Below are 113,188 nucleotides of genomic sequence, written 5' to 3'. Positions count from 1 at the left end.
CCAGATGCCGGATTATTACCATGTTGGGCAAAGATAGAAAGTCGGATTGAATGCAATTAATTCTAATCGCGTTTCATCGGGCGGTTGGGGCTGAAAGATGCTGCTAGTTACGAGGGTTTGCGTATAAATAGCAACAAAAAACCTCATTTTATTATTTATGGTGGCCCTTTGCAATTATTTTAAGGATTTGTATAATCTCTTGAATAGTCCTTAACTAATCTTTGTTGAATGCTGTTAAATTGGAACATGGTCCGCTCGATTGCGTATAAAAGACAACAACGTAAACCCTTTTATTGCCTACTTATGGGAGCTACTGACATTGCCCTGAGCGGCCCCGGCACCTCGATGTATGATGCCTACCAGCGGTTGCATGAACAATCCAAGCAGCAGGACGGCGAGGATGCTTACAGTGGAGGCTTCAACACCATCTGCCATTACAATGACCTGACCGACGAATGGCGCAACAGTGGGCGGGAGGCCAGCGAGTACCTGGAAGATGAGGAACGGATGGAGAGGCTGGATTCGCGGGAGGTAAATGCCGTCTGTCTGCGGCCCCCGACCAGCCAGCGCGAAGGCGAGTATCTGTTTGTCGGCTGGGCCGCAGAATAGGAGGCAGAAAAGCCCGGCACTTGGGAAGGTGGCCGGGCTTTTTTGTGGGCTGGCATCAGGAAGTAAAATACCCTGAAAAAGGCGATTCTGTAACTCTGAGGGGGTTTAATGCGTATAAAAGACAACAACGCAAGCTAACCTTTCACCCCTTTTTTGTAGTCGTATGAGTTCTACAACTGTTTCCGTACTGCCCCAAGTTGATGCCGAGGTTGAATTGAAATCCATTCCCCTTACGGCCATCTATGTTGCCGATAATTACCGGAGCGCGATAAATCCGGTAGGGCTGGAGTCACTGGCCGAAAGCATCCGGACCGGAGGCCTGATTCAACCCGTTGCCGTGCGGCCCTTGGAGGAGCCTTTCGATGGCTTTTCTTACGCTCTGATTGCCGGTTTTCGCCGCCATGCCGCCCATGAGCTGGCCCAGCTGCCTACGATTCTAGCCACCATCCGGCACATGAGCGCCCAGCAAGCTGAAATTTACAGGTTGGTTGAGAACATCCAGCGCGAGAACCCTCACCCTGCCGATGAGGCCGTAGCCGTGGGTAAATTGTCCCAGCAGGGAATGAATACGGACGAAATTGCGGCCTACTTAGGCCAGAGTGCCCGTTGGGTAACCCAGCGCCGCGCCATCAGCGAACTGCTGCCGGAGTGGCTGACGGACCTGCGGCAGGACAAGCTGACGCTCGGCGGGGCCGAGGAACTGAGCCGCTGGCCTGAATCGGTACAGGTGCGGTGCCTGAGCCACCGTTCTCAGTACCTAGTAAACGAGCAGTCAGTAAAGAATTGGGTTAGCCGGGAAAAGCAGGTACTTGCCAGTGCCCCTTGGGCGTTGGAGGACGCGGCTTTGTACCCTGCTGCCGGAGCTTGCACCAGCTGCCCCAAGCGCAGCAGCTGTAGCGTAGTGCTGTTTGCAGAGCTGGCCGAGCAGGGCAAAGATACCTGCCTCGACAGCGGCTGCTGGAACAAGAAAATGGAGCTTCGCATCGAGCAGGTGCTATCCGAGCAGAAAGAGTTGGAAGGGGATAAGCCCGTAGTGCGGCTGACGACCAAATATTGGGAGGCTCCCGCTGGGGCGCTGAAACCGGAGAAGTACGAGGTAACTAAAAAGAAGAAGGGAACCGTAGTCGGGGTGTACGTAGATGGGGCCAACGCCGGGAAAGTGGTGCGGGTGCAGCTTACGGAAGTTACGGCCAAAGCCATTGAGCAAGGAAAGGTAGAGCTGACCCAAGGCGAGAAGAACCGGGATACGCGCCAGAAGCGCCTACTTAAGGAGGCCGGAAAACGGGTGCTGGCTGATCGGTGCTACCACGCCCTCCAGCAGTTCAGCGATGAGGCCAAAGCCGCCCGTTTGCGGGTTTTAGGCCTAGTTGTAGCTGAAAGCCTGATGCGCGGACGCAACCTCGATACGCTGACGCTGGCCGAGCTTTCCCGTACATGGGGCTGGGAGGAAGTAGGCAAAAACGGGCCTGAACTGAAAGGACGCACTTATAAAGATTGGGTAGTAGAGCAGGTGCTATCGGTGGCCCCCAGCGAGGCCATGCTTACCCAGCTGCTGCTGTTTTCCGTCACCCACCGCGACTTAGCCAACGAGTGGACGGACTATCAACAGAATGCCGCTGGCTTGGTAGCCGACCCGCAGGTGAAAGAAGGCCTGACCGAAGCGGCGCAGGAACTGTTTGAGTCGGAGTACGACCCGCGCACCCTGCGTGCCCGAAAGCTGCCGATGGGCCATGAAACCCAGCTTACGCCGGAAGTGGCACCCGACGAGGTGGAACTAGCATCCAGCGCCCAAGCCGCCTAAGTTGCCCTTACCTGCATCACCGGGGCCGCGCAGATCAGATTCTGATTTTGCGCGGCCCCTTTTGTTGCGATTAAATTTAGTTGCATAGGTCTTAACTTTGCCCTACTTTCAACAACGGAAAGTCGTTGCAATTGACAATAAACAGCAACAACGCTAGTCTTTTTCCCCCAACTGCCCATGAATGAGAACTTGTCGGCTGTGCTGGAGCGAATCCAGCAGCAGGTAGAGCAACGTGCCCCCCAGGGCAGTAGCCCCGCGCTTACTCAGGAATGGAGCCAGTTGCTGCAGCAGCTGCTAGTGGAAGCCCTGCCGGGCCTTCTGGAGAGTGCGCCTTCGCTGGTGCTCGCTGCCCCACCCACTTCGCCCCAGGCCTTAGCTGGTCTGGCCCGGGCGGTGCGGCGCTGGGATGAGCACACCGGCTTTCTGCCTTGCCCGCCCAATATGCTCTACCTGGTTTCCATGCTGAAACAGGAAGGGTTTGCCTTGCAATACCAGCCGCAGGCAGAGGCCCTAGCTCCTGCCCAGGCCGCATAACCCCTTCTCGATACTACCTCTTACTCCGCATCCTACATCTTATGGTAGCCATTTCCCTTCTCCAGCCCTGGGCCACACTTGCCGCGCTGGGGCTGAAAGTCAATGAAACCCGGTCCTGGACCACCGGCATTCAAGGTACGCTGGCCATTCATGCCAGCCTCGGCAAAATGAGCAAGATCCGTCGGCTGTGCGCCGAGGACGAGCATATCAGTGCCGCCCTGAATGCGCTGGGCCTGGGGTTTGACGACCTACCCCGAGGGGGAATAGTCGGGTTGGTTCGCCTGGATGGTGTTTCTCGCATTATCGGCCCTGATGCGGGGCTTTTACTCGACAATAAGATGCCGACGCTCAACCCAGCGGAGTTGAGCCCTCAGGAGCGAGCATTTGGCGACTATACTCCCGGCCGCTTTGCCTGGGCCATGAGTGAGGCCCGCGCCCTGGAGCAGTTGGTAGCCTGTCGAGGGCAGCAGCGCCTGTGGATGCTGCCGGACCTGATCCGTGACAAGGTATACGCGGCCTTGCCTCAACCGGAAGCGCAACTCGTGGCAGTGTAGATCTACTCCCTTTTCCCTTCAGTTTAATGAACCAGTCCTTACAGCACATTGCCGATAGTTTAGGCAAAGGAGGCACCCAGTTGGTTGCCTTGTTTCTAATGGGAGTGCCCGTCTGGCACGTAGCCGGTAAAGTGCGGCGCTGGGCCGCCCGCCGCCGCCAGCGGTTGTTGCCGGCCGCGCTGCTGCTGAGCGTCGGCGCCCACGCCCAGGGCTTCCCGGCCGGGGCCGCAACGGTGCAGAACTACGACACAACAACCGTGAGTTGGACCCTGCCCGCAGGCATGAGCCATAAAGTAGCCCGGCAGGCCGCGCTGACCTTGACGAAAATGGGTACCACGCAGGATAAAACGCGGCTGACAACGGCTGACAGTGCTTTTCTCTACAAATGGATGCCGGGCGTACTGGAGCCGCCCAAACGGCGTCGCTAAATCATCTACCACTCTAACTGCCTGCTATCATGTTCGCCCTCCTTGTTCCATTAAGCCCAACGGGTATGCATCTCTTTACCGAGTTGGTAGAAAGTACTATGCAGGAATTGGCCAGCACGCACGCCCTGGCCTTACTACTGAGTACAGTGGGCCTGGCAGGGGTAGCATTTGTGTTGTGCACCTTGCGCGTATCCCGTCCGTTGCCGGCGCTGACCCGCGGCATGCTGCTCATCAGCCTGCTGCTATTTCTGGCTAGTCTGGCTTTTGCGCCAGTATTAGTGCTGGCCGTGCTGAGCTGGGCCAGTGTAGCGATGCTGCTGGTAGTTGATGAGTTGCTGATGGTGCGCAACCAACGCCGGCAGTCAGCAGAATAGCGCCGACGTTGTAGCAAAGGCAAAAGGGCTTCCGGTAGTGAACCGGAAGCCCTTTTGTTTGTGGCCTGGTCAGCTGACCAGGCCTTATACTGTGTGCATTGTGCGGTGTGGCGGCTGGCCTACTTGCGCCAGCCTGGTAGGCAGAGAGCGGAATTGGAAGCAGTACGGGCTGCTATTCAGGTGTTTTTAAGCGGGTAAGCAGTTCGTTGCAGAGATCGTTGATTTTATCGGCCATGCCTTCATCATCCGTAGCCCGGCTAATATCTTCGGCCAGCGCTCCAATGGTATCAATATAGAACCGCTTTAAGTGCTCGATAGGCATTTCTTTCGTCCACAGCCCTATTCGCATTGTGCCGGCTTCCTGTTTGTTCCAAATGGAGATATTCAGCGCGTGCGCTTCTTGATCAACGGCTTCACTACCTGGCTCGCCCGTGCTTTGCCAGTGAATGGCCTCCGGGACTTTGTGCTCGTCGAGCGTAACGGTGAAATGTAGTTCAGATTTCTTCATAGGTAGAAAGGTTAGGTGTGTGTAGGGAACTCTGTTCAGGGGCGATTAAAATCAGCTAAATACAAAATGACTTATTAGGGGGTGACCCTACGGGTCGGGCTATCCGGGGCTCCGCTTCGCTGCGGTGCTCCGCACTAAACCCCTCCTATCCCTCACCCAGCATACGCAGCCAAAAAAGCGGGGCAGCAGGGTGTAAGATCTTATTCAGGTTAATTTAAATGACACTTTAAACGGCGTAGAGGCTGCTTTTTGCGTATAAAGAGCAACACTTTGCAACTAAATTTTTATGGAAAGTACATCATTTGAGGCAACCTATTTCGTGTACGATGAAATTGATTCACCAGTAGTCGGTAACTGTCCAGCTTGCGGGGGGAGGCTTTTCTTGCTGAAGCGGCTGAAGCAGCCCAGGCTATTGAAAATCCAAGTGGCGAGCCGTTGGACATTCCGGAAGGCCTGGCATGGTGCCCGGCGTGCCTGCGTGCGGTGGAGGCCGTGCCGGAGGAGGAATAGCCGGTATTGAAGCGGGGCAGTTGGGGAGAAAAAGCCCGAAAGGAGTAAATAGAGGGGGTTTTTTGTTGACTTTTATAAACGCTAGGGGTTCCCAAACGTATAAGAAGTATACAACGCAAGCAACCAACCTCCCTCCTTTTTAACCGCCTTTGCCATGTGTGCTTCTTCCGCCTCCGCTTCGACTACTGACCGCCCAGACCGCAAACAACAGAATCAGGGCCAAAACTGGATTAGCCAGCGCGTCCGGTTAGCTATCTATATGCGTGACGGTTTTGCTTGTGCTTACTGCGCACGAGGCATTGAGGCAGGTTTGACGCTCACTCTTGACCACATTGTACCTTACTCCAAAGGCGGGGCAATCAAAGACCCCAAAAACCTGATTACCGCTTGCCTGAACTGCAATAGCTCACGCGGCAACCGTAGCCTGAAGGATTTTGTAGCCGTATCGGCCCCCTACCACCAGCGCGACCCCGCCGAGGTACTGAACTTCATTCGCCTGCACCGCCAGCGCGTGTTGAAGCTGAAAGTAGCCGGGCAGATGATAGCCCAAAGCGGGAGCTGCCGCAAGGTATTGGATATAGTACAAGGTGGGGGGCTGATTTAGCCCCCACCAGTAGTACCCAGCGGCGCTACTGGCCCGGTGCGGATTGGCCGGGGGCGGGCATCGAGCCCGCCCCCGGCCAGAAAGGAACCCCGGTCGAACCCTTACTGATAAGCGGTTTTTATAGCTGGGCGGTAGGGGTAAAAGTGCATTTGAAGGCAAATTGAGGGGTTATTTGTTGTCTTTTATTAATCCTTAGCCGCCCAATTTCGTTTAATAGGTATAGGGCGCAGCCCTCTCACCGAATAGCTTTCTTTATGCTCAACACGGCCACTTCCGCCCCCGAAACTCAGCCCTTCACTCAACAGGCTTACGCCTTAGGCCGGGAGGCCCAACAGGGCGGCATGATGGAAGTGCCGGCCCAGGATGCCAACCTTTGGCCCCTGCTTCAGGGGTTGCAGGTGGGGCAGGGGCTGCCGGTGCTCCAGGCCTGGCAGCAAGGCTACCGGCACCAGCAGGACGAGCACCAAATCCGCGAGTTTGCCGACCAGTTGGGCCGGGCCGAGGAAGTAAACCAGCTGATGCAGGCAGGCCTGACCGATGCAGCGCGGGCCGGGCTATGGTGGCAGCTATTCAACCAGTTGCCGGACGCCGCTTAAAGTGCTCCCCATTTCTCAGATGTACGATTCTTACCCTAGCGTCCTTCTTATGTGCCTTGCTCCAACGCAGACCCACCAGCCGATTGCCATTCCCAGCCGCCAGCAGGTGCGGCAGGACGCTACGGAACTCCTAGACAGCTTTATGGCCATAGAGGCGGATACGAATTGCCCAGGGCTGATGCAGGCGGGTTTCGATATGCCGGCCATCCGGGCGCGGGTTAAGCAATTGAGCAACACCGTTCGCGCCTATTGCCGGGAGGCCTTTATCCGCTATCAGCACCCCACCAGCGCCGCCGAGGCCCTGCACGCGGCCACGGTAGCCCACGCCTATTTCGTGGCTACCTACCAAACGCCGGAGCGGGCCGTGGCCATTGCCCAGCTCCGTCTGACGGAAGATGCTTTACACCTGCTTATTGGCCAGCGCGTGCGCTATCCCAGCCGCTCGATGGAGGGAGGGCAAACCATCGGCACCGTGCTCGATACTTACGATGCGGGAGATATACGCGTCGATACGGACGGAGTGATCGGGTGGCAGGAGTGCGAGTTGGTAGCCTAGTAGCCCTTTTTTCAGTTTTCTAGCCCTAATTCTAGTATATGAAGCTTTCCTTTGACCCGGAAACCCTACTTCCTGCTGTGCTGCCGGCTACAATGCCCGATTGGGCAAAGCAGATGGGTGCTCTCTTACCCGTAGCTAGCGGGCAGTATGACCTGGCTTTATTGCGCCGGCAGCAGCAGCTGCTACGCAAGTTGGGTGCACGACTGGAGGAACAGGGAGCCGCGCCGTTCCTGATTGAACACCTCGACAACGTAGCCGACCTGTTGGGCGCCCTGGTTACACCCTACCTGAAAAAGCTCGATACGCTGGGCGACAACGCGACGGAGGATATTGAACCGGAATGGCTGCCCGATTTTTCGCCCTTGCCCGTGTTCTGGCAGCCCATCGACCCGGCCGTGGAGGTGAGTAGCGAAACGGTAGAGGCCTTCGACCAGCTTGCGGGCCGGCCCGACGTGCTTATCAGCGTAGCGGGCGGCGTAGCCGAAATTGCCTACCAGCGGCCCAGCCTAGTTGTAGAAATAGTGGATTACGACAACCTAGGCCAGGAGGAAGCCCAGCAGGAACTGAACCGTCTGCTGGGAGGCATCAACGACCCGGGCGACTGGATACCGGAGTACCCGCAGGCTGCCGAGCCAGACCCCGAGCAGGTACCGGTGGCCAGCACGGTGCAGCCTTCAGCGGTGGCCCCAGAGCAAGCAGCGGCGGCTACGTCGGGCCTGAGCCAAAATGCGCTCATCCTTGCTTCCGGCCAGAATGCTACCGTTGAGGATGTGGCACACGTAATGAAGGCCGACCAGAAGAAAGCCAAGAAGCTTTTTAAGGAAATGCAGGGCATCTATTCGCCCACGCCTACCCTGTTTCAGCTGGCTCTGTTCAACGGTGAAAACGACCTGGAGAAGATGCTGAAAAGTGTCATGGAGGCCCGTAAACAGGCTTCTGCAAACCGCTAACAAACCCTTTCTGCCCTATGGCCCCAGTTCAAGTGTTTGAATCTGTTTCGGTGGTGGCCGGTGATGTAGTCCGTTACCAGGTTCCGGGCCGGGAAGTAAAGGGCTGGGCCTGCCCTACTTCTCAGTTCGTGCTGGAGGTGAACGAAGCCGGGGACGTGCTGACCGCAAAGGACGGTTGGCGTCCGGCCGGTTCCTTCACCTGGCACCGGCCAGTGCCGGCCATGCAGCGCACGCCCACCAGTCAGGACTGCGCCATCTTCGCCCAGGGCCGCAGCTGGTTTATCTTAGGCAAGGCCTTGCCCAAAGAGCGTTACGTGTTGACTGAACGACAGCAGCGTAATGGGGCCATGCGGGCGAAACGCGAGGTGGAACGGGCAGCAAAAGCCCATAAAAAAGCCCTTCAGCGCACTCCTCCCCTTTTTTACGAGCAGCCGCAGGGGCCCTTGCCGCGCTACTCGACGGCTGAGCAAGCCAACGCACATTTGCGCCTGATCCGCGACGACTTTACCGAAAACCGCCGCGAGTGCCGGGCGCGAACAATCCGGGGCATCCGTGCGCGTCTGGCCAGCTACTCTCCCCAGGAGGTTGCCCGCCTGCACGCACTCTGGCAGGGACAGGGCTGGGCCAGTGGAATAGAGTACCTGGCTGGCTTTCTGCATACCCAGGAATGTCTGCAACAACAAGCCAAAAAAGCGATTTAGAAGCTCTTATCTTCGCCCGTAAGCCCGAGCAGGTAGCGCCCCGGCTACTCCTTATATATATACGGTGCGAAAAAGCATTTTCAGCAACTATCATTCGTGAAGCAAAACGGCGCTCTTTCTACATGATGTTTACTCGATTAGTAGCCGGCCTAAGCCTAGGCGTCGGCGTCCTTTTACCCATGGCCAGCCAGGCGCAGGGCTATGCAGAAGGTGTAGGCCTGAGCTATGAAGTTCTGCCTCTCAAACTAACCGCCGACGACACCCAGCGCACCTTCCGGGCCGATGTGTTCCGGGCTAACGTGATTCTCCCGCTACTAGTCAGTGCCGACAGTACCGGCAGCGTATTGGTTGGAACGAGCCTGGAGCACCTGCGCTTCACCGGAGAACGTCCGGGATTCCCGGTGCGCAGCGTGACTGGAATCTTACCGCTGGTAGGCTACCGGAAACGGCTTTCCCCTCAGCTCGAACTGACGGCCCTCGCTTTGCCCGCCCTGAATTCTGACTTGCGCGACGTGCAGGCGCGCGACCTTACCTGGGGCGGCGTGGTTCGGGCTGGCTACCGTACCAGTGCCCGCCGAGCCTACCGCTTAACGCTGGGCTACCGGCAGCAGTTTTACGGACCACAGTACATCGTGCTGCTGGGCCTTGATTGGCAGCTGGGCCAGCGGTGGCGGGCCTTTGGCGACCTGCCGACCACCTTTACGCTCAGCTATGCTGCTTCGCCCAAGTTTGCCGCAGGCTTCAACCTGAACGGCATTAATACTGCCTACCGCCTGCAAGACCGGGACCGGTATTTTCAGTATCAGCAGGGCCATTACGGGTTGTTTGCCGAGGCTTACGTTAGTGCTCATTGGGCCCTGCGCGCAACCGCAGCGTATGCCGTGACGCGCCGGCTCGATGTTTTTGAGAAGAACGATCAGTGGCCCGCGACAATCGACTACATTGGCCTGGGCCAGGAGCCGGTACCGCTCAATCCGTTGATCGAAAAAGGCCCAGCCTTTAAGGTGGCCCTCAGCTACCGAGTAGCAACCCCCTGATCTTTTAGCTGGCTTTGCCTATGCCCTTTCATTTAGCTGTGCTGCTCTGGCTACTCGCCGGAACGTTGTCGGCCATCTTCTTTTACCTGCGCAAAATCTGGAAGCTCCGGCAGGCCGGTAAAACCTGGGAGCAGCACATCGAAGAATGGAACGACTTGGTGAATGACGAATTTGCCGACGAACTCGAACTCGAACCCGAGCCCGCTCCATCAGTCAATGACTATATATGGAAGGGTATATTGGTTGACTTGCTGCTGTGGCCTATATCGTGGTTAGCTTATATTAACAATCGGGTACAGAAACGAGAAATGTGGTAAATTGTATTTTACTACACAGAAATACTATAAAAGCCGGATATGTCACATATTCGGTTTTTTGTTGCACTTAAAACGATAACATCGGATAATCTTTACTTATCCGACCTTATTTACCTAGCTTTGACGAGCCGGTATATCTGACTTTTTGCATGCTCAAAGACGATGATCCGCCGCCCGTACCCTTCACATTTGCCTCGACCCGTATGGAGCACTTGCCAAGTATAACCGAAAGCACCCGGGCCGTGGGGCAGGCGCGGCACCTGAATGACTATGCCGAGAAGGCCGGGCGCTACGTGGCCGCTGGCCTGGAGGGTGCAGCCAATACCAAGGAAGCCTACGCCGGCGACTGGCGCCGCTTCACGGCCTGGTGCACCGAGTATAATTGCCAGCCGTTACCGGCCGACGTGCCGACGTTGGTTGGGTTCGTTACGCACCTGACGGAACTGGGGCGCAAGACCGCCACCATTCGGCGGCATATTGCCTCGATTGCCAAGGCCCACCGGCTGGCCAGCCAGCCGGTTCCCAGTACGGACGACCAGTTTAAGGTGTTCATGGAGGGCGTTAGTCGCGTGGAAGGCGTGCGCCAGAAGCAAGCCCCGGCCTTCAAACTGGAGCATTTCAAACGGGCCGTGCAGGAAATCGACACCAGCCGGCCGGCCGGCCTGCGGGACCGGGCCTTGCTGCTGCTGGGCTTCAGCGGGGCCTTTCGCCGCGACGAGCTGGCGAGTGTGAACATCGAGCATTTGCAGCAGGACGAAGAAGGCTTGCTCATTGACCTGCCGCGCAGCAAAACCAACCAGAAGGGCGAGAGCGAGGAAAAGGCGGTGTTCTACTCCCCGGACCGGCGTACCTGCCCGGTGCGGGCCGTCATGGAATGGGTCAGCTACCTACAGGCGCAGGGCCGCAGTACGGGGCCGCTGTTTCTGTCCTTTCGCCGCGGCCAGCACCTGAGCAAACGCCGGCTCAATACCGACGCCATCAACCTGATCGTGCAGCAGTACCTGGGCAAGCAGTATACCTCGCACTCGCTGCGGGCCTCCTTCGTGACCATTGCCAAATTGAAGGGCATCGACGACAGCAAGATTATGAATCAGACCAAGCACAAGACCACGGCTATGATTCGCCGCTACACGCGCCTAGATAGCGTCCGGCAGCATAATGCCGCCCAGGAAATAGGCTTATAACTAGCTCAATATCATCGAATGGCTATTCAGGATATCATCCTTAAAGAAGGAGAAAGCACCTTCGTAGATTTCAAAAAGACGGCGTATAAACCGGAAATATTTTTCGACTTCATCAAGGATGTGATGGCAATGGCCAACGCGCCGGTTGAGGAAGATAGGTACCTCATCGTGGGTGTAAAACACTACGTAGATAATAGCCGGGACCTCATTGGCTTACTGCCTGATGATCTGCTAGATGATGCTGTTTACCATCAGTTACTGCGGGATCATGTGGAGCCGCTTATTCCCTTTGAGTATTTCTATACTACAGTACAGGGGAAGTTGATAGGGGTATTCAGAATATATAATACTCATCCTCCTTATATGATGCGCAAGGAGTTTGAGCGCGGTAAGCAAAAATTGCAGGTAGGAGACTCCTTCATTCGAGTTGGCACGTCTACCGCTCGGATAACGAGAGCCGATATTGATCAAATGTTTAAACGGCGGCTTACAGCAGATCCGTTCGCCGGCAAACTGCGGGTACTACTGATGGTAAATGGCGTAACCACGGCAACCGCATCCACATGCGCCGACAAAGTATTTCCATCAGAAGCTAACCGCCAGAAAATAACCCGTATTCTAGCGGATAAGCGCGAAAAAGAACGATTAGATAAGGAGAAGGCACAAACCAATTGGAGCACTCACCTAGTATCACAGCATCTACAGTCGCTCCAGGGGACCAGCTTAGCGGCACTGGCCGGCAGAATGCAAGGGGGCAGCAGATACGAGGATCGAACTATTGAGCAACTGGAAAAGAATCTGGCGGAGGTAGAGAGTACCTACCGAGAACACGATCTGTATGCCAAATTCGAGGAGCAGGCCCACCAGCTGAATTTTCTACTGGTAAATGACAGCGATCAATACGTGGAGGATTGCTCCATTACCATCACGTTTAAAAATGATCCGGGTGTAAGTATTGCCACTAAAATCCACCCAGATCCAGCCCAGCAGCATAATTATTCAGCGCACGTTTTCCGCTTAGGTTACCCGTCCGTGCAGGAGTACAGGGGGTATTATATGATTGAAGGCAGTATTAAGAGTATAAAGCATGGGGTTCAAAACGAGGCTTTTCAGCAGGCTTTGCGCCTATACATTCCTGGGCAGGCCGCTGGCCAGCAACTGCTTTTTAAAGTAGCCTTGACCGCGAAAAACCTGAAGCAGGAGTTTACGCAGGAGCTAGTGCTTACCATTCAGTAAGGCCTTTGTGTACCGCTGGCAAGACCGGTCCAACGGGAACTCATTCTTTCGATTCGCTGACGGCGATGCCTTCCGCTGTAAAGAATCTCCCACTACTTCGTTAACTCTGCGGTGGTTATTCAGATGCCACTTTTACCCCCAAGTATCGTGATGGAAAATTTTACCTATGAATACGTTTCTGGCACCGTAGTAAGCTCGCAAAAGCACACCCAGACGCACATGTATACTGAAGGCGGCGGAGGCCAGATTACCACCGGGCGAAATTTAGTGGGTGATCCAGTATTACGGGGTAAAATCGAGGCTCCGGTTATTAAGTCGTACAATACGACAACCCATGAAATCTTTCTGCAGCTGGAAAATGGGCCGGAAATGAGCATCAAATTCTTGCAGGATGACATAGCCGTGCGGGAGGGCCATAAAATTACCTTGATAGCGGTATTTCGGGCGGGAGAATCAACCGGATATTACGCGTGTCTATTCAATCACAATACCCGTTCAACCGCTGCCTTATTGAGCAACCTGCAACGTAGAGAGCTAACGACTCCTTATTTGAAAATCACTGAAGCCCCCACGGCACCGCCACAGGAAGCAACGCCCCAGAATAAAGGCCTCCTGGGCGGGCTAGCTGCGTCATATCGTAAGGCGGTTGACAATGTAGCTTCGGTGTGGAAGGATACTTCTTCCGAAGCGCTGTATGCCTATCAAAACAGAAATACAGATGCTCCAATGTCACAATACGAACTCGATCACCCTCGCGCCCTGATGCTCGCTCAGGTCATAAACGAGGCATTGTTGCGGTTGCAGCAGTAGTAACGCCCGAGGACAGGGAGTTCCCGAATGCGCAGGGCATAGGGAAGTATATTGTTTATTCGATCCGCTGAGTGCCGTTACGTTCTGCTGAGGATATGACCCATGAAACCCTACACAGCGTGCTGGCCCGCGCCAACGGCGGCGATGGCCCCGAAATTCTTATCCTACGCCCGCTTACCGAGTCCGTAGTGTGGGCCAGTCTGTGGCTGGAAGCCCCCAGGCCGGACCAGACCGACCGGCGCCAGCACGGATCTAAGGTGTACCTGATTCGCAATGAGCTACAGGAATACGTAGGTATCGTGTTGGATCATGGGCCAGCGGATCTGCATGTTTATGTGCCGCCGCAGCACCGGGGCCATCACTATATGAGCAAGGCCTTACGGGAGGTAATCCTACCGCACCTTTTCCTGGATGGGCGGGAGGTCCAGCACATTACCATTAGCCGCAATTTCGGCCGTAAGACGTTTGAAGCAGCGCAGAATGCCGCCCTGGCCGCAGGCTTTGTGCCGGTGCACAGAGCGGAGGATGAGGAGCAAAATATTGCAACGCTGGAGTTTACGCCAGTGAATCCGGACGATATGCCCTACTACCCCGGCACCGACACCGAGCCGAGTGCGGAGCGCCTGCAGCAGATAAAGCGGCAGTTGGCTTATCACGCTTCCTGCCTGCAGCTGCTAAGCGATGAAGTAGCCATGCACCTTGCCGACGACTTCCTGCCGGAGGAAATAGAGGAGTTGGCCATAGACGTGCACGGCCTGTATGATAAAATACAGCGGGCGGTGCGGGAGATGAAGGAACGGTAAGTGGCCCAAGTGTCGGGGTGTGCTATTAAAATTAGTTGCAATCCGTTTTTGTCTGTAAGTTTGACGAGCGGGCACATACCAGCTGAAGTAGCGGAGGAGCAGGGTGCTCCTAACCCTCTGCTGGCCTATACCTTGGCTCGTTCTACTTTATGTACTTACAGGTACTCCGTCAGCATATCGCCCCTATGCCCCTGAGTGCAGGCTTCAAGGAGCAGCTTAGTAGCGAAGTCGAACTACAGGCTTACCTGTTTTATCTGGAGTTGCCGCCGTTGCTGGCCCCTTTGTTTCCCCGCGTGAGCCCCCACCAGCTCGATGCGCTGACCGTCAACAACTACCTCTATTTTCGGTTTGTGCTGGCTAGTGAAAACCAGCGGGACGCGGGGCCATCGGCAGAACAGTGGCCTTGGTTAAAAGTTTGGTACAAAAGTCGCATTTGAGCTTACATACAACTGTGTATCAGCTATTTTTGGGCATCACAATAGCCGGAACCACACTTCCCGCTAAGCCCATGCAGGCATTATCAGGCTCCTGTAACGGTTGTACCGCCCTTTTAAGGGTGTTGTTAAACAACACCCTGGGACCCAGTGACCCGTGTAAGGTTTACACTGATCACTCCTATCTGCTCTAGTGCCGGTGCGCCAGTTCCACGATGTCCTTGACTTCCAGCACCGGCTTCTCGTACCCGTGGTGGGTTACGTTAATCATGGCCCGGCCTACCTCAGCCATGGTGGAAACCCAACTGGGCGCGATGCGGCGAAGGCCCGGAAACAGCCAGCCCATGTACCGGTTCAGCGACGATACATGCTGCTGACCCGGCGTCACCGTCATCAAGCCCAGCCGGAACATATAGGTGGCCCGAAACGGCAGGCGCCGCAACTCGTTCTCGGTGCGGCCTTTCACGCGGGCCCACATCTGGCTGCCCTTTTCGGTGCTGTCGGTGCCCGCGCCCGAGACGTAGCAGAATGTCATCTGCGGGTTGAGCCGGGCCAGGGTGCGGGCAAAGCCCAGCGTGAGGTCGTAGGTGAGACGGGTGTACTCGGCCTCTTTCATGCCGGCCGCCGATACGCCCAGGCAGAAATAGCAGGCGTCGTAGCCCGTCAGCTCGGCTTCGATGGACCCGGGGTGCTCGAAGTCGGCTAGCCGAGCTTCCTGGAGCTTGGGATGCTGCCGGCCCGTGGGCTTGCGGGTGACGGCCAGTACGCGGGTAATGCGCGGATCTTGGAGGCATTCCAGCAGGACGCCTTCGCCCACCATGCCGGTGGCGCCGGTTACGATGACCTTCATATGCTAATGGTTGAGTTACGGTAGAAAGCTTTCCAGAGCGCGTAGCGCAGCGGAGCAGCACAAAGGTCCTTACCCAAGGTGCCCGTCCAAAACGGGAATCAAACCAATCAGTGCACAAATCAAACAGCCCAGCAAACCGGATGCAATTGGTCAGTAGGGTGCCTGGACGTCTTGCCCCAGCGACGACGAGTTCACGAGCCAACGCGTTGCCCTTCCCCCACCGATGGCGACGCTTCGGGTGCTGCACACCGCTAAGTGTTTGAATTGTGCACTGATTGGTTTGAATCTCTTTTTCCAGCGCTGCCGGCTTGCCGGACCTTTGTATCGGTCATGTAAGCAGCCGAATTCACCCAACAACTGGCTGAACCAGCTCCGCGTGATTCCTGACCGTCGTCACTCTATATCAAGCAAGAACCATGGACAATTCCCTCGAAAAGCCGGCGTCCGGTCTCAACCGCCGCGACCTGCTGAAAGCCGGTTTGATCCTGGCGGGCGGCGCCATGCTGCCGTCTGCGTGCACCGTAGCTGCTACCGGTTCTTCGGCTCGCTCCGCCACGGCGAAAAGCCAGGTGAGTGGCCGCCGCAAGCTGGGCACCCTGGAAGTGTCCAGCATCGGCCTGGGCGTGCAGAACATGAGCCGCACCTACCAGACGCTGGTCCCCAACCGGGCCGAAATGCACCATATCATCCGTACGGCATACGACCAGGGCGTCACCTTTTTCGATGCCGCGGAGGCGTACGGCCCGTGGGAGGTGGAGCGCATCCTGGGCGAAGCCGTTGGGGCCTTCCGAAACAACATCGTGATTGCGACGAAGTTCGGCTGGAATTTCGACCAAAAAACCGGGCAGCGGCTGCCGGGCGTGAACAGCCGCCCCGACCACATCAAGGTGGTGGTCGATAACATGCTGCAGCGCCTGCGCACCGACCGCATCGATTTGCTCTACCAGCACCGGGTGGACCCGGCCGTGCCCATCGAGGACGTGGTGGGTGCCATCAAAGACCTGATGAGCCAGGGCAAAGTCTTGCACTACGGCCTGTCCGAGCCGGGCCTGCAAACCGTCCGGCGTGCCCATGCCGTGCATCCGATAACGGCGATTCAGAACGAATACTCCCTCATCTGGCGGGGCCCGGAAGCCGACATGCTGCCGCTGTGCCAGGAACTCGGCATCGGCTTCGTGCCTTGGTGCCCGCTGGGCGGTGGGTTTCTCACCGGTACCATCGACGCCAAAACGTCGTTTGCGCCCGGCGACGGTCGCAGCATGATTCCCCGGTACTCAGCGGAGAATATGCCCCACAACCTGGCCTTGGTGGAACTCATTAAGAGCTGGGGCACCCGCAAAGGCGCCACGCCCGCCCAAATCTCGCTGGCCTGGCTACAGGCGCAGAAACCCTGGATTGTGCCCATCCCAGGCACCACGCAGATGGCCCACATGCTGGAGAACAACGGGGCATCGGCGGTGCGGTTTACGGCCGATGAGCTGGGGCAATTTAACGCCGAGGTGGCCCAAATTCAAATTAAAGGCGAGCGTCTGCCGCAGATGGTGCTCCAATACTCTGGGGTGGAAGCCGCACCCAGAAAGTAGGACGCCTTACCGCGTTAGCCCCGGCCCCTCTGCGACGCGAATACGCCCGAGGGCACCGGCAGCGGCAAGTAGGATTCTTTATTAAGCCAAGCAGCCGCGCCAGCTGCCTTGTCAACAGAAGGCGGCCAGCACCCTTACATGCTTGTAACTCCGGCAAGTTAGGGGTAGTTGCAAGCTCACCCACACGATACATAAGATGAACCCAGCACAAGAAATAGCAGATATCTCCCGGCAGAAGTGGCGCTGGATGGCCGAGTGCAACGTCGAGGCCCTGGCCACCCTTTTTCACGAGGAAGCCGTGTTTGTCCATATGGGCATGACCCTGACCAAAAGCCAGGAGCTGGAGGTCATCCGCACCGGCGGGATTCACTACAAAGAGGCCACCATCGAGGAAGCCTCGGTGCGCTTCGTGGAGACTACTGCCATCCTGTTGAACAAGATTCGGCTGGTGGCCGTGGTCGGCGGCCACGAGGTCGTGAACCCCTTCGTGGTGACCGAGGTGTATGTGCTCCAAAACGGGGCGTGGACGTTGTGCTCGCTCTCCTTTACCCGGCTGGTTACCGCCTAGCGTCAGGTGCACCAGGTGCCAAAGAAAAGCATGTCCTTTTACCTCAAAAAACTTGGCCTGGGCGCAGCGGTGGCTCTTGTGCTGCTGCTGTCGGCCTGCACGGTTTTTCTTAAAACCAGCCCCCAGTTCGGCGGGGTGCCGACCAAGGCGCAGCAGCGGGCCTACGCACAGTCCGGCCATATGCAGGACGGCAAGTTTGTGAACTTGCTGCCCACTGCCCAGTTCACGGACGGCGGCCCCTGGGTGATGTTGTGGCGGTCCCTGACGGAGAAAGCCCCCATTAAGGATCCAGCCGGCCCGCTGCCCATGCGGCCGCTGGACTCGCTCTCCATCACGCGTACCCCCGCCGAGCAGGTGCGCGTCACCTGGTTTGGGCATTCGGCCAGCCTGGTGGAAATAGGCGGCCAGAAAGTGCTGCTCGACCCCATGCTCAGCATCAAGATGGGACCCGTCAGCTGGGTGACCCCGAAGCGCTACAACCAACAGGTGTCCATCAGCGCCGAGCAGCTGCCGGCCATCGATGCCGTGCTGATTTCGCACGACCACTACGACCACCTCGACTATGAGACGATTCGCCTGCTGAAGGACCGGGTGGCGCACTTTTACGTGCCGCTGGGCGTAGGCGCGCACCTGCGGGCCTGGGGGGTGGACGAAGCGCGGATTCTCGAGATGAACTGGGGCGATTCCGTGCGCCTGCCGGGCCTGACCATCACCAGCACGCCCACGCGGCATTTCTCGGGGCGCGGGCTGACCAATCAAAACAGCACCTTGTGGTCCTCTTGGGTGCTGAAAAGCAATCGGCACCGCGTCTTTTACAGCGGCGACGGCGGCTATGGGCCTCACTTTCAGGACATCGGCCGCCAGTACGGACCTTTCGACTTGGCCTTGATGGAGTGCGGGCAGTACGACCGGCAGTGGGCCCGGATTCACATGGTGCCGGAAGAGTCGGTGCAGGCGGCGCTTGACGTGCGGGCGCGGGTGATGCTGCCCGTGCATTGGGGGCGCCTTTTCCGAGGCAAACCACCTCTGGAACGAGCCGGTGGAACGGGCTGTCGCGGCGGCCAACCGATTACACGTGGTGCTCGCCACGCCCGAGATTGGCCAACCGGTGGTATTGGGTGACCCACTGCCCCAGCGTCCCTGGTGGCGTGCTCCGGCGCTAAGCCAGCCGTTACCCTAATGCGGTAAGGACATCGCTACGCAGCAGACCATTAAAATACTCCCCAGGTACCGGCCAGGCCCGCTTGTATCATATAAACCAAGATTAGTCTTTTTGTCCACCGGGCCGCGCCAATAGCGGCCACATTCCCAACCACTTTTATGAAAGCTTCATTTTTCGGCCTATTTCTATTGCTGCTACTAAGTGTGCAGGTAGCCTGCGCCCAACAAAAAAAAGACAGCCCTTCCACGGCTAAGAGCGCGAAGACCGAGCAGGAGATTATCCAACTCTCCAAAAAGAAGTGGCAGTGGATGGCCGATAAGAAAGCTGATTCCCTGGCTACACTCTTCGATGATAAGGCGGTGTTTGTGCACATGGGCGGCTCCTGGGGAAAAGAACAGGAAGTGTCTATTATCAAGTCGGGCGGCATCCACTACAAGAAAGCGGATATCCATCAAGTATCGGTGAACATCATCGGCTCGACGGCCATCCTGCTGAATAAAATCACCTTGTTGGCGGTCGTGGGCGGCAATGAAGTCACCAATGAGTTCGAGGTGACGGAAGTCTACGTTCAGCAAAAAGGAGGGTGGAAATTAGGCTCCCTCTCCTTCACCAAGCTGATGACTCCCTAATCCGGTAGCGCAAGCCCGGCCACTTACCCTCTACCTGGAAGACCAAGCCGAACATGAACATCTTACTTCTCGGGGCCGCCGGCCAAATCGGGCAAATGGCCACCGATAGCCTGCTCCGCCAAACTGACGCCACCCTCATTTTGTATGCCCGCCGAGCCTCCACGCGCTTAAAAGCAACGGACCCGCAGCGGGTTCGCCTGGTGGACGGGGACTTCAGCGATGTCCCGGCCCTGACCAAACTCCTACAGGAGGTGGATATCGTGTACATCAACGCGGCGGGCGATAAGGCCGCCAAGCAGGGTATTGCCGCGGCCATGCAGGCGGCGGGCGTCAAAAGGGTTATCGAAGCCTCTATTCTGGGCATTTACGATGAGGTACCCGGCGCTTTTGGAAAGTGGAATACCCGCATGGTAGGGGGTAATCGGATACGTCAGGTGGCCGAGGCCACCCGCGTCTTTGAAAACGAGGCCTTCGATTACACGATACTACGGTTGACCTGGCTGTACAATCAGGCCGGCAACACCGCGTATCAGCTTACCCAGAAGGGGGAACCCTTCGTGGGCACCCAAGTAACGAGGCAGGCCGTTGCTCAACTACTTGTCGATATTGTTACGGCAACGGATGACCGGTTTAAGCAGAAAAGTCTGGGGGTGAGCGAGCCGAATACCGATTGGGACAAACCGTCCTTCTATTAGCACCCCTCATTAGCCGTAGCTTGGGGTAGCAAAAGGCGTGTCATTCAGTAATGATGCGCCTTTTGCTACCCCAAGTTTTGTTAGATTTTGCTTCGTTCGTACCAACAGCACCCGTCAAGCCGAAAGGCAGCGTGGGTGACCAGCCGGACGGCGGCGACTGGCTTGCTGCGGTACCGAACAGCAGAGTCGACTACGCTGCTCCAGCCGGGAGCTGGGAAGGCCAGCCCCCTTCTCAGGCCCGCTCACCGCTAACCTTTACCGCATGTACGTCAAAAAGAATTACAACCTCCGGGAGACCTTCTTCAATTCGGGCAAGCACCTGTTCTGGCTGACTCCCTATGCCTTGCTCATCGCGCTGCTGTACCGGTACACGGCACTGCATGAGTTTAGCCTCCCGTGGCTGCCCCTCTCCCTGATTGGCACGGCCGTGACGTTTTACGTGGGTTTTAAGAACAACCAGGCCTACGACCGGCTCTGGGAAGCGCGCACCGTCTGGGGAGGCATTGTCAACAGCTCGCGCATGTGGGGGTCCAACATCAAAGCTTTCGTGGTACCGGCCGCATCCAGCCCGGCCGCCGGAGAGGGGTTGCCCGAGCAGAAGAGAGCCTTGATTTACCGCCACATTGCCTGGCTTTACCAGCTGCGCCGGCAGTTGTTAGAGCCCACCGCGTGGGAGCATATCAGCCTGCCCGGAGTATACCGCCGGGACGCGGAAGAAAAGAGCCAGAAGATGGGGTTGGGGTTGTTTGGGGAAGACGTCACCGAAGACCGGCTGCAGCGGTATCTGTCGTCGGCGGAGCAGGCGGCCTTGCCCACCTACAAAAATGCGGCGGCCCAGCTCATCGACCAGCAATCCGAGCACCTGGCGCGCCTGCGAAAGGCCGGCCACGTCGGCGACGTCGAGCACGTGGCCTTGCAGGGCATCCTCAACGACTTTTACGAGCACCAGGGCAAGGCCGAGCGCATTAAGAAAACGCCTTTCCCGCGTCAATTTGCCAGCTTCGGGTTCGTGATGGTCTGCATCTTCATTGCGATGCTGCCCTTCGGGTTCTTTTCGGAATTCGCTAAAATAGGCGACAACGGCATCTGGCTGGCGGTGCCTTTTGTGATTCTCATTAGCTGGGTGTACGTGGTGATGGAGCTGGTCGGCGACTACTCGGAAAACCCGTTCGAGGGCCTGGCCAACGACGTGCCCATGCTGGCCTTGAGCCGCACCATTGAAATCGATTTGCTGCAGCAGCTGGGCGAAACGGACTTGCCGGCTCCCATTCAGCCCATCAACCACGTGCTGCTGTAGCTCCGCGGGGAATTCAACTTACCGGCGGCGCGCTGCACGCACCAAAACGGGGTGTCAGTGAGCAGCCGATACGGAAGCGTCCTAGCTAAGCAAAAAAAGGGATGTAGGCCAGCGCAATGCCCTGGCCTACATCCCTTCTTCTTTTACTGGCGGGGGCGATTCCCTGAAGGGTAGCCGCTCCTGCTCTAACCAGTCCGGTTAGTACCGGTCTTTGTCGGACTTTGGGGCCATGGGGGAGTCAGGGGGCGTAACCCCATTCAACGATATGCCTCCGTGCTGGAAACTGTTGGTATGTTTCTGCATGGTCGAGGTGAACATGGCCGGGGGCGTAGACAGCTCGTCCAGCGACGATAATTCCTCGGCCGACAACCGCACGTCCAGCGCCGCGACGTTGGCCTCTAGCTGGTCGAGCCGTCGGGCACCGATAATGGTCGAGGTAACGCCGGGACGGCTCACCACCCAGGCCAGTGCTACGGCGGCGGAGGTTGTCTGATGCGCCTCGGCCAGTTCGGCCAGGCGGTCCAGAATGGTAAAGGCCCGCTCATCCAAGAGCGCCACATACCCCGTGGCCTCGCCGCGGCTGCCGCTCACTTGCCCGGCGTTCGTGCGGGTATACTTACCCGACAACAGGCCCGACTTCAGCGGCGACCAGGGCGTCACCCCGAGGCCCAAGGCCTGCGCCATGGGCAGCAGTTCGTCTTCCACCGTACGCTCCAGCAGCGAGTGTTCCACCTGCAGCCCCACAAAGGGTGTCCAGTCTTTCAGTTGGGCCAGGGTGTTGGCCTGCGCCACCTGCCAGGCCGGCGTGTCGGACACGCCGAGGTAGCGCACCTTGCCGCTGTCGACCAGGCGGTTCAGTACCTTCATGGTTTCTTCCACCGGCGTGTTCCAGTCCCAGTGGTGCAACCAGAACAGGTCGATGTAATCGGTTTGCAGGCGGCGCAGCGACTCCTCGACCTGGGCAATCAGCGACTTGGCGCCGTTGCCGCCGCCGTTGGGGTCGCCCAGGTACAGGTTGTTGCCGCCCTTGGTGCCAATCACCATCCGGTCGCGCTTGGAGGATTCGCGGCCAATCGAGTCGCCGATAATCTTCTCCGAGTGCCCGTTGGTGTAGGCGTTGGACGTGTCCAGGAAGTTGCCGCCCAACTCCCGGTACCGAGAAAGAATGGCATCCGCTTCCTGCGGGGAAGAGCCTAAGCCCCAGTCTTCGCCGAAGGTCATGGTGCCCAGGCACAAGGGGCTCACCCGCAGGCCGGAGTTGCCCAGGGTTACATACGATTTTAGTGACATAAACAAGTGGGTTGAAATGGTCAACAGCTGCGCGCCGCCTTCCCGGGTTGGGGTAAGGCGAATAGCACAGCACAAAGGTCTCTACGGGCAAGACGGCGGCTAAACACAATTCAAACCAATGAATGCAGATTTCAAACAGGCGCCAGGCTGATGCCCCCAAGTACCGACCGGGCTAAGAACAACACCGAGGCTACATGCCGGAAAGTGTTTGAATAGCATACTCTTTCGTTTGATTCGTTTTTTCTATCCCAGGCGGATGGACAGACCTTTGCCAGGCAACTCCGCGCTAGCCAAACGAGTCGGGTCCGCACGGAGCCGGAGGCGCCGGACCCGGCTGCTCGCCCCTTTTGCTCCCAACCGCCCAGGTGGCAATCGGCTCTTCTGGCCCACCTATTACCCCCAAACCGTAACCCCATGAACAACCAGCCTAACCGTCGATTACAGCCTGTTAAGCCCTCTACGGCTGCCCTTTCGCGCTGGCTGCTCAGCTGCGTGCTGTTGATTTCCGCGTGCTCCTTCGCGCAGACCGACGACGCTCAGGCGCCGGCGGCACCGGGCGTGGTGGTGGATTCGAGCAAAGTCCTGATTGTGTACTTGTCGCGCACCAGCAACACCAAGGCCGTGGCGGGCATGATTCACCAACGGGTAGGTGGCACGCTGGTGGCGCTGGAACTGGAGACCCCCTACCCGGCCAACTACCAGGCCACGGTACAGCAGGTGGCCCGGGAAAACGATACCGGCTTTTTGCCCCCGCTGCGCACCCGTATCGCCAACATGGCGCAGTACGACGTCGTCTTTGTGGGCGCGCCCACCTGGGGCATGCAGCTGCCCCCGCCCATGAAAAGCTTTCTGAAGCAGTATAACCTGAGCGGCAAAACCATCGTGCCCTTCAACACCAATGCCGGCTACGGGGTAGGCAGCAGCTTTGAGACGGTTAAGGCGCTGGCTCCCCAAAGCACCGTCCTGGAAGGCTTTACCACGCGTGGGGGCATCGAACGGGACGGGGTGCTCTACGTGATGGAAGGCAATAAAGAAAAGCAGGTGCAGACGGAAGTCCAGGCCTGGTTGAGAAAACTGAACCTGCTCATTACCAGGTAAGCTACCCCAGACGCGTTAACAGCCAGGGCAGTAGACTGAAGGAAACAGGCGCACGCGGCTGGTGTGGCGGTTGATGGCTCGCTGGGAGTGGGCCGAGTAGCGTGGACCCTGGAATTCAACCTGCGCAAGGGCTTGCTCAATGCGGTGCCGGTCGGCGGCGGTTAGCTGCGCATGTGCTGCACCGAGGTTTCTTCATTCGCTGCTTTCTGGCGCGGGAATGCGTCAGATGATGGGCCGCGTCCTGCTTACGCAACAGCGTTACCCTTTCGGAGCCCGCACCAGTTCGGTCAGCCCCTGCAGGTAGTGGCGCAACCGGTAGTGCAGCGTCGAGTCGAGCAGCAGTAGGGTCAGAAATAAGCCCATCATCCCGATGGAGAGGCCTTTCCAATAAACCTTGGAGACCATATAAAACAGCAGGACCGACGCGCCCATCATCCCGGCCCAGAGCGGGGGCAGCGTGGTGTACGCTTTGTCGTCCTTGATGGCCTTGGCGTATTCCTGTTGCAAGGCTTTTGCCGGGGCTTGCGCCTGCAGCGCGGCTACTTTGGTCAGGTGCCCCGGGCGCTTGGCCACTTGAAAGCCCCCGTAACTCATCAGCACCAGGACCACCAACGAGAGCGGGACCAGGGTGCCGCGCAGAAATTCGTGCATGCTGTTGAGAATGGCGATGACGGCCATCAGCAAGACGGCGCCGATGGCCAGCATCAGCTTTCCCTGGAAGACTTCTCCTTTGACCCAAGTGCTGGCGAGTTCAAGTAGTTTCATGGTGAGTGGAGTGGTGCGATGCAGGAAGTAGACCCGCGGTGAAATGAGTATAGGTGTAGAGGGGGTTGCTGCCCTTTCGGCAGAATCCGGATTCCGGACAGTGGCCCCAAGTGTCTTAGAAGACCATACCTCATAGCCAAGAGCCGCTTTGCAGCAACTGCGCGAAGAACTTAGCATACACGGATTGCCGCAAGGACCGCTCGATGCCGCTCAGGGAAAGCTGGACCAGGCGCAGCTCCGATAGCTCGGCTGCGGAAAACCGAATGCTGAACTGCTGTTCAACCTGCAGCACCAGCTCGACAAAATCGAGGGAGTCCAGGCCAAGGTCCGGTCGCGACTTTTCCGTGGGCTGGCTGCCCGCCGCACCCGGCGGCAGCAACGGCAGCACCTGCTGCCAAATAGCTTCTATCATGAGCAGAGTGGATGCGGGTGACGACCGAGGCTTTAGCAAGAGGTTATGGCCGGTTTTTCATCGTAAAATCAGGGTCCTACGGTCGGCGACCAGCACAGCGAATACACCCAAGCCGCCCTGCACGGTGCTGCGGATGCGGGCCGGCTGCGAGAAGGGGTTGCCGTTGCCCGAAATGGCCCCCATGACGCTTTGCTGGAAATTGTAATAGTCCGCCTCCAGGTGATACAGCGTGGCCGTCATCGTGTCGCCGGGCATAAAGCGGTAGGTGGTGGGGGCCATGTAGGACTGGCCGTTGAAGAGCTGGTCGCTGACCAGGTAGTCCCCCTCGGAGTCGTTGGGCTCGCGCGTCGTGGTGAGCAGCAGACGGTAATAGTCCGCTGTAGCCCCCGCATCGGTCCAGCGGGTGATGAAGTTGGCCTGCCGGTCCTCACCGCTGCGCCCGTTGAAGCCGTAGCGAACCGAGTCAATCGGCACGAAGGTGGGCACCCCGGCCGTACCGGTGATATGGTGGTCGCGGGTGTCGCGCACGTCCAGGGCGAAGCGCTGGCCCGGCTGCAGGGCCAGGGGACTGGTGCCGATGTGGGTGAAGACCCGCCGCGTCACCGGGTCGATGCCCGGCGCAAACCGCATAGGCATCACCTGGCCGCTGGGCAAGGTGAGGTTGACCGTGACATCGACGGGTACCTGAATGGTGATGCCGTTGATGCCCAGGCCCAGGGTGGGCGTGGTGGCGGTGGGCAGCGTGATAGTGGGCTGGTCGGTGCCCCCCACCGTGGAGGGCAGGTAGGCGCCCGATTCTACCACTGTGAGACGCGGCACCTGTCCCGCCTCTAGATAGCATTCCACCACCAGTTCGGGGGTGTAGGCAGGCATCACGACATCGACGTCGTTTTGCAGGTCGCACCCCGCGGTAGTCAGCAGCAGACCGGCCAGGCTGACGTTGGCAGCGAACTGCTGGAAAGACTTACGCATGGGCTTAGAATTTGAAGTTGTAGGTGACCGACGGGATGATGGGGAACAGCGACACCTGCTGGGCACTAAAGCCATTAATCATATCGGTGGTTGGGCTGCGCGTCGTCTCGAAGTAGACGAAGTAGGCGTTGCGCCGGTCGTAGGCGTTGTAGACGCTGAAAGTCAGGTCGCGCTCGGTGCCGAAGCGCACGGGCCGCAGCTTCCAGACCACGCCCAAATCGAGGCGGTGGTAGGGAATCAGGCGGTAGGAGTTGCGGTCGGGGTAGACCGGCACGGGCAGTAGGGAGCCCCCCGGCGCGTTTTGCAGGGGAAAGCGCCCGGCCGGCAGCGTGGCCGGGGCCCCGCTGGTGTACACGAAGCTGCCCGTCAGGCTCAGGCGCGGGCTGAGCTGGTGCAGCACCACCACGTTCAGGTTGTGGCGGCGGTCGTAGCTGGGGTAGTAGTCGCGCCCGTCGTTGATGCCGGTGGTGCCGCGCTGGGCCCCGAACCGGCGCCAGCTCCAGGCCAGGGTGTAGCCAACCCAGCCGGTGGTTTTGCCTTCCTTCTTTTCCAGGTACAGCTCGTTACCGTAGCTCCAGCCCTTGCCGAAGAGAAACTCCTGGTCGAGGTTGGGGTTGGCGAAAATCTGGGCCCCGTCGCGGAAGTCCACCTGGTTCTGCGCCCACTTGTAGTACACCTCATTCGTGAGCAAGTACTTGCCACCGAATAGCAGCCAGCTAAAGCCGGTCGATACCTGCTGCGAGCGTTGCGGCTTCACCGACAGCCGCGTGGGGTACCAGATGTCGGTGGGCAGCGAGGCGCCCGTGTTGCTGGCTAGGTGGGCGTACTGGTACATCAGGGCATAGTTGGCCTTGAGCGAGAGCTTGTCGCTGAGCGCGTAGCGCGCCGCCACCCGGGGCTCCAGGCCGCCGTACAGCTTCCCCTCACTCTGAAAGCCGCTCAGGCGCAACCCGATTTCGGCCTGCAGCTTGTCCGTGACCTTCCAGTTGTCACTGGCGTAAAGGCCGGCTTCTGCCGCCCGGTAGGTAATGTCGTCGTCGATGTTGAGCGAGTTATCGTCCGTTTCCACCTGCAGGCGGCCCACACCGAAGGTGTGGTGCGTCGCGCTGGCCCCGAAGCGCACCTGGTGCGCCGGGTTCAGCGCGTAGTCGAAATCTATCCGGGCATTGTAGTCGAGGATGGTCGACGTCAGGCCGAAGGAGGCGAAGTCAAACGCACTGCCGAGTGAGTAGCGGTAGCTGGTCACGCCCACCTGGGTGTTGGCCGTGAGCCGGGGTGAAAAGGTGTGCTGCCAGCGCAGCGTGCCCAGGGTGTTGCCCCAGGAGAAGTTGGCCGACAGGTTGGCAAACGAGTTGAAACCGAACACGTCGCGGCCCAGGTAGCCGGTGGCAAACACCTGGTCTTTGTCGCCCAGCGTGTAATTGGCCTTGGCGTTGTAGTCCTGAAAGAAGTAGTCCGGAATGGGCTGCCAGCTGTCGTCGCCTTCGTTGGCGCGGTTGAGGGCCCGGGTGAAGATGTCGAAGTAAGTGCGCCGCCCACTGACGAGAAACGAGCCCTTGCCTTTGTTAATGGGACCTTCTAAGCTCAAGCGCGAGGCAATGAGCCCGAGCCCGCCCGTCACGGTGAATTTCTCGCGGTTGCCTTCGCGCATCTTCACGTCAATCACCGAGGAAAGCCGGCCGCCAAACTGCGCCGGAAAGCCCGACTTGTAGAGGTCCACCGACTGCACGGCGTCGGAGTTGAACACCGAGAACAGGCCGAACAGGTGGTTGGGGTTGTACACCAGCGCGTTGTCGAGCAGCACCAGGTTTTGGTCGGCCGCGCCGCCGCGCACGAACACCCCGCTGCTGCCCTCGCCGCCGCTTTGCACGCCGGGCTTGAGTTGCAGGGTTTTGAGGATGTCGACTTCCCCAAAGAGCGCCGGCAGCAGTTTGGCTTCCCGGATGCTGAGGTGCTCGACGCCCATCTGCGTGGTGGTCAGCTTCTCCTGCAGCGTTTGCTGCCCTTGCACCACCACTTCGGTCAGCTCGTTGGTGTTGGGCGCCAGGGTAATGTCGCGCTGCTGGCGCTGGCTGAGACTTACCGGGAAGGTCTGCGGCAGGTAGCCGATGAAGGACACCGTCACCTGCTGCGTTCCGGCGGGCAGCTCCAGCTGGTAGCGGCCGTCGTTATCCGTGGCCGTGCCCAAACCCAGGGCCGGCACCGCCACGGTGGCGCCGGGCAGGGTCGCGCCGGCGGGGTCGCGCACCGTGCCGCTGAGCAAGTGCCGGGCCTGGGCCCAGCTGAGGCGGGGCACCGCCAGCCCAAACAGGACGGCCAGCACAAGAGTACGGAGGCTATACGGCCACATAAGAGGGAGGCGTGGTGCCAGTGAAAGGTGTTCTTCCGGCGAGGGCGCGGTAGTTAACTTTTCACTCTGGCGTGAAGGGCTGCCGTCGCGCAGGTAAAGCGACCTGCATCCCTCAGGGAGATGCTCTTGACAGTTGTTGGGAATTGAACAACACAAAGGTCCCCCGCTGGCGGGCGGCAGCACAACACGATTCAAACCATTGTGTGCAAAAATCAAACGTCACCCCCGGCCGGCCCGAACGGTGGGCAGCCTAACCCTTGCCGAGCCTGCTCACCCTTATCTCCGCGTGCTTACTTCCGGTTGGGTTCCGTGGGCTGTTGCGCCGTGCTTAGGACCTTCGCCAGCACGGCCCGGCCGGCATCGGCGTCCTTTTTCCCAATGCTGGTTTCCGCTACGGCCATCAGCTGCTTCAGCTGCGCGGGCGTCAGGCCGTTGTACAGCCCAAGGCCCAGGTGGCTTTGCAGCATGGGCTCCACGCCCCCCAGGCTCACCAGCGCGGTGATGGTAACCAATTCGCGCTCCTGGTAAGTGAGCACGTCGCGCTCGAAGAGGTCGGCAAATAGATGCTCTTTCAGGAACCGCTCGATTTCGGGGCTGAAGGCGGCGTAGCCGGTTTTAGTAGCAGCTTCGGGCTTACCCGAAAGCTTCTCCAGGTTCTGCTTCCCCCGCTCGTACTTTGATTCGGTGCTGGTAATGGGCGACGCCTGCTTGCCTGCCACGTCCTTGATTCCCTTCGCTTTGCGCTCGTCCAGCACCTTAAGCAGGGTGTTGAGGCCCTGCAGGCTGCGCGGAAAGCCGCAGTAGGCGTAGAGGTGCACCAGCACTTCCTTTTCCTCATTCACAGTCAACCCCGCCTCCAGGCCTTCGCCCAACGCTGTATGCAGTCCGGGCAGGTCCCCTTTGGCCGTTAGCGCCGCAATGGTGACCATGGCCTGCTGCCGGCTGCTCAGCGCGTCCGCGGTTAGCGGGGCACTGCTGGCCCGCTGGGGCAGTAGCAAAAGCAGGAGCACAGCGGCCAGCACCGTCAGCCGAAAGGAGGGTTGTGGCATGGTACTAGGCGGGTTGGCGTAGGGCGTCGAGCACCTTATTTGGGGTCATGGGCAGGGAGCGCAGCCGCCGGCCGGTGGCGTGAAACACGGCATTGGCCACAGCGGCCGTCACACCCACGATGGAAATCTCGCCGATGCCCTTCACGCCCATGGGATTGACATAGGGGTCGTGCTCGTCAATAAATTCCACCTGCATTTCGGGGATGTCGGCGTTGACGGGCACGTGGTAGCCCGCGAGGTCGGCGTTGGTGTAGCGGGCCAGGTGGGGGTCGTGCACCGTCTGCTCCATCAGCGCCGCGCCGATGCCCATGATGCTGCCGCCGATGACTTGGGAGCGGGCCGTTTTGGGGTTGAGGATGCGGCCGCCGGCTACCACGCTCACCCAGCGCGCCACGCGCACGGTGCCCAGCTCGGGGTCGACGTGTACCTCGCAAAAGTGGGCCCCGAAGGCGTGCATGGAATGCTCCACGGGCTGCTCTTTTTGGTTCATGTTGGTGATGGTCGAGGTCTGCTGGCTTTCGTAGGCGCTACCGTAGCGGCCCAGGGCGCTGCCTTCCACGTCGCTCATGGCGGCCCGCTTCATCACCTCGCCGAAGGCCTCCCCGGTGGCCGGCTTGGCTTTCAACTGCAGGCGGCCTTTTTCCATCACCACCTCCGCGGGCTTCGCCCCGTACAAGGGCGAGCGTTTATCGCCAACGGCTACTTTGACGAGCTTCTGCCACACGTCCTGCGCGGCCAGGTACACCGACGAGGACACGGTGCCCGCCGCCTTGGAGCCCCCCGACCACGGCGTGCTGGGCAGGTTGGTATCACCCAGCTCGAAGCGCACGTTTTCCGGCGACAATCCTAGCGCGTCGGCCGCGACCTGGGTGGCAATGGTGTAGGTGCCCGTGCCCAAGTCCGTCGCGCCGGCCTGCACCACGGCTCTCCCATCCGCATATAAGCGCACCCGGGCGTTGCCCTGGGAGCCGTGTACGGGGTAGGAGGCCGTGGCCATGCCGTAGCCCACCAGCGTGTTGCCCGCGCGGGTCTGGCCGTTTTTGGGGTTGCGCTTACTCCAGCCAAACAGTTCAGCGCCGCGCTGGTAGCACTCTTTCAGGCTCTTGCTCGACCAGGGGCGGCCGTTCGTGGGGTCCTTCTCGGCGTAGTTGAGCAGGCGGACCTGAATCGGGTCCAGGCCCAGTTGAGACGCCAAATCGTCCAGGCTACACTCGATGGCAAACGAGCCGGGCATGTCGCCGGGCGCCCGCGTCGAGGTCGGGGTCATCACGTTGGCCTTGCCCATCCGGTAGGTGCCCTCGAAAGTAGGACAGGCGTAGAGCATGTTGATGATGCGGCCGTTGGTTTCGGCCCAGTCTTCCCAGGGCGAGGTGGTGGACGTTTTCTCGTGCACCAGGGCCAGCAGCTTGCCCTCTTTGGTCGCGCCGAGCCGCAAGGTCTGCTCCTGCTCTTCGCGGTGGCCCATGCCGGTGAACTGCTGGGAACGCGTGAGCACCAGCTTCACAGGCCGGCCCACGGCCTTGGCGGCCAGCGGGGCCAGCACCACGTGGGGCCACACCCAGGCCTTGCAGCCAAAGCCGCCGCCGAGGTACTTGGTTACCACCCGCACCTGCTCGGTGGCCAGGCCCAACATGGCGGCCAGCGTCTTCTGCGTTTCCGATACGCCCTGGGTGGTGTCGTACACCGTGAGGCGGTCCGGGGCTTCCCAGTGCGCCGTGGTGGCGCCGGGCTCCATGGGGTTGTGGTGGTTGGTGGCGTGGTGGTAGGTAGCGGTCAGCTGCACCGGGGCATTTTGAAAAGCCGCCTGCGCGTCGCCGCGCTTGGTGACACCCGGCTGAAAGCCCCGTACGCTCTTCGGAACGTACAGCTGGGCCTTCGAGTCCAGATAAGAAGATATGGGGGCTTCCGGCGCAATGTTCACCTTCAGCAAGGCCGCCGCGTACTGCGCGTGCTCCAGCGTGTCGGCCACGACGATGGCCACCGGCTGCCCGGCGTAGTGCACCTGGTCCGATAGCATCGGAAAGAAATTCATCGGCGAGGAAGCAAACGCCTTGCGGTCCTCGGGTGAGTTGGGCGTTTTGGCCAGCTTGGGCAGGTTCTGGTGCGTGAGGATGGCCAGCACGCCCGGCTGCTTCAGGGCGGCGCCGGTGTCGAAGCCCGTGACGCGGCCCTTGGCCACGTCGCTGGTTTTCAGCACGGCGTGCACCAGGCCCGGCAGGCGGTTGTACTCGGCCGAGTACTTGGCCTGGCCGGTCACTTTTGCCCAGCCGTCCACGCGGCTGAGGGGTTGCCCCACGACACCCGGGGCCGCATTGGTTTCGAAGAATTGGGGTTCGGTATCCATGGATGCTTCGGGCGTAAGGGGCCGTGGGATGGGAAAAGGAAGGGGCAGGGTGCTCAACCCGCGCTGACTTGCTGCAGGGCGCGCACCAGCGTGTTTTGCGCCAGCTCTACTTTGAAGCGGTTGTGTTCCCGGGGCTGGGCCCCTTGCAAGGCAGCCGCGGCGGCCGCTCGGAAGGTAGCTTCCGTCGCGGGCGCTCCGGTCAATACTTTCTCGGCTTCGCGGCTGCGCCAGGGCTGGGCCCCCACCCCGCCCAGGGCCACACGGGCCGCGCGGATGGTGCCAGATTGCACGTCCAACCCCACAGCGGCCGAGGCTAGGGCATAGGCATAGCTGCTGCGCTCGCGCACCTTCAAGTAAGCGGAGCGCTGGGCATGCGTCGCGGTCGGAATCGTGACGGCCACAATCAACTCGCCGGGCTCCAGCACGGTCTCGATGTGCGGCGTATTGCCCGGCAGCCGGTAGAAGTCATTTAGCGGCACTTGCCGCTGCTTGCCCTTGCCCTTTTCTAGGGTCAGCACCGCGTCGAAAGCGGCCAGCGCCACGGAGAAATCCCCCGGGTAGGAGTTGGCAATGCACGAGTCGCTCACGCCCAAAATGGCCAGGTTGTGGTTGTCGCCCTCCAAGGCGGGGCAGCCGGAGCCGGGTACGCGCTTATTGCAGGGAAAGGCTGGGTCGCGGAAGTAGCCGCAACGGGTACGTTGCAGGATGTTGCCCCCGATGGTAGCCATGTTGCGCAGCTGGGGCGAGGCGGCCAGCAGCAGCGACTGTGACACGGCCGGGTACTGTTGCACCACCAGCGGGTGCTCGCCCACGGCGCTCATGGTTTCCAGCGCCCCGATGCGCAGGCCCTCTTTGGTTTGCTCAATGCCTTTGAAGGGCAGCATGGTAATGTCGACCAGCTGTGAATGTTCCTGCAGGTGGGCCTTCATCAAATCCAGCAGCGTGGTGCCGCCGGCGATGTAGGCGGCCGTGGGCGTGTCCTTGCGCAGGGCGGTGGCTTCTTTGGCCGAAGCCGCTTGGGTATAACTGAAGTCGTTCATCGGATTACCCTTTTGCTGATTGGCCCGCTACTTCGCGCACGGCGGCCAGGATGTTGGGGTAAGCGCCGCAGCGGCACAGATTGCCGCTCATCCACTCCCGGCACTGCGCGTCGGTGGTGGCGTGGCCTTCTTGCACGCAGGCGACGCCCGACATAATCTGGCCGGGCGTGCAGTAGCCGCACTGCAGGCCGTCGTGCTTGAGGAAGGCCGCCTGCATGGGGTGCAGCTGGTCGCCCTTGGCCAGGCCCTCAATGGTGGTGATTTCTTTGCCCTGCGCCATCACGGCCAGCGTTAGGCACGAGAGGGTGCGCTGGCCGTTGACGTGCACGGTGCAGGCGCCGCACTGGCCGTGGTCGCAACCTTTCTTGGTGCCGGTCAAATCCAGCCGTTCTCGCAGCGTGTCGAGCAGCGTTACGCGGGGTTCCACGCGCACGGTGTGGGCCTGGCCATTAACGCGCAGCGTGATGTCGGTGGCGCCGTTGATGACCTTGGAGTAGGCCGTCAGCCGTTCGGCCTGACCCGCCAGTGGGGAAGCCAGGGCCAAGCCGAAGAGGCCGCCGGCTTGTTTCATGAACGAGCGGCGCGAATCATCGGCCGGCTGCGGCGTGTCCGGGTTGGGGGGAAACAAGTCAGACTCCATGGCGATAGGGGCTAGGTGAGAAAGTCAGCCAGCAGGGAACTAGCGTATGGACCTGGCCGGAATGAAGCGCGAGCCACAGGCTACTACCCCGTGCCAGTACCCGGGTACGGCGACTACAGCCGGAATATACCCGCTGCTCTTACTGAAGTTGCCCCCGGCCCCGGCAATGTTTGAAACCCTTACTGATTCGTTTGAATAGTATAATGCTGCCCAACGCTCCAGCCAGCTAGCCGCAGGGCTGAGCTACAACCTAGGCTATTTGGCGCGCTATACCGCCGGTACCTGCTCGGCATCCCGGCGGAAGGCCAGCGGGGTGGTGCCGGTGTGCTTCTTGAAGAAGTTGTTGAAATAGGTCGGGTACTCGAAGCCCAGGCTGTAGGCCACTTCGGCCGTGCTCCACGCCGTGTGGTGCAGCAGGGCCTTGGCTTCGCTAACCACCCGCTCGGCAATGTGGGCCGTGGTAGGCTTGCCGGTCACTTCCTTCACGGCCCGGTTGAGGTGGTTGACGTGCACGCCCAGCTGGTGGGCAAAGTCCTGCGCTGATTTCAGCGGCATGGCCTGGTCGGGGCTTTCCACCGGAAACAACCGCTCCAGCAGGTCCAGAAACAGGGCGGTAATCCGGGACGAGGCGTTTTTGTGCTGCACGAAGCTTTCCGAGGGCTGCATGCGCAAGGCCTCGTGGATGAGCAGCTGCAGGTAGGTGCGAATCAAGTCGCCTTTGTAGAGGTAGCCCGAGTCCTGTTCGGCCAGGATTTTCTGGAAGATGCCCTGGGCGTACGCGGTTTGCAGCTCGCTGAGGTGGAAAACGGGCGTGCCGCCCACCTTGAACAGGGGCGACTGCTGCAGGCTTTCCGACCGGTCGTTCTCCTTCATGAACGCCTCGGTGAAGAGGCAAGTATAGCCGGTGAACCGCGCATCGTGCATTTCCAGCGAATACGGAATGTGCGGGTTGGCGAACATCAGGCTGGGGCCGGTAATGTCGATGCTGCGGTCCGCGTAATGCACGGCGCAGTTGCTGGTCAGCAGCGCCACTTTGAAAAAGTCCCAGCGGCGGTAGATGTGATTCGTAAGCGTGGGCGTGTCCACCTCGTAGGCCTTGAAGCCCCGAAGCCTCAGCTCCTGCATGCCCACAAGTTCTTCGGGGTGGGTACTCGGGGCGGTGGCGGGGGCTGCTTCGTGGCTCATGACGATTATACGGTAAAGGCGGTACGGCGAAGGTGTTAAACCAAGTTAAAAAGGGCAGGAACTGCTTGTTGAACCAGCTTGGCTTGCAGCGGCTGCTTGCCCAGGATGCAAAGGCCTTAAAGTACCAGAAGCGGTGTCGCCCGCAGCAGCGGTTACCTCTATGGATAACTGCTGCCGCGAGCGACACCGCTTGGTACAACTACGCGTGAAGCTTGTAGCTGCTGAGCGCCTTGACCATGTTCGGGTCGCGGTGGTCAAAGAACAGGCTGGCCTTGGTGTCCAGGGTCGCGATGGCCTGCATGTCGTCAGCGCTCAGCTCAAAGTCGAAGATGTTGAAGTTCTCGGCCATGCGCTCGGGGCGCACCGACTTCGGGATGGCCACCACGCCGCGCTGCGTGAGCCAGCGCAGAATCACCTGGGCCACCGTTTTCTGATGCTTCGTGGCGAGGCGTTGCAGCAGCTCGTTGGTGAAGATGTCGTTCTTGCCTTCGGCAAACGGGCCCCAGGACTGAATCTGCACCTTGTTGTCGGCCATGAACTTTTGCTCCTCCACCTGCTGATGGAAGGGGTGGGTTTCCACCTGGTTGACGGCCGGCACTACCTCGTGGTGCACCAGCAGGTCCATGAGGCGGTCGGGGGCGAAGTTGCTCACGCCAATGGCCTTGGCGTTGCCTTCCCGGTAGATTTCCTCCATGGCACGCCAGGCGCCGTGCACGTCGCCGTAGGGTTGGTGGATGAGGTACAAATCCAGGTAGTCGAGCCCAAGCTTTTCCAGCGAGGAGGCAAAGGCATACTTGGCTCCCTCGTAGCTGGCGTCCTGCACCCAGAGCTTGGTGGTGATGAACAGCTCGCCGCGCGGCACGCCGCTCTTGCGGATGGCGTTGCCCACGGCTTCTTCGTTGCCGTACGAGGCAGCCGTGTCGATGAGGCGGTAGCCGGCCTTGATGGCTTCCAATACGCTGTTTTCGCATTCGATGGGGTCGGGCACCTGGAAGACGCCAAAACCCAGCAGGGGCATTTTAACCCCGTTGTTCAACTCAACGGTCTGCATGATGTTTTTAAGTAAGGGGATGATGCGATGGGAGAATTCGCTTGCCGCTGGCGAGCTGCGCTACCCGTGGGGTAACGGTAATGGTGCTCTTTCCGGCGGTAGCCGGCGCATCCGGTACGAACGCAGCCGCCTCGAATTTGCCTGACAAAGGTCCGGTAGTTTATCAGGGGCAGAAAATGAGATTCAAACGAATCAGTATGAATTTCAAACAGGCCATTCGCTAAGGACAATCCCCGGCTCGGGCCAAAAGCCGCTCAACCTCATTTTGAGCTCGGGCTTAGATATTGCTCTTCAGTGACCGGCTGCAGCCAGACGGCCGCGCCCTTCTCCGTGTTGGGCACGATGGCCACGTGGGTCATGGCATGTTTGGCCGAAGCCCCGTGCCAGTGCTCGACCCCGGGCCGGGCCTGGATGACGTCGCCCTTGCGCAGCTGGCGGCGGGGCTGGCCTTTTTCCTGGTAATAGCCCACGCCCTCGGTCACCAGCAGGATTTGCCCGCTGGGGTGGCGGTGCCAGTTGGTGCGGGCCCCGGGCTCAAACGCCACGTTGCCCACCACGCACTGGTAGGTGCTGTCGTCGGCGACCAGGTAAGATATCCACGCAGTGCCCGTGAAGTACTGGGCCGGCGCCCGCTGGCCCTTGGGTGTAGCGGGTGCCGGCGCACCCGTGGTGGCTATTTTGGACTGCGCAAACACAGGTAGGCTAAGCGCACAGCACAGGGCGCACAGGCCAATGGTTGTTTGTAGCATAGCAGTGGGGTGAAGGAGTGTTATCGTGCTTTCAGGCAGTTATCCCCGGCGTCGGCGGCGAAGCCAGCCGGTACCGAGTCCGCCCGGCGAGGCGAGGCACTGGAAGTAGTACCGAAAGTGGCAGGGAGGGGCGGTGGGGTGAAGCCGCAAGGCCTCGTGCAGGACCAGTTGTAGGTAGCTGCCGAGCAGCTCGTGCTGAAAAAGATAGGATGACTGTTGCTCGGCCACCATCTTTTGAAACAGACTGGTCAGGTATAGGGCCTGCTCACATTGAAGCGGGAAGACGATGCTCCCTACGGTGCGGAGCAAGGACCAGGGTGTCTGGCTTGCCACCTTGCCGCACTCTTGCACAAACGCCTCAGTAAACAAACAGGCATAGCCCGTTTGGTGAGCGAGCAATACGTGCGAAGAGTCCCCCTCTGACGGGTTACCCACCAACAAATACGTGGTATCCGGTTCGGTTTCCCGGTCGGTGCTCTGCAGTGCTCGTTGGCCGGACAGCAGGTAGATAGCGTAACAATCACGGCGGCCACCAGCGCTGAATGGACCAGAAGCCGTGTCTATCTGGTAGGCCTTGAATCCTTTCATAATCTTTCCGTCAGGACTTAACGTGAACCGGGCGCTTCGGCCAACGCACTTGTGCAGGTGGCCGGGAGATTCTTTCTGTTAGCCGCGCTTGCCATAGCCCATGTCAGCAACTACTTTAAATGTGGTAGACGACAGGCTAGAGTAGGAAGCCGACGGTACGTCGCAGTTACTTCTGCAAAGGTCTGCGCGTCCGGACGGGGTAAATAATGGAAATCAAACCAATAGGTATGAGATTCAAACATCGAGCGGCAAACCTCCCCCTATGAAGGTGAATCTGAGGCTTTGGTACAAGCGGCCATTGTGACTCGTGTGCGGTTCCAGTACTGATCGTTCCGCTTCTCGCCTGAGGTGCTCCGCAGCAGCGACGGGCAGAAGGTCGACCTGGCTATGGACTCGTCCGCCAGCAGCGCCTCGTTCAGGTACTTCGGCAACCGCCGACTCCTACGTGGACGAGACGCTGCTGGTCTTCGACTTGACCGTGCTCTCTTACCGCTACCTGAACATGCACGGCGAATACGACTTCTCCGACCGGACCCTGCCGACGGACGCGCCGTTCGATATGGACTTGACCAGCACCTGTCAGCCGCCGTGCAAACCGGCAGAGGAACGAGTTGGAGGTTTTTCCCTATTTGTTTAACAACACCCACTATTGGCCAGCGGCGCCGCGCTGCTGGCTGTGCTGCTGCCGCTGCGCCATCGCCCCAAAGCCCAGGCATAAGTAGGCATAAGAAAGACACCCGAGAGACGCAGGTCCGGTACGGGCCAAATGCGACTTCTGTACCAAACTTTTAACCAAGGCCAACAGTTGCTCGACTACCTGACGCTGCAGGAGTATGCCGTTCGGGGATTATCAAAGCTCTTTCCGGCCGAGGATGATTTCTGGCTGTATTTCCAGCGCTGTCAGCGCCGGTATGTCGCCGCCCAGCGGCAGCAGCGCGAGTGCCAGCGGAGTGCCCAGCCTTGGGAAACGGAACAGGTAGAGGAAATAGCAGCTGGGAAAGCGGCCATCTGCTTTGCCATCGTGCATGCCCTGGCCAGCTTGAATCAGCAAGGCTGCTCGATGCAGCCGCTGCTAGATTGTCTGGCAGGCCTTCACCTGGCCCACCAGTACCAGGACGAGCAGCAACCCTATAGCGCCAGCAGCCCAGGCCACGAGCATTTTCAGCGTAGCCTGACGCTGGCTCAGGAATTGGGACTGCTGGAGCTGCGGGACTACCTGCAGCGGCAGATGCTGCACCATCAGGGCCAGCCGCAACTAGACGTGGCCTGAAATGGCTTACCCCCGGCCTACGCCACCGCGTCGCAGGTAGGGATTTTGCTGAATATCGCGGCAGCCGTCGATGATGTTTTCTACTTCTGCCTCGTACTCGGTGCCGGCCGTGGGCAGGTTGCGGGCTGCCCGCATAACCTCGAAGGCCTTCTCAATTACGCGCTGTTCCTGGGCATCGTGGTTGTTGTGCGTTCGGGAACGTTTGTCAGGTAAACCTACCTGCGTTTCCTCTACCTGATTGTAGTGGCGGTGCAGGGCTAGGACTTGTTCGTGTAAGGTGGTGCTCATGGCTGAAATGGAAAAAAGGAGGTGTTGAAAAAAGACGACTATTCGCCGTACACTTCCAAATCAGGAGCAAAAAAAAGAGTTGATTAGATAGGCAAAATATCCGCCAAAACTGCGTTTCTAGCCTATAAATGCGGTTTTTTATGTGTATCTTAGGGGTAACGCACGGTATCCACCCCGCCAACGTCGGTTGCCTATGAACGGCGAAACCCCGGAGGCGTGGAGGCCTTCGGGGTTTCAAGAAGTGGGTGCAGTCACACCTTAACTTCTTCGGACAAGATGGAAAAGGAACGTGCTGAAACGGATTTTAAGTTCACGCTTAAACTCCGCATACCCCAGGAGCTGGTAAAGTGGCTGTTGGGGTTTCTAGTGGGCGGGAGCGCCGTGGCGCTGCTCGAACACTGGAAGTAAGGGTAGGGGGAGCCGCAAGGCTTCCCCTATTTTTTTACTATATAAAGATACGCTGTTTGGCGGGTAAAAGTCAAGAAAAACAGGCTATTCCAGCGCCGGAGTGGGTAATTGCTTTTACGGCCTGCTACTTTTACGGTATGGAGGGAACCCAGATGCACGCCCAGCCGCCCCACGGCTTTATTGTTAAAAACGGGAAGTACATTCTTGTGCGGGCCAACTACGTTCCCAGCGATGCGGAAGCACCGGTGCCCAACTGGGAGTATCAGCGCCTGATGGCGGAGGTAATCTGCGACATTGGAAACGCCATCGGGGAGCTGCCCCAGCGCAAAGATGCCTTTACGGTAAATGTACCTTACAATGAAGCGGGCGACCTGATGATGCTGGCCTGCCGGGTGCAGCGGCGCTTTTTCCGCCCGGCTCAGTATAAGGATGATACCGTTAACGGGCGGGTTCCTGACCTGGTGGCCGTGTTCGTTATCTACGACGACCAGCCGTAGCCTGCTTACCTTTGGGTTCAGCCCAGCCCAGCTATGAGTTCCAAAAAGCTTTCTACCCCTAGTGAACTAGGGGCCTACCAGAATCACCAGGCTTACATTCGTATTTTCAAGTATAAGCCTCTCAATCAGTACGACCACCTTCTTTGCATTCACGGGGACCGGGGCCAGGGCACAACGGGCGAAGTGGCCCATCTGAAGATTTCGGAAGGCGCTTACGAGGCCATTGCCCTACGCTTTTCCATTGCTGAGCGCGAGTCAAATCTATTCCGTAGTGACTTCTTTGCCGTGGCCGCCGTGTTGCCGGAACTGCAACAGGAAGCAACGGCTGAAGGTGAGCCAACTGAGTAAGCAGCTGGCTTGCTCATCGGGCCATACGCTGGAATACATGCCGGAATTGCAGTAGCGCTATACATGAATTGCTATTTATTTTAGCTTATTTCAGCTAACTAAGTTAGTAGCGGCGTATACTTGTAGTCCTTACCTACTGCAAGTGCCATGCAAAACGTAGAACTCATTCCGGTTCCTGATACCGGAATTCCCTTTCTGCTACCTTTATTCAGCTGCGCCGTACCAGCCGGCTTCCCGAGCCCGGCCAGTGACGAAATAGAGGAAATGTTTGACCTGAACCGGTTGCTGCTACGGCATCCGGACGCAACGTACCTGGTACGGGTAATGGGAGAAAGCATGGCGGGCGCGGAGATCCACGAGGGCGACTTACTGGCCGTCGATAAGCAGATGGAAGCCGACCATAATCATATTGTGGTGGCCGTGATTGATGGAGAATGCACCGTGAAGCGCTTATGGTGCGAGGATGGAGCGTGGTGGCTGAAGCCCGAAAATCCGGCCTTTAAACCTTGGCAGATTCACGATGCCGGCGACGTGCAGATATGGGGCGTGGTAACCCATGTGCTGCATGAGCTGATTCCAGGTAAGATGAGCGCCTTACTGCGCACCAGAGATTAGGAGCCATGTTCGGGTTGCTCGATATCAACAACTTTTATTGCAACTGCGAGTCTGTTTTCCAGCCCAAGCTGCAGGGAAAGCCCGTGGTGGTGCTGTCAAACAATGACGGCTGTATCATCAGCCGCTCGGCCGAGGCGAAGGCCCTGGGCTTTCAGATGGGTGATCCATACTTTCAGGTGAAAGAGGAGCTGGAGCGCCACAAAGCCCACGTATTCAGCTCCAACTATCCTTTGTATGGAGATATGTCGCGGCGGGTGATGTACTGCCTGGCGCAGACCGCCCCCGAGGTTGAAATCTATTCCATCGACGAGGCCTTTATGGACCTGCACGGCATGGAGCGCTACTGCGGTAGCCTGGATACCTTCGCCCGTAATCTGCGGGCCAAGGTGCTGAAGCGCACGGGCTTGCCTAACTGCGTCGGCGTGGCCCCCACAAAAACGCTGGCCAAGCTGGCTAACCGCATCGCTAAGAAGAACCCTGAGCATCAGGGCGTGGTGTACCTCGATACCGAGGAGCGCCGGCGCTGGGCTCTGGAGCAGGTAGCCGTGGAGGATGTTTGGGGAGTTGGCCGCCAGTACGCGCAGACGCTCACGGCCGCGGGCATTTACACTGCCGCTGAGCTGGCGGCGTGCGCCGACTCGTTTGCCCGCAAGCACCTGGGCGGCGTAGTCGGCGCGCGCCTGGTACGCGAGCTGCAGGGCTATTCCTGTCAGGGGCTGGCGCCGAGCGAGGACGGTACCCTACGCCGGCAAAGTATCTGCTGTTCCCGCACCTTTGGCCAGGCCCTCAGCTCCTTTGACGATGTATTGGGTGCCGTAGCTACATTTCTCTCCCGAGGTGCCGAGAAGCTGCGTAAACAGGGCGATGCGGCTCACATTCTGACCATCTTTATCAGCAAGAGCCGCTACGGGCTGGAGCCCCCGCCCTATTCGTTTTCCGCTGTGGTAACGCTGCCGGTAGCCACGTCAGATACCAGTGAGTTGCTGGCTCAGGCGCGGGCCGCGTTGTCGGCCATGTGGCAGCCGGGTCGCTATGTGAAAGCGGGCATTGTGCTCGATGGGCTGGAGCCGGCCGGCCAGGTGCAACTGTCCTTATTTTGCGCTGAGCCCCCATCAGAGAAGCGAAGCCAGATTATGGCGGAAATGGATGCCCTAAACCGGCGCTTTGGCAAGAACACCGTTCGACTGGCCACAGCGGTACCGGCCCCAGGCCTGGAAGTAGCACCCTGGACGGCAAAAGCGGCGTGGAAAACCCCAGCTTATACCACGCGGTTTAAAGATCTGCTGTGGGTTAAGTCGTAGGAGCAGTTTCGGTTAATTCAGGTTTTTTTGAGGAAGTAAAACTCTCAGACTGGGAGCTAATTAAGAACAATGAATAAAGGCTCTATTCAGATACTCTGAAAGTGGGCAGCAGGGACAAAAGGCCGGTTTTGCCGGTCTTTTTTGTTGCTAAAGAGCAACAAAAGCACCAACTTGAAGGCTGGTTTTGCGTATAAATAGCAACGGTGATACCCCCGGAGGCTATGAAAAAGCAGTGTACTGTTCCTTATCTGATTCTTTCTTTCTCGCTTGGGTTGCAGGATTACTCGCTGCGGGCCTTTCGCTTTGAGACGACGGATAACAACGAGCTTAGCGTAGTTCCCTTTGCCTCCGAGGCCAACCTAGAAGTGCTCCGCGCCTTGGGGTTTCAGACCTCTAATCTGACGGATTGGGTTGCTCCCGTGCAGCCCGAAGAACTGAAGGTAACAATCAGCCAGACCTACTACGCGGCCGGTGCCCACGCTGAACAGCCACGCCTGCTGCTTGAAGCTGCCAGCGCCACTCCGGTTACTCACTAAACCGGCCGGTCAGATGATACGCCCCCTTACCATTGACCTAGAAGGCAAGCAGGTAAAAGCCTACCGCAACCTCCAGAAAAAGGGATATTGGTCGATCCTATTCAAGGTTGATGGCAAAGAGAAAGTGGTAGCCCATCTGCCCGATGTGCACCTGCTGAATGTCACCTTTGAGGTCCGGGAAAAAGGGCGCCAGCGCGTGATTCGGGACAAGCACAAAAATGTGCATGCCTTTGCCCACGGCACCTTCACCAGCACCGTAGCCGAGCCGGCCACGGCCATCAGTTACGACCCCTACCTAGCCTGCTACTTCTACCGCAAGCAGGACCAAAGCCCGGTCTATTCCGCTAGTCAGGTCCGACTGACCGGCAACCAGGCCTTTGCTACCATTAGCGACCTGCTGTAAACTTTTTCCTCCCAACTGCCCAACGCTGCCCGTCATGGCCGAAATGGACCCCAACCGTTACGATTACCGCGAAGTTGCCTGCCCGCAGTGCCACGCAGCCGCGGGTACCTACTGCATCCGGCCCAGCGGCCACAGCGGGCCGATTGTGCAACCCCACCGGCCCCGCCGCACGGCCGCGCACGTTGTCTGGCGAGCCGAGGAGATAGAGAAATATGGCCGGCAGCTAACCTCGTGGGACGACGACGAGCAGCCGGCCGTTACCCCAGCCCCCGCTGTGGCCAAGGCTCCTGCAGCAGCTCATCAGCTAGGCCTGTTTGATGCACCGGAAGCCCCCACCGCACGGGCAGCCTAAGCTACTTTCAGAGTCGGGGCAGTAGGGAAGAAAATGCTTGATGAGGTAAATAGACGTGTTTTTTCGTTGACTTTTATATGCAAAAGACGACCGTTTACGTATACCCATATATACAACGCAAGCAACCTTCCCCCTTATGAAAAAGTCAACTGCCCCCGCCGCCAAGAAAGCCGCCGCTACTAAAGCCGCCACTCCCCGCCCCGACATTTGCCAGATGGTAACGGACCGGATTGTTACCGCACTGGAAGGCGGTATTATTCCGTGGCGCAAGCCTTGGAACGCCGGAGCCGGTGCCCCTCGCAATTACATCAGCGGCCACGTTTACCAGAGCATCAACGCTTTTTTGCTGTCCATGCTGGAGTATGAATACCCACTGTTTTTGACCTACAACCAAGCCAAAGCGGCCGGTGGTCAGGTCCGTAAGGGGGAAAAGGGCATGATGGTCGTTTTCTTCTCCAACTATGTGAAGGAGAACAAGCAGACGGGCGAAAAGGACTGTTTCCCGATTCTGCGTTATTCCACCGTTTTCAATATCGCGCAGGTTGATGGCATCGACTGGAAATTGCCCGAGCTTATTACCCGTGAGCATCAGCCAGTAGCCGAGGCCGAGCGCATCTGCGTGAATTATATGGGGGAGCTGGAAGGTCCTTCGCTGTACTTCAAAGGTGATCAGGCCTTGTACCGCAAATCAGTGGATGAAGTGTTGATGCCCGCCCCGGAGTCGTTTAACACGGTGGAAGGCTACTACGCAACCCTTTTCCACGAGTTGGCCCACAGTACCGGCCACCAGCGCCGCCTGAATCGGCCCGAGTTGGTAGAAAACGCCGGTTTCGGCTCGACTACCTACGCCAAGGAGGAACTAACGGCCGAAATGACTGCCGCTTTCCTGAGTGCCGCCGCAGGGCTTGACCTTTCCGCCACAATCGACAATGCTACGGCCTATATTCAGAACTGGCTGAAGGCTCTGCGCAATGACAAATCGTTGGTGATGAGCGCGGCCAGCCTAGCCCAGAAGGCAGCCTACCACATCCTAGGACAGTCGGCCCCCAGTTACGAAGAAGCCCCGGCCGAATAACAACCCCGCCCATCCTGCCCGGCATCACGCCGGGCAGGCTCCGGACGCCGATAGGCTTAGGGCAGGCATCGAGCCTGCCCTAAGCCTATGGGTATTTCTCATTTAAACCTGATTGCGCTATGTTTACTCTTAGTCCCCCATTTCTCTCCCCGCCGCCCGTGGTGCTGCCTGTTCCTGTAGTTGATGCCCTGTTGCCGCTCCCGCCCAAGAAGCGGGTGACTCAACTACGCCTGATGGCGGGCGGAGGCTTAGCGCTGGTGCACCGTGCTGGCCAGGCCCTGGAGGAGGCTGACCGGAACAGATTGCTGGACGCCTGGGGCTTTGCCGACGTGCGCGTGAACTTGCTGGAGCCCCTGGAGGGTATCCCATTGGTGATGCTGGCCGCCCAGGTCGGTGAGTTGCCGGCACTCGTGTCGGATATCAACCTTGGCAAAGGCTCCCGCTCCATGGTCGAGAAGTGGCTAGAGCAAGCTTCGACCGCCATGCCAGCTACGCTGCAACTAGTACTGCTGGAGCCGGTGGCTGATGCGCCCGGGAAAGGACGGGTACTCTGCAGTCGCGCGCTGGCCATAACGGATACGGCTTTCTGGCGCCCCCTGTGTCGGGTGCTTCGGGAGCAGCTGCCCCTGTTTGATCAGGGCGACGCGGCCATTTTATCCGTAGCAGCAGACGCTATTCTTTCCCGATCCGGCGCAGCTGCCGGCGTGCTGGCCGGGGGGCCAGTGGCTCAACAACTGGCCTAGGTGACAACAGGCCTCACCATTTACTTTTTACCTGCCGTCTATGAATTTCACCCAGAGTAACCAATTGACCGCCGCTCAGGAGGGGGTTCTATCTTGGATGCGTCACTAGGGCATGCATCCAGTTTTGATTCTACACGAGGAGGCTGACGAGGGCGAATTGCCTGATTTTACCTGCGGTACCATTTCGGGTAACTGGTGCACCTTTCCCAAAGGATACCGGTGCGGGACAAGTTTGCTGCCCGCGCCAGCACTGTGCGTTAACATGGTGCATAACGACTTGCCGGGTAATGGCCACTTTGCGGCCTTTCTGAAGCAGATGGAGGCACTTTGTAAGGATCGGGGAGTAGATCTGCTCTTTCTGGATGTGCAGGCCTTACTGGCCGCGCACTTAGTACAGAAGCGGGGGTTTGAACGGCAGCCGGGAAGCACCCACTACCGCAAAACCATAGCGGGCCACTAGCCCCGCAGCGTGCGGATCTAAGGCAGGCATGCTACAAGGATTGGAGCCACCCTATTCAGGGTGGCTCTTTTCAGTTGGGCGGCAGGGGAAGGCGGAATAAGTGCAAAAAGAAAGACCCTAACGCAACTAAATTTAGTTGCGTTAGGCGTAAGTTTCTACCTTTGGGCAACTGACCAGATTAGCCCTACCCACCGTGTTTATCGAGGCCCTTCAGCACTATATTTCACAGCTCGCTATCAGCGACCGTTTCAAGCAGCAGCTGAGCGCCGAGCCTACGTTGAAGGCCTACGTTTTCTACGTGGAGTTACCGCAATACCTGGCCCCGCTGTTCCCCCGCGTGAGCGAAACCCAGCTACGGGACCTGACCATCTACAGCTACCTGTATTTCAGTTTCATCGTTACCGTCGATAAGCTGGTTGATGAGCCTACGGCGGGCGGCATTAGTCACCAAACCCGCCGCCTGTTTGACGTGCTGAGCCTGCAGGAAACGGCCGTACAGGGGCTGACGACACTTTTCCCAGTGGGCACCCCCTTTTGGGCGCAGTTTCACCAGTGCAAGCAGCGTTATACGGCCGCCAACCTGGAGGAGAAGAAGTATGCCGAGTTGCGGCCGGCCCTGACGGTGCAGCAGTTCGAGCACCTGGCAGCCGGCAAATCGGCTATCTGTTTTGCAATGGTTCACGCCCTGAGCAATCTGGGCCAGGACACTACCCACGTCGAGGCCTTGCTAGAGTGTCTGGCCAGCATTCACATCGGCAGCCAGTATTTTGATGATGTAGAGGATTTCGCTCAGGACTGGGAGCAAAAGCAGTACACCTACGCCCATGCGCAGGTCGCTGCGTATCTAACCAACTTAGGTATCGACCCGGAGGCCATCCCCGTCAACCTGCAGCACCGGTACTTGTATACGTCCGGGCTGGCGTATGACTTGATGGAGCAGGGGAAAAAGCACTATCAGCATAGCCTGGAGCTGGCTCAGCGGCTGGGGTTAGACCAGTTAGCGACCTACCTGGAGCCTCAGATTGCCACCTACACCGCGCAAATGAGCCGGGTGCAGCAGGTAGTGGCCCGTGCTCGGAAGGCCGCGCAGGATTCTTCCACTCCTACTTCGCTTGTTGCCTAGGCCCATGCTGGTAGTGGAACACAGCCGCCTGAGCGTATTTGATCGGAGCACCTGGCTAATATCGACGCCAGCGGGACAGCATCTGCTGGTAAATACTGCGGCCGCTGAGTTATTCCAGATCCTGCAGCAGTCCTCGACCACTGAACAAGCGCTTGCCCGGTTTAATCAGACCTTTCAGACCACGCTGGCCACCGAGCAGTTTACGCGCCTTGTAGCAGGCCGCTTCGGGGGCTACGCGCTATTGCGGGAGGAAGAAGGGCAGCCCGGGTTGGAGCGCTCAGGGCTGGATCATATTGCCTTGAAGGTGAGTTTATTTAGTCCGGCTGCAGCCGGGCGGTTGGCCGCTCCCTTGCGCTGGCTGTTCAGCCCGGCGCTGTTCTGGCCACTGCTGGGGGGACAGGTGCTGCTGCTTACAGCTGTTTTCGCATCGAACTCCATTGGCTCCGAGGCTGGCGTTGGGGAATATGCGGTAGCTATCCCGCTGCTATATGGCTCGATACTGCTGCACGAGGCTGGCCACATCGCCGCCTGTGCCCGGTTGGGTATCCGGCACGGAGGTATCGGCTTTGGCTTCTATGGCTACGTTTTTCCGGTTTTGTACGCTGATATAACCGGCATCTGGCAGGCGACCAGAGCCCAACGCATGATAGCCAACCTGGGCGGCATCTACGCGCAGCTGCTGCTGTCAACGGGGCTGGCACTTGCCTACCTGGGCACTCCGCAACCCGCGCTGCTGCTGGCCAGCACGAGCATTGCCATTTCGGCGGCCTGGCAGTTCAACCCCTTTATCCGCAGGGATGGGTATTGGATGCTAGCCGATTTGACCAATACCCCAAATCTTCTTTCTAAGGCATCCCGGACGGTAAAGCAGGCATTTACCCGTGCCAGCGTCCGCCGCGTGCTTACAAGCAAGGGAAAAGCGCTACTGAGCCGCAAGCTGCTCTGGCTGCTCTATGGGTTGGGCAATACGCTGTTTTTTCTACTACTGGCATGCTGGGCCCTCTATCACCACGGACCGGCAATTGCCCGCTTTCCCGGAGAGCTGCCGGCGCTTATGGCCCGCGTGGTGCAGGGCACAAACCCCCTCACCCAGCAGCATCTGTTAGCCGCCGCCTTCTACCTCGTGTGGGGGCGCTTTTTCCTGGGTCTAGTTCTCCGCCGCAGGGCTACCCGATTAAACCAGCAGCTTCTAGCCGAGTAGAGCTGCCCGGTATCTTTTCTCGGATCATCAACCATTTTCCAAGTACCATGAACAACCCCTCCACCTCCGCCAAGGCTACTGAAGAACAGGTAGCCGCCAACTTTCAGGTAGAAGCCCTGGATCAGCGCCTCGAAACCGCTTGGTCTATGGGTTCTGATAGCTCCGACATTGAGCACGAAGCCCCAACTGCTCAGTAAGCAACCCCTTCAGGGAGTAGAAAAGAAAAAGCCCGGTCGATCTGACCGGGCTTTTTTTGATTGTCAAATGCTTAGTTGTCGCGGTGGACCAACGTGCGCAGCGGGTCCTGATCTGTAACCCGGGAGCTGGTAGGGCGCCGGGTAGTCTTGATGAACTGCTTGGCTTCGCGGTACATATCGGATTTGCGGTCAGCAGAGGCCAGCACAGCTTCATAGTAGCGGCGGGCTGCTTTCTCATCCTTCTCCGCCGTCGCCATCCGGGCCAAGCTCAGGTTAGCGTACTGATAGTAGCCGCCTTTAGTCTGGTCCGTAGATTCTGAAAACACGATGCAGCGCTGATAATAGGATTTGGCTTTTGCTACGTCTTGGTACTTGTTCTTGCGAATGAAAGCCAAAAAGTACGAGGCATACCGCCCGCTGAACCCGTCGAATCCCTGCAGCCCCTGGTTATACTTATCCAGGATTTCCAGGCTTACCCGCTCGCATTCCCGGAAGTCGCCCCGGTTAAAGCACTGCATAGCGTAAAAGCGCTGGAAATAGGCATTGTCCGGATAATCCAGGGCCAGGCTGCGCACCAACGGGAAGGCTTCCGCCTCCTTGTTTTCCCGCTCACTGGTCAGGATCTTCATCAGGAAGAATTTAGCTTCAGGAGCCGTGTACACGGCATTTTGCGTTACGCTACGCAACTGCTGCAGCCCGAGAGCCTTGTTGCCTTTGGGGAAGAAAAGCAGCACGGGCTTCAGCCAGGGCTTCTCCTCTCCAATCCAGACGGCGTAGTAATTGAATAAGGCCTGGCCAAAGAGAAATTCCGGGCTCAGGCCATTGGCCTCGCGGCTTTTTTCCAAGTAGTCAAGGGCCCGCTTGGCTTCAATCGTCGCCTTGGCCCAATCGTGGCGCTCGGCGTGCAGCCGGGAGGAGAAGCCGTAGGAGGCCGAAAGGAAAAAGCAGGCCTCGTAGTTCTGGTTGTCCTGCTTATAGAGCGCTTCGGCTTTCGTAGTGGCAGTATCCATGTAGGCAAAAAATGCCTTGTCGAACTGCTTGGTAGATACGTTGGTCGGTACAATCTTCCACCAGGCGCTGAGCCCCATCAGGAAGTACGGCAGAGGATGGTGCACGTACCGACGGCGCAGGGAGCGGAACTGCCGTTCGGCCTTATCAAATTTGAAGTTGTAGAGGTTACTAACCCCGCCCTCCAGTTCCGTTTTAATGTCGTTATCCATCAACAGCCACCCTTTCGTATCGACAGCAGACGGAGCCACGTCCACATTCTGCAGCTCGATGCGGCGGCTGATGCCAGCGGAGTCCACTTGCTGGGCCTGACTGCCGGCTACCGAAAACAGTAGCGTGCCTAAGGCCATACTTAAACGCCTCAGTTTCCGGGCAAACTGCTTAGAAGCAGGATTTGTACTACTCAGAGTCATAGCATGCAGTTTGCCCAGCAGCCCGAGGCTATTGGTTTAGTTTCAGGAAAAATTGAATCTTACTCAGAAGGTATTCGCGCAACAGGGAGTGCTGAGAACTGGCAAATAGAGCGGTGTGAGCGTTAGGCCAGTAAATAGATAGGTTGGTGCAGTTAATATTAGTTGCAAATATGGTTATAATATTTCAAGTGGCCAGGAAACGAAAGGCCCCGGCCCTCATTGGTAAATGAGCAGCCGGGGCCGGTCGAGAAAGCCTACAGGGCCTAGTGCTGAATTATAAGGTTGCGGGTCTGAGTCTGGCTACCGCGCCGCAGTTGGACGTGGTAAATGCCGTTGGGCAGATCAGCCGTATCAAAACGCAGCTTGCCATTTTTGGTGTTGCCGGTCTTAACCTTTTTGCCGCGGTCATTAAACAGCTCCGCGTGGTAGGCATGGGGGTTCTCCTCCTCCGGGAGAGCCATCGCTTCCTGAGCCTGCTGCGGATCAGTGTTTTCCACCGTGCTGATCATGAAATACTGATTGCTCGGTACCGGCGAGAGGTAGTAGGAGTATGGGTCGCAGTAGCGGCCATCGGTGCTGGGCTCAGGCGAAACATACACGTAGGATTTAGGCAGATTGACGCCGGAGCACGAACCAGGAGCCGTTACCGTGACTTCAATTTCATCATAGCGTACCGTAACGGGCAAATCCGGGCTAGTCGTAGTGATTGTCTGCGGCGTAGTAGTCGTGCCGGCTCGAATCGTGCGCTTGGTCCAGGTGTAGGGACCGCTAGTCAGGCCTTCAGCGTGCACTGTCACAGTGCTGTAAGGGCAGATGCGTACCTGGCCTTGGTTAAAGGTGATGTAAGCGTCCAGTGGGTCACCTCCGGCAGTAACCTGGAAGGAATAGGTAACGGCCGGGCTGGGGGCCGCCCCGGCGCGAACAGCAACTACGCTAACGGTTATGGTGCCGGCCTGGCCAGTGTTGTTTTTGATGGCCTGCACGGTGCCGCCGTTGGTCACGCTGCCCGTACCGGAAGTGGTGAAAGCACCAGGGCCGGTGAGGCTCCAGTTGTAGGTTACATTGCTCAGGCGCTGGTTACAGTCATTAAGGGAAATGTAGGCCGTTCCGTTGGGGCAGATGGTAGTGGGGTTCGAGGGGCGGAAGGTCGCCGGCTGCGTTACGTTAAACAGCTCCCGCACAATAAAGGCCTTGGCGCCATCATCCACCGTTACGTGAGCCCCATTGCTGTAAGGGTAGGCATAATAGGAGTCAAAGGGCGTTTCATCATTGCAGGAGAGGCTGCGCGATGACAGGTCCGTATAGGGGTTTGGCAGCTGGCCAGTACCGTTGTAGTTGGCCATATTCTTATACTGGAAGCCCAGGGCGCTAACAGTAGGAATAAAGCTGTGCAAGGGCCGCAAATTGGAGAAGCGGAACTCGTAGCCAGGAAGCTGCTTGCCTTTCAACGTACCGTCCTGGATCTGGAACTGTGAATCGTAGGTGCCGCCTGGGGCCAGGTCGTAGCTACCCTGAGAGCCGCTGGTTAGCTTAATTTCCCGGCGCTTCTGCACGGGTTTAAGCATTGCGACAATTACGCGGGCTTCCCCGTTGAATACCGTACCCCGCTGGCCGGCCGCAGGGGCGAAATACATATTGGCCGAAATCTGGGTGCCCGGCGTGGTGCTGCGGTAAAAAAACTGGCGACGCTTATTGCCTGCGATACGAGCCACATCCAGCTGCAGTCCGGTGGCCCCTGGTGTGCCGGCGCCCGTGTTCATCTGCCCGTTAATGATGCCATTGGCCAAGGCGACGCGGCGAACCTGCGTAGGGTAGCCATAGGAACCGGCCAAGCCATTGTTCTGCAGGGCCCGCATAAACGGAATGTGGTAGTTGGTACCACCCTGATCCAGACGGTGATTTACCAGCATCTGTTTAGCCGCAATCGAGTTCAGGCGGGCTGCGTTGTTTTCCGCCGCTTCCGACATACCGGAGAAGTAGTCGATAAACTCCTGATCACCCATGGGAATGTTTGCCCCCTGGTGCGGGCCATCAAACGAAAACCACAAGTCTACATTGTGCTTCCAGTAGGGGTTGTTGTAGGTGGCCGGGTTGCCGGAGTTGGCAAAGTTCTTCTCCATCAAAGCCAGGGCATAGCGAGAGATTAGCCCGCCCATGCTGGGACCAATGATGGAAACCTTTTGATTCGGGTCGGCCATCAACGGTTTGATGCGGCTCAGCAGCTCTACCAGCACCAGCGAATTGCGCTCGATGTAATCCGCGCCGCCATCCACGTCCTTATACACCGTCTGACGAGGCATATCTACCCGCCGCCGAGTTTTAGGAAAGTTCAGAACAATCAAATCCCGCTCCTTGCCGGCCACCTGCAGGGCAGGAATCAGAGGGGAAAAGTCCCCGTAGATACGGTCAATCTTGCGTTTGTCCGAGGGGTCGAAGCCATCCATTACAATCAACGGATTGCGGAGCTTGCCATCAGCCTGACTTTGTGGGTTGAACAGATAGCTCAGGGCTTCTCCTTCTCCATAGGTAGTCTGGCCGTTGTAGTCGTTCCAGGTGCCGCCGATGATATTGGGGGAAATAGGCATGGTAACCACGCCATTCGGGCGGGTAGCCAGGGCTGATTTCACTATCACACCAGATCGGGCAATAGCACTAGAGCCGTCCGTGAAATACATGGTAAAAGTCAGTCCCTGATAGCCTGAGGAGGGGAACGTTACCAGAGCACTACCGCCTCCGGAGAGCGTGTATTGGGAGGAGCCAACCTGCACAAGGCAATGACTGGGCTGCCGGCTGGTATTCTGAAACTGAAACAAGGCCGGCATGGTCAGTCGCACCTGCCCGGCCACGGTGTCAGCCAGCGGAGAAATGACCGTGACCCGTTTCGCTTCGTAGGGCGAGCCTGAGCCATCGTAGTATAACCCGCCGATTTCGCGGATTGTGCCGCGTTCTTCCGCCAGGGTATCCAGTACTGCAAACTGATAATCAAGAATGCCTATCGGCAGGTCGCCGCCCATGGTACGGTCAGCCGTCGTCATGCTTTCCGCCAGGGGCCGCAGGGAGGAACGCTCCTGGGTAAAGGAAGCCAGGCCATATGCCGATTCCTTCAGCTCAAAATAGCTTTGGAAGAAATGCGAGGCATTTGAACCCGTATACTGCGTGAACAAATGCAGGTTAGCAGTGGCGGGTACCCGGTCGTAGAGGATGCTCCCAGGGATGCGGGACTTATCCAGGGGTGAAATCAGGCTGTCCACCAGCTGCGTGAACTGACTTCGCGGGTCAGTGAAAGTTTGTGCGTGCGCAGTGGCAGCCCCAAGCAATAAGGTTAAGCCGGTAAAGAGTTTTTTCATGAAGGAAGGGTATAGTGGTAAGCGTTAGTATTTGAGGTCGAATCGTCCTTCCGTCACGTTCACCGAGCCGGTTCCCGTCAGGGCCTGGGCCCGGAATTCGTAAGTGCCGGCCACTACGCGCGCCACTGTATCGAGACGAGTAATCGTTAGCGTACCCGGGGCCGCTGGGCCGGTGATGAGCACCTGGTCGGGGCTAGGCTTGCCATAGGTGAAAGTGGCGTAAGCCGGGTTGGCCGTGGTAAATTTGGGGTCAGCCTGCTGGTTAAGCTGGATGGTGCCAGGCTTGCGGATATCCGGCACGTAGAAGTTGATGCTGGTTTCACTGAAAGGGTCGTTTTCCTCGGCGGGGAACCGTCCAAAGTATAGGTCCAGCTCATAGCCGGTAACCGACTTTGTGTACCGGGCAGTCAGGGGGGCGCCAGCGTACAGAAACTGCTGCACCGGCAGCCATACTGTCCCGTCAACTTTAGCTCCAGCCGTGTTTTGACCGGTTTGGGTAGCTTCCGGTAGAACAGCTTTCGGCGCCTCCTCTTTCTTGCAGGCACCAAGTGCCAGCAAGGAAAGCAGCACTGTGGAATGGATGTAGCGGGTTGGGTTCATAGCCGATTGAATGAAGTGAAATTTAGTTGCAGAGCAATTAGAAATAGTAGCATTTTGCTACTAAATATAGTGGCAATATAAGGCGGTTTTTTGGTTCTCGAACTTTATATATACTGCCGCAAATTCTGTGCACGAGATAAGGCAACAGCAGGCATGCGGCTGCACCTGGCGGGCCAGTGCCGACAGGAGAAGAAACCAATGCTGGGGAGGGGGCAGGAAACTGCCGGGGCGGACATGGCCGGCCGACTTGCGGCAACGAAAAAGGGCCGCCATGTAAACATGACGGCCCTTTGTATCAGATCGAAACGGACTGAGGTAAGTTACAACGCAAACCGCCTTCCTTGCCGATATGATTCTTAGGCAAATATACTGGATCTGGGCAGCCGTGGTTACACCTGCACTTAAAATTATGGGCAGTTGGGGAGAAAATGCCTGTTAGGGTTAAATAGAAGGGGTTTTTTGTTGAGAATTATATACGGTGCGGCCCTCATTTCCGTATACATATAAAGACAACGCAACCAACCTTCCCCCCTTTCAGATGGATACGCTCAGCAAAACTCGCCGGTATTTAGAAGCCAACCCCTCAGTTCTGACCCTTTCTCCGGTGGCCTTGGAATATGCCCTGCATGTGTATTACGTTCGCCGCAACCGCTGCCGGTTGGCCGAGCTATTATGCGCCCTAATTTCGGACGCCATTGGAGCAAAATTTGGCTTAGGCGACGGGGCCAAGTGGTTTGCTGAGGGGGCCGAGCTAATGGAAGAAATGCTGGGCAATTTTCTGGATGCTGACTTGCTCAATGACGAAGAAAAAGATCGGGGCCGCTGCGCCGTAGTGCAGCCCCATACCGCAGGCTCCCTGTTGGAGTTGTTGGCCCGCACAAATGCCGCCATCACCAAGCGCCGCGATAACCGCGCCTTGAAGCTTCACGAGCAGCGCCAGGCGCTTGCAATTGCGGCCTGATGAATGGGGGGCAGTCGGGAACCCCACCGACTGCCCTCTAATTGCCGCTGAAAATGGGGTAAGCGCATTATTTTTTTACAGTAGTACTATTCTAATAATTAGACGGTAGTATTTACAGGCCTCCTGGCGGGCTGAAAGTTCGACCAGTTGCCCACGCTTAGGCATTATTCTGGGGGGGGATTAGCATTGAGCGAAATTGGGAGTTGGCAAGAATGAGTAAAATGAAAGCGTATAAATTTAGTTGCAAGTGTTGCTAAATAGCAACAAAAAAGCGGCTCTAACGTATAATTAGTGTAGTTTACCACTTCAAACTAAGCGCCCATCCTATATGTATTTTGAAGATGAAACTCCCTTTGCCGACTCGGTAGAGAATGATGGAGACGAGCAAGGGTACTATGATCCTTCGCACGAGGTTGACAACGAGTATAACGAAGGCTACTCCAGCGATGCTGACGATTTCGAGAGCCGGGAGCTTGCCGCCGATTTGGCGGGTGACGACTACTAGCCTTATGTCAGCACGCAGCATTCACATCGGGCAGGCCGTCTACTGCCAAATGCACCAGCTAGCCGGGGTTATCTATGATATTTTTCCCGCCGCAGCCGGACGCCGGCAACGGCCAGGGTGTTCCGTAGTGCTGGCCACGGGTAAAGACATTGGCTGCTTTACGGCCAGCGAAGCCGATCAACTACTTCAGCCCCTAGGCAAAACCAGTTTGCAATACCGCTTTCTAGGTTTGGCCCAGCTCCAAGCCGCCATCCAGCAGGGCTACTTTGCCAAGGCCTGGCAGGAGGCCACCTTTCAGGCTCAGGCGGCTGGATTGACTGTTTCTACTACTTCCTATTAACCTCTACTCCCTTTCCCATGGCTGGCACACCTACCCCAGAACAGAACGGCTCGGATAAGAGCGGGGGCGTACTACTGATTGCCTATCACCTGGCTTCCGGCTCCGCTTACTGCATGCAGGATGGAGCGCTGCTAACCATGCCGCTTAACGCCGATGGGCAGCTCCAGATCGACCATACCACGAGTCCGGCCAGCTTGGATTGGGGGGAGTGCATTCAGGGGGGCGAGGAAGAAGATCAGGAGCACCTGCGGCCAGTAATTGAGGCGCTGGGCCACTCATTTGAAGAAGTGTATAGCAAATTGCCGTTCAGGTAAGGGGGAACGACAGGAAGGCTGCACCAAGCGGGCCGCACCATGCGGCCCGCTTTCTTTTTGTCCCCAGGCTTTAGAACGGGCCCGCGTACATCGTGGCCATCTGGTACTCGAAGTAGAGCGAGTGCAGCTTATTAACCGTGCAGCGCTGACCCAGTAAGGGCCAGTAAACCGCGCTGGTTATACCGGCTCCTTCCGCTACCCAGCCGCAGGCGGGCTCGGCGGTGGCCAATTCGCGCTCCAGAAAAGGAAAGTAGCCCAGCGGTAATACCAGCGACTCGCCTAGCCCGGCATTTTCGGATAAGGCGACGTGCAAGGCCTGCTCACCCAGCACCTCGATAATGGTAACGTCCTGAATCCAGCAAACTAAATCGACGGCCTCCAGGGGTGAAGCGGTAGAAAAGGGCATAACAAGCGGGCATGAGTGCCGAAGCACGATAACAAGGGGCGTTCGGGATAAATAATCAGTCGCAGTAAGGGCTGATGCTTCGCGCAACAACTGCTGACTTTTTCGCACAAACTAATGAATCCTGCGACAAGGTACAGCTATTAATTTTTCATGTAGATTGCGCTATTAAATTTAATCGCAAGATAGAACAATGTCTATGCTGGCTGCGTATAAATAACAACAACGCAACTCGCCATTTATCCCTTTTTGCCATGTCAATCGCGCTTTTGCCTCCGCCCAGTGCCCCCGTAGCTCCGGCACATATTCCGGCCTATGTGGCCCTTGCAGGTATTTATTTTCAGCATGGCTGCGACTGGCTGGAGCTGGGGGAAAGCAGCTTTCTGGAAGTAGGCCTTAGCAGCACCATTACCTTGCTGGAAGGCCTGACCTGCACTCCTACCCGGGCAGCTATCGGCTCCCTGCGTCAAGGAAACTACAAGCGCGAAGGTCGGACTCTAAGCCGGGAGCAGCTGCTAAGTGAACTGGAGGCCGCACCCGTGGCCTTTCGCGCCCTGGTAGACTGGGATGGGGAGGCGCAGGCCTGGATGGTGCAACTGCACGACTAGCGCCATGCACGCAGTATATGCTACGCTGCCTTTATTTGGGCAAGCCCGTAACCGGGCGGCACAGGCGCTGGCCGCCTGGATGTTGTTTACCGCTACGGATCTGTTCTGCGGTGCAGGGGGAACCACCAGTGGCTTTGAGGCCGCCCGGTTCAATGGGCAGAAAGTCGTTTCCACGACGCAGGTAGTAAATCATGATGCCCTGGCCATTGCCTCCCACAAGAGCAACCACGCGGCCGCCCGGCACTTCATTGAGGATATAACCAAGCTCGATGCGAGCCTACTGGTTAAAACGGCGCTGCTATGGGCGTCCCTGGAGTGTACCAACTTCAGCAACGCGAAGGGCGGCTTAAGCCGCGATGCGGATTCCCGTTCCCTAGCTGAGCACATGGAGCGCTACATACGGGCCGTGAACCCACTCTATTTCTTCGTGGAGAATGTGCGTGAGTTTATGTCCTGGGGGCCGTTGGTACAGAAGCTTGATAAGGATGGCCGGCCTGCTACCCGTCGCGTGAAAGTGCTGGAGGATGTAGTTCGCCCCGATGGCCAGCCCAAGCTGCGCAAGAATGGCAAGCCTGTGCAACGTCAGGTAGTCAACCCGCAGGGTGAGCTGGTTTGGGAAGAAGCGCCGATTATGGTTCCGGAGTCCCGGACCAAGGGGCGCGATTTTATCCGGTGGAAGCAGAGCATTGAGGATCTGGGATACTGCTGCCATTATAAGCTGCTTAATGCGGCTGACCACGGAGAAAGGACCTCCAGAGTCCGCCTATTCATGATTTTCGCTAAGACCGGGCTGCCGGTACGCTGGCCTCAGGCTACGCACTCCCGCGATGGCAAAACGGTAGGAACTCAGCCCTGGCTGCCGGTGCGGCCCTGCTTGAATCTGGAACAGAAAGGGGAGAGCATTTTCGGGCGCAGCAAGCCGCTCGTTGAGAAAACCCTGAAACGCATCTATGCCGGCCTATGCAAGTACATCGCCGGGGCGGACGTGGCCACGGTCACGCGTTACCTGCAGGCTGTAGCGGCCGGTAAAACTGACTTGTTGCGTCCCGAGCCCAAGCCCGCTGCGGGCTGGCTGATGAAGCGCACCAGCAATCCGCCCAGCGGCAAGGCTAATCCGGGCGTGAGCCTCGATAGCAGTGCTCCTACCCTGGCCTGTGGTTTTCAACCGGACTTAGTGCAGCCGGAATTTCTGACCCAGTATAACGGTGGGTCCGATGAGTGCCGGAATTTGTCCCTGCAGGGGCCAGCCAATACCATTACCACGGAAAACCGTTTCGGACTGGTTCAGCCCACTTTCATCAGCAAGTATTACGGTAACGGCTCTAACGTTTCGGGCCTGCTGGAGCCCGCTGGCACTATTACGACCAAGGACCGCATGGGCCTGGTGCAGACCCAGTGGCTGGATAAGCGCTACGGCAGCGGGGAGCACAACCATCAGTCCCTCGATGCGCCGGCCGGTACCATCACGACCAACGATCATCATGCCGTGCTGCGGGCGGAGGCCTGGATGATGCCAACCAGCTTTGACAATACCGGCCGCAGCCTGGATGAGCCCTGCCCTACCCTGCTGGCCAGCCGCCAGCATCACTATCTGGTAGCTCCCGAACCGTGGCTGCTGGATAACAAGTTCGACAACGTTGGCCGGCCATTGCACGAAGCAGGCCCCACGCTGCTCACGGGAGATCATCATTACCTCATTACCCCGGAGCCACTGCTTACCGAGCCGACCCACTGGCAGCATCAGGCGGCTGATAGCCCCACCCTGCGGCTGATCCGCGACTTCATGCGGGCCTATGGTCTGGCCGACGTGCTGATGCGAATGCTGATGGTCGAGGAGCTGCTAAAGATCCAAGGCTTTCCCGAAGGCTACGTGTTGCTGGGCAGCACTACAGCGCAGAAGAAATTCATCGGAAACAGTGTGCCGCCCAAAATGAGTCAGCGCATCGTGGAAAGCATCTACGAAGCTTTCAGCGACGCCGACCTACTGCATCTATTAGCCGATTACGAAGGCAGCTACGCCACCGCCGCCTAACTCTCCACTCCTAAAATCCCCCGCTATGCTCCCACATCTACTATTCCTTCTACTGCTCGTGCTGCTGAGCTACGCGCTGTTTGTGGGCCTTGTTTTACCCTTCTACGCTGGCATATGGCGGGAAGTAGTTCAGATTCTGGCCCAGCAGAAACAAGTCCGTCGCTGGAAACGAGTATCCAAAAAAATGTAGCCAAGATGGGTAAAGACACTAAAATCGAATGGGCGCACCACACATTTAATCCTTGGCGGGGTTGCGAGAAAGTATCAGCGGGCTGCAAAAACTGTTACGCTGAGGTGCAGAGTAAGCGCAATCCGGCCGTACTCGGTGAATGGGGACCTGGGGGCCAGCGAGTGCCGGCAGCGGAGAAATACTGGCAGCTGCCGGTGCAGTGGAACAAGCAGGCACAACAGGACGGAGAGCGGCGGCGGGTTTTCTGCCTTTCGCTGGGGGATGTATTCGAGGATCGGGATGAGCTGAAACCCTGGCGCCTACGGCTGTTCATGCTCATTATGGATACCCCGCACCTGGATTGGCTGCTGCTGACCAAGCGCCCGGAATTGGTAATGGAAGGCATTTCGTACGCCTTTGCCACCTCCCCTTTTATGCACCCGGTTGGCCCCTGGCTCTACAACTGGATGCAGGGTGAGCCACCCGCTAATGTATTCCTGGGCACTTCCGTTGAAAATCAAGCTACTGCTGATTCCCGCCTACAGTGGCTGCTGAGCATTCCGGCCGTGCGCCACTTTGCCAGCATGGAGCCCCTGTTAGGCCCAGTGGATCTAACCCGCATCCGGGTTACGGATGAGATTTTCGGGTTTCAGCACCCCATGACTGGCCTGCCCCTGAAGCCGCTGACGGTCCGGGAACAGTCAGCGTTTGATCAGCCCGGCAACGAGTTGCCTTATTGCCTGGATTGGGTAATTGTCGGGGGAGAGTCGGGGCCGAAAGCCCGGCCGGTGCATCCGGCCTGGGTGCGCAGCCTGCAGCAGCAGTGCCAGGAAGCCGGCGTGAGTTTCTTATTCAAACAGTGGGGGGAATGGGTGCCCCAGGGCCAGCTGTGCGGCGGCGATTACGGCCGATCCGGAGATCAGCCCTGGGAGCCAAACGACAGTACCCACGTCTGGCGGGTAGGCAAGACCGGCGCGGGCCGGTTGCTGGATGGATTACTGTATGACGAGGTGCCTGGTCCCCTCGACGAGGAATTAACCACCCCGTAAAGACCTGACTTAAGTAAATGGGCGATAGGGGGAGAAAGGCTGTTTTCAGACTAATAAAGCCTGTTTTTTGTTGCTATTTATTAGCGGTTTTTGCCCCGTATTCGTAAAAAGACTATCAAGCGTTTCCAGTTTCACTTTTCCTTTTTCACACTCTTTTCCCTACCACAATGCATCAGATCACCCTCACTGGCAACCTCGGCAAAGATGCCGTAGTACGCGATGTAAAAGGCTCAAAAGCCATCGGCTTCAGCGTAGCCGTTAATGAACACTACACCAAGCAAGGCGGCGAGAAAGTGGAGCAGACTACCTGGTACGACTGCACCATCTGGCGCAAGGAAGGCCAGAAAACCACGATTGCCGACTACCTCAAAGAAGGGCAGCAGGTTCTGATTCAGGGTACGCCCAAAGCCAGCGGCTATCAGAATGCGCAGAAAGAGTGGGTACCAACCATTGAAGTCCGGGTTACTAGCATCGAGCTGGTGGGGAAAAAGGCGGCGGCCGCAACTACCGGTGGCAGCCAGTCGGCCAATAATGAAGCAGGAGCTTTCACTTCCGACGACGACAACGATCTGCCGTTCTAATGGGCTGACGGAGAGGGGGGCTAGGGCCTCCCTCTTTCGTTTCCTGCCAGTGTAGCGCAATTATTGTTGCTATCGGGTAACACAGAGTTTCCTGAGTGCGTATAATAGTAGAATGGAATATAGATCACACATTGCAACTAATTTTAGTCGCAACTTGAATTTTAACCTTAGCCACAAGTGTACAAATGTCTGTTAAACAGATTATTTACGTATTTAAATAATTGTAACATATATAGAATATACCACTCTATCTTTGCAGACAACTGACATAGTTTTTTCGTCTGCCAATATGGACTTTACTAAGCTCGCACCGCGTTTTGCGGACCACCCTACTGTGTTAAACTGGTTGATGTTCAAATCAGCCTTATATAACGCCGACAGTACGATTTTATCATATTCATACGTATTATCTGACTACTTAGCGCATTGTGCTCAAGAGCAGATTGACTATATCCACGCTACATCACAGGACGTCGTAGGCTACTTCCGTGCGCTAACTGACCGACCCATTATTCGAAATAATCGCCCCTTACAACGACAATTGTCGGACGGCAGTCGCAAACATCGGTTGGCCGTGTTGCGACTCTATTACCTCTATCTAAAGGAGGAAAGCATTCGCACTACCATTCCTATCCGGCACGGATTCTCCGCAAAACGAAAACGCGGCCTCAGTTGCGCGGGCGAATTACCCGTCAAGCAGCATATATCGTGGATACCGGATGGAGAACAATGGGGACGAATCTTGGATGTTATGCAGACAGAGTCACTGCGCAACCAGTTGATGTTATCTCTGGCATTTGAATGTGCCCTACGCCGGGCAGAATTATGTGCTCTGCGCATTAGCGATGTCGCACGGGGTAGTGGAGGCAATATGGTGTACATCCGTGCTGAAACTACCAAAACGAAACGTGCGCGCCGGGTATATTATTCCGAAGGTACTAAGCACTTACTGCAGCAATACCTAAACCTCTACCACTATGGTGCTCAAGGATCCGATAAGGCACTGTTTATATCGGAATCCAAACGCAACCGGGGGCAGGGCATCTCCGTGTGGACTTGGGCAAGCGTGATTAAACGTGTTGCCCAACGCACACGCCTGCCTCAACTCAAGACGCATACCATGCGCCATTTGGGCATTACCGTCTTCGCGTCAAAGGGGTGGGAATCCCCGTACGTATCCTTATATGCTGGTCACCAACACCCAAGTAGCACTGGCATATATCTGCATCCGTTGCCCGATGCCACACAACACAGTATCGAACAAGCGCTGGTGCGCCTCGCTCAACGCAATGAGGTGCAGCAATGAACTTACCAGAATGGTCAGCCCTGTCTCACGTGTTGGATCGCGGCGTGAGTTTGACACCATTGGAGCAATATGCGCTATCCCAGTGGGTCAGCCGACCGCCAATTATGGGGAAACGCTACGAACGAGACAGGAAACAAGAATTTCAGTACTTGGAGCGGCTCATCCGTCCCATTAAAGCGGTCTTCGCGCATTGTAATCACCCAGACGAGGTCGGGAGGAACTCCTATGCCTGTTGTGTTCTGCTCTTGAAAGAAATGTATGTGCGCCAGACCACATTATGGGCGTGGGACACAACTTTATGGCTAGAAACGATTGGTGTAACTCAGCAGGACTACGCACATCGGCAAGGGGTCATTCACGGAGAACGACAATTGCCTCAGGCTAATCTACGACATCAATTGATCAGTTGCGCGTACTTGCTAGGAGGCATTACCATTCATCGGTTCATCACCGACTGCAACCTCTCAGCCTCCGCACGCAGCATTTTCGGGCGTAAACGAGTAAACGGGGCGCGGTACGCTGTTGCGGATAAATTAGCTGAGGCGGGCGTTAATTACCTCAATATTCCTGGTCTTCGTGTCTGCACAGCATGGGCGTTGCTGCTCAACCGCAGTTGTATGCTAGAAGAGTTGACGCTAGATGTCATGGAAGAGGTCTACCAGTTGAGTGCCCCCTCGAAGGGAATGCAACAGGGCTGTTTGGCGGTCGTGCAAGCACTTCAGCTAGCTGGCATTCTATCCCAACCGTTAGCTGCTGCGCCGGTGCCTAAGCCACCTCGTGAGCGCCCTCGCCCCAAGCCCCAGGATACGCTGCCAGTTGCTTGGAAGGAGATGATTGAGGAGTGGAGTAAACTCACGTATGGGCAAGAACGAACTGTTGCGTCGCAACGGTCGCGCATAGCCAAAGCGGGCCGGTGGACAATGGCTGTATTTCCCAAGGCAAACAATCCCGCCCAGTGGACAGCGAGCATAGCCAAGGCCTTCGTCGAGGCCGTGTGCACCATGAAAGTCGGCGATTGGAACCGCGATCAAATCCCGCGCAAAGGCACACGCTGGGGTGAGGAATTGCGCGCAGCAGTGCGGGTGCAGATCATCAATGCAGTCCGCTGCTTTTTCACCGAGTGCCAAGCTGCCAAGTTGCTGCCCGACGCCTTCGATCCGGCCATTTTTTTAAGGACCCCGCCCGATCTGCTGGCAGCGTGTGGCCCAAACCCACAGGTCATCCAATGGGACATTTGGAAGCGACTGGAGCAAGCCGGGCTTTCACTGACGCAAGCAGATTTGCCCCGACCAACTGAGTTACCGAAAGGCTATCACGTCGAGGCCACATACCCGTTGGAAATGGTGCGTGCGTTAGCGGCCGTCTGGCTATTTGCAGGGCTGCGCCGCGACGAAATTGTGCGCCTACCAATAGGGTGCATCCGATGGCTACCGGCAACTCAACACTTTGACCGTTCGTCGGCCAAACGGGCCCGTCGCATTGTTAACCTGCGTGTACCCGCTAACAAATCCAGCGGTCCGTTCGACAAAGCTGTCGATACGCGGCTGGCCCGTGCGCTGGACGCCTGGGAAAGGTGTCTTCGCCTCCTGCTATCGCCTAAAGAGCGGCGGCGGGGGTTATTATTTGTCTGGCGAGGCCGCCCACTAAGCGTTAATTATATCAACCAAGTATTAATCCCTCTCCTGTGCCGAAAAGCCGGCATCAGCAATTACGACGCGCGGGGACGTATTACGTGCCACCGGGGCCGGGCGACATTGGCAACTCAACTCTACCAGGCTGGCGTACCCCGACGACACGTGCAGCAATGGCTAGGTCACCAGTTCGCCCGGTCGACGGATTACTACTTGCGACATGACGAAGAAATCGTACCGGAGACGGTTCGATCTGCATTCCAGGCAATGCATGTCCCGCATTTATCACCGCTTATGCCTGTACCACCACCTATCTCTACGCCGACAACTCCTACTTGCGAGGAGCCGGTAGCACTTACGGGTATGTTGGCCCATTTGCGTTTTCAACCTCACGAAACCATTCAATCATTAGCCCTTACTGCCCGCAACAGCTTATCTCAGGTGCAGGAACAACTGTCGCTTACCGCTGCCGAACGCCACGCCTTGGTGCACGCCATGGAGTTACTCGGCACAATTGCCATACGGATGTGATCTGATATTTGCCCACCTCCTGCAGTGCAGCACTCATCATTTCGCAGCCCAGCGCAGCTTAATCTTATAGGTGCTGCACTGCCGCGCGGGCTTTGGCTTTCAAGGCATGTTCTACTCGCCGCAATAAGACGGAAGGTGCAAGCCCGAGCCCACTACCAAGTTGAAAAAGTGTTAGTAAAGAGGGATGCTTTTTGCCGAGTTCCAATTGAGAAATAAATGTGCGGTCCAACTCACTGGCCACAGCTAGGGCAGCCTGTGACATGCGCCGCTGTTTTCTGGCCTCCACCAACACCTGTCCGAATAAAGCGGTCGTATCGCTATTTATTTTTGTCACTGCAAGTTAGGTGGAGTGTACGACCAGCCAGCTAAATGTAACCGCTGACTGGCTTTACTTTTATTGGGTTTCAGTTGGGAAAGCAAACAGCTCACGCACATCGATCCCTAATGCGCGGGCCAGCACAAAGACAGTACTCAACCGAGTATTGATTACCCCGCGTTCGATACGGCCGATCTGACTGAACTCCAACTCAGCGGCCGCTGCTAAGCTTTCTTGTGTAAACCCCTTGGCTTTCCGCACTTCCCGCAACCGAAGACCGAAGTGATGCAGACTCTCTTGATCCCGAAGGTATTTCACCCCGCAAAAAAGGGCGCTCACGATAGAAAAAATTAGAGCAAATTTGCCCTATTTTGCCTGCGTATATTACTTCTAGTATGTGTACGGTAGGATCCTTATACCAGTCTATTACAATTAGTTCCCTCACCTTTTAACCATCATTCACTACATATGGCCACTACTCAAAAAATCAGAGTCGTGCTCGAGGTTGACCTGACCTACGATGAACATGCTCGGTCAAGCTATCCCCTTGGAACAAATGCCGATGCCGCAGATACTGCAATAGATACAGCATTCGCGCACGTCTTGCTAGCTGCCCTCCGGGAGGATCCGGTCCGCTATGCCGAATTTGTAAAAACAGTCGTCGTGGGAGGTATTCAGGTATTCGAAGAGTGCCGGGAACTAGTGGGTCTAGCAGGCATAGGTTGCCCTTATACAACTGGACTAACTATACTTCAACAGGTCATTCCACAGCTGTCACCGGAGGCGCAAACTCATTTTCAGTTGGCTAACCAAGAAGATTGGTTTTCGGAGAGTGTAGACACAATTTATAATGCGGTAAAAGCTACTCCCACAAAGATGTCCGTGGAATATCCGGTAGAACAATAGCAACATTCGCTATCGCTTAGGATGGGGATGTTGCAATAAGATGTGCCATTCAGCGTCCTTAAGCTGGTGTCACTCTGGCCCATATTGCCATCTCCAGCCTCACATAGCAACTGCTGTGCTTGACCAGCTTCTGGGGTACCCGAATTTTAAGCGTGAACCTAAAATCCGTCTCAGCACTTTCCCTATCCATTGCGTTAGAAGGTAGGTGTAGCTGCACTCACTTCTTGAAACCCTGGAGGCCCCCCAGCCCCCAGGGTTTTGCCGTTCATAAGCAACCGACGTTGACGGGGGATAGTCAGTATGTTTTTTGAAGTCTAGCCTACCAGCAGCAAATCCTCCAGCCGCGTCGTGTACTGCGGAGCCCGTCACATACAGGGTGCCGGTCGCATCCACGATCACCCCACCGGCTGGTTTAACTGGGCCTGTGATCCCGTTCCCTCGGCGTACCCCGGCTGGCAGGCCTGCCCCGCCAGAGTGCGAATGAGATTGCCCGGTAGACATTTCAGCGCAGATAGTAGGGTTGAGCCATCCATTTTATCCATAGGTACAAGCCAAGAAGAATCGCCAGCACCACGGCTAGTGCTATCACACACCCGCCATCCGAACGGCCAGCGCCTTGCAATTGCTGAGGGGCTGGCTTACGGATTGCCTTGAAGGTGACAACAAGCAGAAATATAGCGGCCACCACTACCACCGGAACAAATAACACCTGAGCTATCCCGTTGAGGATGTAGCCATCATCGAATAGCAGCAGTGGGCGCATAAGTAGTTGATCAAGCAACCGGATAGGGCTACGCGTTGCGTGTAAAACACATCTTAAAGTAGTTATTAAACTGAGACTACTTCATCAATAGCTTTTGCCGTGGGTGAGCTTCAGCACCTGATCAGTAATTCCCGGCAGGCCCTTGAGGGCCCGAATTGCTAGCGTTGTCAGGGCCGGGCGGCCGAAAAACTGGTGAATGAGGCGGCCGGCTCTGATGCGCAGGCTCAGCAGATTGCGCCAGGCCTGCGTGTACTGCTGCTCCAACTCGGCGCGGGACAGGCGGCCCTCCAGAAACTCAAGCAGCAGGCCGTGCAGCAGGAAGCTGGCGTTCATGCCCATGCTCATGCCATTGCCGGCTAGCGGGGCAATAGTGCCGGCAGCGTCGCCCAGCATAAGCACGTGGGCATCCACGGTGGAGCGCTCCCGAAACGTGATTTGGGAAATGACGATGGGCGCCTGTCCGGCCCGCTGGGCCTGCTCCAGGTAGGGGCGCAACAAGGGGTTTTGCATGAGCACCTGGCGCTCCATTTCCGCCACGCTGTTGCCGTGGGCGCGCAGGTTGCGCACATCGCTGATGTAGCTGCAGTTGGTTACCCCCCCGGGTACCGGCGAGAGCCCGCAGTAGCCATCGCGAAAATTATGCATCTCCACCAAATCCTGCGGAAAGCCACCGGCCAGCTGCAGGTGGTACTTCACGGCCACAAACTGGCGCCCCTGCCGGCTGGATGCAAGAAACGGGCGGCGCAGCTTGCCGTCGAGGTTGGCGTGCTTGCCCCAGGCTCCGCAGGCCGTGCGGGCTCGAACGGTCGCGCCTGCGGCCGTGGTGAGGGTGAACACGTCGCCTGCAAAGACCACATCCGTCACTTTGGTGCCCTCCTGAATGCTGGCCCCGTGCGCCGCGGCCAGCCGGGCCAGCAGCAAATCCAGCTCGTAGCGCGTGATGCCGATGCCACCGATATCCAGGGGGTGGTGCAGCGCCACCCCGGTAGGGGAGGACACGGTGAAGCGCGTCATTCTCGGCAGGTCCATCTCGGCCAGCGGCACTCCGATGCGGCACAGAAAGTCGTAGTTCTCCAGCGAGATGTACTCGCCGCAGACGCGGTGGAACGGGTACGTTTCCTTCTCGAACAGCACGACCCGCCGCCCGGCCTGGGCCAGCTGCACGGCCAGCGTCAGTCCAGCCACCCCGCCCCCAATGATGGCGCAATCGTAGATATGCTCCGCTGGATCAGATCCGGTGAAGGGGGAAGCAGAATGCAGGTCAGCCATGCCGAGCGGGGGGCGATACAGGTGGGAGGTATGATTGCCAGCAGTATTAGGACTGCTGGGTCCGGGGCCGCCGCACGCGGGCGGCAAAAAGCACGCCGGCGGCCAGCAGGCTGGTGTAGGCCGTGGCCTTCAGCCATTGGGGCACCCGCATCCCGTTTTCCTTGAGCACAGCGGTGGCGGCGGCCTCGTCTTTATCCTCTATTTTCTGGTTGATTGTCTCGTAGCCCTGGGCCACGTAGGCCACGGCCCCGGCCAGTGGCAGCAAGGCCACATAGGCGGCTTTGGGCAGTTTTTCGGCCCGGAACAGGTACGCGAAGCTGCCCAGCGCCAGTAGCCCGGCCCCGCCGGTCAGGGCCTGCGCTACCCGCATGCTGCGGTGCAGCCCCAGCGCCACAATGGCCGTGTTGAGGCCCGCGGCCTGGTCTTCGGTGTAGTCCTCGGCGTTGTTGAGCATCAGCACGCCCACCTGCAGCAGCCCGTAAGCCCCCGCCATGGTGAGTACCGCCGGCCGGGGAAAGTGCGTCACCAGACTGCCCGTGTAGGCCATGGGCCCGAAAAAGATAACGGCCCACTGCGCGGCCAGCTGCCAGAGCCCGCGCGACTTAAAGTGCAGCGGCCGCCAGGAGTACTGGAAGCCCAGCGCCCAGCCGATAACGGTCAGCGGCACAAACTGCCAGCGCCCGGTCTGGCACGTCAGCCACAGACTGATGAGCACGGTGCCTGCCACCGAAGCCCGCATCTGCCAGCGCACCCCGGCCGGTCCCAGCTCGAAAATGGCGTTGGACAAGTGGCTTTTGTAGACGGCATCCACGCGGCGGTCGGCGTAGGCGTTGACCATGTCGCCGAAATTGAAGAGCAGGTAGATGCCCGCCAGCCCCGCGTACAGCTCCGGCTTTTTCAGGAAGCGGAAATTCTCGGCGCTGAGAAAGATGGGGATGAGGAAAATGGGGATTTCGGCAATCAGAAACTCGGTGCGGCGCAGGGTTTTGCTGTTTTTCAGAAACTGCGCCACGCCCCGGTGCGCCGGCCGGGCCAGCAGGTTGATGCGCTGAATGTGGCGCTCATTGGGGTTCAGGAACGCGTCGCGGCCGTGCAGCAGCACGTGGTTATCGGCCAGCACGATGTCGTTGTCCTGCCAAGTGTGAATGTAGAACACCTCCGGGGCGTACAGGGCAGCTTGCAGCTCTGCAATCAGCGCCGCCTGCTGCTCTTCGGTGGCGTCGAGCACTTCGACCGTAACGGGGTTGAGGTCGTGCACGGGCTCGGCAAAACGGATGGTCGGCTCGCCCGTAACCGGGTGGTCCTGCAGCAGCCGCTGGGTGAGCGTGCCGCCGTAGTGCACGATTTTCTCGGTCCGGTAGCGGAGCGTGGCCTGGGCCCATCGGGCCCGCTGCGCGGCCGTGGCCCGGGCCAGCGCCCGGCCCGTGTCGGCGAAGGTGGTGCCGCCCCGGTCCTCGGCGCGGGGCGCTTTCAGGCACTGAAAGAAGATCAGGTACGGAATGCGGCCCACAAAGGCCCCGTCCCAGTGCAGGGGCACGGCGCTGGGCGTGTAGAGGTAGTTCTTGGCGTCAGCTTTTACTTTGAGTTCGTTGATGGCCCCGAAGGGCCACTGCAGCGGCTCGCCCAACTGCTGCGCGTAAAGGGCGAACTGCGTTTTATCAAACAGCCTAAACCCGCGGAAAATCAGCAGTCGGTGCTCCTGCACCCACGCCCGGATCTGGTCGGCGGGTATACCGGCAATGGTTTGGCCGGGCGAATCGGCCTGGACGAGCAATCCAAAGGGCGTTTGGGGTGTAAGGAAGTAAGTAGGCATAGCAGGACGTAGAATAGCGCGAAAATGTGCTCCGCAGGTACAAAAGAGGGGTGAGATACGATAGGGTGTTACGGATCTTAATGCTGCATTAGCTTCTGCGGGTTATTGGGGGTGTAGTAGCTCGATGGTCGTCGTATGGTTGCAATAAGAGCACCACCAGTAGCGGCGCTGTTGATCAACCAGAAGCAGCTCTTCTCCGTTGTGGCAGCGCAGACAAGGGCGGGCCAGGCGCTCGTCATATTCGTACGCACTATATCGACACGCTGCGCATCCCCATAGGGTCGCATCCTGACCATTTTCGTCTTCGGACATTCCCCAGAAAAAATCCTTCTGTTGACAGGTTGGACAAAGGTGCAGCGCCATTGGATACGTATTGGTTAGAAATTTAGCTTGTTTGGTACAGTTTCCGGGCGGGCGACGAAGTGACTGGCCCGGCCGTCTTTCTGCACCAGCTCGGCCCCGGCTGCTTCGGCCTGGTAGCGCTTCAGCAGCACATACTCGTTATCGCGCAGCAGCACCACCCCGTGCCAGGGCGTGATCCAGTCATCCACGGCCCGGGTCATGCGCAGGCCAATTTTGTCGGAGTAGGGGTGCTGCGGGTGAATACTCAGGCGTACGGCGTGTGGGAACTCCTGGGCCAGCAGGCGGGTCCAGGCATTGCTGCGCCGGATAACCTCGTACGCCACTTCCTTGCTTTCCTCCTTTACGCGGCTCTTGCTTTTGGTCGGCTCCAGGGTCAGGCGGTCTTCGGAGACGAAGCGGTGAATGCCATTGAACATGGCCCGGTGGTGCTCCGTGTCCCGCACCCGGGCTTTGAGATCCTCCAACGGCTCCCCGTACTGGCCGGCAATCCAGGTGCGGGCCTTGTCGAATGAATCCGTAGCCAGCAGGTCTTCCAGGTTCACCACGTCCAGATCGGGCGTATTCAATTGCCGGAGCAGCCGCTTCAACTCCTCGTTGTAGGCCGACACGTCCGCGTCGCTGACCTGCACCAAGTCGGCGAAGACGCGCCCGTCGGCGCAGATGCTCAGCCGGGCGCCGGGCGCGTATACCTGCCGGATCTCGTCGCAGAGACTCTGCAGAAAGGTCAGCGCAATTTCCTCGCCCAGGTCCGGGAGCTTGCCCAGTACCTTCTGGGGGTTGGGCGACTTGGCCGGAAAGGCGGGCAAAATCAGGTGGATGGGCAGGCCCTGGCGGATGTAGTAGTGTAGCTTAGGCAGGTGCAGAGCAATACTTTGCTCTTCATTGGTGACCGTCTCGTCGGGGCCGGTTGGCAGCACCTTGCGATGCCGTAGCAGCACTTTGGCAATGCGGCGGGCCACGTCGAAGTCAACAGTCGGGTCCAGATTCAGGAAATGGGCTACAGCCCCGGATACCTGCCCTAACAGCAGCGGCCCCAGCAGGGTAGCCAGGCTAGGCGTGGTAAGCTCGAGCCCGGCCCCGAACAGCTGCAGCAGCTCATCAGTTGCTTTTCCATCGGCTGAGCGGTCAAGCAGGCGCAGCGCCAGCACGCCCCAATGAGCCGCGTAGAGGGTCTGAGCCAAGGCTGACCGTAGTTCCGGCGCGGGAGCATCCGCGGCCCCGCTCACCACGAGTTCAAATAAGGCCAGCCCGCGCAGCCGGATGCTCTCCGTTTCAGGGCTGAGCACGCCCGCGGGTGCCTCCGCGTCGAGCAGATTGGCCAGCTGCGAGCGAAGCAAGCGTTGCTGGGGCAGCAGCAAGGCTACTTTCCAGCGCACTAGTGTCTGAAAGCGTAATGCTACCGAGCCGATTGGCAGGTCCGAGATCTTCACTTCCAACTCGTCGTGCAGGCGCTGGTAAAAGCCCAGCACAAAGTCGCTTTTAGTACCGAAATGGCGGTAAACATCCGCCAGGGGCCGCCCGGCGGCCGTGGCAATGTCCACCAGGGATACCTGCTGAAATCCTTGCTCTTCCAGCAAGCGTAACCCGATATCCAGGAGTTGGCGGCGCGGGGAAGCAGCCGCAGGTAGATAGCTCGAAGGTGGTGTCATGGCGAGTGCGTACGTAGCGTGGGGTGCAGGCGTGGCCTTGGCTAAAAGGTTGATACAACAGTTACGTGGAGGACTCGTTACCGATTGCCGCCTCCCATTTCAGCATAGCGTAGTTGGCCGTTCTACCCGTAAAACGTGGCCCGGTCAATGGCTGCTGGCCCCTCGTTCTCGGCTGACTACCCTGATACACTACCAGGGTCTGGTTGTCTCATGCCCTCCTATTAACTTATTTGTCGAGACGATAAAAAGCATGTTCCCTAAATGTGGAGAAGATATGACTAGTGAGTCAGCCGTTCGCCACGTCAACGAAAAGTCCCTCGCTACCACAGTCTTTGCATTCCATAAATTTCGAGTAGCAATTAGCGATGCAGTTGGCTTGCTAAAAATACCAGTATCGGTGGTGCGTTCAACTACGACTGTTTGATGTAAGCTGAAACCACTGTTATAAGCACGAATCGATACGGATTCAGTAGGTTTTCCGGGAATCGAGGTACTTATTTGATCTGTCTTATCAGAGCAGGAATGAAGCAATAATGCTAATAGCAACGTTTGTATACCGAAAATACATCTAGTCATTGCTTGAGTCGTTGCGATCTAGGAAGGTACCTGTGCAGACGATGGCATACCAGTAGGTGATGCGTATGTTGGGTACTGCTTCAGATGACTCTTATCTGTAAGCAGTGCGGTGGCACGGCCCTACGCAAGAATGGCGGCCTAAAGGGGAAGTTCTGCAAACATAAAGTTCATTTCTTCTCAGCGTCATCCTCTTTTGCTTGTTCCAACTGGTGGTGTGCCAGTACAGCATTGAAAGCAGGATTCGCTGCCCACGCCCCGCTTTCGCGCATGGCCAGCAGCAGGTACTCTGTCGTTTGCTCCCATGAGTAGCTGGTGCCCTGTACTACCGCTCCTACCCAGGGGCGCCGATCGGCCGGCATGAGGTACTCGATCTCATACGAACCAGGAATTGCGTTTGCCCTGATCAGCACCCACCATTCACTCCCATAACGCGGGTCGGGCGAAAGGCCCAGCCGCGCCATGGATGTCACGCCCCAAAGTGGTAGTTGAGAGAACAAACTGTCGAGCAAGGTGAGTAATTGCAGCATCTGCTCACCTGCTAAACGATCAACGGGGTTCGTGCTTGCGGCAATGTGCTGATAATAGTCCGTCAGGGATAGGGGACCCTGGATAGGGCTACGCTGGATAGGCATAGGTGAAGATAAGTAAGCAAAGATCTTTGGCCTGTCTTACCGCGTATCTTACAAGCACCCGCAGCTTCTACGTGCCATATTTAAATTATCGTTAATACATACCCGCGTGGGACTCAGCCACCTGTTTTACTGTAAGTCGGCAGAGCATTGAGCAAGACCACTGCTCCTACCACCACGAGTGTATACCCAATGGCCAAGAGGTATTCACGGCGCCAAAGGGCCTTGAAAAGCAGGAGCACATTGGCGACAAAGCCCAAGAGTAAGACGCCTGCGAAACCTATCACAAACTCCCAGAAGGTGCTGCTATCCATTAAAAGATTGGGTGTTGTTAAACAAATAGGGCAAAACCTCCGACTTAGGAGTACAACTGCCTGATTTTCATGAGTAGTATTCTGTTTGCCAATATGTTACTCGGCATATGATCGAAACGATAGTCTTAGCGTTCGTTATCGCCACCCATATTCGATTGCGTTAAGGAGCGTGTAAGACTATCAGGTTTTCGATGCTCTTACGCCGCATTTGCACCTTATCACAAGTGACTAAGCCATTTGACCACGGACTCGGAGGTTTTGCCCTATTTGTTTAACAACACCCTACTGGCTCTGGAAGCAGCGCGATATGCGCAACATTTCCACCGCAAGCGTGGGTTCAGCTGCGGCGCGTAGCACCACTTCGCCCGCCAGCTGGGTGTAGAGGTAAATGCTGTGCGGCTTCGGCGTAGTTTCTTGCGTGATCCAGGTGGCCCTGCTGGAGAATGTGGATTGTCCGAATACGGCCGTAGTCCTCGTGAACACCATCTGCGGCACGCCGACCTATTACGCAGCTTTCACCAAAAGTCGGGTGCCCTTAACTTTCACCCACTCAAACTCGTGGTCGGGCACCATGCCGACATAAGGAGCATCCAAAGCCGCTGTATGGATGATGGTATCCGCCCCTTGTAGGGTTTTTCGCAGCAGGGTAGTGTTTACAAAATTCGCAACCATGCGCATGGTGGAAAATAGCGCTCGGTGAATACCCACTACCTCATGCTGGCTAGCTAATTGGTTGTAGATTGCCCGTCCCACTCACCTAGAACTATCGGTCACAAGTATTTTCATACTCCTGGAGATAACGGCTCCTTGAGGATATTGACTTGACAGCGTCAAAGACGGGCAATATATCCGTGCCGCACGAGTTGGTTCTCTTTAGTAAAAGTGACAAGTATGCAGGTCGATAGGGAAGCAGCGCAACCAGTTATAATAGTGGATGAATTCACCGTGTAGCATCAATAGATGATAATGTTAGTTGGCTCGGTCTACTCCAGTTCATCCGGTGGAAGCTTCTTGCAATAGGTCATAAACGACCGTTCAACAAACGTGACCATGTCCTACAAGCCCAGTTCTTTGGCCGAATTATGCTGGCGCACATTGTCCAGCCGGGTGTAGCGCCGAATCATCGCGCTCGTTTTGTGCTTCGTCTGGTTCATCACCTTGGAGTCATCGGCGCCGTTGAGCTTGGACACCGTCACAAAGGAGGCCCGCAACGAGTGCGCCGTGAACTGTGGCCCTAAGAGCTGCTGCACGATCAGGTTGGTGTACTTGGTAGTCATGCGCCGGGTGGTGACCTGATTGTTTTTGCGCAGCGATACGAACACTGGACCTTCCGTGCGACCGAGTACCCTCAGCCAGGCCTGCAGTGACCGGATCGGACACAGGGCCGAATCCGGCGAATAGAAAATGGCCTTCTCCTCGGCCTGCCCCATCTGATTGGTCTTACTCTGTGACAGCGTTACGACCAACCCTTCCTCATCGAAGGCCAGATCTTCGATGTTAAGCGCCTCCAGCTCCGAGCGGCGAAACGCTCCGGTAAAGCCCAGTAGCAGCAGGGCCCGGTTGCGCAATCCAGCCGACCCGGTTACATCGATGCTCTTGACGGTACGCTTGAAGTTAGCTAGCGAAAATGCCGGGGCCTGCTTTTGGCGGGTCTTGATTTCGCGGGCAATGCCCTTGAGTAGCACCTTAAGTTTCTTGTCGGCTGTAGGCGAATCCACGCCGGCCAGCTCGTGAGCCTTGGCAATGGCGGCGGCGTGGCGCTGGATGGTGGCAAATTTTTTCCCCGCGTCGGCCAGCTCCGTCAGAAACCCAACCGCTGCTTCGACCGGAGCCGGCAGCGCGGCAAGCTCGTGGAGCTCACACCAAGCCGAGAAGCGCTTCCAGTCGCCGGCGTAGGCGCGCACGGTGTTAGCCGCCCCGCGCAGGCCGGACTCGACGTAGCGAGAGGTGGATGCCACCAGGTGAGCGGGCACCTGCGCACCGGGCGAAGTAGGCAGTACGGGCAGCTGACTTTCGGTGGACATATATAACATATATAATAGGAGTAACGAGGCGAAAAACGGTCATTTTATCGCCTACAATATAAGGACCGATAAGTAAACCTTATCAGTCCTTACTATGTGGTTATAAATGCTTAGAGTGGAAAAATACCTCGGGTCTGTAAAAAGCCAAAGACGATGAGTAGCTTTTTGATTACGTGTGCCACTTTAGTAGTATAAGAGTAGGAGCAGAAACTTCTGCTTATAACATTGAAGCTGTCAATTGGTGATTTCCCCTTGGCTACTCTCCGTCTTTCGTAGCCCATCTATGCTCATGAGTGAAATTGTTCATTCCTGGCATCTGCTTGAAAAGTATAAACAGACTAAACAGAACTTTATCGTGGTAATCCCGGAGAAGGCACGGAGCATGCCCAGCTGATTTGGTTGGGTAATGGGACGTATCGCTAGTAGCATCTAGCCTTGAGCGAAGGCACAGAAGAGGATTTTCACCACGGATTTGATGATTTGCCCAACAAAGTGATAGGTAGCTACGACGCATGAAAGCTTCGAAGTCATCATGAGAATAGCTGGCCGCTACGGGGAGCACGGTCTCGAGCGGCGTTGAAGCATGGCGACTGCCTGCAATTACCCGGGCCAAGCAAGAGCAGGCGGTGCTACTCGTGGCTAGGCTCAACCGGCTAGCCCGCAACGTCGCCTTCATAGTCACGCTCATGGAAAGCCACAACTGCTTCAATGCGGTTGACCTACCGGCGGCCGATGAATTTATCCACCGCATCCTGGCCGCCGTGGCCCAGAGGAAGACTACGGCCATTTCTTCCCGCAAGCAGGATGCACTTGCGGGAGTTGTTACCGCGCAACACTCAGACAAACCTGCACACAGGCAAGCCGCCCAGCTGGCCCGGCTGTTGCGTAGTTTGCTGGTAGTGAGCTTGCGGGAAATTGCCGCTCACTTACGTGAACCAGGCTACAAGATCCGCAGCAGTAAGCCGTTTACTGCATGGCTTTCCAGCAATTATTGCCTGCATAAGAAAGGTAAGCTTTCCGTGTGGTTAAGTGTAAATTACTGGCTGGGAAGCTATCATCAGCAGAAGCCAGATGATAGCTTCCCAGCCAGTACCTGATTATGCGCATTTACTGTATCGTGATGCGATGTACATAGCGAGTCGCATTGGCGTCTGTGATGAGTAAGGAATATACTCCTGTAGGCACGCCCGTTAAGGATATACTGGAAGGAATCGTACCAGCAGCACTCAGGGTGGCTTGCCTTACTAGGCGTCCCATCGCATCTCGCAGTTCAAAGGAAGCCTGCTCATTTCTACCTTGTATTTTGCGAACAGAGAGGTAATCATGTGCGGGATTAGGATATACTTGCCAAGCATCATCATGTCCAGCAGGTGTACGAGCGGAGGTAACGAATCCACCGCTCCGTAGCTTAACTAACCAGCCACTGCCCAGCCCGATGCTGTTGGTAGATTTATCCCCCGAGCGCAACGACAGGGAGGTGCCGCTGAGCAAAATGCCCCCATCGGCAGCAGGTAACACCCCGGTCATGATTTCATCGTAGCCACCGCCGAAGCGGGCATCCCATTGTTTCGTGCCCTGGGGCGTCAGGCTGACTACCCAGTAGTCGCGCATTCCTTGTGAGCCCTGCGTTTTATCGCCGGAGGCGTCAGAGTTGGTTGTACCGCCCAGTAACCATCCGTTACCCGGCGTAACAGCCGCGGTAGTCATCACGTCATCGCCTGCACCGCCGACGGTTTTATCCCACACCTTGTTGTATTGTGCGTCTAGGCGCAAGACCCAATAGTCCAGATTACCGCGGGAAGCTTCGCTTTTATCGCCTGAAGCACCGGAGTAAGTGCGGCCACCTAAGAGCCAGCCGCCATCCGAGGCAGGCGTCAAGGTCGTGAGGTATTCCGTTTCATCGCCTCCGTAGGATCGGTCCCATTGCTTTTTGCCATCAGCAGACAGCTTCACCAGCCAATAGTCCAGCTTGCCCTTACTGGCAGACGTTTTGTGCGGTCCTACAGGAGTATCGGAATAACCAGCCAGCAGGTAGCCACCATCCGTTGTAGGCTGCAAATCGAATGCCTCTTCATCTCCTGCGCCACCAAATTGCTCGTCCCATTCTATTATACCCGCCTTATCAATTTTGACCAAGTACATGTCGAACACCCCCCGGTTGTTATAACTTTTGGTGCCACTGGCCTCCGAATTGGAGCCTCCGGCAACCAACACGCCTCCATCTGGCGTCAGGCACATAGCTCGGGCATTATCATAAAAGTCGCCCCCTGCTCGTCGGTCCCACAGCTTATTACCTTGGGCATCAATCCGCACAATCCAGAAATCTTCGATTGACTCGCCGTAGCTAAACGGTCCAGTGTGCGGCTGCGAAACGTCGCCGGACTTTTCCGAACGCGTAGTCCCGCCCAAAAAATATCCGCCATCAGGAGCCTGTTTGATACAGGTGATATTATCATCCCCCGTTCCGCCGTAGCGTCGGTCCCATTGCGTGGATCCGTCCGCTCCAATTTTGACAATGAAGTAATCAGCACCTCCTTGAGAGGGCTGGGTACGGGTTCCTCCCGCACCGGATTGGGAATGTTGTCCCAGCAAATACCCGCCATCCGCCGTGGGGATAACCACATTCAGCCGTTCCGTTTCATATCCCCCATACACTCGGTCCCAGTCCTTAACTGGTGCCACTAATTGAGCATTCGCTCCGTGTGTTGCAAGTACCAGCCCTACTCCTAACAGTAAGGAGCCGAATTGCCGGTTAGTTAACGATCGGGAGGCGTATGTAGTCGATTTCTGCAACAAGAATTTCTGACAAGCTGAGCGCAGCCGGAAGCGTACCATTTTCATAGACTTAAAGGTAAAGGGGCAATACTGAAGATTATTGCAATCCCCGGGCGTAGTTGTACTGAATTTCTTTGATCTTTTTTTCCGCTGAAGCGGTTTGACCAGGCTGGGTCAAGGTTTCCTTATACACTCTCACTAACTGACCGGCAGCATCATACTCGTAGCGGGTGTATAGATTGTCGTTATCTAAGCTATGTGTGGGCTGGCCTGTGTGTGCGTCATACACGTAGGCTGTCAATGGTGCTTGCAGTGGGTGGAACCGGAAGTCATCAAAATACACGGTGCCGCTTCCAGTGTTTCTGCAGCCGACCTGAAGTGTCTGGCCAGTGTTGCCCTGCGGAACGGTTACGTACAAGTTTAACAGGTACCATTCACCAGCCTTTTTAGCGGAGGCAGAATTAATCGTTGCTGCCCCTAGCAATGTGCTGCCAATAATTGCATACAGTTGACCGGAGCGACTAGCATCTGATTCATGCACCCAGGTACTCAACCGGTAACGCCGACCAGGTATCACCTCGGGGCCAATAAGTGCCTTGTAAGTGAATCCTTCCTGTACTCCTTGCACTTTACTGCTGTAAAGGCCTGTGTGGTATTTATCCGTGCTTTGGGTACCACCGTTGCGAATTTCCCCACCAAAATGAACGCTGCCGTTCGTGAAACGGACTTGGTCCTCAGCACCGGAGTAAGCCATCTCGGTATACTGGGCGTTGGCACTAGCCGCCAGCACCTGAGTTCCGTTATAGCCGTACTTTTTACTGCTTGCCTGCCGGTTGATATCACGACTCTCGAGTACTTTCGAGTACACGTCGTAGCGCATTATCTCTGAGTTTTTCAACCAGTTCACATTTTGGCCGGCTACTCCTAATTGTGACCAATTGAAATCAACAAAATCGGCGTAGCTGCCATCCGGATTAAGCTTAATGCCGTTCCATTCATACGAAGCATGCTGACGCCATACGTTCTTGCCCTGATTAGCCGCTTCCAAGTACCGGTCCGAGGTACCACTTTCATCGTAGCGCCGATAGGCAGTCCAGTTGTTATTCCATGTCTGCATGGACGCCGAAATTACATTCCATGGGCCATTGCCAACCTGTTTGTAGATGTAGGAAGCTGCTTCCTGCGTTAGCATGTTGCTGTTATCATGCTTCTGTGCAGCTGGACCCATTGCCGCAAACGGATTAAGCATATATGCTGGCACCGTGACATTGCGGTATGCAATGCCAAGTGAGTTCCTGGAAACTGTCTCTAAGGGCTGTCCCGTATAAAAATCGAATACGGTGCTCGTATTTTCTGTCCGGATACCGTTAGCAACCGTGCGCGTGGTGGTCAAGATAGTGGGGACATACTCTTTCACCGAGCGATTCACCCGGTAGCGGTTTCCCTCCAGCAGTTCGGCAGTCATCACCCCTTCGGTAAAGCGTCCTTGTCCTGCAATGCCATACTGGTTATCCACGGCGTTGGCATAAGCAAATGTGGAAGCAAATTCTTCTTGTCCACGACGGTTGTAGCGCCGAATGGATAATGGTTGAGCAATCATGCCCACGTCCACAGTCGTTTTGTTAATGCGCCGCTCCAGTTGCAAGGAAGAGGATAAGGTAGTTGTGAGGGTTTGGGTGTTGCTGGCAGCTTGCCGAACCATGCTTGAGCGCGGGGTGCAGAAAGTAAATTCCTCCCGCTGATCATAGTCGCTTTCATCGCCGTTGCGAAATGACCCGCGCAGTACGGATACGCTGCCGTAGATAACAGAAGTAGCCGGATAGTCAAACCAGCTGTAGAAGTCTTGCTCCTGCCGCGTAATGAACTCCGGTAGCTTAGAAATTACCCCGGAGCTATTGGTAGCATCAGGACGGCCGTAGTGTTGGTATTTGTACAAAACCGTGGAGGCGGTATTGTTTTCATCCCGGGTTATTACGGCCGCAACTCGGATATCGCCTCCAGGACGATTTTCGGGAACTGGTACTGTTCCCACAAAACTAGCTACCGTTATGGGACAGTTAGGCCCGTTGGTGGTGGGAGCCTGAGGAGCACTAGATACAGTAATGGCAGATGAACTGACGCTCAATATCTGTACGGTTCCTGTATAAGCCTCATCTCCCGAACCAATACCCGTGTCCCGGTCACTACCACATGGTCCCCATCTCCAAGAAATAGTTCCGTCTAGTGTAATGAAGTCACCTACTTTGAAATATTTGGTCAGGTCAGTTGTCGAACCCGATGGCGTCTGGATGACGTTTGTTCTAGCATCCGATCTGACCGTAAGTTTTCCGGTCGGAAACTCTGAAACACTTCCGTACTGGTCCCTCTCATAGCGTATCTGCATACGGCTGCCAAGCGGATTGAGTACCTCCGTCAGCGACCAGGCTGCGCCATCCTGCGTAGCCGTTGCAATATTAGTGGAGGGATTATGCGTTGTGTTGGAGTACGTACCAGCCGAGTTATACATACCAAACCCATCCCATTTATCTTTATCGTAACTGGGATTGTTTCCATAGGTAAAGACGAAGTCAGGAATCAACTTTGTATTGCGGGGCCCGTAGGTAGACACGCTTTCTAAGGTCAGCTTACCCGTGCGCTTGGTACTGGCATTGGCCTCATCCATCGGTGGGAGATCCGAGAGGCTGGGGAAAGAACTGGATGTACCTGGGCAGAGCGTGTAGCTGTAGTTAAAAAGAATGCGCTTTAAAGCGCGCTCAGTTAGGAAGTTGCGGATGCGACTATCTGCCTGCACATCGTGCTGATCCAACACAAATTCATACGTGTCCCGGTTGCCAAGCTCGCTTTTATAGGTGGCGTTGTTGCCGGCAATATCGTACCCATTGTTACTGCTAAGCCGGAAGGCAGGAATATCCGGACCGATATCATTGGCAGATCGGATACCGTTGGTGACTTCCAGCTTTCGTACGTCTTGGTTGTTGAGCAGCACAATCTCGTCCAGTCGCAAAGAGGATGAGGGGCTGGTTTCGTCGATAGCTAGGCTGGATTGTGTACTGTCTGCTTGCGAGAAGTGCCCGCGCGCGTCGTTACGTACGCTTTTGATAAAAAACGCCGTGTGCGTCCGGGTGCTGATGGAGTTCAGATAGTACGTCTGTTTAGCACCTTCTGAGAAGTTAGCGGTGTTCATGTCGGACTCGGAATAGCCTTGTCCAACGTAGGGCTGGCGCCACTTATAGCGGGATGAGAAGCGACCGTACTGAAACTTCACCCAGCCGCCCCAGTCTTGCTCGTCAACAAGGCCGCGTTGCCCTCGGTCAACATAGTCAGCGGAGGTAATAGCCGTCAGCAGCCACGCCGTGGCGTAACCGTAGTCCCGGCCCCGCTGGCCGATAGTTTGAGTGGATACTCCTTTGTCCCCTTCAGTGGGATTTAACTCATAGCTTCGGCTGAACTGGTTGTAATGATAAACAGGCAGCGAGTAGTGATATGTAGTGCCGTCTTCGGCCGTAATGGCGAAAGCGCCTATGCTTCCCCGGGGCATCAGTTTACGAAACGTGTTGTTTGTCGTGTAGACCGAGTCCTTATAGATCCAGTATTGCGTTTCGCAATTGCCGCAGTACTGGCACAAATCCTTGGTAGGAGGAGGTGGCGGGCAATCTCGGGTTGCCAGCCTGTCCCGCACCCGCTTCACAGCCGCCTTGGTTTGAGGCTTCGCAAACTCAAGAAACCCATTGCCATTGCCGTCAGGCGAGGTGGCGTAGAAGCTTTCAATCTCGGCGTTGGAATACCACTTGATACGCTTCCCCTGCACCAGACGCATGGTTTCGTAGGGGTTTTTCGCCAGGAACAGCTGTTCATCTGGTGAGTTGGAACTGTACACAATGCCGGTACGGGCCGGCGCGGTCCGGTTCGCGGAAGTGGAACGCGAAAACAGCCGTTGGTCTGTAAGGCTGATGGTATTTTGATTGGGAGAGCCTTCCACTCCTACTTCGTCCACTCCGTTAGGAGCATAGGAATGGTAATCGTACCCATTGGAAAGCGCACTCTCGTACCGGAACATGGGCTTGTAGCCGCCCAGGAACGGTACCAGGTTATATTTGTCATGCTTTTCCGCCATCTTTTTCGGAAAAGACAAAGTGCCTGTTTCCATGCGGAAAGGACGGATGCTGCCCGATACTCCTTCTCCCATCACGGAAAAATCGTCGTGGGCGATACTGAGGGGGCGCAGGTTCGTGGCAAGGTAGCTATCATCCTTGGGGCCGACATACTGTTGCAGGTCGGCGCCTACTTCCCGGGTTTCAGTGGCATCGGTGCCATAACGCCGGAAATATTCAAAGGTGGTGGGCTTGTTGGCATCACTTATCCTGGTGGAGCCCTCAAACAGAGTAGGGTGATTGGCTTGCTCGGGAGCGTTTGACTTCACCGCCCGGCCCATGTTGTCGAAATACAACGAGCCGTACATCATCTCCGCTTTCGTGTCGTTGGAGAAGACCCAATAGTTGGTGTGTAAAAAGCGCTTTTCCTTCTTAACGATCGGGCGGTTGAAGCCGCCACCAGAACCACCGGATTTGCCGAGCATCATACTCATGGCTACCCCTGTTCCCACGCTCTGGCCCAGCTGCTTCCCAGCTACTGCCGCGCCGGCCGACACGGAGCCGGCGGCTCCGACACTGGCAACGGTCAGGGCTGCTCCTGCCATGCGGATGGGGTCGACGCTGATGCCCTGCCCCTTGGTATATTTCACCCCGATCAGGTCCCCGGAATTTACTTTTCCGTTCTCCCAGCCCACGCTGGCTAAGCCGATCAGATCGGCGGTACCACTGTGGCCAGTATTCGAATCCCAGGCCAAATCCAGCACGCCGGGTATGCCGCCGGTCCACCCTTTGGCATAGGTTTTTTTGTAGGTAGTCGTATTGGGGTCGTTCACGGCATCGTCGGGGTAGCCGTTGAGGCCGCGGGCAATGGCACCAGGGTTGAGCGACCAGCCTAACCCCACCCAGGAAGCTTCTTGCTCTAGCCGGATACCGGCGCGGTAGGTAAGCGGAAGCGAGAAGCTGCGCTCGGGACCGGGAATGTCAAGCACCGGGATGTTGAAGGTGAAGTCCCCGGTGGTCATGTTCACCATGTCGGTGGAGCCGGGTGCTTCGTAGCTGGTGAATTCTGGCTGCCCGGGACCCATGCTGGCGTAGGACAAGGTTGGCAGCACGAGGTTGACAACGGTTTCCAGCAGCAGCAGGCTGGCGGTTGCCCGCACCAGCACACGATTACGAAAAAACATAAGGGAGTAGCGGTAAGTCGATATAAGGCAGAGAAGGACGACCAGAAGTAGCCGTCAGGGAAGTTTCAGGGTGGGAATGGCCACTACATCAGGGCCTTTGAAGGAAAACTGCACGGTGCCCAGGCCAAAATGTGTGTCGCGGTAGACCAGCTGAAAATCTTGGTTTTGCGGTAGCCCGGAGGCCTGGAAGATGAGCAGCACTGTGGAGCGACCCGTAGCCCCGTATTGCCGGGGGTAGGCGCTGGTCAGGGCCGGGATGGAGTCATGACCGGCTGTTACCAGAAATACATCGGCGGCAATACCGGTATTGAGGTAGGCCAAGGCATTGGTCAGGGCCGTGGGGTTGGTGATGAACTGATTTTCGATTTCGGCCCCATCTTGAGCGAGCGACAACGTGAAGTACTGCCGGCCCGCAAACTGCCGCCGCACCGAATCTGGGGACGCGGTGATGCTGTTGGGGTTGGCCAGTTCCTGGGCCACCAGCAATTCGGTGGGACGGTAGGCACAGGTGAGTTCAGCACTACCAACGGTAGTGTGCTGCACTAAGCCATGGGCCGGGTCCTGCACGTAGGCGCGCAAAGCCGGGGCCTCCAAGCTGCTCGAGCAGCAGCCGGTAAGGCTCCCACCTAAGCCGGCCAATATCACCAGCCGCTTCAGGAAAGCGTGGCTCATGGCGTGGCGGGATGCTGCTTGGCGTATTGCTCGTTCAAGCCCTTCAGTACCTCCTCGGTTACGTCGGTGCCCTCAGCGGCGTACACGATGTTGCCGTTGTCGGTAGCGCCTAGGATAAAGTCGTAGCCTTTCTCCTTGCCGTACTGCTTGATGTAGGCATTCACCTCATCCAGCACCTCCTTATCCAGCTTCTGCTGTTCAGCCGCAGCCTGCTGCTGCAAGGCCTCACGGTATTGCAGGTACTGCTGCTCCTTGGCTTTGCGGGCCTGGGTAGCCGAGGGCGGCAAGGCGCTCAGCTCCTTAGTCAGCGAATCCAGGTTCAACTGCCAGGTCTTGGCCTTGGCCGTAAAAGCCGCACGCTTGACAATGGCACCTTGGTAACCTTGCATCAACTTAGTGGGGTTTATATACCTTACTAAGGTTTTACACTCAGTTAGCAGCAAGGAAGAAACTAGTAGAATTAAAATCTGAAATTTTATCATATGTTTTTTGGGGAAATTAAAATTAATCTTTCTCTCTTCGTTATAATATTATTATAATATAGTATTACGTTATTATCCTCTTTACCTACAATTATTTGTCTCATATATATCGGATCTTCGTTGCTAGCGCTAAAATAACCAAAAAATATATAATTACTGAAATTATCTTTATATATATACGTTATATTATTGTTTTTAAGTATTTTTAATTTATTCAGTAAACTAGTATTAATTGTATCTGAAATTATTTTAATTGGATCACTCTCAAGGTCTATATCGAAATTTTCAAATGCATTACTTTTTAGCATGCTATCTACTTCAATTATAGTATTTTGAACTTTATTGAAATTATCATTAAAATATATTTGGTCATGTATTTTTTTGTCGCTACATGAACATGAAATTAACAAGGAAACTATCGTGATTTTTCTCATTTTTTTCCAGGCTTGAGATACGCGTTTCTAATCATGGGATGACTATAACCTCTAATTATCATTTGTGTATCCCTTGGGTCATCAAATAGCCCATCTATATTGGTTGGAAATACTAGACTAGGTCTTGAAAATATTTTGGATAATTGATTAAGTCCTGCTGCTTTTTTTGCAAATTCAAGGGAAATACCGAAAGCTTTAGCAGCCAAGCCATAATTATAGTTCCCAAAATCATCGTATCTCATTACTATGCCATGATATCTAACAAACTCGCCACCAAGTTCTCTAGGTGTATATCCTTTGCCTTTTTGCTTTATATCGAAAGGCGCCCCTGTTTTTACTTTATCGCTAAAAAATTTAATTCTTTCTACCAATACATCTTGTACGTTTTTGCCATTGCCAGATTCAATAGCCTGATTGTATGCAGTATTAAACTTCTCATTGGCATCAGAAAAATAATCCCATGTCTGCTTTAGTTGATTATCGAATTTCTCTGTTACATCAGGCACATTTCTTTGTGAAGCTGCTAGTTTGACTAATGCGAGTCCCGTAGAAGTTCTTGTTGACACACTAGTTGCATCAGTAGCTACTTTCATATACCCAGAATTTATATTTTTTAGTTTTGATAAACCTGTACCTGGAGGGTGCGAAAGCCCTCCATCTGGATCTACATCCGACACAGGATTATTCCCCATTCCTACGTAAGGTGAATAAAACTGTCCTTCTGGGTCATATGACATCCACCGACCAATGCGGCTATTGTAAAGGCGCAACTCGAAGCTGTCGTAGCCGGTTTCCTCATCCTTCTCGGTGAACTGGCCCTGGTAGCCATGGCGGTAGCGCTTGTTTCCAACAACGTAGTTGAGACCCGTGAGCGGGGAGCCAAAGGCATACTGGTGTTGCTCCTGTACAATGGCTCCACCAGTATGCTCCACTGTAATTTGGTCGAAGAAGGCATCGTTATCGAAGGAGGCGCTAACGGTGGTCAACTCCAAGTTACCACCCTGGCTCATCCGCACACCGGTTTTCAACTCCTCCCAAGCCATGCCGGCCTGCGCCGTGGCATTCACGGTGCCTTCCTGGATGGTCTGGTTGTTTGCCGGGTCGTAGAGCCGGTAGCGCAGGTACACTGGGGGAACAGCCGCCAGGCTAGCAGTCCGGGCAACTCGTTGGCCCAGCAGGTCAAGAGATACTCCGGCGGTAAGGCGGCTAAGTGCCTGCCCCAGCTTACTGAGGCGGGAAGTGCCTTCCGGGGTGGGCTGGGCTACGCCCTGCGGCACCCCGGCTACCATGGCCCCGGCTACGGCGTAGGGCGTAATGGAGCGGGCTGCTGGGCGGCCCTGGTTGTTGGCCGCGTAGTGTACCATGGATGAGAAGGTAACGGTGTCGCCCTTCTGCACATTGAGGATCGTCTTCTTCGGGCCCACCACTGGTGCACCAGAGGACCGGATACGGGCCGAGTAACTGCCCTGCCACGCAACCCCAGCAACACGGGTAGCGGGTAGGTTCTCAAACTGGCTTTCCTCGGTTTCACGCTGCCCATCTTCCATGGTGGCCAGATAGGTGGCGGTAGTGGGCCGGTGGAATACCACGCGGGCATTGCCGAGCTGGTCGTTCAACTCGTAGCGGGCATCAAAGGCGTTGGTGCCGGTGTTGTCCTCCACGCGGGTGAGCATGCCCAGGCGGCTGGAGCCGTAGAGCGGCAGCTCGGTGAGCTGCTGGGCCTTGCCAGCCCCCTGCTCGTAGGTGCCCAGCACGTTGCCAGCCGCGTCGCGCACGTAGGTGGTGATTCGTTCTACTTGGTAGCCATTGCTGTCATATACGGATTTAGATGAGCGGAAACCCCGGTCGTCGTAGGTATACGTGGCTAGCAAATTACGCCGCGCCGCATCCCGGTACACGCCCGTTACTTTGCCCGTTACATCGTAGCTTAAAAACTTAGAACGCCCCCCCCGGTAGTCTAATTCCCGAGTCATCTGTCCATTCACATCATACTCGTACTCCAACTCCGCGTTGCCCGCCTGGTTTTTTACCCGCGCCAGTTTATTGGTGCCCGGAGTATATTCATAGGTAAAATCATCGGTGGCGAAACCTGCACCATCGCGGCGGCGCATGGTTTGAATATTGCCGTGCGCATCATAGCTCAGGTTACCTTCCTCAAACGGCTTCAGATTGGGGTCGGTGTTGTATTGCAGGAGGGAACCGCCGATCAGCTCACCGTAGTCAGACTGCAGCAGCTGACCTTTCGCATCGTAACGGTAAGCGTAGCTGTGCACTTTGGTAGCGGCGGCCGTGTGCCAGCTGTTGGCTCGTACGCTGCCATCGTAATGGGTTTCAATGGGCTGACTGGTCGAGCTGGTCAGGTTCGGGGCCGTCAGCTGCCGGCTCCGGTAGTCGCCATCGAAATAATCCAGCCGCATACCAAACAGGTCTTTAAGCATCCCGGTGCTAGCGGGGCTGTCCTGACCAGGATCAAGGCCTTTCTGCGCGTTATTGATGCTCTTAAGCCAGCCCTGTACCGTGTAGGCGTAATCCAGCCCTTGCAGATTGCCTGCCAGTTCCACCCGCTTGAGCGGGCCATGCAGGTAATAATGGTAGCGCGCCTGTAGCGTACGGCTCGTCGGTAGCCCGTCGGTAGAGGTATACACGCTACGCAGGCGCTTGTCGGCGTCGTACTCGTACTGGTGGTAGAAAGCATCCGGCTGCCCCTTCTGGTAGGCCACTTCCAGCACGTTACCCAAGAAATCATACGTGTAGTCTACCGTTTTCTTGCCCACGCCCGGCACTTGCTGCACTAGCCAAGTCACGCGGCCCTGGTCATCGTAGCTGTACCACGTCGTGCTGCTGCCGTTGCTGGTTTTGGCCACGGCCCCTAGCACGAACTCCTGAGTACGGTCAGGATCCGGCACGTCACCAGTGGCTTCATCGTACCATACCTGGTTGCGTTGCGAGCAGCGGGCCTGGTCCAGGCCGCCACTGGGGGTACGGTCTTCCAGTAGTTGTAGAACACTGTTCGTTCGCGGGCTGGCGGTGAGATGATTCTCAAATACAAACCCTTGGCTCAGGTCCGTAGCCATGGTGTATTCCCCGGATTCTACCACCCGGCCTACCTCGTCGTAATTGCTATAGGAAAACCGACCTTGCTGCTTCTGGAGAGCACTTTGTGAGAAGCGGATGCGACCGTCGCGGGCATACACGTACTCCGATTTGCCCTTGTCAACGCTTTCCGTGCTAAGTAGTGTGCCTACTCCGCTGTAGGTGTAACGGGTAGTGAAGGCCGGTTGCGTTGTAGAGCTTGTCGAGGGCTGAACAATGGTGTTCCACACCCGCACTTCGTCAAGTGCACCTTGGAAAAACTGCGGGCAGCATTGTCTGCCTCCAATCCAGAATTCCCCCCCGTTGTAGCGGATTGAACCAGCACCGGCGTACGCGGTACCTACTTGCACTCCATTCAGGTAGGCCTTCACGACACCATTATCGTAAGTGATGCCAATGTGTGCCCAGGTATTGAGAGGAACTACAATACCGGTGTTAACCCAGGCCCACCCCGGGTTAGTATTGGCAAAGGCCCACTGGATGGAGCCATCGGCAAAACGAGCTACTTCGTATTCGTTTTCTTTGTTCAGGATGATGCCGTCTTTGTTGGCAGTAGGATAAATCCACGCCTCCAAAGTCAATGTATTCGTCATCCGTAATGCTGGGGCATCTCCAACGCGAACGTAGTCATCCTGTCCATCGAATAGCACACAACTTCCGCCTGCTGGAGATGTCAGTGGATTCGATGGGATATAAGTAGCTTCTATTTTCAATACCTTCACTTGTCCCCCACACGGATCAATACCAAGTGTATTGTTATCGGCTGAGATAGAAATTACTGCCGGATTATTTGCGAGCTGTGCTGCAGCCAAGCTGCTTACCCGGTCCGTTACATCAGCGCTACAGGCCGGATCAAACGTAAAGGAAGCACAGTCATTTCCCTGCCCGGTACCGTACCGCGCTGACTTGATACCTGTAATACGAGTGCCGGCGGGCGCGTTCAGATCGAGTGTTCCCTGGTGCTCTGTTTTTAATCCGCACAAAGTTCCGGAAGTACCTGCAGAAGCAGTCCAAGCAGCCCCATTTAGGAGAGTACCTGAAAGGGGATTACCAGAGGATTCTGCCGTAGTTACGCCGGTTCCTTCATTAAACGACCATTGGCCGACCCTTCCAGTGGGCGCATTACCCGCTTGAGTTGCAAGTGAACCTACTCCTCTGGGCGCGACAGTCGCTACTACCCGGCGAGCATCATCATAGAAGGAATAGCTGAAGTCCCCGTAACGTGCCAGGTAACGAACCGATTGGTTGTTCCGGGTGGAGAGGACACGGTAGAAACCAGGTGCCAGCGAAATCGTAGGCCACGGATACGAGTAGGATGTTACAGCATCCGTGGTGAGATTAAGAATATCCAGGGAACCATCCCCCCCAATTGTTAAAGTTGCTGGCCCGGCAGCTGGAATGTGAATGTCCTGGTATACAGGTAATCCCGAGGTATTAGCTGGGTCAGAGTGAATGGCTGCCTCTACAACCACTCCCGTGTATTGAGGTCCACTCAGGCAAGTGGCCAGCACTTGTCCTTCTTTATCGGCGAAGGAAATACTCTCTTTTCCTTCCGTGTCGACGCTGATTGACTTGAGGCCCTGAAGTTTCAGCGATACTCCCGTTGGAGTAGGGACAAACGAGGACCGCATGCTCAGGTAATGATCCAACTCATTGAGCATGGGAAGCTCCCGGGATTTGGTCTCCCGGCCAGCACCCATCCGAAAAACTTCTCCAGGTCCTGCAGCGCGCTTTATTCCTCCTAAGGGTCCGCCATATTCTTCTGTTAGACTAAAGGGATAGGCGGTTGCGGGAGTTAACGGCTCCAGCGCGTTCTGGCTGCTGTAGTAGTAACGTAGGGTGCCGATTCCTGTATAGTCTGGCACATCCGGGTTAGAGGATTTGGCCCCCTCAAAATTGATAGGGCCGTAATCGTATCCGCCTACTGTAAAAAATTTCTCTTTGTAACTGAATGCAGCATTATTGATGGGGGCGGCCAAGGTGGAAAGCACCGGTTTACCCCCAGAGCTATACACCGTCTGCGTAGCCAGAATATGACCAGCTGTTTGGTTTTTTACCTGACTTTGTATACCACGACCCAGTGCGTCAGTAAATGATTTGCTTTCGCCAACGACATTCCCATTCTCGTCGTATGAGCGGCTCATGCGCCAGTTTCGAGCCAGATCCTGCGAAGGAGCAGAAGGTGGTGTATGTATTTTAGCTGTGTTTGAAACTAGCTGCAGTACCTCCGTTGTGGACAAGGCCCGATCATAGACACGTACATCGTCATAATATCCATCAGCAGAAAACTGGCTGTCTGGTGAGCCGAAAGTTAATTCTGTCCACGCATTAGGTAAACGCATGGTGGTACGACTTCCAACCTCTATTCCATTCTTGTATAGCCGTCCTGTACCAGTAGTCGCATCACTAGCAGCATCCTTTTCGAAGGTAAACGTATATAGTTGCCATCTCAATTGTGACGATGACGCATTTACTTCAAATGTTCCTGGGGCTGTTGTAATCCGGTTACCTAGATCCGTCCCTGCATAAATAGTTCCATCTGGTGAGGTATGGAAGAGAAAGCCACCCCACCAGCCAGCTTTGACAGCTTGCGTCCAAGCCCCCCGCGTATTAGGAGCTACCCACCAAGAAATAGTGAAGCGGGCGGGTTGCCAAGAAAGTGGTATACGTAGTGTCTTAGATCCAGATAGGAATAATGCACCACTATCCACAATTCGGCCGGAAACTACACCAGCTGTCCCATTATCTATAAAGGCAGAATGGCCGGAGCCGGACACATCTTGAGCGAGATTGCCTGCTTGCTCATCCAATTGCAGCCAGGTGACTAAACCGTTTGTCAAGCCGGTCGGTCCGGTCGTTTGCGCTTGGGAAGCTGTGACTAGGCTTACCAATAGCGGGAAAATAAAAGAACCAGAGCGTAGCAGGTGCTTCATGCAAGCAACGATATATGAGAAACTATACTGGTCGGATGAACTAGGCACAAGAATACCTGTTACCCTAACTGGAGGTAATCAGACGGCCGCTCTTCAAAGGCGAGAGGCTTTAGCAGCAATAGGAATGGCCAACGGGGAATAGGACGGAATGTAGGTGGTTGGCGCACCAAGTCGCAACAAATATAGAATGTGGAATTACAAGTCGGATGAATATTTTCCTATTTTGAGTATAACCTATTATGGATAAGGACTATACCGTAGATTCCAATGGTGCTACCACTTCTTGGTGATCCAGAGTACGGTTTTTGGTGCATTGAGGCATGATTTAAGCGACCATCTGTTGCGGCAAGTGATATAGCACGGCGTTGCGTAAGGATGAACATAGCAATGGCAAATTCAACCGGCGCGGATTGACTACATAGGTCCCCGGCGAGATTGAAATTGCCCCGGCCCAAGCTGGCTAGGCAAATAGGCACCGTGCGCGTCCGCTACGTGCGCAACGCCGGCGCCGGCGGGCTGGAAGAAATAGGCATGCGGCAGCTGCTCAACGCACTGCGCCGCATCAAACGTGTGCCCGATGACCGGCAGGCCAACGTACTTATTCACTTGCGGGAAAAAGTGCAGTAGCTGCCCGCGGCAGATAAGCGTCGCCTAGTAGAGGTCCTTGTTGCAACGGGGCAGATTGTGCGAAGCACTTATCAAGTAGGATTTGGCCTTCTTATAGCAGCGAGGGATAAAATTACCCTAAGCTCCAAACCGTGTCCCAATCACTACTGCCGTTCGCGGCCTTCCTAAATCACCCTTTAAGTGAACGATGGCGCGACCTATGAGGGCCTCGGCGGGCTTTACGTTTACGACTATTGGCTACTGCACTTGAGTGCTGAAGTTGCCATCGGAGATAGTTTTTGTAGCCCCTGTGCTTAGGCTATGTCCGGCAAAGTGGAATGTGCCGGTAACGGTGCCGCCAGCATACTCAGTGACTGTGTTGGTGCCGCTGCCCACCACCTGGCTAGCGGTGGTTCCGGCGTAGTACCCCTCTGGACTATCGGGAGCGCTCCGGTCGAAACACATGCTCCCGACCGCCGGAGTGGTAAGGTTATATATACCCACCTCCTTCGGAAATTTTACATAGAGGCTGAGTGCCGGGCTGGTGTAACTTGGGGAACGTAGGTGCTGATAAGGATACTGTCCGTCCGTTGAACGGCCTAGAGGTTGGCGGAGGCAGTGTACTTCTGCCCGTCAACCGAAAAGCTCATGGTTTTCGTGGGAACAGGAGGTTTTGAGCCGGAGCAGCTCAGGAAGGCATCCAACAGAAAAGAGCTGAGGTAGAAAGCCAGGAATACTAGGCGCACAGCGGTAAAGAAAGGAACAAAGTAAAGGTATGCTGATTGGGCTGAATCGCTATAGCAGTCCTTCTTATAGCAGCGGCGGGACTTGGAGTAATTTTAGTAGGATGGTCAACACTCAGGTGACATAGCGCAACAATCAGGTAACTGGCCACTTTTAGAAACGACTTTTTATCAGTCAAAGTAGGCTAGCTCGTCACCAATCAATGTTTTGACGAGAGTGCCGCTACTCAGAAGACCTAGTTGACTGATAAAAAGTCGTTGTTCACCCGCTAGCCGGAATGGTAAGAAACCTTAAGGGAGTATGTAACACATGAAACCCAATAAATAAATAGTATAATTAAGTATTAAAATAATACAATCACAAAATTTAATTATGAACTTTTTTGTGCTTCTCCTTTTGCTGCTTTTCTCCCAACCGCCCACGTTATATACCTATACCTTAAAAGCTATTGTTTTGGACTTGCGCGCGTATCAACAACTTGTGTATTTTTATGGTATTTGTCTATTTGCAAGGCTCACAACTTGCTGTTTTACTGCTTATTACAAGCTTTTAGTACGACTTTTTATCAGCGAACTACGACTTTTTATCAGTTAAAAACGACTTTTTATCAGTCATTATGTAAGGTAAAAACGACTTTTTATCAGTTAAAAACGCCTTGTAAAAACGGTTGTCGTTTTTAGCTATCTCTCTATATTTGTCATCTATCCCGCCTACCTATGGAAGCATCTGAATCACTGGAAGTCAGGCAGCATAATGCCATCACTACGGCCCGCTATGATTACACAGCTTGTCAGCTGGATCTCCTATTCTTTCTGCTCTCCAAGCTACGCCGGGAGATAAGCCCAATCAGGAGTACCAAATTCACATGAACGAGGTAGTGGCCATGACCGGGCGTGAGTGGCACTACAAGCAACTGAAGGAAGCCACCGAGTCCATGGGCTCGCGCATGTTCGAGGTGGAGAACGACCATTCGTACGTGCAGCTGTGGATGTTTCAGAAGGTGGAGTACGTCAAGGGCCAGGGCTTCCTGCGAATTCGCCTTTCGGAAGACATTCGGCCGTACCTGTTCGAGCTGAAGAATAACTTCACCTCCTACCAGCTATTTTCCGCCCTGAAGATCTCCAGCAAGTATGCCAAGCGTATTTACCAGCTGGCCTCGCAGTGGAAGGATATCGGGGAAACGAAAACCTACGATCTGGATGAGTTCAAGCACATGCTTAAGCTCAAAGATCCCAAGGGGAGAGAGCCGGAGCAGTTTCAGCGCATCAGCGACCTGAAGGCCAAGGTACTCGACATTGCCGTGCGCCAGATCAATGAGAATACGGAGCTCAAGATCGGGTACACCCTGCTCAAGCAGGGGCGCTCCTTCAACGCCGTGCGCTTCTACGTGACCAAACAGCAGCCCAAGCAGCTCCCGATTCCGTTCGACGAATCCCCCGAGCAGGCGAAGCTCCTGATGGCTCGCCGGCACCTGGAGTCGCTCGGCATCAAGGACCAGAAGCTCGTTGCCCAGATCATCGGGGACGAAGGACTCGTAAATGAGCTGTTCAAATTCATGTACCGTCTGAAAACGGATAAGATTAAAGCCAACAAGAACCCGGCCGGTCTGCTATTAACTGTGCTCGGGCTCAAATCACCGGCCAAGAACGCGTAGTCTGAAGCTTCTCCCCTACCCTGCCATGACCTCTCACAACCAAGAAGCTTATCGTGCACTCAGAGCCTATCTGACGCACTTACTGACCGATCCACAGGACAAGGCCCTGGAGGACATCCCGGCTCCGCTACGTGCCAGCGTAGAGGCTTTTATGCAAGGCAAGACAGTATATCATGATGCCACTGACCGGCCCGTCATCTACGCGCACGATCTGGCGGCCTGGGCCCACCAGGTCGTTCACGTCTCCGGTCTGGAATACCCGGTCGCATTGTCCACCGTTGACGTTGACCGCCTGCGCCAGGCCATGGCAGCATGAGTGAGTGGGAGGAAATTGAGCGTCTGACAGCCTTGGTAAACCAACTGCCCGAGGCGGACCGGCTATCACGTCAACAGTTGAACCACGTGCTAGTATCGGCCCACTCAACGATGATCGAGGGGTCGCGGGTAACCGTACAGTCGGCCTTCGACTTCCTGGTGAAGGAAGAGGCTGTCATCGATCCGACATTGCCGTGGGATGGCTACGACATGCTGGCCGACCACGCGCAGGCATTGGATATGGCCCTGCAGTGGGCCGACGAGAAGCGCCCCGTCTCGGTGCAACTGCTGCAGGAGATGGCCGGCGCCGTGATGCGGACCACCGGATTGCGGACCAACAGCATCCTGGGTAGTACGGATGCTGCCCGGGGCGACTTCCGCGTCGACAAGGTATCCATCATGGGTGCCAGTTCATTCCCCAATGCCCAGAAAGTCCCTGCCATGGTGGAGCAGCTTACTCAGAGGCTCCGTCAACGCATGAATACCGCCACAACGCTGCAGGACCAACTGTACATTGCCTTTGATGCACACCAGCAGCTTGTAAGCATCCATCCATTCAATGACGGCAACGGCCGCACCTCCCGTCTGCTGATGAACTACATCCAACAGTATTTCGGGCAGCCTCTTACTGTTGTGTTCCGCGAGGACAAGAGAGAATACTTCGCAGCGTTGGAGGCCAGCCGTCAGAGTGAGGATTTAGATGTGTTTCGAATATTCATGGTATCCCAGCACATTAAATCATTGAATCACTATTTTTTGAGCAGCTAGATTTACAACTAATTCTACAACATATATAACTTCTATATTTAGTTTAAAACAATGTTGCATCGTTGTGATTCATACAGTCAATGTACCAATCGTAGGGGCCTGTGAGAAAACGGAACGATAGCACATTCAGGAAATTGATCATTATCCAGAACCCTTAGTTGTCTCCTTCGCTTCGTTATGCAAAAACCCGTTCCACCGCCGCAGTACTGGACCGCTGAGGCTGCGCAATGGGCTGCCCAGCAGTTAGGGCTTAGATACCACGATGGCATGCAGGACTGGCCGTGGGAGGTGGCGGAGACGGCAGACTTGGCGCAATACTTCTGCTTGTACGGTCAAATCAATGGTCACGCCGCCCCGGCACGACGCATCGTCGTGCTGGAATTGATCCTAGAAGCGGCTTCTAACGGCGCGTTGACCGACGACGAATTACGGGCCGCGTGGCCCCATATCAAGGCGCTGTTATACCACGACCCTGAAGCGCTCGTCACGACGGCCGAGTATTGGTGCGTCTGGCAGGCGGAAGAAGCCAACCTAGACGAGGAGGCGTTTCGCCTCTCACCCTTCCTACGCGAGTGGTGGCGTACCCACTACCCCCTTCCCGCGCCGACGGCTCCAGAATAACCATTCAACCATCACACTCGGCTCCATGGCTAAGCTGTCCATGAAAACGGTCAAACTACCTAATTCACTGTATTTTCGACTTTCAGATAACTCTACACTATCAACTGGTTTTACAACTAAAAGAGCAACTATTTCGAGTTGCTCTTTTTCGTCATCTTTCCAATCTTTTCCTTCACGGCAGCCAATACAAAGTCGTGAATTGAAATACGGTCGCGCTTCGGCAAGCTGTCCTGAATAGCTCGAATCTGCGCCAACTCGCTCTCGTAGATTTTGAAGGTAAAGGACTTGAGTTTGTCTTCTTCAGGCTCCGCTTTGGCAGTACTGGTAGCCGGCTCGAGCACTGATCCCCCCTTGTTGATCATCTCCTGCATCGCAGCATTAGACAATGAAGTCGGAGGCGTAGGAGGGAGGCCCAGTTTAGGTTTCTTGATGGCCATGGGTTGTACTTTATATTGTCGTAACGCATCTGTTTAAACAAGTTTTTTTAGTTGTAAAACTAGATGCGTAAATGGTTTACTTTCTAGTTGCTTCTATTGCTGCTTGCATGCTCTGGCACAGCTCGTTGATTTCGGCGGTGGCTTTGTCATCTGTGGATTTCATCTCCAATACACCCAGCCCAGCAGCTGCAGCATTAGCAAAGGAGATACGATTGCCTACCGATGTCTCTAGGAACTGCAGGTACTCAGAGCCCCGCAACAACTCCGCCGCTTCTTCCTTGTAGGTGCCGCGGGCGTCGGCCTTGTTGATGAAGGTGAGCGAACACAACCCGGGATTGAATGGAGCTACCTCGGCTATCAGGTTCTCCACTTTGCGTAGCGTCCAGATGTCGAGCGAGCGGGGAGCAAATGGAACCAGGTACACGTGCGAGATGGTCAGAGCCGAGCGCTGGCTGACGGTATCCCGGCCACCAGTATCAATGACAATGTCGTCGCATTTCGTGGCCAAGCGCTGCACCTGAGCATTGAGTTCGCGGCCCGTCACTTTAACGGCGGTGTAACCCAAGTCGCCGTCTAGTGACTGGTGACGAAAAGACGTGAAGTCCGTAGCCGACTCCTGATCGTCGGCATCAATGAGGATGACGTCACGGCCTTGCTGGAGCAGGTAGATCGTCAGATTCGTTGCTATCGTGGTTTTACCACTGCCTCCTTTAATGCCACCTACTGTGTAGATCATGTTGTCGTATTTGAACTGGTATGGGTTGTCTATTTAGTTGTAAAACTAGTTGTTCAATTTGAACTAGCAATAGAACGCTACTATTTGGTAGTCGGCTGCTGTCATGGATGTATCAGGGTGCTTAATATGTTGAGGCACCACAGCGGGAACATCAGTGCAGCTGGCGAAAACAAGAGTACGAATGCTACCCTTCCAGCCCGCGGATATGTTGGATCGCGCCAGCGTTGCCACGAATGGGAAAGATAGGCACAGGCGCCAAAGCAGGTACAGATAAATAAGAAATAGGCGGGGATAACTATAAGAAAGGATGCCTCATCTTCCCAAGCAGGCCTTCCGCTCTCTACTGTATTATAGCTCCATAGAGTATACATTAATATCCATGTACCTGCAGCCAAGGCAAGTAGCAATGCATATCGGAACTCAGGCAGAGCAGTAATTGACTTCATCGGAGCAACTGGCTTATTGCTGCTTTATGCTTCGGCTCCGTCGGAAGTAACCACCTATAGTAATGACATCGAATACGGACAGCATATTGACTTCCTGGTAATGCGGCGATGTCTAGTAGCGGCATATCGCCAATTGATAGCATAACCATGGCATTCGGTCCCTACGCATGTTCCCAACAGCTACCTTCTGCCCATCCATATATAGGAAGACAGTTCGTATATACCCTGTTCTGTGCACTATCATTAAACTGCTCTATTGCAATACATTGCACATGTAGCCAGCATTTTGCAACCCAGATGTTATACATCGCTGAATAGTGATATTTTATATGTCATTATATTCAATAAATAATATCTAACGTAACAATGCCCTTTTGGCTAGCCTTCTAATTCCTATTTGCGCTGGTTTGCTGACCCTATAACTCCTGCTACTCAATCTGCCTAACATTCTCCAGGATAGGGGGCTTTTGCCTGAATATCCATACGGGCGACTCACTCGGCTTCTACCGTTACTCATACGACATCTGTTGTCTGCAAACGCCTTGGGTAGCCTGTGGTGTAGCACTCACGCTACCTCCGTGGTGAAAAGGTGGAACCTGCTGGCTTTCCTCCTTGCCACCCCACAGCTTTGTAAAAACCTTCGCCCATGAGCTTGCATTTTCGCCTAAAAAACCTGCGCCTGATGCGCAACCTGAGCCATCAGCAGATCACGAAGTGGTCGTGCTGCCGCATATGCAGGTCATCCCAGCTGCCCCAGCGCCGGGAGAAGCGCGTTTGGTTGACGTAGCCCACCCAGCTCTGCTGCTCGCGCACAAACTGCTTCTTCGCCCGCATGGCAGCTCGAGCAGCAGCGCCAGGGCCCCGAACAATAAGGCCCCCGCCAGCCAGCATCGGATAAGGCAAGTCGGTTGCGCATCAGGTCCAGCCGCCCCACCACACGGGGGGGCCAACCGGCGGCAGTGCTACGGCCCGCCCGGCGGGAAAATAGAATGGAATTTCCCGTTGGTAGAATTTTTACCTGTACTTGCTTTGGGTGACCACGCGCTGACTAGACCCGAAGTCTATCTAATCGTTAAAAACGCCGTAGGTACCCTTCCTGACCAGCTCCCAGTGGCGGCCATGAGGCAATCAACGATAAGAACCGATGGATTTCAAACCAGTTGTGAAAGAAGCCTATTTAGGCGTTATCAAGGGCGCATGCAACCGCGTGCTGCACTTTGAGGTTGACGACAGTATCAACAGCTTGCTGCGCCTACTTATAGTTGAGCCGCCTAAGGCTGATGAAGTTCTACTCATCACCGATAAGTTTTTCTTATACCAAGCACTGTGGAAGGCAACTCTGGAACTGCTATATGAGGAATTCTTGCCTCTTTTTCCTTACGAGCATACCTGGCAGATGGAGGTTACACCCTACACCATGCTGCTCTGTGAACTCACGGCGGAGCTGGCCACCACTCGCGAGTTGGACGATCTACAAACGCTGACGCAGATCACAGACGAGCAACTGGAGTCGGATTTTCAGGATGTTGCGGAGAAAACAGGCCTTACCCGCCTGGGCTTCGGCAACGGCTTGGCCAATCTATTGCCACCTTCCCTACTGCCTCGCACGCGCCGGGAAGAGTTGCTGCTGCTGTTTCGGCTCATGAACTTCCCGCCGCTGACGGAGTTGGCTCTTTTCCAGAACCGCTACAATGCCGCGTTGCGCCATCAGTTCGAACGTCTTGCCATTGCCTTTTCGGCCGTTGCGAAAGTTCAAGCACCCTCATTTGGAATGCCGGAGGCCTTGCGAAACTCCTATTTTCCGGTTGACCACGAATTATTCAAACGCTACGGCCTCACCGGGTTTGAGCAGGAGCCCGAACTTACTTCTTTCAAAGAGGACTTTGCCGCTATTCGGCGCTTGGCGGCAGCCAATAAAGCGCACTTTAGGGACGATGTCATTTGCCCGTGCTGCGGGGACAAAACGACCATTGAAGTACCAGAGGAAGTACTGCAGTACAAATACTTGGTTGATAACAAGAAGCTGGGCATTGCTATTGGACTCTTGCACTTGCAGGAGTTTCGGGATAACTATACACAAAACTTGGCCAAGCACCTGAATCAGTTTCTCCCCGAGTTAAACCGCATCGACAATCCAGAATGCTTGATTTTAGTGGAAGGCGAGAGCGAGGAAATCGCGATTCCCATTCTTGCCTTCCGCAAACACTTCATCTTGTCACAGCGCGGCATTCAAGTGTACAACTCCAAGTCCAAGGAGAAGCTTGCCGCCGATTTCCTCACGTTCCGGGCCAAATACCCAAACCGCAAGATGATTTGCCTGCTGGATTCGGATGCCAAAAAGGAGCGGGACAACATCGAGCGTATCGTGAAAGATAACAAGCACAAGTACCGGATGGTATTCATCGAACAGGGCACCTTCGAGGACTTGTTCGAATTACCCTATGCCGTGCAAACGCTCAATGAATTGTATCCCGATGGTGAAGAAATTTTGGTATCTGACTTCGACACCACGAAAGACTTCCTCTCCAACGTGAAGCGCATAATGTTTCAGAAAAAGCAGGCCACTTTCGATAAAGTCGCGTTTGCTAAGTTGATTTCGCTCCGCGTCGATGTGGACCAGTTGCCTACGGAAATCAATCAAATTTTGGACATAGCCCAGGATTTTACCCGGGCAACCACCTATTTCAAAAACAGATAAGCCTTCAAACAAAGTGGGTTTGCGGCGAAAGCGGCGTTGTTTTAGGAAGCCGTAATTTTGGGACTAAACTTTTAATCAAGGCCACTTCTAACTACACTACCCCATTCTATGAATCAATCCGTCACGCGGTACAAGCGGGCTCGTAAAAAAGCCAAGGAATCCTTTTCTGACTTAGCCCTGAAGGGTATTGAAAAAAGCGAGGTTCTGCTCGGTAAAGCCAAAAAAGGAGTGAAGTTCTATCAGAAACATCCAACGGCTTGCAAACTAGGCGCTCTCGCAGCCGTGGGGCTGCTGGTCTATCTGAGCAAAAAGGACGATAAGCAAGCCGGAGAGCCGGCGTCCGCGTCTGCTCTTTCGCACTGAACCGGGTAGGCAGATTAGCTATTGTCTACCAAGAGGCGCAAATAGCTTACGCGTGTAACCCGGGGAGTAAGCACTACACGGCCAGCACGGTCATAGCGAACCCTGTGCAAAGCCCCTCGCGTCACTTCCTGAGGATAGCGAGCGAGGGGCTTTGCCGTGGCGCATACTGTTGTGGGGCGTTGAGACCTCGTCAAGGCGACTTACTGTAAGTCGCAGGAAGGCCGACTAGTCGCCTTTCTTATGCTTATGCGGTTTCAGATCGGGGTGTTTCGGTCTGTTTTCTTCCGTGACCCGTCTTCTTCTGTCCGGAGTACCATCTTCTTTCTTAGGCTTAGGGCCGGGTTTGATAGCCATGGTAATTGGTAGTGGTTATGGGTACAACAGGTATCTACGTGTTGGAATATACACGCTTATCGGATAAGAAGAAACGATCGGCCAGCCGTTTAATAACCTTTACTTCCTGCCGGACAGCAAACTGAGCAACTACAGCACCTGACTAGTTGCCCGGAGCGCGGAAACGTGTGCTATTAGTAAAACTATCACGCCGCAATAGCATTGTATTCAGCTCGTATAGGTACGTTAGGCCCGGTATAAGATCACTGAGAGTGGGCAAAGAAGGCTGATAAGCCTCTGACACACGTGGTAGTTTAACTTTCTATTTTACTTACCCTACATGAAAGTATCTGAAGTGTCGTCCGAATCACTTGTAACCATGGGATTGTTCGCCCTCTACGCGGCCGGTTACCTGATTGTGAATATGTACCTAGCGACTCACAATCTGACAGAAGCAAGTTGGTTGAGCTTTAACTATATCAAAGCGGGCATCAGCTTCTTAGGCTTTACGCTACCTCCCGTACTAATAGCCTACTATAGCACGCACGAACAAGAGCAGGTACCTATACCTATCGTGGATGCCGCGTTTGCCGTGCTGGGAGCTCTTGGGTATGGATGCGTTGCGTTCACCATAACGGGGAGCTTCTCGGCAACGGCTGAATCGGTTACGCCCATGAAAGTAGTGATCATAGCCGGCGCATTTGTTGCAGCCAGTATATGCTTATTTGCGGCGCTTAAACCGGCTGCGGATACCCCTAACTGGGGCAAAAAGCATGGACTGCCGTGGTTCTACCTACTACTGGCTGTTGTAATAATATGGGTAGGCGTATATGGCATGAGCTTACTCATCCTGTACTTCATCTCCAGTGGAGTGGTCTGCCAAGTAATAGTTCGGCAGATGCGCCGGATTAGGGAAAAACCTTCGCTCCAGCGAGCAGTGTGGACTGCTATAGCAGGCATTACTTTTCTCCTGGTAGCGTGCGTGTTATACGGAGTGCTCTTCTATCGCTGGATGCCGTTGCAGTTGGGCGGTGGGCGGCCCTACTTCACCCGCTTTTACCTGCAGGCAGAAGCGCTTGACAAGCTGGTAAAAAGTGGGGCTATTACCTCCCCAGCTGTGCTGCAGGCACCTGTCGAGGTGGTGTACATCTCGGAAAAAAATTACTACGTGCTGGTTAATGGCAATGCGGTTCCCTTACCCATCGAGAGCATAACTGGATATGCAGGAACCGGCACCCAAAATCTCTGACCGAATTGCCTAACGTCGCAAAAGGCAAGCAGTTAAGGCAGTAGTTCAGAAGAAAAGATTCGACACCTACTTTGTAGGCGTCGAATCTTTCCCGCTAAGCCTTGGACTTGTCCTTACGGGTAACCTCACACCTACACTTGCATCGCGGGCTGGCAAGCTTGCGTAGTGACGCACACTCCGGTCCTAGCCGGTACTGGACTTTGACTGGTTGGTCAATACCAGTTAGAGCAGAGCTTTGCGCGAGTTTGGCCTGCCTGCGTCGGCTCTACTCTGGTGCTCTGCATGATGTTTTCAAAAAAGCGAACTACTACCGGTTCGCTTTTTTGGTTTTGGGGCCGACGCCTCCTTACTAGGCAATACATGCAGAGCAAGCTGGCGTAATACGTACAAGGTGCTGCAATTTTCCTGCAGATTTGAGTGCTTGTTTTGCTGCCTCACTCAATTCCCGTGCTTTTGCCTATCCACTCACCCCATTGCTCGCTTTGCTGCCGCGTGTGTATACTGGTGGCGGTCCGCATCAGCGCTGCCGACGCGGAGCTGGTGCGGAAAACCTGCAAGCTATGATGAGCGTCACCGCCCGCCTCGACGACCGCGACCCAGGCGGAGTCATGCGCGACATCCAGCAGTGACTGGCCCAGTTGGTGCCCCTGCCGCCGGGCAGCTACTTCAAGTAGTACGGGGGATCCTACGCCGAGCAGCAGCAGTCGTTTCAAGAGCTACTCACCATCCTGATTACGGCGTGCCTGCTCGTATTTGCCGTGGGGCTGTTTCTATTTAGGGACGTGAAGGCCGCGGGACTGCTTTTGCTGGTGGCCGTTCTGGGCCGGCCGGCGGCAGCCTGGCGCAGCACTTCACCCCCACTCCCCTCCATGTAAGCTCGTGCACCGGCCTGATTATGGTGGTGGACATCATCGGGGAGAATGCAATCTTCACGCTGCAGCCATTTTCTGACAACCGCGCCGAGGGTAACCCCGTGGACCAGGCCATCGGCTACGCTATTGTCGCCCGCCTGCGGCCTAAGCTGATGACCGCGCTGGCCGCTATTTCTGCCTTACTGACCCTGGCCATTGCCGTTATTGGGGGCTACTGCTGGCCCTGCCCCTGCTTTTAGTAGTGTCACCCAGTCTGCTGCGGCTGGCCGACGCAGTTAAGCTTGATGCACCCGTAATAAGAACGAGGTAGCGCGTCAAATTGGCCAGAAGAGCTAACGTGCAGCCCCTACCCCTTCAGTAGCGTGGATGCGCTGCTCGACGCAGGAAAAGGATAACACCGACCAATGAACGCAATGTCCTGGGCAGAAAGCTGGGTATTAGGCGGCCTATGCGTGTGGGGGACGGTGAAATCTGGGGGGAAACTATAGTGCATAATCGAAAGCGGATCATACCCGGAATTCGTGATAAGCTCTTTTTCCGCTTGTTCAAAGAAATTGGTGTCCACTTTCTGCCGATCCCACCCGTAGGCTTGAAACAGGCGGCTGTAGATCAGGGGCTTGTTCCACTGGATAGCAGCTGCCGGACTCTGATGCTCGTGCACGCACCCCAGGCAATGGCCAAATTCGTGCAGTATCGTAGCCGGGAAAGCGTCCGGACTGGTCGTTTCATCCGAGAGATCAAAATTCATCGTGGCTTTATTCTGATCGCGTTCCGTCAGCGCATCCGTGCCTACCAAGGACCAAGAGCCGCTACGGGTAAAGCTAATTCTTACTTCCGCCTCCCCCTGCGTAATAAAGTCAAACGTGATGTTGGCATGGGTTTCCCACGTTTTGGCGATTGTCTCAATTTGACGGTGCACATGCGCCTCCCCACCCAGAAAGCGGACCCGCAAAACTCTGCCTGGCTGCCAGAAGTGGGTGTGCAGTAGGGCCAGTTCCTGCAGGATTTCTTTGGTTTCCCTTCTCCCAATGGCGGTGCCTTCACTGATCAGCAACTCCGAGTACGCTTTGTGGCCGGCCGCTATTTCCTGCAGCAGGTACCGAGCGGGTTTGTGGCCGTAAATTGACTCGGTTTCCGCATTCATGACATTGTCGGCCCGTTCTCGTAGCGCAACGTACAGGCCGTATTCACCGCCATGGGGGCGCGTGTTACATAGGTTGAGCGGGGTATTTTTCACTGGCGTAAGTAGGGTATGTATATGTAAGGGCATTCAGCCGCACGGGGCGGCCAAAGTAGCAGAGGGTATGCTACTCTATCAGGAGGGCTAAAAATCCTCACTCCCCCCGGACCTGAGGCCCTAGCTGGTGGGAACTAACTTAGTGTAATTCCATGGAAATCGAAAAAATACTAATTCACAAACCTTCTAAGTCATTAATTCATAATACCAACTGCTGCGCAGGAAAAACTGCTGAGCCGCGGATACTCTACTACCCTCCTATCGCACCATCCGGCTACAAAGCATCTAGTGCGCTTGCCGCGAAATATCTACCCTTCGGGTATAACGGACGTGGATTTGCCAGGTCAGCGCGATGGGGACGCCAGGTGGTGTAGGCGACTAGAATAACCAGTAACGCAAATAGAGTCAGCGAGGATCCCTGCGTGCCGAAGCCAAGGCCATGTTTAGCCAAGGGTTTGGTTAACAAGTCGCCGAACGTAGTTCCGAACGGGCGGGTGAGCACGAACGCCACCCAAAACAGGAGCACGTGCGACAGGTGGGTGAAGTAGTACGCCAGCACGACCAGGGCTAGCAGGGATCCAATAAGCAGCGCCCCTCCGGCGATCCCTAAGCCGGAGTAGTCGGCCATATAGTGGCCCAAGGCCGTGCCCAGCGTGTTGAAAAATAGAATGGCAGTCCAGTAAAACCGCTCCCCCCGGCGAGTGGTAATCGTACTGACCGAGAGGGTTTTTCGTTAAGCCGCCATAGCCCCAGTATTACGGCCAGCAGCGTTACCAGCAACGCTGAACCAGTAGCGTAGCCTAAACCCATGGTCCGGTCCATGTAGTCTGACATGGTGGTGCCCGCCGTGCTGGTGGCCAGAATCACGGCCCAATACAGCGCGGGGATGTACCGACTGACAACTAGCTGGGCAGCCAGGACGACCAGGAACACGCCCAGCAGCAATAGGGAGCTAACCCCGTAACCCACGTTCAGGGTTTGCGCCAGCAGGTCCCCGGCCGTTTCGCCCAAGGTGGTGGCACAGATCTTCATCACCCAGAAGAGTAGGGTGACTTCCGGGATTTTCTTCAGCGCGGTCTGCATGAGGCCAGCCAGTTAATGAGCGCGCCAGCTCAGCGTCAGGCCGGATGTGCCACCGCCAAAATAGGCCGGAGCCACGTTCAGGCCTACCAGGCGCGGCTGCCGGCCCCAGCGGTTGCGGTGGGTAAGATAGCCCAGGTGTGCGGAGAGAATACCGAAGCCCGCGCCCGCCACCACGTCGCTCTGCCAGTGCTTGTTGTTGATCATGCGCAGGGCCGCTACGCTGGTAGCGATAGTATAAGCACCAATGCCATACCACTGGCTTTTGTCGCGGAACTCCGTGTGCACGATGCTAGCGGCCAAGAACGCCTGGGCCGTATGCCCTGACGGGAAGGAAAGGTTATCAGAACCGTCGGGGCGGGTTTCCCGAGTTAGGTTTTTGACCGCGAATACGGATGCCAGCATGAATAACTCCGACTTGCCGATAACCAGCAGGGTGTTCAGCCGGTCGTCGCGTGACTCTACTCCCGAGAGGGCTACCAATCCCAGCTCGGCATAGGGGGCAAAAATCAAGATGTCGTCCAGCCGCGTACGGTAGGTGGGAAACAGCTTGTGAATGTCGCGGTTGGCTTGCTGATTAGTGTAAAAGCCTCCCCCGTTGAAGGTATAGGCCCCGTAGCCGATAAGCAGCGCGGGCACAATGCTGGCCTTCACCAGTTTGCCCTTGTACCAGGGTTTGGAAGCTGGTGGTGCCGCCGCCGCGGGCACCTCGAATTTGTGCAGTGAGTCCGCGGCCGGCGTGGGCGGATTCTGGGGAATCTGGGCGTAGGCCGGCATGGACAGGCTCAGAACTATCGCCGCGAAAACGGCGCGGCAAGACGATGCAATACGCATATGTTGGTAGCTAGTGTGTAACCATGGCCCGCATCAGCGAGGAAAAGAGTTCTGAAATCGCGCAAACCTAACGGCGGATTCTGGCGGAAATCTGAGTTTTAAAGCTTACTCTGGAGCGGCTGTGGTTGAGCTTTCCTTCGTGCGTATCTATCTAATCCGCACCCATTAGGTTCGTGCTGAGAACAGCAGCTAGCAGAGTCTTGCGGCTTACGTTTCCCGAGTATAAGCAGCGTCCAGGGACACGCAGTGGGGGCAGCGTGCCCGAGTTTCCTCGATTCGGGTGGGCTCGTAGTATTGCCACTCACCTCCAGCCTTCACCTGCTGACCAACGGGACACCCGTCGTTGTCGTGGTAGGGGTAGCGTACTGGCCCCGGAGCTGCGGACCGTAACCCAGTTGCGTGCTGGTTATGCTGGAAAAAAGGCGGAGTCTTGGCCATCGGTATGAAATAGCTGGCGTGTTGGCTGAAGCCAGGTGAAGTATTTATGATCCAGCCACTGACACAGAAAGCGGCATCTGGCACCTTATCCGGGCAACTAGTGAGCAGACGCTGCTACAAGCTCGATAAGATAGAGTGCGACGGCAAAGGTGCCCGCTGATTCTGAAGCAAAACTGACGCCTGCCTGACCGCCGCTATCCGGCTGGAGCGGCGGGGTCCGGCCAACTTCCAGACGCACCTGGACAAGCTGCAGCAGGCTCCTTGGTGGCTAGGCCTCAGTTTTTACTCAGAATCCGATACTAGTCTTGCTTTTGCCGGCTCCCCTGTGAGTTGGTACGGAAAGAGGTTTTACAAGACTGTTCACTATGGATCTCTCTGATCTGACTCACCTCCTGCGCCACTTGCTCCGGCAGCGGCGCCAGGTGGTAGTACTCCTGCTACTAGGCATTATCCTGCCTTGGAGCGCGTTTCTGAAGGCCGCCTCAGAAATCCGGGAGGGGGAAGGCTTCCCTGGCGACCAGGCCTTTCTGCGGTGGCTGCATGCCCATGCTACGCCCCCGCTGGACGCCCTCAACCTGCTGCTGACCCGGGTCGGCGGACCCCAGGTAATGGCCGTTGTGACCCTGCTCATTGCGGGTTTCCTGTTCTGGCGCCGCTCTTACCACCAAGCCTGGTTTTTCTCGTGGGCAGTTGGAGGCGCTATGGTTATCAACCTGCTGGCGAAGGCGCTGTTAGGCCGGGTCCGACCGGCACTCTGGGTATCTCTGGCTCCGGAAACGACGCCTAGCTTTCCCAGCGGCCACGCCATGGGGTCGGCGGCGGTGGTGCTGGCGTTGGGGCTGATACTGGCCCACTCGCCCCGGCGCTGGCTGCTGTGGCTGCCGGGGGCACTGTTTGTGCTGGGGGTGGGCATTTCGCGCATGTACCTGGGCGTACACTATCCTTCCGATGTGCTAGCGGGCTGGATTGCGTCCGTTGGCTGGGTGACGAGTGTATACCTGCTTTTCAACCGGTCCACCCTGCTAAGGTAATTCGGGAGTGAGGGCCGAAGTAGTCGGCCAAGTCGCCTTTACACGCCCTTAGTATACAACTCAGTTTAGCGCTGACAAGATATTCTAAGCCCGTTAACCAGTCGGGAAGCTGGCTAACGGGCTTTTTCACTACGGGACCGTTAGTTTCTGGCTTAATAGGGTTTATTCAGAATTGCTTCAGAAACGGTGCCTAACCTTGTGCGTAGTGCTGCTTCACGCATTCTTCATAAATACCTAAAGTACCATTCATATGACAGCAAGATGCTTTTAAAGCAGAGTGCTGGCGGACAGCTGATAAAACAATCCTGTTTTACAACCTCACATGCGGTAGCCATGCGCTCTTCGCTTTGTTGCACTCATAGTTAGTTGCCGTGACTTTTTTCCTTCCGAATCGACTTTCAAATCTTCTGGTCTTTCCCCTCCACCGCCGCGGCGTTTGGCTACTGGCTTTGCCGCTGCTGCTGGCCGGCTGCGTCAGCACCAAGTCAGCGTACACCCGCGACCATGTGGCCCGGCGCCTGCAAGCCCGCGGCGGCTACGAGCTGGGCACGGCCCGCAGCGCCAGCGCCCTGGCCCCGGCGCTGCCTACTCTGCAGGACGGCCTGAGCGAAGACGAGGCCATCCGCCTGGCCCTGACCCGCAACCCCGCTTTCCAGGCCGACCTGAGCACGCTGGCGCTGGCCCAGGCCGATTTACAAGACGCTGGTTTGCTTCCCAATCCCGTGCTGAGCCTGGTGACGGCCCACGGTACCGCCCCGTTCTCCATGGCGCTGAGCCTAGCCTCTGACCTGCTCTGGCAGCGGCCGTCGCGCGTGGGGGCCGCTCAGCTGGAAACCCAGCGCGTAGCCGAAAGCCTCGTCAGTCGCGGCCTGCTGGTTAGCCGCGACGCCCAGGTAAGCTACACGGATATCACGCTGGCCGATGAGCGGCTGCGCATCGCCCGTGAGGCCATTGTGATGCGGGCCGAAGTAGCGCGCATCGTGCGGGCCCGCTACCGCGCAGGCGAGGCCAGCGAGCTGGAAACCGTGGCGCCCAGCGCCGATTCCCTGCGCGCCGTCGACGACTACTACCGGGCCCGCCGCGACAACCGGGTGGCCCGCCTGCGCCTGCTGGCTACGCTGGGCCTGGACTCCGTGAATGCCGATTCCCTGCGGTTCACCGCCGCTCCCGTCTCGGCGACTCTGGTGCCGCCCTTGCCGACGCTGCTCGATTCGGCCTACGCTGCCCGGCCCGACTTGTGGGCAGCGCGGGTGGGCATCGAGGGCATTGGCCAGCGGCTGCGGTGGGAACGGAGTCGGGTGTTTTCGTTCATCGTTTCGCTGGACGCCCGCTTCAACAACCCCAACCCGGTGCACCTGGGGCCGGGCGCAACCATCGGCCTGCCCCTCTTCAACCGCAACCAGGGCCGCATTTCGCGGGTGAAAGCCGAGCTGGAACAAGCCTCCTGGCAGTACCTGACCCTGCGCCAGACCGTGAACCTGGACGTGCGCGAGGCCTACGCCCAGTACGAGCAGGCCACCCAGAGCGTCGCCCTGTGGGAGCGGAGCTACCTGCCCAGCCTCCAGGACGCGCTGCGCCGCTCCACCAATGCCTTTATCAACGGCGACTTCCCTTACGTGCAGGTGGCCGAAACCACCCGCCAGTTGCTCGATGCCCAGCAGCGTGCCGCCGACGCCCGCGCGGACCAGCGCCGCGCCCTGGCCCGGCTGCGCTACGCTGTGGGCGGCCGCTTCTAATTCTTCGATTTCTTCTCTGTATGTACTTCCCCAAGTTTACATTCTCCCTGCTGGCAGCGTCCCGCTGCCTGGCACTGAGTGGCCTGCTCTGTGGCGCAGTTGCCTGCGGCAAAGCTGAAAAGCCCAAAGCCGTCAGCCCTTCCGAGGTTGCAAACCCGGTCAAGGAGTCAGACCTGACCACGGTGACCATTACCGCCGACGCGGAAAAGCGGCTGGGCATTAAAACCGTGGCGGTCAAGACCGACAACGTGCAGGCCACCCGCGAGGTGGGCGGCGAAATCCAGGCCGTACCGGGCCAGGCTGTGACCATCGTGGCCCCGGTGCAGGGCACGCTGCGTGGCGGGGCCAGCCTCACGGCCGGCCAGCGCGTGCGACAGGGGCAAACCCTGTACCAACTGGTGGCACTGCCCGCCGAGCGCGACCTGCTCACGCTGGACCAAGGCACCACCCAGGCCCGCACCCAGCTGCAGGTAGCCCAGGCGCGCCTGCAACGGGCCGAGGCCCTGCTGGCTGACCGCGCGGGCAGCGTGCGCGCCCGCGATGATGCCCGCGCCGACGTGGCCCTGGCCCAGCGGGCCCTGGCCGATGCCCGGGCCCGACAGGGTGCTCTGAACGGCAACACCGGCGGCGGGCAGAGCCTGCCCATCAAAGCACCGTTGAGCGGGGTAGTGCAGCGCGTCACGGTCGCGCCGGGTTCGCTGGTGACGGCCAACACCGTGCTGCTGGAACTGGCCTCCTTGAACAAGGTGTGGGTGCGGGTACCGCTGTTCGTGGGCGACTTGCGCCGCCTGGGCAAGGACCAGGCAGTGACCGTGCGGCCCCTGAACGGCGGCGCGGCCCGGCAAGCGCGGCCGGTGGAAGCGCCCACCATTGGGGGCACGGCGGGCACGGCCACGGCCGATGTGTTCTACGAGATTGACAACACCGACGAGGCCTTTCGCCCCGGCGAGCGGGTGGCCGTGGACGTGACGCTGGGCAACGCGGCCAGCGGCGCCACAAATGGTATGACGGGTGCGGCTACCAGTACGGCGGCGCTGACTGTGCCTACGGCCGCACTACTCTACGACGCCTCGGGCGGGCAGTGGGTGTACGTGCGCACCAAGCCCTTGCAGTACGTCCGCCAGCGAGTGGAGGTGCAACGGGCAGTGGGGGACCAGGTGGTCATCTCGCGGGGCGTGAAAGCCGGCGCCGAAGTCGTGACCGACGGTGCGGCGGAGTTATTCGGAACCGAATTTGGCGGCAGCCACTAAGCGATGAAGTGGATAATAGAATCGGCGCTGCGACTACGGCTGGTGGTAGTCATCCTGTTTGGCGTATTGCTGGCAGCAGGGCTGCAGGTGGTGCGTAACACCCCGTTGGATGTGTTTCCGGAGTTTGCGCCGCCTTACGTGGAAGTGCAGACCGAAGCCCCCGGCCTGAGCACCGCCGAGGTGGAAGCCCTGGTGAGCGTGCCGCTGGAAAACGCCCTGAACGGCACGCCCGAGGTCAAGAAAATCCGCTCCAAATCGGTGCTGGGCCTCTCGTCGGTGGTGCTGTACTTCCCTCAAGGCACCGACATCAACAACGCCCGGCAGGCGGTGCAGGAGCGGCTGGCACGGGTGGCCCCTACCCTGCCCGGCGTAGCCCGGCCTCCGGTGATGCTTTCACCCTTGTCCTCGACGAGCCGGGTGCTGAAAATTGGGGTGTCGTCAGATAGTCTGACCCAGGTGGAGATGACCACGCTGGCCCGCTGGAGCATCCGCCCCCGCCTGATGGCCGTGCCCGGCGTGGCCAACGTAGCCATCTGGGGGCAGCGCGACCGGCAGTTGCAGGTGCTGGTGAACCCCGAGCAGCTGCGCACCCTGGGTCTGACCTTGGCCGAAGTAGAAAAGGCGGCGGCCGACGCTACCGCGCTGGCCGGCGGCGGTTTTATCGATTCGCCCAACCAGCGCCTGGCCGTGTCGCAAAGCTCGGCCATCCAGTCCGCTGCTGACCTAGCCCAGATGCCCGTCACGTTCCGCAACGGCGTGAGCCTGAAGCTGGGCGAAGTGGCGCAGGTGGTCGAGGGCTTTCCCGCCCCCATCGGCGACGCCGTAATTAACGACGGGGCCGGCCTGCTGCTCATCGTGGAAAAGCAGCCGGGAGCCAACACCCTGGCCGTGACCCAGCAGGTGGAAGCCGCGCTAAATGCCATGCGTCCCGGTTTGAAGGGGCTGGAAATCGACTCGACCATCTTCCGGCCGGCGACCTTTATTGAAATGTCGCTCAGCAACCTGAACAAGTCCCTGCTCATCGGCTGCGTACTGGTGGTGCTGGTGCTGCTGTTTTTTCTGTACGAGTGGCGCACGGCCCTCATCAGTGCGCTGGCGTTGCCCACCTCGCTCATCGCGGCGGCGTTAGCGTTACGCTACTCCGGCAAAACCATCGACACGATGGTGCTGGCCGGCCTCATCATTGCCCTGGGCGAAGTCGTGGACGACGCCATTATCGACGTGGAAAACATCATGCGCCGCCTGCGGCTGAATCACGAGGCCGGCTCGCCTAAAACGGCCTTTGCGGTGGTGTACGAGGCCAGCATGGAGGTACGCTCGGCCGTGATTTACGGCTCGGTTATCGTGGCGCTGGTGCTGCTGCCCATTTTCCTGCTGCCGGGCTTGTCGGGGGCGTTTTTCCAGCCGCTGGCCTTTGCCTACGTGCTGGCCATTCTGGCCTCGCTGTTTGTGGCCCTGACCCTGACGCCGGCCCTGGCCCTGATTCTGCTGCCTAAGGCGGCGGAGAAAAAGTCGAAAGATGCGCCGGTGGTGGCCTGGCTCAAACGGCACTACGCCCGCATCTTGCCCACCCTGCTGGCCCGGCCCAAGCGCGTGGCCTGGTCGCTGACGGCAGCCGCGGTTATCTCCATGCTCACGCTGCCGTTTTTCGGCCAGGAGTTTCTGCCCAACTTCAAGGAGTACGATTTTCTCATGCACTGGGTAGAGAAGCCCGGCACCTCGCTGCAGGCCATGTCGCGCATCACGGTGCGGGCCAGCAAGGAGCTGCGCGCCATTCCCGGCGTGCGCAACTTCGGGGCCCACATCGGCCGGGCGGAAGTAGCCGACGAGGTGGTGGGTCCCAACTTTACCGAATTGTGGATTTCCGTCGACCCCAAGGTGGACTATGAGGCCACCGTGGCCAAAATCCAGACGGTGGTCGACGGCTACCCCGGCCTGTACCGCGACCTATTGACCTACCTGCGCGAGCGCATCAAGGAAGTGCTGACCGGTACCTCGGCCACCATCGTGGTGCGCATCTTCGGCCCCGACCTCGACCAGCTTTACACCAAGGCCAAGGAAGTGGGCAGCAAGCTCGAAGGCGTAGAGGGCGTGGTGGACCTCAAAGTGCAGCAGCAGACGCTCGTGCCCCAGATTCAGGTGAAGATGAAGCCCGAAGCCGCGGCCCGATTCGGTCTGAATCCCGGCACGGTGCTGCAGGCCATCAGCACCGTGGTGAAGGGCCGGAAGGTGGGCGAAATCTACCAGGAGCAAAAGATTTTCGACGTAGCCGTGTGGGGCCAGCCAGCCATGCGCGCCGACTTCGGGGCCGTGCGCGAGCTGCTCATCGGCCTGCCTGGTGGCGGGGCCGTGCCCCTACGCGAGGTGGCCGACGTGCGCATCGTGCCCACGCCCAACGAAATTACCCGCGAGGCCTCGTCGCGCCGCATCGACGTAACGCTCAACGTGCGGGGCCGCGACCTGGGCTCGGTGGCCCGCGACGTGCAGGCGCAGGTGGACGGCGTGGCCTTCGGCGCCGGCTACCACCCCGAAATCCTGGGCGAGTACGCCGAGCGACAGGCCTCGCAGAACCGCATGGCCCTGCTGGTCTGCCTCTCGCTCATCGGTATCTTCCTGGTACTCTACACCGACTTCGGCACCGTGCGCCTGGCCGTACTGGGGATTCTGAGCTTATTCTTCGCCGTGTCGGGCTGTTTGCTGGCGGCGTTTCTCACCGGCGGGGTGCTCTCGCTGGGCTCCATCGTGGGGTTTATTACGGTACTGGGCGTGGCGGCCCGCAACAGCATCATGCTCGTGAGCCACTACCGCCATCTGGAAGTGGAGGAAGGCATGCCATTCGGTAAGGAACTGATTATCCGCGGCTCATTGGAGCGGATATCGCCCATTATCATGACGGCCCTGACCTCAGTGCTGGCCCTGCTGCCCATCATCTTGGCCGGCAACGAGCCGGGCTCTGAAATCGAGCACCCCATGTCGGTGGTTATTCTCGGGGGCGTCATCACCTCCACGGTGCTTAACCTGCTGGGCATGCCCGCGCTGTATTGGGCTTTCGGCCGCAAGGCCGGAGCGGAACCAGCGCGGGCAGAACCAGCCGTCGCCTAGCTCCGATGACTGTCGTCTGCCCCACTACGAACCCAAACCCCTCAATCAGGTTGCGCGTCGCTTGGGCCGGAGCCGGGCTGGTGTTGCTGCTCAGCAGCGGCCTGACTCCACATGGCGCCCTTTCGCCTTCGGTGGCGGTAGACCCCGACGCGGTGCGCACGGTGGCCGCCCGACCCATGGACAAGTCGCTGCTGGTGTACCTCGCCGCCGACGATTACCGGCAGATAGCGGTCTCGTTGACCCGAAAGTTTGGCGAAAAGTTTCGGGCGCGGCGCGACCACCTGCCGGCCGTGGCGCGTGCCCCTGATGAGCTTATCTGCCCAGTCAAGCCCGGTCGCATAAAGCATAAATCGGCCAACCTCGCTTAAGTCGGCCGGAAAATCAACTTCTTCCACAATGTCGCGGTCAGCAGGGGTCATCAGTCACTGCCTACGCCAACCTGTCAACAAACTTAAGTATTCAATGATAAGATTCTTGCGCGTTTGCAGGCATCCCTGCTACCGGCTGCTTCTGTGTTTGACCATCGGCTTGCTTACCTCTAGCTGCGGTTCCAAATCGGACAGCGTAAAACAGGCAGCCGAGACTGCGCCCGTATTCAACGTCCCCGACCTGCTGGGCTTGGATATTGACCGCGTGGAAAGCAAGTTGGGCCGGCCCAAGTGGGACAGCGTAGCCGCGCATGACGCCTCCGAAAGCGTCCGCCTCTTTCGCCGCGATACACTGCTGCTGCGGGTCGGCTACAGCGCGCGCACCCGAAGAGTGTACAGCTATCTGATTCAATCCGCGCACGCACAAACCCATGATTATCGGCCCCTGCTGCGCCTGGCGAACCTTACCGGCAACGAGCCCGTGCTGGTGGTGGTGCCCGTGCCGT

109 protein-coding genes and 2 pseudogenes (1 of these 111 only partly in view) are annotated in these 113,188 nt (G+C 56.8%); 70 read left to right on the top strand and 41 right to left on the bottom strand.

Annotated features, from left to right (window positions below):
• Positions 1-303: 303 nt before the first annotated feature.
• The 6 genes from FGZ14_RS21230 to FGZ14_RS21205 all read left to right on the top strand — a co-directional run bounded on the left by FGZ14_RS21230 (position 304) and on the right by FGZ14_RS21205 (position 4,300).
• Entirely contained in the window at positions 304-609 is a 306-nt protein-coding gene (locus FGZ14_RS21230) for a hypothetical protein (RefSeq protein WP_139926379.1), read from the top strand.
• 163 nt (positions 610-772) lie between these two features.
• A complete protein-coding gene (locus FGZ14_RS21225) occupies positions 773-2,410 on the top strand; it encodes a ParB/RepB/Spo0J family partition protein (RefSeq protein WP_139926377.1) in 1,638 nt (545 codons plus the stop codon).
• Positions 2,411-2,587: 177 nt separating this feature from the next.
• Positions 2,588-2,944 carry a hypothetical protein gene (locus FGZ14_RS21220; protein WP_139926375.1) on the top strand — a complete coding sequence of 119 codons (357 nt, stop codon included), beginning with the start codon at positions 2,588-2,590 and terminating at the stop codon, positions 2,942-2,944.
• A 41-nt stretch (positions 2,945-2,985) separates the two neighbouring features.
• Positions 2,986-3,498, top strand: a complete 513-nt coding sequence (locus tag FGZ14_RS21215) for a hypothetical protein (protein WP_139926374.1) — start codon at positions 2,986-2,988, stop codon at positions 3,496-3,498.
• Between the two features lie 26 nt (positions 3,499-3,524).
• Complete coding sequence (locus FGZ14_RS21210; protein WP_139926372.1) at positions 3,525-3,926, top strand: hypothetical protein; 402 nt, start codon at positions 3,525-3,527, stop codon at positions 3,924-3,926.
• A gap of 65 nt (positions 3,927-3,991) precedes the next feature.
• Positions 3,992-4,300, top strand: coding sequence for a hypothetical protein (locus FGZ14_RS21205; RefSeq protein WP_139926370.1), 309 nt, complete (start codon positions 3,992-3,994; stop codon positions 4,298-4,300).
• Positions 4,301-4,472: 172 nt separating this feature from the next.
• On the opposite strand, the gene gldC is transcribed toward FGZ14_RS21205, so the two are convergent.
• Positions 4,473-4,808 (bottom strand): gliding motility protein GldC, encoded by a 336-nt coding sequence (gldC, locus tag FGZ14_RS21200; RefSeq protein ID WP_139926368.1) that lies wholly within the window; start codon positions 4,806-4,808, stop codon positions 4,473-4,475.
• Between the two features lie 664 nt (positions 4,809-5,472).
• Here gldC and FGZ14_RS21195 point away from each other — a divergent pair.
• The 12 genes from FGZ14_RS21195 (at position 5,473) to FGZ14_RS21140 (ending at position 14,549) form a co-directional block, all read left to right on the top strand.
• On the top strand, positions 5,473-5,922 hold the full coding sequence (locus FGZ14_RS21195) for an HNH endonuclease (RefSeq protein ID WP_139926367.1): 450 nt from the start codon (positions 5,473-5,475) through the stop codon (positions 5,920-5,922).
• Positions 5,923-6,176: 254 nt separating this feature from the next.
• Positions 6,177-6,518, top strand: a complete 342-nt coding sequence (locus FGZ14_RS21190; RefSeq protein WP_139926365.1) for a hypothetical protein — start codon at positions 6,177-6,179, stop codon at positions 6,516-6,518.
• 49 nt (positions 6,519-6,567) lie between these two features.
• Complete coding sequence (locus FGZ14_RS21185; protein ID WP_139926363.1) at positions 6,568-7,074, top strand: hypothetical protein; 507 nt, start codon at positions 6,568-6,570, stop codon at positions 7,072-7,074.
• 38 nt (positions 7,075-7,112) lie between these two features.
• A complete protein-coding gene (locus FGZ14_RS21180) occupies positions 7,113-8,024 on the top strand; it encodes a hypothetical protein (RefSeq protein ID WP_139926362.1) in 912 nt (303 codons plus the stop codon).
• A gap of 17 nt (positions 8,025-8,041) precedes the next feature.
• Positions 8,042-8,725 (top strand): hypothetical protein, encoded by a 684-nt coding sequence (locus FGZ14_RS21175; protein ID WP_139926360.1) that lies wholly within the window; start codon positions 8,042-8,044, stop codon positions 8,723-8,725.
• A gap of 122 nt (positions 8,726-8,847) precedes the next feature.
• A complete protein-coding gene (locus tag FGZ14_RS21170) occupies positions 8,848-9,762 on the top strand; it encodes a DUF6268 family outer membrane beta-barrel protein (protein WP_219601199.1) in 915 nt (304 codons plus the stop codon).
• A gap of 20 nt (positions 9,763-9,782) precedes the next feature.
• Positions 9,783-10,079, top strand: coding sequence for a hypothetical protein (locus FGZ14_RS21165; protein WP_139926356.1), 297 nt, complete (start codon positions 9,783-9,785; stop codon positions 10,077-10,079).
• 149 nt (positions 10,080-10,228) lie between these two features.
• A complete protein-coding gene (locus tag FGZ14_RS21160; RefSeq protein ID WP_257883432.1) occupies positions 10,229-11,263 on the top strand; it encodes a site-specific integrase in 1,035 nt (344 codons plus the stop codon).
• A gap of 18 nt (positions 11,264-11,281) precedes the next feature.
• Positions 11,282-12,499, top strand: coding sequence for a helix-turn-helix domain-containing protein (locus tag FGZ14_RS21155; protein ID WP_139926354.1), 1,218 nt, complete (start codon positions 11,282-11,284; stop codon positions 12,497-12,499).
• A gap of 150 nt (positions 12,500-12,649) precedes the next feature.
• Entirely contained in the window at positions 12,650-13,309 is a 660-nt protein-coding gene (locus tag FGZ14_RS21150) for a hypothetical protein (protein WP_139926352.1), read from the top strand.
• A 95-nt stretch (positions 13,310-13,404) separates the two neighbouring features.
• A complete protein-coding gene (locus tag FGZ14_RS21145) occupies positions 13,405-14,112 on the top strand; it encodes a hypothetical protein (RefSeq protein ID WP_139926350.1) in 708 nt (235 codons plus the stop codon).
• A 149-nt stretch (positions 14,113-14,261) separates the two neighbouring features.
• Positions 14,262-14,549: a hypothetical protein gene (locus FGZ14_RS21140; protein WP_139926348.1), complete on the top strand. Its 288-nt coding sequence runs from the start codon at positions 14,262-14,264 to the stop codon at positions 14,547-14,549.
• Positions 14,550-14,736: 187 nt separating this feature from the next.
• Here the strand turns inward: FGZ14_RS21140 and FGZ14_RS21135 are convergent, their stop codons facing one another.
• On the bottom strand, positions 14,737-15,396 hold the full coding sequence (locus FGZ14_RS21135) for an NAD-dependent epimerase/dehydratase family protein (RefSeq protein WP_139926346.1): 660 nt from the start codon (positions 15,394-15,396) through the stop codon (positions 14,737-14,739).
• 416 nt (positions 15,397-15,812) lie between these two features.
• On the opposite strand from FGZ14_RS21135, the gene FGZ14_RS21130 reads away from it, so the two are divergent.
• From FGZ14_RS21130 to FGZ14_RS21105, 6 genes are all read left to right on the top strand, one after another.
• Entirely contained in the window at positions 15,813-16,979 is a 1,167-nt protein-coding gene (locus FGZ14_RS21130; protein WP_139926345.1) for an aldo/keto reductase, read from the top strand.
• A 196-nt stretch (positions 16,980-17,175) separates the two neighbouring features.
• Positions 17,176-17,547, top strand: a complete 372-nt coding sequence (locus FGZ14_RS21125; RefSeq protein WP_139926342.1) for a nuclear transport factor 2 family protein — start codon at positions 17,176-17,178, stop codon at positions 17,545-17,547.
• A 30-nt stretch (positions 17,548-17,577) separates the two neighbouring features.
• Positions 17,578-18,669: an MBL fold metallo-hydrolase gene (locus FGZ14_RS21120; RefSeq protein WP_139926341.1), complete on the top strand. Its 1,092-nt coding sequence runs from the start codon at positions 17,578-17,580 to the stop codon at positions 18,667-18,669.
• A gap of 198 nt (positions 18,670-18,867) precedes the next feature.
• A complete protein-coding gene (locus FGZ14_RS21115) occupies positions 18,868-19,338 on the top strand; it encodes a nuclear transport factor 2 family protein (protein WP_139926340.1) in 471 nt (156 codons plus the stop codon).
• Between the two features lie 53 nt (positions 19,339-19,391).
• Entirely contained in the window at positions 19,392-20,033 is a 642-nt protein-coding gene (locus FGZ14_RS21110; RefSeq protein ID WP_139926338.1) for an NAD(P)H-binding protein, read from the top strand.
• Between the two features lie 262 nt (positions 20,034-20,295).
• Positions 20,296-21,330 (top strand): bestrophin family protein, encoded by a 1,035-nt coding sequence (locus tag FGZ14_RS21105; protein WP_139926336.1) that lies wholly within the window; start codon positions 20,296-20,298, stop codon positions 21,328-21,330.
• 198 nt (positions 21,331-21,528) lie between these two features.
• On the opposite strand, the gene FGZ14_RS21100 is transcribed toward FGZ14_RS21105, so the two are convergent.
• Entirely contained in the window at positions 21,529-22,620 is a 1,092-nt protein-coding gene (locus tag FGZ14_RS21100; RefSeq protein WP_139926335.1) for an aldo/keto reductase, read from the bottom strand.
• 414 nt (positions 22,621-23,034) lie between these two features.
• Between FGZ14_RS21100 and FGZ14_RS21095 the strand changes: the two genes are divergently transcribed.
• Positions 23,035-23,718, top strand: a complete 684-nt coding sequence (locus FGZ14_RS21095; protein WP_139926333.1) for a flavodoxin — start codon at positions 23,035-23,037, stop codon at positions 23,716-23,718.
• Between the two features lie 258 nt (positions 23,719-23,976).
• On the opposite strand, the gene FGZ14_RS21090 is transcribed toward FGZ14_RS21095, so the two are convergent.
• From FGZ14_RS21090 to FGZ14_RS21035, 12 genes are all read right to left on the bottom strand, one after another.
• Positions 23,977-24,483, bottom strand: coding sequence for a hypothetical protein (locus FGZ14_RS21090; protein ID WP_139926331.1), 507 nt, complete (start codon positions 24,481-24,483; stop codon positions 23,977-23,979).
• A gap of 130 nt (positions 24,484-24,613) precedes the next feature.
• Positions 24,614-24,895: an acyl carrier protein gene (locus FGZ14_RS21085; protein WP_139926329.1), complete on the bottom strand. Its 282-nt coding sequence runs from the start codon at positions 24,893-24,895 to the stop codon at positions 24,614-24,616.
• A gap of 57 nt (positions 24,896-24,952) precedes the next feature.
• Positions 24,953-25,867 (bottom strand): DUF4249 family protein, encoded by a 915-nt coding sequence (locus tag FGZ14_RS21080; protein ID WP_180754645.1) that lies wholly within the window; start codon positions 25,865-25,867, stop codon positions 24,953-24,955.
• Positions 25,868-25,871: 4 nt separating this feature from the next.
• A complete protein-coding gene (locus FGZ14_RS21075; protein ID WP_257883431.1) occupies positions 25,872-28,190 on the bottom strand; it encodes a TonB-dependent receptor in 2,319 nt (772 codons plus the stop codon).
• A 317-nt stretch (positions 28,191-28,507) separates the two neighbouring features.
• Positions 28,508-29,266: a carboxymuconolactone decarboxylase family protein gene (locus tag FGZ14_RS21070; RefSeq protein ID WP_139926323.1), complete on the bottom strand. Its 759-nt coding sequence runs from the start codon at positions 29,264-29,266 to the stop codon at positions 28,508-28,510.
• A 4-nt stretch (positions 29,267-29,270) separates the two neighbouring features.
• Positions 29,271-31,610, bottom strand: a complete 2,340-nt coding sequence (locus tag FGZ14_RS21065) for a xanthine dehydrogenase family protein molybdopterin-binding subunit (RefSeq protein WP_139926321.1) — start codon at positions 31,608-31,610, stop codon at positions 29,271-29,273.
• A gap of 53 nt (positions 31,611-31,663) precedes the next feature.
• Positions 31,664-32,650, bottom strand: coding sequence for a xanthine dehydrogenase family protein subunit M (locus FGZ14_RS21060; protein WP_139926319.1), 987 nt, complete (start codon positions 32,648-32,650; stop codon positions 31,664-31,666).
• Between the two features lie 4 nt (positions 32,651-32,654).
• Positions 32,655-33,290 (bottom strand): (2Fe-2S)-binding protein, encoded by a 636-nt coding sequence (locus FGZ14_RS21055; protein ID WP_139926317.1) that lies wholly within the window; start codon positions 33,288-33,290, stop codon positions 32,655-32,657.
• A gap of 267 nt (positions 33,291-33,557) precedes the next feature.
• Entirely contained in the window at positions 33,558-34,475 is a 918-nt protein-coding gene (locus FGZ14_RS21050; protein ID WP_308217183.1) for a helix-turn-helix domain-containing protein, read from the bottom strand.
• A 199-nt stretch (positions 34,476-34,674) separates the two neighbouring features.
• Entirely contained in the window at positions 34,675-35,526 is an 852-nt protein-coding gene (locus FGZ14_RS21045; RefSeq protein WP_139926315.1) for an aldo/keto reductase, read from the bottom strand.
• Positions 35,527-35,786: 260 nt separating this feature from the next.
• Positions 35,787-36,275 (bottom strand): cupin domain-containing protein, encoded by a 489-nt coding sequence (locus FGZ14_RS21040; protein ID WP_139926313.1) that lies wholly within the window; start codon positions 36,273-36,275, stop codon positions 35,787-35,789.
• A 39-nt stretch (positions 36,276-36,314) separates the two neighbouring features.
• A complete protein-coding gene (locus FGZ14_RS21035) occupies positions 36,315-36,863 on the bottom strand; it encodes a hypothetical protein (protein ID WP_139926311.1) in 549 nt (182 codons plus the stop codon).
• A 445-nt stretch (positions 36,864-37,308) separates the two neighbouring features.
• On the opposite strand from FGZ14_RS21035, the gene FGZ14_RS21030 reads away from it, so the two are divergent.
• Both FGZ14_RS21030 and FGZ14_RS21025 read left to right on the top strand, forming a co-directional pair.
• The gene (locus FGZ14_RS21030; protein ID WP_139926309.1) at positions 37,309-37,500 is read left to right on the top strand and encodes a hypothetical protein; all 192 of its coding nucleotides are present in this window, start codon (positions 37,309-37,311) and stop codon (positions 37,498-37,500) included.
• Between the two features lie 168 nt (positions 37,501-37,668).
• Positions 37,669-38,133, top strand: a complete 465-nt coding sequence (locus tag FGZ14_RS21025) for a hypothetical protein (protein WP_139926307.1) — start codon at positions 37,669-37,671, stop codon at positions 38,131-38,133.
• Between the two features lie 6 nt (positions 38,134-38,139).
• On the opposite strand, the gene FGZ14_RS21020 is transcribed toward FGZ14_RS21025, so the two are convergent.
• A complete protein-coding gene (locus FGZ14_RS21020) occupies positions 38,140-38,421 on the bottom strand; it encodes a hypothetical protein (protein ID WP_139926306.1) in 282 nt (93 codons plus the stop codon).
• A gap of 276 nt (positions 38,422-38,697) precedes the next feature.
• On the opposite strand from FGZ14_RS21020, the gene FGZ14_RS22210 reads away from it, so the two are divergent.
• The 14 genes from FGZ14_RS22210 to FGZ14_RS21850 all read left to right on the top strand — a co-directional run bounded on the left by FGZ14_RS22210 (position 38,698) and on the right by FGZ14_RS21850 (position 47,680).
• Positions 38,698-38,829 (top strand): hypothetical protein, encoded by a 132-nt coding sequence (locus FGZ14_RS22210; protein ID WP_257883430.1) that lies wholly within the window; start codon positions 38,698-38,700, stop codon positions 38,827-38,829.
• Positions 38,830-38,966: 137 nt separating this feature from the next.
• Positions 38,967-39,326 (top strand): hypothetical protein, encoded by a 360-nt coding sequence (locus tag FGZ14_RS21015; protein WP_139926304.1) that lies wholly within the window; start codon positions 38,967-38,969, stop codon positions 39,324-39,326.
• Positions 39,327-39,359: 33 nt separating this feature from the next.
• Positions 39,360-39,674: a hypothetical protein gene (locus FGZ14_RS21010; protein ID WP_139926303.1), complete on the top strand. Its 315-nt coding sequence runs from the start codon at positions 39,360-39,362 to the stop codon at positions 39,672-39,674.
• Positions 39,675-39,821: 147 nt separating this feature from the next.
• On the top strand, positions 39,822-40,289 hold the full coding sequence (locus FGZ14_RS21005; RefSeq protein WP_139926301.1) for a LexA family transcriptional regulator: 468 nt from the start codon (positions 39,822-39,824) through the stop codon (positions 40,287-40,289).
• A 5-nt stretch (positions 40,290-40,294) separates the two neighbouring features.
• On the top strand, positions 40,295-41,590 hold the full coding sequence (locus FGZ14_RS21000; protein ID WP_139926299.1) for a Y-family DNA polymerase: 1,296 nt from the start codon (positions 40,295-40,297) through the stop codon (positions 41,588-41,590).
• A gap of 221 nt (positions 41,591-41,811) precedes the next feature.
• Entirely contained in the window at positions 41,812-42,126 is a 315-nt protein-coding gene (locus tag FGZ14_RS20995) for a hypothetical protein (protein WP_139926297.1), read from the top strand.
• A 13-nt stretch (positions 42,127-42,139) separates the two neighbouring features.
• Entirely contained in the window at positions 42,140-42,529 is a 390-nt protein-coding gene (locus FGZ14_RS20990) for a hypothetical protein (RefSeq protein WP_139926295.1), read from the top strand.
• A gap of 34 nt (positions 42,530-42,563) precedes the next feature.
• Positions 42,564-42,881, top strand: a complete 318-nt coding sequence (locus tag FGZ14_RS20985) for a hypothetical protein (protein WP_139926293.1) — start codon at positions 42,564-42,566, stop codon at positions 42,879-42,881.
• A gap of 136 nt (positions 42,882-43,017) precedes the next feature.
• Complete coding sequence (locus tag FGZ14_RS20980) at positions 43,018-43,956, top strand: ArdC family protein (protein WP_139926291.1); 939 nt, start codon at positions 43,018-43,020, stop codon at positions 43,954-43,956.
• 119 nt (positions 43,957-44,075) lie between these two features.
• The gene (locus FGZ14_RS20975; RefSeq protein WP_139926289.1) at positions 44,076-44,699 is read left to right on the top strand and encodes a hypothetical protein; all 624 of its coding nucleotides are present in this window, start codon (positions 44,076-44,078) and stop codon (positions 44,697-44,699) included.
• Between the two features lie 262 nt (positions 44,700-44,961).
• A complete protein-coding gene (locus FGZ14_RS21855) occupies positions 44,962-45,159 on the top strand; it encodes a hypothetical protein (protein WP_180754643.1) in 198 nt (65 codons plus the stop codon).
• A 193-nt stretch (positions 45,160-45,352) separates the two neighbouring features.
• Positions 45,353-46,282: a hypothetical protein gene (locus FGZ14_RS20970; protein WP_139926287.1), complete on the top strand. Its 930-nt coding sequence runs from the start codon at positions 45,353-45,355 to the stop codon at positions 46,280-46,282.
• A gap of 4 nt (positions 46,283-46,286) precedes the next feature.
• On the top strand, positions 46,287-47,483 hold the full coding sequence (locus FGZ14_RS20965) for a hypothetical protein (protein WP_139926285.1): 1,197 nt from the start codon (positions 46,287-46,289) through the stop codon (positions 47,481-47,483).
• Positions 47,484-47,530: 47 nt separating this feature from the next.
• The gene (locus FGZ14_RS21850) at positions 47,531-47,680 is read left to right on the top strand and encodes a hypothetical protein (protein ID WP_180754642.1); all 150 of its coding nucleotides are present in this window, start codon (positions 47,531-47,533) and stop codon (positions 47,678-47,680) included.
• 71 nt (positions 47,681-47,751) lie between these two features.
• On the opposite strand, the gene FGZ14_RS20960 is transcribed toward FGZ14_RS21850, so the two are convergent.
• The 3 genes from FGZ14_RS20960 to FGZ14_RS20950 form a co-directional block, all read right to left on the bottom strand.
• The gene (locus tag FGZ14_RS20960) at positions 47,752-49,038 is read right to left on the bottom strand and encodes a tol-pal system protein YbgF (RefSeq protein ID WP_180754641.1); all 1,287 of its coding nucleotides are present in this window, start codon (positions 49,036-49,038) and stop codon (positions 47,752-47,754) included.
• Between the two features lie 326 nt (positions 49,039-49,364).
• Positions 49,365-52,448, bottom strand: a complete 3,084-nt coding sequence (locus tag FGZ14_RS20955) for a T9SS type A sorting domain-containing protein (RefSeq protein WP_139926283.1) — start codon at positions 52,446-52,448, stop codon at positions 49,365-49,367.
• Between the two features lie 24 nt (positions 52,449-52,472).
• Positions 52,473-53,048, bottom strand: coding sequence for a hypothetical protein (locus FGZ14_RS20950; protein ID WP_139926281.1), 576 nt, complete (start codon positions 53,046-53,048; stop codon positions 52,473-52,475).
• 538 nt (positions 53,049-53,586) lie between these two features.
• Here FGZ14_RS20950 and FGZ14_RS20945 point away from each other — a divergent pair.
• The 4 genes from FGZ14_RS20945 (at position 53,587) to FGZ14_RS20935 (ending at position 55,168) form a co-directional block, all read left to right on the top strand.
• Positions 53,587-54,009, top strand: coding sequence for a hypothetical protein (locus FGZ14_RS20945; protein WP_139926279.1), 423 nt, complete (start codon positions 53,587-53,589; stop codon positions 54,007-54,009).
• Between the two features lie 328 nt (positions 54,010-54,337).
• Positions 54,338-54,514 (top strand): hypothetical protein, encoded by a 177-nt coding sequence (locus FGZ14_RS21845; protein ID WP_180754640.1) that lies wholly within the window; start codon positions 54,338-54,340, stop codon positions 54,512-54,514.
• Positions 54,515-54,518: 4 nt separating this feature from the next.
• Entirely contained in the window at positions 54,519-54,854 is a 336-nt protein-coding gene (locus FGZ14_RS20940; protein ID WP_139926277.1) for a hypothetical protein, read from the top strand.
• A 17-nt stretch (positions 54,855-54,871) separates the two neighbouring features.
• Positions 54,872-55,168, top strand: a complete 297-nt coding sequence (locus FGZ14_RS20935) for a hypothetical protein (RefSeq protein ID WP_139926275.1) — start codon at positions 54,872-54,874, stop codon at positions 55,166-55,168.
• 70 nt (positions 55,169-55,238) lie between these two features.
• Here FGZ14_RS20935 and FGZ14_RS20930 read toward each other — a convergent pair whose 3' ends face one another.
• The gene (locus FGZ14_RS20930; RefSeq protein WP_139926274.1) at positions 55,239-55,574 is read right to left on the bottom strand and encodes a hypothetical protein; all 336 of its coding nucleotides are present in this window, start codon (positions 55,572-55,574) and stop codon (positions 55,239-55,241) included.
• Between the two features lie 251 nt (positions 55,575-55,825).
• Between FGZ14_RS20930 and FGZ14_RS20925 the strand changes: the two genes are divergently transcribed.
• The 6 genes from FGZ14_RS20925 to FGZ14_RS20900 all read left to right on the top strand — a co-directional run bounded on the left by FGZ14_RS20925 (position 55,826) and on the right by FGZ14_RS20900 (position 63,478).
• A complete protein-coding gene (locus FGZ14_RS20925; protein ID WP_139926272.1) occupies positions 55,826-56,179 on the top strand; it encodes a hypothetical protein in 354 nt (117 codons plus the stop codon).
• Positions 56,180-56,183: 4 nt separating this feature from the next.
• Positions 56,184-58,211: a DNA cytosine methyltransferase gene (locus tag FGZ14_RS20920; RefSeq protein ID WP_139926270.1), complete on the top strand. Its 2,028-nt coding sequence runs from the start codon at positions 56,184-56,186 to the stop codon at positions 58,209-58,211.
• A 195-nt stretch (positions 58,212-58,406) separates the two neighbouring features.
• Complete coding sequence (locus FGZ14_RS20915) at positions 58,407-59,429, top strand: phage Gp37/Gp68 family protein (RefSeq protein WP_139926268.1); 1,023 nt, start codon at positions 58,407-58,409, stop codon at positions 59,427-59,429.
• A 167-nt stretch (positions 59,430-59,596) separates the two neighbouring features.
• Entirely contained in the window at positions 59,597-60,010 is a 414-nt protein-coding gene (locus FGZ14_RS20910; RefSeq protein ID WP_139926267.1) for a single-stranded DNA-binding protein, read from the top strand.
• Between the two features lie 289 nt (positions 60,011-60,299).
• A complete protein-coding gene (locus FGZ14_RS20905) occupies positions 60,300-61,316 on the top strand; it encodes a site-specific integrase (protein WP_139926265.1) in 1,017 nt (338 codons plus the stop codon).
• A 104-nt stretch (positions 61,317-61,420) separates the two neighbouring features.
• Positions 61,421-63,478, top strand: coding sequence for a site-specific integrase (locus tag FGZ14_RS20900; RefSeq protein ID WP_219601198.1), 2,058 nt, complete (start codon positions 61,421-61,423; stop codon positions 63,476-63,478).
• 64 nt (positions 63,479-63,542) lie between these two features.
• Here the strand turns inward: FGZ14_RS20900 and FGZ14_RS20895 are convergent, their stop codons facing one another.
• A complete protein-coding gene (locus FGZ14_RS20895) occupies positions 63,543-63,770 on the bottom strand; it encodes a helix-turn-helix domain-containing protein (RefSeq protein ID WP_257883446.1) in 228 nt (75 codons plus the stop codon).
• A gap of 102 nt (positions 63,771-63,872) precedes the next feature.
• Entirely contained in the window at positions 63,873-64,133 is a 261-nt protein-coding gene (locus FGZ14_RS20890) for a helix-turn-helix domain-containing protein (protein WP_257883429.1), read from the bottom strand.
• Positions 64,134-64,262: 129 nt separating this feature from the next.
• Between FGZ14_RS20890 and FGZ14_RS20885 the strand changes: the two genes are divergently transcribed.
• A complete protein-coding gene (locus FGZ14_RS20885) occupies positions 64,263-64,700 on the top strand; it encodes a hypothetical protein (protein WP_139926261.1) in 438 nt (145 codons plus the stop codon).
• 502 nt (positions 64,701-65,202) lie between these two features.
• On the opposite strand, the gene FGZ14_RS20880 is transcribed toward FGZ14_RS20885, so the two are convergent.
• The 7 genes from FGZ14_RS20880 to FGZ14_RS20850 all read right to left on the bottom strand — a co-directional run bounded on the left by FGZ14_RS20880 (position 65,203) and on the right by FGZ14_RS20850 (position 74,100).
• The gene (locus FGZ14_RS20880; protein ID WP_139926260.1) at positions 65,203-65,463 is read right to left on the bottom strand and encodes a hypothetical protein; all 261 of its coding nucleotides are present in this window, start codon (positions 65,461-65,463) and stop codon (positions 65,203-65,205) included.
• An 84-nt stretch (positions 65,464-65,547) separates the two neighbouring features.
• The gene (locus FGZ14_RS20875) at positions 65,548-66,732 is read right to left on the bottom strand and encodes an NAD(P)/FAD-dependent oxidoreductase (protein WP_139926258.1); all 1,185 of its coding nucleotides are present in this window, start codon (positions 66,730-66,732) and stop codon (positions 65,548-65,550) included.
• 46 nt (positions 66,733-66,778) lie between these two features.
• Entirely contained in the window at positions 66,779-68,545 is a 1,767-nt protein-coding gene (locus FGZ14_RS20870; RefSeq protein ID WP_139926256.1) for a TauD/TfdA family dioxygenase, read from the bottom strand.
• A 377-nt stretch (positions 68,546-68,922) separates the two neighbouring features.
• Positions 68,923-70,557 carry an L-tyrosine/L-tryptophan isonitrile synthase family protein gene (locus FGZ14_RS20865; protein WP_139926254.1) on the bottom strand — a complete coding sequence of 545 codons (1,635 nt, stop codon included), beginning with the start codon at positions 70,555-70,557 and terminating at the stop codon, positions 68,923-68,925.
• Between the two features lie 743 nt (positions 70,558-71,300).
• A complete protein-coding gene (locus FGZ14_RS20860; protein ID WP_139926252.1) occupies positions 71,301-71,765 on the bottom strand; it encodes a hypothetical protein in 465 nt (154 codons plus the stop codon).
• An 815-nt stretch (positions 71,766-72,580) separates the two neighbouring features.
• A complete protein-coding gene (locus FGZ14_RS20855) occupies positions 72,581-72,748 on the bottom strand; it encodes a hypothetical protein (RefSeq protein ID WP_180754638.1) in 168 nt (55 codons plus the stop codon).
• 383 nt (positions 72,749-73,131) lie between these two features.
• Entirely contained in the window at positions 73,132-74,100 is a 969-nt protein-coding gene (locus tag FGZ14_RS20850; RefSeq protein ID WP_139926249.1) for a tyrosine-type recombinase/integrase, read from the bottom strand.
• Positions 74,101-74,786: 686 nt separating this feature from the next.
• On the opposite strand from FGZ14_RS20850, the gene FGZ14_RS20845 reads away from it, so the two are divergent.
• A complete protein-coding gene (locus FGZ14_RS20845) occupies positions 74,787-75,197 on the top strand; it encodes a hypothetical protein (RefSeq protein WP_139926247.1) in 411 nt (136 codons plus the stop codon).
• A gap of 10 nt (positions 75,198-75,207) precedes the next feature.
• Here FGZ14_RS20845 and FGZ14_RS20840 read toward each other — a convergent pair whose 3' ends face one another.
• The 5 genes from FGZ14_RS20840 to FGZ14_RS20820 all read right to left on the bottom strand — a co-directional run bounded on the left by FGZ14_RS20840 (position 75,208) and on the right by FGZ14_RS20820 (position 89,764).
• The gene (locus FGZ14_RS20840; RefSeq protein ID WP_139926245.1) at positions 75,208-76,941 is read right to left on the bottom strand and encodes a T9SS type A sorting domain-containing protein; all 1,734 of its coding nucleotides are present in this window, start codon (positions 76,939-76,941) and stop codon (positions 75,208-75,210) included.
• 31 nt (positions 76,942-76,972) lie between these two features.
• Positions 76,973-82,150, bottom strand: coding sequence for an RHS repeat protein (locus FGZ14_RS20835; RefSeq protein WP_139926244.1), 5,178 nt, complete (start codon positions 82,148-82,150; stop codon positions 76,973-76,975).
• A gap of 54 nt (positions 82,151-82,204) precedes the next feature.
• Positions 82,205-82,822: a hypothetical protein gene (locus FGZ14_RS20830; protein WP_139926242.1), complete on the bottom strand. Its 618-nt coding sequence runs from the start codon at positions 82,820-82,822 to the stop codon at positions 82,205-82,207.
• Entirely contained in the window at positions 82,819-83,304 is a 486-nt protein-coding gene (locus FGZ14_RS20825; protein ID WP_139926240.1) for an OmpH family outer membrane protein, read from the bottom strand. Before FGZ14_RS20825 ends, FGZ14_RS20830 begins: the two co-directional genes overlap by 4 nt.
• 430 nt (positions 83,305-83,734) lie before the next feature.
• A complete protein-coding gene (locus tag FGZ14_RS20820; RefSeq protein ID WP_139926239.1) occupies positions 83,735-89,764 on the bottom strand; it encodes a LamG-like jellyroll fold domain-containing protein in 6,030 nt (2,009 codons plus the stop codon).
• 435 nt (positions 89,765-90,199) lie between these two features.
• Between FGZ14_RS20820 and FGZ14_RS20815 the strand changes: the two genes are divergently transcribed.
• On the top strand, positions 90,200-90,391 hold the full coding sequence (locus FGZ14_RS20815) for a hypothetical protein (RefSeq protein ID WP_139926237.1): 192 nt from the start codon (positions 90,200-90,202) through the stop codon (positions 90,389-90,391).
• Positions 90,392-90,969: 578 nt separating this feature from the next.
• On the opposite strand, the gene FGZ14_RS21840 is transcribed toward FGZ14_RS20815, so the two are convergent.
• On the bottom strand, positions 90,970-91,116 hold the full coding sequence (locus FGZ14_RS21840) for a hypothetical protein (RefSeq protein WP_180754658.1): 147 nt from the start codon (positions 91,114-91,116) through the stop codon (positions 90,970-90,972).
• A gap of 714 nt (positions 91,117-91,830) precedes the next feature.
• Between FGZ14_RS21840 and FGZ14_RS22385 the strand changes: the two are divergent.
• The 5 genes and pseudogenes from FGZ14_RS22385 to FGZ14_RS20795 all read left to right on the top strand — a co-directional run.
• Positions 91,831-92,210: pseudogene (locus FGZ14_RS22385) on the top strand (replication initiation protein); the annotation flags it as partial.
• A 117-nt stretch (positions 92,211-92,327) separates the two neighbouring features.
• On the top strand, positions 92,328-92,768 hold the full coding sequence (locus FGZ14_RS22380) for a hypothetical protein (protein ID WP_374221717.1): 441 nt from the start codon (positions 92,328-92,330) through the stop codon (positions 92,766-92,768).
• Between the two features lie 25 nt (positions 92,769-92,793).
• Complete coding sequence (locus FGZ14_RS20805) at positions 92,794-93,084, top strand: hypothetical protein (protein WP_139926236.1); 291 nt, start codon at positions 92,794-92,796, stop codon at positions 93,082-93,084.
• Positions 93,081-93,851, top strand: a complete 771-nt coding sequence (locus FGZ14_RS20800) for a Fic family protein (RefSeq protein WP_139926234.1) — start codon at positions 93,081-93,083, stop codon at positions 93,849-93,851. The genes FGZ14_RS20805 and FGZ14_RS20800 overlap by 4 nt, the downstream gene beginning before the upstream one ends.
• 177 nt (positions 93,852-94,028) lie before the next feature.
• On the top strand, positions 94,029-94,472 hold the full coding sequence (locus tag FGZ14_RS20795; RefSeq protein ID WP_139926232.1) for a hypothetical protein: 444 nt from the start codon (positions 94,029-94,031) through the stop codon (positions 94,470-94,472).
• Between the two features lie 128 nt (positions 94,473-94,600).
• Here FGZ14_RS20795 and FGZ14_RS20790 read toward each other — a convergent pair whose 3' ends face one another.
• From FGZ14_RS20790 to FGZ14_RS22200, 3 genes are all read right to left on the bottom strand, one after another.
• Complete coding sequence (locus FGZ14_RS20790; protein WP_125433715.1) at positions 94,601-94,909, bottom strand: hypothetical protein; 309 nt, start codon at positions 94,907-94,909, stop codon at positions 94,601-94,603.
• 76 nt (positions 94,910-94,985) lie between these two features.
• Entirely contained in the window at positions 94,986-95,645 is a 660-nt protein-coding gene (locus tag FGZ14_RS20785) for an AAA family ATPase (RefSeq protein WP_139926230.1), read from the bottom strand.
• Positions 95,646-96,790: 1,145 nt separating this feature from the next.
• Positions 96,791-96,925 carry a hypothetical protein gene (locus FGZ14_RS22200; RefSeq protein ID WP_257883443.1) on the bottom strand — a complete coding sequence of 45 codons (135 nt, stop codon included), beginning with the start codon at positions 96,923-96,925 and terminating at the stop codon, positions 96,791-96,793.
• A gap of 310 nt (positions 96,926-97,235) precedes the next feature.
• Here FGZ14_RS22200 and FGZ14_RS22195 point away from each other — a divergent pair, with 310 nt between their 5' ends.
• The 5 genes from FGZ14_RS22195 to FGZ14_RS22185 all read left to right on the top strand — a co-directional run bounded on the left by FGZ14_RS22195 (position 97,236) and on the right by FGZ14_RS22185 (position 101,845).
• Positions 97,236-98,789 (top strand): hypothetical protein, encoded by a 1,554-nt coding sequence (locus FGZ14_RS22195; RefSeq protein WP_257883442.1) that lies wholly within the window; start codon positions 97,236-97,238, stop codon positions 98,787-98,789.
• A gap of 108 nt (positions 98,790-98,897) precedes the next feature.
• Positions 98,898-99,152, top strand: a complete 255-nt coding sequence (locus FGZ14_RS20775) for a hypothetical protein (protein ID WP_044019292.1) — start codon at positions 98,898-98,900, stop codon at positions 99,150-99,152.
• Between the two features lie 673 nt (positions 99,153-99,825).
• Positions 99,826-100,734 carry a hypothetical protein gene (locus FGZ14_RS20770; RefSeq protein WP_044019291.1) on the top strand — a complete coding sequence of 303 codons (909 nt, stop codon included), beginning with the start codon at positions 99,826-99,828 and terminating at the stop codon, positions 100,732-100,734.
• A 494-nt stretch (positions 100,735-101,228) separates the two neighbouring features.
• On the top strand, positions 101,229-101,363 hold the full coding sequence (locus FGZ14_RS22190; protein ID WP_257883441.1) for a hypothetical protein: 135 nt from the start codon (positions 101,229-101,231) through the stop codon (positions 101,361-101,363).
• A gap of 209 nt (positions 101,364-101,572) precedes the next feature.
• Positions 101,573-101,845 carry an efflux RND transporter permease subunit gene (locus FGZ14_RS22185; RefSeq protein WP_231569839.1) on the top strand — a complete coding sequence of 91 codons (273 nt, stop codon included), beginning with the start codon at positions 101,573-101,575 and terminating at the stop codon, positions 101,843-101,845.
• 107 nt (positions 101,846-101,952) lie between these two features.
• On the opposite strand, the gene FGZ14_RS20760 is transcribed toward FGZ14_RS22185, so the two are convergent.
• The 3 genes and pseudogenes from FGZ14_RS20760 to FGZ14_RS20745 form a co-directional block, all read right to left on the bottom strand.
• Positions 101,953-102,843 (bottom strand): hypothetical protein, encoded by an 891-nt coding sequence (locus FGZ14_RS20760; RefSeq protein ID WP_139926228.1) that lies wholly within the window; start codon positions 102,841-102,843, stop codon positions 101,953-101,955.
• A 274-nt stretch (positions 102,844-103,117) separates the two neighbouring features.
• A pseudogene (locus FGZ14_RS21835) lies at positions 103,118-103,914 on the bottom strand (hypothetical protein).
• A 24-nt stretch (positions 103,915-103,938) separates the two neighbouring features.
• A complete protein-coding gene (locus FGZ14_RS20745; RefSeq protein WP_081910978.1) occupies positions 103,939-104,757 on the bottom strand; it encodes a phosphatase PAP2 family protein in 819 nt (272 codons plus the stop codon).
• A gap of 803 nt (positions 104,758-105,560) precedes the next feature.
• Here FGZ14_RS20745 and FGZ14_RS20740 point away from each other — a divergent pair.
• The 6 genes from FGZ14_RS20740 to FGZ14_RS20715 all read left to right on the top strand — a co-directional run.
• Complete coding sequence (locus FGZ14_RS20740; protein WP_044019288.1) at positions 105,561-106,226, top strand: phosphatase PAP2 family protein; 666 nt, start codon at positions 105,561-105,563, stop codon at positions 106,224-106,226.
• Positions 106,227-106,675: 449 nt separating this feature from the next.
• Entirely contained in the window at positions 106,676-107,962 is a 1,287-nt protein-coding gene (locus FGZ14_RS20735; protein ID WP_052381933.1) for a TolC family protein, read from the top strand.
• 20 nt (positions 107,963-107,982) lie between these two features.
• Positions 107,983-109,212 (top strand): efflux RND transporter periplasmic adaptor subunit, encoded by a 1,230-nt coding sequence (locus FGZ14_RS20730; RefSeq protein WP_044019286.1) that lies wholly within the window; start codon positions 107,983-107,985, stop codon positions 109,210-109,212.
• A 3-nt stretch (positions 109,213-109,215) separates the two neighbouring features.
• Positions 109,216-112,314: an efflux RND transporter permease subunit gene (locus FGZ14_RS20725; protein ID WP_044019285.1), complete on the top strand. Its 3,099-nt coding sequence runs from the start codon at positions 109,216-109,218 to the stop codon at positions 112,312-112,314.
• 50 nt (positions 112,315-112,364) lie between these two features.
• A complete protein-coding gene (locus FGZ14_RS20720; RefSeq protein ID WP_044019284.1) occupies positions 112,365-112,682 on the top strand; it encodes a hypothetical protein in 318 nt (105 codons plus the stop codon).
• Positions 112,683-112,830: 148 nt separating this feature from the next.
• On the top strand, positions 112,831-113,188 hold the 5' portion of the coding sequence (locus FGZ14_RS20715) for a hypothetical protein (RefSeq protein ID WP_044019282.1). It continues 65 nt past the right edge of the window; the window shows 358 of its 423 coding nt (coding positions 1-358); its start codon is at positions 112,831-112,833; its stop codon lies beyond the right edge, outside the window.

Origin of the sequence: Hymenobacter sp. DG01, assembly GCF_006352025.1 — a bacterium.
Lineage (GTDB): Bacteria > Bacteroidota > Bacteroidia > Cytophagales > Hymenobacteraceae > Hymenobacter.
The sequence above is the reverse complement of the archived record's forward strand: the minus strand, read 5'-3'. Positions and strand labels throughout refer to the sequence as shown.

Excerpts from the sequence above, each read along its gene's own strand:
- FGZ14_RS21230 (WP_139926379.1), top strand. The coding sequence starts at position 304 with ATGGGAGCTACTGACATTGCCCTGAGCGGCCCCGGCACCTCGATGTAT.
- FGZ14_RS21225 (WP_139926377.1), top strand. The coding sequence starts at position 773 with ATGAGTTCTACAACTGTTTCCGTACTGCCCCAAGTTGATGCCGAGGTT.
- FGZ14_RS21220 (WP_139926375.1), top strand. The coding sequence starts at position 2,588 with ATGAATGAGAACTTGTCGGCTGTGCTGGAGCGAATCCAGCAGCAGGTA.
- FGZ14_RS21215 (WP_139926374.1), top strand. The coding sequence starts at position 2,986 with ATGGTAGCCATTTCCCTTCTCCAGCCCTGGGCCACACTTGCCGCGCTG.
- FGZ14_RS21210 (WP_139926372.1), top strand. The coding sequence starts at position 3,525 with ATGAACCAGTCCTTACAGCACATTGCCGATAGTTTAGGCAAAGGAGGC.
- FGZ14_RS21205 (WP_139926370.1), top strand. The coding sequence starts at position 3,992 with ATGCATCTCTTTACCGAGTTGGTAGAAAGTACTATGCAGGAATTGGCC.
- gldC (WP_139926368.1), bottom strand. The coding sequence starts at position 4,808 with ATGAAGAAATCTGAACTACATTTCACCGTTACGCTCGACGAGCACAAA.
- FGZ14_RS21195 (WP_139926367.1), top strand. The coding sequence starts at position 5,473 with ATGTGTGCTTCTTCCGCCTCCGCTTCGACTACTGACCGCCCAGACCGC.
- FGZ14_RS21190 (WP_139926365.1), top strand. The coding sequence starts at position 6,177 with ATGCTCAACACGGCCACTTCCGCCCCCGAAACTCAGCCCTTCACTCAA.
- FGZ14_RS21185 (WP_139926363.1), top strand. The coding sequence starts at position 6,568 with ATGTGCCTTGCTCCAACGCAGACCCACCAGCCGATTGCCATTCCCAGC.
- FGZ14_RS21180 (WP_139926362.1), top strand. The coding sequence starts at position 7,113 with ATGAAGCTTTCCTTTGACCCGGAAACCCTACTTCCTGCTGTGCTGCCG.
- FGZ14_RS21175 (WP_139926360.1), top strand. The coding sequence starts at position 8,042 with ATGGCCCCAGTTCAAGTGTTTGAATCTGTTTCGGTGGTGGCCGGTGAT.
- FGZ14_RS21170 (WP_219601199.1), top strand. The coding sequence starts at position 8,848 with ATGATGTTTACTCGATTAGTAGCCGGCCTAAGCCTAGGCGTCGGCGTC.
- FGZ14_RS21165 (WP_139926356.1), top strand. The coding sequence starts at position 9,783 with ATGCCCTTTCATTTAGCTGTGCTGCTCTGGCTACTCGCCGGAACGTTG.
- FGZ14_RS21160 (WP_257883432.1), top strand. The coding sequence starts at position 10,229 with ATGCTCAAAGACGATGATCCGCCGCCCGTACCCTTCACATTTGCCTCG.
- FGZ14_RS21155 (WP_139926354.1), top strand. The coding sequence starts at position 11,282 with ATGGCTATTCAGGATATCATCCTTAAAGAAGGAGAAAGCACCTTCGTA.
- FGZ14_RS21150 (WP_139926352.1), top strand. The coding sequence starts at position 12,650 with ATGGAAAATTTTACCTATGAATACGTTTCTGGCACCGTAGTAAGCTCG.
- FGZ14_RS21145 (WP_139926350.1), top strand. The coding sequence starts at position 13,405 with ATGACCCATGAAACCCTACACAGCGTGCTGGCCCGCGCCAACGGCGGC.
- FGZ14_RS21140 (WP_139926348.1), top strand. The coding sequence starts at position 14,262 with ATGTACTTACAGGTACTCCGTCAGCATATCGCCCCTATGCCCCTGAGT.
- FGZ14_RS21135 (WP_139926346.1), bottom strand. The coding sequence starts at position 15,396 with ATGAAGGTCATCGTAACCGGCGCCACCGGCATGGTGGGCGAAGGCGTC.
- FGZ14_RS21130 (WP_139926345.1), top strand. The coding sequence starts at position 15,813 with ATGGACAATTCCCTCGAAAAGCCGGCGTCCGGTCTCAACCGCCGCGAC.
- FGZ14_RS21125 (WP_139926342.1), top strand. The coding sequence starts at position 17,176 with ATGAACCCAGCACAAGAAATAGCAGATATCTCCCGGCAGAAGTGGCGC.
- FGZ14_RS21120 (WP_139926341.1), top strand. The coding sequence starts at position 17,578 with ATGTCCTTTTACCTCAAAAAACTTGGCCTGGGCGCAGCGGTGGCTCTT.
- FGZ14_RS21115 (WP_139926340.1), top strand. The coding sequence starts at position 18,868 with ATGAAAGCTTCATTTTTCGGCCTATTTCTATTGCTGCTACTAAGTGTG.
- FGZ14_RS21110 (WP_139926338.1), top strand. The coding sequence starts at position 19,392 with ATGAACATCTTACTTCTCGGGGCCGCCGGCCAAATCGGGCAAATGGCC.
- FGZ14_RS21105 (WP_139926336.1), top strand. The coding sequence starts at position 20,296 with ATGTACGTCAAAAAGAATTACAACCTCCGGGAGACCTTCTTCAATTCG.
- FGZ14_RS21100 (WP_139926335.1), bottom strand. The coding sequence starts at position 22,620 with ATGTCACTAAAATCGTATGTAACCCTGGGCAACTCCGGCCTGCGGGTG.
- FGZ14_RS21095 (WP_139926333.1), top strand. The coding sequence starts at position 23,035 with ATGAACAACCAGCCTAACCGTCGATTACAGCCTGTTAAGCCCTCTACG.
- FGZ14_RS21090 (WP_139926331.1), bottom strand. The coding sequence starts at position 24,483 with ATGAAACTACTTGAACTCGCCAGCACTTGGGTCAAAGGAGAAGTCTTC.
- FGZ14_RS21085 (WP_139926329.1), bottom strand. The coding sequence starts at position 24,895 with ATGATAGAAGCTATTTGGCAGCAGGTGCTGCCGTTGCTGCCGCCGGGT.
- FGZ14_RS21080 (WP_180754645.1), bottom strand. The coding sequence starts at position 25,867 with ATGCGTAAGTCTTTCCAGCAGTTCGCTGCCAACGTCAGCCTGGCCGGT.
- FGZ14_RS21070 (WP_139926323.1), bottom strand. The coding sequence starts at position 29,266 with ATGCCACAACCCTCCTTTCGGCTGACGGTGCTGGCCGCTGTGCTCCTG.
- FGZ14_RS21065 (WP_139926321.1), bottom strand. The coding sequence starts at position 31,610 with ATGGATACCGAACCCCAATTCTTCGAAACCAATGCGGCCCCGGGTGTC.
- FGZ14_RS21060 (WP_139926319.1), bottom strand. The coding sequence starts at position 32,650 with ATGAACGACTTCAGTTATACCCAAGCGGCTTCGGCCAAAGAAGCCACC.
- FGZ14_RS21055 (WP_139926317.1), bottom strand. The coding sequence starts at position 33,290 with ATGGAGTCTGACTTGTTTCCCCCCAACCCGGACACGCCGCAGCCGGCC.
- FGZ14_RS21050 (WP_308217183.1), bottom strand. The coding sequence starts at position 34,475 with ATGAGCCACGAAGCAGCCCCCGCCACCGCCCCGAGTACCCACCCCGAA.
- FGZ14_RS21045 (WP_139926315.1), bottom strand. The coding sequence starts at position 35,526 with ATGCAGACCGTTGAGTTGAACAACGGGGTTAAAATGCCCCTGCTGGGT.
- FGZ14_RS21040 (WP_139926313.1), bottom strand. The coding sequence starts at position 36,275 with ATGCTACAAACAACCATTGGCCTGTGCGCCCTGTGCTGTGCGCTTAGC.
- FGZ14_RS21035 (WP_139926311.1), bottom strand. The coding sequence starts at position 36,863 with ATGAAAGGATTCAAGGCCTACCAGATAGACACGGCTTCTGGTCCATTC.
- FGZ14_RS21020 (WP_139926306.1), bottom strand. The coding sequence starts at position 38,421 with ATGAGCACCACCTTACACGAACAAGTCCTAGCCCTGCACCGCCACTAC.
- FGZ14_RS22210 (WP_257883430.1), top strand. The coding sequence starts at position 38,698 with ATGGAAAAGGAACGTGCTGAAACGGATTTTAAGTTCACGCTTAAACTC.
- FGZ14_RS21015 (WP_139926304.1), top strand. The coding sequence starts at position 38,967 with ATGGAGGGAACCCAGATGCACGCCCAGCCGCCCCACGGCTTTATTGTT.
- FGZ14_RS21010 (WP_139926303.1), top strand. The coding sequence starts at position 39,360 with ATGAGTTCCAAAAAGCTTTCTACCCCTAGTGAACTAGGGGCCTACCAG.
- FGZ14_RS21005 (WP_139926301.1), top strand. The coding sequence starts at position 39,822 with ATGCAAAACGTAGAACTCATTCCGGTTCCTGATACCGGAATTCCCTTT.
- FGZ14_RS21000 (WP_139926299.1), top strand. The coding sequence starts at position 40,295 with ATGTTCGGGTTGCTCGATATCAACAACTTTTATTGCAACTGCGAGTCT.
- FGZ14_RS20995 (WP_139926297.1), top strand. The coding sequence starts at position 41,812 with ATGAAAAAGCAGTGTACTGTTCCTTATCTGATTCTTTCTTTCTCGCTT.
- FGZ14_RS20990 (WP_139926295.1), top strand. The coding sequence starts at position 42,140 with ATGATACGCCCCCTTACCATTGACCTAGAAGGCAAGCAGGTAAAAGCC.
- FGZ14_RS20985 (WP_139926293.1), top strand. The coding sequence starts at position 42,564 with ATGGCCGAAATGGACCCCAACCGTTACGATTACCGCGAAGTTGCCTGC.
- FGZ14_RS20980 (WP_139926291.1), top strand. The coding sequence starts at position 43,018 with ATGAAAAAGTCAACTGCCCCCGCCGCCAAGAAAGCCGCCGCTACTAAA.
- FGZ14_RS20975 (WP_139926289.1), top strand. The coding sequence starts at position 44,076 with ATGTTTACTCTTAGTCCCCCATTTCTCTCCCCGCCGCCCGTGGTGCTG.
- FGZ14_RS21855 (WP_180754643.1), top strand. The coding sequence starts at position 44,962 with ATGGTGCATAACGACTTGCCGGGTAATGGCCACTTTGCGGCCTTTCTG.
- FGZ14_RS20965 (WP_139926285.1), top strand. The coding sequence starts at position 46,287 with ATGCTGGTAGTGGAACACAGCCGCCTGAGCGTATTTGATCGGAGCACC.
- FGZ14_RS21850 (WP_180754642.1), top strand. The coding sequence starts at position 47,531 with ATGAACAACCCCTCCACCTCCGCCAAGGCTACTGAAGAACAGGTAGCC.
- FGZ14_RS20960 (WP_180754641.1), bottom strand. The coding sequence starts at position 49,038 with ATGGCCTTAGGCACGCTACTGTTTTCGGTAGCCGGCAGTCAGGCCCAG.
- FGZ14_RS20955 (WP_139926283.1), bottom strand. The coding sequence starts at position 52,448 with ATGAAAAAACTCTTTACCGGCTTAACCTTATTGCTTGGGGCTGCCACT.
- FGZ14_RS20950 (WP_139926281.1), bottom strand. The coding sequence starts at position 53,048 with ATGAACCCAACCCGCTACATCCATTCCACAGTGCTGCTTTCCTTGCTG.
- FGZ14_RS20945 (WP_139926279.1), top strand. The coding sequence starts at position 53,587 with ATGGATACGCTCAGCAAAACTCGCCGGTATTTAGAAGCCAACCCCTCA.
- FGZ14_RS21845 (WP_180754640.1), top strand. The coding sequence starts at position 54,338 with ATGTATTTTGAAGATGAAACTCCCTTTGCCGACTCGGTAGAGAATGAT.
- FGZ14_RS20940 (WP_139926277.1), top strand. The coding sequence starts at position 54,519 with ATGTCAGCACGCAGCATTCACATCGGGCAGGCCGTCTACTGCCAAATG.
- FGZ14_RS20935 (WP_139926275.1), top strand. The coding sequence starts at position 54,872 with ATGGCTGGCACACCTACCCCAGAACAGAACGGCTCGGATAAGAGCGGG.
- FGZ14_RS20930 (WP_139926274.1), bottom strand. The coding sequence starts at position 55,574 with ATGCCCTTTTCTACCGCTTCACCCCTGGAGGCCGTCGATTTAGTTTGC.
- FGZ14_RS20925 (WP_139926272.1), top strand. The coding sequence starts at position 55,826 with ATGTCAATCGCGCTTTTGCCTCCGCCCAGTGCCCCCGTAGCTCCGGCA.
- FGZ14_RS20920 (WP_139926270.1), top strand. The coding sequence starts at position 56,184 with ATGCACGCAGTATATGCTACGCTGCCTTTATTTGGGCAAGCCCGTAAC.
- FGZ14_RS20915 (WP_139926268.1), top strand. The coding sequence starts at position 58,407 with ATGGGTAAAGACACTAAAATCGAATGGGCGCACCACACATTTAATCCT.
- FGZ14_RS20910 (WP_139926267.1), top strand. The coding sequence starts at position 59,597 with ATGCATCAGATCACCCTCACTGGCAACCTCGGCAAAGATGCCGTAGTA.
- FGZ14_RS20905 (WP_139926265.1), top strand. The coding sequence starts at position 60,300 with ATGGACTTTACTAAGCTCGCACCGCGTTTTGCGGACCACCCTACTGTG.
- FGZ14_RS20900 (WP_219601198.1), top strand. The coding sequence starts at position 61,421 with ATGGGGAAACGCTACGAACGAGACAGGAAACAAGAATTTCAGTACTTG.
- FGZ14_RS20885 (WP_139926261.1), top strand. The coding sequence starts at position 64,263 with ATGGCCACTACTCAAAAAATCAGAGTCGTGCTCGAGGTTGACCTGACC.
- FGZ14_RS20880 (WP_139926260.1), bottom strand. The coding sequence starts at position 65,463 with ATGCGCCCACTGCTGCTATTCGATGATGGCTACATCCTCAACGGGATA.
- FGZ14_RS20875 (WP_139926258.1), bottom strand. The coding sequence starts at position 66,732 with ATGGCTGACCTGCATTCTGCTTCCCCCTTCACCGGATCTGATCCAGCG.
- FGZ14_RS20870 (WP_139926256.1), bottom strand. The coding sequence starts at position 68,545 with ATGCCTACTTACTTCCTTACACCCCAAACGCCCTTTGGATTGCTCGTC.
- FGZ14_RS20865 (WP_139926254.1), bottom strand. The coding sequence starts at position 70,557 with ATGACACCACCTTCGAGCTATCTACCTGCGGCTGCTTCCCCGCGCCGC.
- FGZ14_RS20860 (WP_139926252.1), bottom strand. The coding sequence starts at position 71,765 with ATGCCTATCCAGCGTAGCCCTATCCAGGGTCCCCTATCCCTGACGGAC.
- FGZ14_RS20855 (WP_180754638.1), bottom strand. The coding sequence starts at position 72,748 with ATGGTTGCGAATTTTGTAAACACTACCCTGCTGCGAAAAACCCTACAA.
- FGZ14_RS20850 (WP_139926249.1), bottom strand. The coding sequence starts at position 74,100 with ATGTCCACCGAAAGTCAGCTGCCCGTACTGCCTACTTCGCCCGGTGCG.
- FGZ14_RS20845 (WP_139926247.1), top strand. The coding sequence starts at position 74,787 with ATGGAAAGCCACAACTGCTTCAATGCGGTTGACCTACCGGCGGCCGAT.
- FGZ14_RS20840 (WP_139926245.1), bottom strand. The coding sequence starts at position 76,941 with ATGAAAATGGTACGCTTCCGGCTGCGCTCAGCTTGTCAGAAATTCTTG.
- FGZ14_RS20835 (WP_139926244.1), bottom strand. The coding sequence starts at position 82,150 with ATGTTTTTTCGTAATCGTGTGCTGGTGCGGGCAACCGCCAGCCTGCTG.
- FGZ14_RS20830 (WP_139926242.1), bottom strand. The coding sequence starts at position 82,822 with ATGAGCCACGCTTTCCTGAAGCGGCTGGTGATATTGGCCGGCTTAGGT.
- FGZ14_RS20825 (WP_139926240.1), bottom strand. The coding sequence starts at position 83,304 with ATGATAAAATTTCAGATTTTAATTCTACTAGTTTCTTCCTTGCTGCTA.
- FGZ14_RS20820 (WP_139926239.1), bottom strand. The coding sequence starts at position 89,764 with ATGAAGCACCTGCTACGCTCTGGTTCTTTTATTTTCCCGCTATTGGTA.
- FGZ14_RS22380 (WP_374221717.1), top strand. The coding sequence starts at position 92,328 with ATGCTTAAGCTCAAAGATCCCAAGGGGAGAGAGCCGGAGCAGTTTCAG.
- FGZ14_RS20805 (WP_139926236.1), top strand. The coding sequence starts at position 92,794 with ATGACCTCTCACAACCAAGAAGCTTATCGTGCACTCAGAGCCTATCTG.
- FGZ14_RS20800 (WP_139926234.1), top strand. The coding sequence starts at position 93,081 with ATGAGTGAGTGGGAGGAAATTGAGCGTCTGACAGCCTTGGTAAACCAA.
- FGZ14_RS20795 (WP_139926232.1), top strand. The coding sequence starts at position 94,029 with ATGCAAAAACCCGTTCCACCGCCGCAGTACTGGACCGCTGAGGCTGCG.
- FGZ14_RS20790 (WP_125433715.1), bottom strand. The coding sequence starts at position 94,909 with ATGGCCATCAAGAAACCTAAACTGGGCCTCCCTCCTACGCCTCCGACT.
- FGZ14_RS20785 (WP_139926230.1), bottom strand. The coding sequence starts at position 95,645 with ATGATCTACACAGTAGGTGGCATTAAAGGAGGCAGTGGTAAAACCACG.
- FGZ14_RS22200 (WP_257883443.1), bottom strand. The coding sequence starts at position 96,925 with ATGCGGGCGAAGAAGCAGTTTGTGCGCGAGCAGCAGAGCTGGGTGGGC.
- FGZ14_RS22195 (WP_257883442.1), top strand. The coding sequence starts at position 97,236 with ATGGATTTCAAACCAGTTGTGAAAGAAGCCTATTTAGGCGTTATCAAG.
- FGZ14_RS20775 (WP_044019292.1), top strand. The coding sequence starts at position 98,898 with ATGAATCAATCCGTCACGCGGTACAAGCGGGCTCGTAAAAAAGCCAAG.
- FGZ14_RS20770 (WP_044019291.1), top strand. The coding sequence starts at position 99,826 with ATGAAAGTATCTGAAGTGTCGTCCGAATCACTTGTAACCATGGGATTG.
- FGZ14_RS20745 (WP_081910978.1), bottom strand. The coding sequence starts at position 104,757 with ATGCGTATTGCATCGTCTTGCCGCGCCGTTTTCGCGGCGATAGTTCTG.
- FGZ14_RS20740 (WP_044019288.1), top strand. The coding sequence starts at position 105,561 with ATGGATCTCTCTGATCTGACTCACCTCCTGCGCCACTTGCTCCGGCAG.
- FGZ14_RS20730 (WP_044019286.1), top strand. The coding sequence starts at position 107,983 with ATGTACTTCCCCAAGTTTACATTCTCCCTGCTGGCAGCGTCCCGCTGC.
- FGZ14_RS20725 (WP_044019285.1), top strand. The coding sequence starts at position 109,216 with ATGAAGTGGATAATAGAATCGGCGCTGCGACTACGGCTGGTGGTAGTC.